The sequence below is a fragment of the Rhodopseudomonas palustris genome (assembly GCF_007005445.1).
Lineage (GTDB): Bacteria > Pseudomonadota > Alphaproteobacteria > Rhizobiales > Xanthobacteraceae > Rhodopseudomonas > Rhodopseudomonas palustris_G.
In genome coordinates this window covers 1,657,722-1,773,064 of record NZ_CP041387.1, presented here as the reverse complement: position 1 = coordinate 1,773,064, position 115,343 = coordinate 1,657,722, and the positions used below count along the sequence as shown (strand labels likewise).

At 65.3% G+C, this 115,343-nt stretch carries 90 protein-coding genes, 2 tRNA genes, 1 pseudogene, 1 CRISPR repeat array and 1 riboswitch (2 of these 95 cut by a window edge); of the genes and pseudogenes, 48 read left to right on the top strand and 45 right to left on the bottom strand.

The window, feature by feature from the left end; all coding sequences use genetic code 11:
• The 3 genes from parE to FLL57_RS08005 all read left to right on the top strand — a co-directional run.
• A protein-coding gene (parE, locus tag FLL57_RS08015) for a DNA topoisomerase IV subunit B (RefSeq protein WP_047309453.1) crosses the window boundary here: on the top strand, positions 1-1,102 show its 3' portion. It extends 950 nt beyond the left edge of the window; 1,102 of the gene's 2,052 nt are visible here — the last part of the coding sequence; its start codon lies off the left edge, out of view; its stop codon occupies positions 1,100-1,102.
• Between the two features lie 125 nt (positions 1,103-1,227).
• The gene (locus FLL57_RS08010) at positions 1,228-1,431 is read left to right on the top strand and encodes a hypothetical protein (RefSeq protein WP_013502729.1); all 204 of its coding nucleotides are present in this window, start codon (positions 1,228-1,230) and stop codon (positions 1,429-1,431) included.
• Between the two features lie 18 nt (positions 1,432-1,449).
• Positions 1,450-2,886: a DUF6880 family protein gene (locus tag FLL57_RS08005; protein ID WP_142882615.1), complete on the top strand. Its 1,437-nt coding sequence runs from the start codon at positions 1,450-1,452 to the stop codon at positions 2,884-2,886.
• Positions 2,887-2,913: 27 nt separating this feature from the next.
• Here the strand turns inward: FLL57_RS08005 and FLL57_RS08000 are convergent, their stop codons facing one another.
• Both FLL57_RS08000 and FLL57_RS07995 read right to left on the bottom strand, forming a co-directional pair.
• Complete coding sequence (locus tag FLL57_RS08000) at positions 2,914-4,428, bottom strand: caspase family protein (RefSeq protein ID WP_013502731.1); 1,515 nt, start codon at positions 4,426-4,428, stop codon at positions 2,914-2,916.
• 178 nt (positions 4,429-4,606) lie between these two features.
• On the bottom strand, positions 4,607-6,292 hold the full coding sequence (locus tag FLL57_RS07995) for a methyl-accepting chemotaxis protein (protein WP_142882614.1): 1,686 nt from the start codon (positions 6,290-6,292) through the stop codon (positions 4,607-4,609).
• Between the two features lie 327 nt (positions 6,293-6,619).
• Between FLL57_RS07995 and FLL57_RS07990 the strand changes: the two genes are divergently transcribed.
• From FLL57_RS07990 to FLL57_RS07980, 3 genes are all read left to right on the top strand, one after another.
• On the top strand, positions 6,620-7,636 hold the full coding sequence (locus tag FLL57_RS07990; protein WP_142882613.1) for an AraC family transcriptional regulator: 1,017 nt from the start codon (positions 6,620-6,622) through the stop codon (positions 7,634-7,636).
• 274 nt (positions 7,637-7,910) lie between these two features.
• A complete protein-coding gene (locus tag FLL57_RS07985) occupies positions 7,911-9,320 on the top strand; it encodes a DEAD/DEAH box helicase (RefSeq protein ID WP_013502734.1) in 1,410 nt (469 codons plus the stop codon).
• Between the two features lie 102 nt (positions 9,321-9,422).
• Positions 9,423-10,490 carry a GGDEF domain-containing protein gene (locus FLL57_RS07980; protein WP_080964225.1) on the top strand — a complete coding sequence of 356 codons (1,068 nt, stop codon included), beginning with the start codon at positions 9,423-9,425 and terminating at the stop codon, positions 10,488-10,490.
• A 4-nt stretch (positions 10,491-10,494) separates the two neighbouring features.
• On the opposite strand, the gene FLL57_RS07975 is transcribed toward FLL57_RS07980, so the two are convergent.
• From FLL57_RS07975 to FLL57_RS07920, 12 genes are all read right to left on the bottom strand, one after another.
• Positions 10,495-11,013: a TfoX/Sxy family protein gene (locus FLL57_RS07975; protein WP_047309467.1), complete on the bottom strand. Its 519-nt coding sequence runs from the start codon at positions 11,011-11,013 to the stop codon at positions 10,495-10,497.
• Between the two features lie 82 nt (positions 11,014-11,095).
• Positions 11,096-11,572, bottom strand: a complete 477-nt coding sequence (locus FLL57_RS07970) for a RidA family protein (RefSeq protein ID WP_047309451.1) — start codon at positions 11,570-11,572, stop codon at positions 11,096-11,098.
• On the bottom strand, positions 11,569-12,672 hold the full coding sequence (locus FLL57_RS07965; RefSeq protein WP_013502738.1) for an NAD(P)/FAD-dependent oxidoreductase: 1,104 nt from the start codon (positions 12,670-12,672) through the stop codon (positions 11,569-11,571). Before FLL57_RS07965 ends, FLL57_RS07970 begins: the two co-directional genes overlap by 4 nt.
• A gap of 5 nt (positions 12,673-12,677) precedes the next feature.
• Positions 12,678-14,642, bottom strand: coding sequence for a CTQ-dependent glycine oxidase GoxA (gene goxA / locus FLL57_RS07960; RefSeq protein WP_142882612.1), 1,965 nt, complete (start codon positions 14,640-14,642; stop codon positions 12,678-12,680).
• Positions 14,643-14,796: 154 nt separating this feature from the next.
• Positions 14,797-15,168 carry a HesB/IscA family protein gene (locus tag FLL57_RS07955; RefSeq protein ID WP_013502740.1) on the bottom strand — a complete coding sequence of 124 codons (372 nt, stop codon included), beginning with the start codon at positions 15,166-15,168 and terminating at the stop codon, positions 14,797-14,799.
• 129 nt (positions 15,169-15,297) lie between these two features.
• The gene (locus FLL57_RS07950) at positions 15,298-15,714 is read right to left on the bottom strand and encodes a VOC family protein (RefSeq protein ID WP_142882611.1); all 417 of its coding nucleotides are present in this window, start codon (positions 15,712-15,714) and stop codon (positions 15,298-15,300) included.
• Positions 15,715-15,721: 7 nt separating this feature from the next.
• Positions 15,722-16,090: an SUF system Fe-S cluster assembly protein gene (locus FLL57_RS07945; protein WP_013502742.1), complete on the bottom strand. Its 369-nt coding sequence runs from the start codon at positions 16,088-16,090 to the stop codon at positions 15,722-15,724.
• Entirely contained in the window at positions 16,087-17,334 is a 1,248-nt protein-coding gene (locus tag FLL57_RS07940; protein WP_142882610.1) for a cysteine desulfurase, read from the bottom strand. Before FLL57_RS07940 ends, FLL57_RS07945 begins: the two co-directional genes overlap by 4 nt.
• A complete protein-coding gene (gene sufD, locus FLL57_RS07935) occupies positions 17,331-18,644 on the bottom strand; it encodes a Fe-S cluster assembly protein SufD (protein ID WP_142882609.1) in 1,314 nt (437 codons plus the stop codon). Before sufD ends, FLL57_RS07940 begins: the two co-directional genes overlap by 4 nt.
• Positions 18,645-18,667: 23 nt before the next feature.
• Positions 18,668-19,426: a Fe-S cluster assembly ATPase SufC gene (gene sufC / locus FLL57_RS07930; RefSeq protein ID WP_013502745.1), complete on the bottom strand. Its 759-nt coding sequence runs from the start codon at positions 19,424-19,426 to the stop codon at positions 18,668-18,670.
• A 134-nt stretch (positions 19,427-19,560) separates the two neighbouring features.
• Positions 19,561-21,057, bottom strand: coding sequence for a Fe-S cluster assembly protein SufB (sufB, locus tag FLL57_RS07925; protein WP_142882608.1), 1,497 nt, complete (start codon positions 21,055-21,057; stop codon positions 19,561-19,563).
• 83 nt (positions 21,058-21,140) lie between these two features.
• Positions 21,141-22,313, bottom strand: a complete 1,173-nt coding sequence (locus FLL57_RS07920; protein ID WP_142882607.1) for a cysteine desulfurase family protein — start codon at positions 22,311-22,313, stop codon at positions 21,141-21,143.
• Between the two features lie 236 nt (positions 22,314-22,549).
• Between FLL57_RS07920 and FLL57_RS07915 the strand changes: the two genes are divergently transcribed.
• Positions 22,550-23,197 carry an alpha/beta hydrolase gene (locus FLL57_RS07915; protein WP_013502748.1) on the top strand — a complete coding sequence of 216 codons (648 nt, stop codon included), beginning with the start codon at positions 22,550-22,552 and terminating at the stop codon, positions 23,195-23,197.
• Positions 23,198-23,216: 19 nt separating this feature from the next.
• Here FLL57_RS07915 and FLL57_RS07910 read toward each other — a convergent pair whose 3' ends face one another.
• Positions 23,217-24,320 carry an anhydro-N-acetylmuramic acid kinase gene (locus FLL57_RS07910; RefSeq protein WP_142882606.1) on the bottom strand — a complete coding sequence of 368 codons (1,104 nt, stop codon included), beginning with the start codon at positions 24,318-24,320 and terminating at the stop codon, positions 23,217-23,219.
• A 157-nt stretch (positions 24,321-24,477) separates the two neighbouring features.
• On the opposite strand from FLL57_RS07910, the gene tyrS reads away from it, so the two are divergent.
• The 3 genes from tyrS (at position 24,478) to FLL57_RS07895 (ending at position 27,823) form a co-directional block, all read left to right on the top strand.
• Positions 24,478-25,734, top strand: a complete 1,257-nt coding sequence (tyrS, locus tag FLL57_RS07905) for a tyrosine--tRNA ligase (protein ID WP_013502750.1) — start codon at positions 24,478-24,480, stop codon at positions 25,732-25,734.
• An 84-nt stretch (positions 25,735-25,818) separates the two neighbouring features.
• Complete coding sequence (locus FLL57_RS07900; protein ID WP_047309442.1) at positions 25,819-27,036, top strand: MFS transporter; 1,218 nt, start codon at positions 25,819-25,821, stop codon at positions 27,034-27,036.
• 223 nt (positions 27,037-27,259) lie between these two features.
• Positions 27,260-27,823: a cytochrome b gene (locus FLL57_RS07895; protein ID WP_047309465.1), complete on the top strand. Its 564-nt coding sequence runs from the start codon at positions 27,260-27,262 to the stop codon at positions 27,821-27,823.
• A 41-nt stretch (positions 27,824-27,864) separates the two neighbouring features.
• On the opposite strand, the gene FLL57_RS07890 is transcribed toward FLL57_RS07895, so the two are convergent.
• On the bottom strand, positions 27,865-31,584 hold the full coding sequence (locus FLL57_RS07890; RefSeq protein ID WP_142882605.1) for a YhdP family protein: 3,720 nt from the start codon (positions 31,582-31,584) through the stop codon (positions 27,865-27,867).
• A gap of 191 nt (positions 31,585-31,775) precedes the next feature.
• Between FLL57_RS07890 and FLL57_RS07885 the strand changes: the two genes are divergently transcribed.
• Both FLL57_RS07885 and FLL57_RS07880 read left to right on the top strand, forming a co-directional pair.
• On the top strand, positions 31,776-32,384 hold the full coding sequence (locus FLL57_RS07885) for a peroxiredoxin (RefSeq protein WP_080964223.1): 609 nt from the start codon (positions 31,776-31,778) through the stop codon (positions 32,382-32,384).
• Positions 32,385-32,477: 93 nt separating this feature from the next.
• The gene (locus FLL57_RS07880; RefSeq protein WP_142882604.1) at positions 32,478-33,848 is read left to right on the top strand and encodes a peptidoglycan DD-metalloendopeptidase family protein; all 1,371 of its coding nucleotides are present in this window, start codon (positions 32,478-32,480) and stop codon (positions 33,846-33,848) included.
• Positions 33,849-33,997: 149 nt separating this feature from the next.
• Here the strand turns inward: FLL57_RS07880 and prfB are convergent.
• From prfB to FLL57_RS07865, 3 genes are all read right to left on the bottom strand, one after another.
• Positions 33,998-35,129, bottom strand: a protein-coding gene (prfB, locus tag FLL57_RS07875) for a peptide chain release factor 2 (RefSeq protein ID WP_142882603.1) whose coding sequence is annotated in 2 segments (ribosomal slippage) — positions 33,998-35,059 and positions 35,061-35,129 — 1,131 coding nt in all. Because the reading frame shifts where the segments join, the coding sequence is not laid out codon by codon here.
• A gap of 110 nt (positions 35,130-35,239) precedes the next feature.
• Complete coding sequence (locus tag FLL57_RS07870) at positions 35,240-37,732, bottom strand: penicillin-binding protein 1A (RefSeq protein ID WP_041807894.1); 2,493 nt, start codon at positions 37,730-37,732, stop codon at positions 35,240-35,242.
• A 209-nt stretch (positions 37,733-37,941) separates the two neighbouring features.
• Positions 37,942-39,252, bottom strand: coding sequence for an N-acetylmuramoyl-L-alanine amidase (locus FLL57_RS07865; protein ID WP_142882602.1), 1,311 nt, complete (start codon positions 39,250-39,252; stop codon positions 37,942-37,944).
• Between the two features lie 699 nt (positions 39,253-39,951).
• Between FLL57_RS07865 and FLL57_RS07860 the strand changes: the two genes are divergently transcribed.
• On the top strand, positions 39,952-43,119 hold the full coding sequence (locus FLL57_RS07860; protein ID WP_142882601.1) for an Rne/Rng family ribonuclease: 3,168 nt from the start codon (positions 39,952-39,954) through the stop codon (positions 43,117-43,119).
• A gap of 317 nt (positions 43,120-43,436) precedes the next feature.
• Here the strand turns inward: FLL57_RS07860 and FLL57_RS07855 are convergent, their stop codons facing one another.
• The 3 genes from FLL57_RS07855 to FLL57_RS07845 all read right to left on the bottom strand — a co-directional run bounded on the left by FLL57_RS07855 (position 43,437) and on the right by FLL57_RS07845 (position 46,777).
• Positions 43,437-44,774 carry a dicarboxylate/amino acid:cation symporter gene (locus tag FLL57_RS07855; protein WP_142882600.1) on the bottom strand — a complete coding sequence of 446 codons (1,338 nt, stop codon included), beginning with the start codon at positions 44,772-44,774 and terminating at the stop codon, positions 43,437-43,439.
• 96 nt (positions 44,775-44,870) lie between these two features.
• Complete coding sequence (locus tag FLL57_RS07850; RefSeq protein ID WP_185966216.1) at positions 44,871-45,428, bottom strand: biotin transporter BioY; 558 nt, start codon at positions 45,426-45,428, stop codon at positions 44,871-44,873.
• A gap of 158 nt (positions 45,429-45,586) precedes the next feature.
• On the bottom strand, positions 45,587-46,777 hold the full coding sequence (locus tag FLL57_RS07845) for a pyridoxal phosphate-dependent aminotransferase (protein ID WP_142882598.1): 1,191 nt from the start codon (positions 46,775-46,777) through the stop codon (positions 45,587-45,589).
• A 108-nt stretch (positions 46,778-46,885) separates the two neighbouring features.
• Between FLL57_RS07845 and FLL57_RS07840 the strand changes: the two genes are divergently transcribed.
• The 4 genes from FLL57_RS07840 to FLL57_RS07825 all read left to right on the top strand — a co-directional run bounded on the left by FLL57_RS07840 (position 46,886) and on the right by FLL57_RS07825 (position 50,675).
• Complete coding sequence (locus FLL57_RS07840) at positions 46,886-48,313, top strand: M48 family metalloprotease (RefSeq protein ID WP_047309435.1); 1,428 nt, start codon at positions 46,886-46,888, stop codon at positions 48,311-48,313.
• 185 nt (positions 48,314-48,498) lie between these two features.
• Positions 48,499-48,894 carry a BA14K family protein gene (locus FLL57_RS07835; RefSeq protein ID WP_013502764.1) on the top strand — a complete coding sequence of 132 codons (396 nt, stop codon included), beginning with the start codon at positions 48,499-48,501 and terminating at the stop codon, positions 48,892-48,894.
• Between the two features lie 195 nt (positions 48,895-49,089).
• A complete protein-coding gene (locus FLL57_RS07830) occupies positions 49,090-49,719 on the top strand; it encodes a peroxiredoxin (protein ID WP_013502765.1) in 630 nt (209 codons plus the stop codon).
• A gap of 188 nt (positions 49,720-49,907) precedes the next feature.
• Positions 49,908-50,675, top strand: a complete 768-nt coding sequence (locus FLL57_RS07825; protein WP_142882597.1) for a DsbA family protein — start codon at positions 49,908-49,910, stop codon at positions 50,673-50,675.
• A gap of 102 nt (positions 50,676-50,777) precedes the next feature.
• On the opposite strand, the gene FLL57_RS07820 is transcribed toward FLL57_RS07825, so the two are convergent.
• The 3 genes from FLL57_RS07820 to FLL57_RS07810 form a co-directional block, all read right to left on the bottom strand.
• Entirely contained in the window at positions 50,778-51,464 is a 687-nt protein-coding gene (locus FLL57_RS07820; RefSeq protein WP_142882596.1) for a TetR/AcrR family transcriptional regulator C-terminal domain-containing protein, read from the bottom strand.
• Complete coding sequence (locus FLL57_RS07815) at positions 51,461-52,414, bottom strand: cation diffusion facilitator family transporter (protein WP_013502768.1); 954 nt, start codon at positions 52,412-52,414, stop codon at positions 51,461-51,463. The genes FLL57_RS07820 and FLL57_RS07815 overlap by 4 nt, the downstream gene beginning before the upstream one ends.
• A gap of 341 nt (positions 52,415-52,755) precedes the next feature.
• Positions 52,756-52,968 carry a hypothetical protein gene (locus tag FLL57_RS07810; RefSeq protein WP_013502769.1) on the bottom strand — a complete coding sequence of 71 codons (213 nt, stop codon included), beginning with the start codon at positions 52,966-52,968 and terminating at the stop codon, positions 52,756-52,758.
• 520 nt (positions 52,969-53,488) lie between these two features.
• On the opposite strand from FLL57_RS07810, the gene aroQ reads away from it, so the two are divergent.
• From aroQ to aat, 9 genes are all read left to right on the top strand, one after another.
• The gene (gene aroQ / locus FLL57_RS07805; protein ID WP_142882595.1) at positions 53,489-53,944 is read left to right on the top strand and encodes a type II 3-dehydroquinate dehydratase; all 456 of its coding nucleotides are present in this window, start codon (positions 53,489-53,491) and stop codon (positions 53,942-53,944) included.
• Positions 53,945-53,986: 42 nt separating this feature from the next.
• Positions 53,987-54,487, top strand: a complete 501-nt coding sequence (gene accB, locus FLL57_RS07800) for an acetyl-CoA carboxylase biotin carboxyl carrier protein (protein ID WP_013502771.1) — start codon at positions 53,987-53,989, stop codon at positions 54,485-54,487.
• A gap of 109 nt (positions 54,488-54,596) precedes the next feature.
• A complete protein-coding gene (gene accC / locus FLL57_RS07795) occupies positions 54,597-55,949 on the top strand; it encodes an acetyl-CoA carboxylase biotin carboxylase subunit (RefSeq protein ID WP_142882594.1) in 1,353 nt (450 codons plus the stop codon).
• 184 nt (positions 55,950-56,133) lie between these two features.
• A complete protein-coding gene (locus tag FLL57_RS07790) occupies positions 56,134-57,666 on the top strand; it encodes a sensor histidine kinase (RefSeq protein WP_142882593.1) in 1,533 nt (510 codons plus the stop codon).
• Complete coding sequence (locus tag FLL57_RS07785; RefSeq protein WP_013502774.1) at positions 57,663-58,106, top strand: response regulator; 444 nt, start codon at positions 57,663-57,665, stop codon at positions 58,104-58,106. Before FLL57_RS07790 ends, FLL57_RS07785 begins: the two co-directional genes overlap by 4 nt.
• Positions 58,103-59,191 (top strand): response regulator, encoded by a 1,089-nt coding sequence (locus tag FLL57_RS07780; RefSeq protein ID WP_142882592.1) that lies wholly within the window; start codon positions 58,103-58,105, stop codon positions 59,189-59,191. The genes FLL57_RS07785 and FLL57_RS07780 overlap by 4 nt, the downstream gene beginning before the upstream one ends.
• A gap of 43 nt (positions 59,192-59,234) precedes the next feature.
• The gene (locus FLL57_RS07775; protein WP_142884187.1) at positions 59,235-59,906 is read left to right on the top strand and encodes a spermidine synthase; all 672 of its coding nucleotides are present in this window, start codon (positions 59,235-59,237) and stop codon (positions 59,904-59,906) included.
• A 240-nt stretch (positions 59,907-60,146) separates the two neighbouring features.
• Positions 60,147-61,364: a citrate transporter gene (locus tag FLL57_RS07770; protein WP_142882591.1), complete on the top strand. Its 1,218-nt coding sequence runs from the start codon at positions 60,147-60,149 to the stop codon at positions 61,362-61,364.
• A gap of 73 nt (positions 61,365-61,437) precedes the next feature.
• Positions 61,438-62,115, top strand: a complete 678-nt coding sequence (aat, locus tag FLL57_RS07765) for a leucyl/phenylalanyl-tRNA--protein transferase (protein WP_142882590.1) — start codon at positions 61,438-61,440, stop codon at positions 62,113-62,115.
• A 14-nt stretch (positions 62,116-62,129) separates the two neighbouring features.
• Here aat and FLL57_RS07760 read toward each other — a convergent pair whose 3' ends face one another.
• The gene (locus FLL57_RS07760; protein WP_013502779.1) at positions 62,130-63,104 is read right to left on the bottom strand and encodes a DUF2155 domain-containing protein; all 975 of its coding nucleotides are present in this window, start codon (positions 63,102-63,104) and stop codon (positions 62,130-62,132) included.
• A gap of 489 nt (positions 63,105-63,593) precedes the next feature.
• Here FLL57_RS07760 and FLL57_RS23520 point away from each other — a divergent pair.
• Positions 63,594-63,815: pseudogene (locus FLL57_RS23520) on the top strand (transposase); the annotation flags it as partial.
• Between the two features lie 325 nt (positions 63,816-64,140).
• Here the strand turns inward: FLL57_RS23520 and FLL57_RS07750 are convergent.
• Complete coding sequence (locus tag FLL57_RS07750; protein WP_185966200.1) at positions 64,141-65,118, bottom strand: DUF2971 domain-containing protein; 978 nt, start codon at positions 65,116-65,118, stop codon at positions 64,141-64,143.
• Between the two features lie 615 nt (positions 65,119-65,733).
• Between FLL57_RS07750 and FLL57_RS07745 the strand changes: the two genes are divergently transcribed.
• Together FLL57_RS07745 and FLL57_RS07740 are read left to right on the top strand one after the other, a co-directional pair.
• Positions 65,734-66,678, top strand: coding sequence for an alpha/beta hydrolase (locus FLL57_RS07745; protein ID WP_142882588.1), 945 nt, complete (start codon positions 65,734-65,736; stop codon positions 66,676-66,678).
• Between the two features lie 107 nt (positions 66,679-66,785).
• Positions 66,786-68,120 carry an agarase gene (locus tag FLL57_RS07740; RefSeq protein ID WP_142882587.1) on the top strand — a complete coding sequence of 445 codons (1,335 nt, stop codon included), beginning with the start codon at positions 66,786-66,788 and terminating at the stop codon, positions 68,118-68,120.
• A 21-nt stretch (positions 68,121-68,141) separates the two neighbouring features.
• Here the strand turns inward: FLL57_RS07740 and FLL57_RS07735 are convergent, their stop codons facing one another.
• Complete coding sequence (locus tag FLL57_RS07735; protein WP_142882586.1) at positions 68,142-69,080, bottom strand: GlxA family transcriptional regulator; 939 nt, start codon at positions 69,078-69,080, stop codon at positions 68,142-68,144.
• Between the two features lie 123 nt (positions 69,081-69,203).
• Here FLL57_RS07735 and FLL57_RS07730 point away from each other — a divergent pair, with 123 nt between their 5' ends.
• Positions 69,204-69,908, top strand: a complete 705-nt coding sequence (locus tag FLL57_RS07730; protein ID WP_142882585.1) for a DJ-1/PfpI family protein — start codon at positions 69,204-69,206, stop codon at positions 69,906-69,908.
• A 24-nt stretch (positions 69,909-69,932) separates the two neighbouring features.
• Here FLL57_RS07730 and FLL57_RS07725 read toward each other — a convergent pair whose 3' ends face one another.
• Positions 69,933-70,343: an NADH:ubiquinone oxidoreductase subunit NDUFA12 gene (locus FLL57_RS07725; RefSeq protein WP_047309460.1), complete on the bottom strand. Its 411-nt coding sequence runs from the start codon at positions 70,341-70,343 to the stop codon at positions 69,933-69,935.
• 250 nt (positions 70,344-70,593) lie between these two features.
• On the opposite strand from FLL57_RS07725, the gene FLL57_RS07720 reads away from it, so the two are divergent.
• Together FLL57_RS07720 and FLL57_RS07715 are read left to right on the top strand one after the other, a co-directional pair.
• Positions 70,594-71,229, top strand: coding sequence for a BA14K family protein (locus tag FLL57_RS07720; protein ID WP_142882584.1), 636 nt, complete (start codon positions 70,594-70,596; stop codon positions 71,227-71,229).
• 256 nt (positions 71,230-71,485) lie between these two features.
• Positions 71,486-73,720, top strand: a complete 2,235-nt coding sequence (locus tag FLL57_RS07715; RefSeq protein ID WP_142882583.1) for a lytic transglycosylase domain-containing protein — start codon at positions 71,486-71,488, stop codon at positions 73,718-73,720.
• A 304-nt stretch (positions 73,721-74,024) separates the two neighbouring features.
• On the opposite strand, the gene FLL57_RS07710 is transcribed toward FLL57_RS07715, so the two are convergent.
• Positions 74,025-75,476, bottom strand: coding sequence for a porin (locus FLL57_RS07710; RefSeq protein ID WP_142882582.1), 1,452 nt, complete (start codon positions 75,474-75,476; stop codon positions 74,025-74,027).
• A 595-nt stretch (positions 75,477-76,071) separates the two neighbouring features.
• Between FLL57_RS07710 and FLL57_RS07705 the strand changes: the two genes are divergently transcribed.
• Both FLL57_RS07705 and FLL57_RS07700 read left to right on the top strand, forming a co-directional pair.
• A tRNA-Ser gene (locus FLL57_RS07705) sits at positions 76,072-76,165 on the top strand.
• A 291-nt stretch (positions 76,166-76,456) separates the two neighbouring features.
• Positions 76,457-76,699 carry a hypothetical protein gene (locus FLL57_RS07700; RefSeq protein ID WP_047309681.1) on the top strand — a complete coding sequence of 81 codons (243 nt, stop codon included), beginning with the start codon at positions 76,457-76,459 and terminating at the stop codon, positions 76,697-76,699.
• On the opposite strand, the gene modB is transcribed toward FLL57_RS07700, so the two are convergent.
• Both modB and modA read right to left on the bottom strand, forming a co-directional pair.
• Positions 76,696-77,391 (bottom strand): molybdate ABC transporter permease subunit, encoded by a 696-nt coding sequence (gene modB / locus FLL57_RS07695; RefSeq protein WP_047309680.1) that lies wholly within the window; start codon positions 77,389-77,391, stop codon positions 76,696-76,698. The genes FLL57_RS07700 and modB overlap by 4 nt on opposite strands.
• A 6-nt stretch (positions 77,392-77,397) precedes the next feature.
• Complete coding sequence (modA, locus tag FLL57_RS07690) at positions 77,398-78,123, bottom strand: molybdate ABC transporter substrate-binding protein (protein WP_047309679.1); 726 nt, start codon at positions 78,121-78,123, stop codon at positions 77,398-77,400.
• A 101-nt stretch (positions 78,124-78,224) separates the two neighbouring features.
• Here modA and FLL57_RS07685 point away from each other — a divergent pair, with 101 nt between their 5' ends.
• Positions 78,225-79,169 (top strand): ABC transporter ATP-binding protein, encoded by a 945-nt coding sequence (locus tag FLL57_RS07685; RefSeq protein ID WP_047309678.1) that lies wholly within the window; start codon positions 78,225-78,227, stop codon positions 79,167-79,169.
• A gap of 304 nt (positions 79,170-79,473) precedes the next feature.
• Here FLL57_RS07685 and FLL57_RS07680 read toward each other — a convergent pair whose 3' ends face one another.
• The 10 genes from FLL57_RS07680 to FLL57_RS07635 form a co-directional block, all read right to left on the bottom strand.
• Positions 79,474-80,235 (bottom strand): SDR family NAD(P)-dependent oxidoreductase, encoded by a 762-nt coding sequence (locus FLL57_RS07680; RefSeq protein WP_142882581.1) that lies wholly within the window; start codon positions 80,233-80,235, stop codon positions 79,474-79,476.
• A gap of 15 nt (positions 80,236-80,250) precedes the next feature.
• Positions 80,251-81,990: a nitrilase-related carbon-nitrogen hydrolase gene (locus tag FLL57_RS07675; RefSeq protein WP_142882580.1), complete on the bottom strand. Its 1,740-nt coding sequence runs from the start codon at positions 81,988-81,990 to the stop codon at positions 80,251-80,253.
• Positions 81,991-82,005: 15 nt separating this feature from the next.
• On the bottom strand, positions 82,006-82,995 hold the full coding sequence (locus tag FLL57_RS07670) for an acetamidase/formamidase family protein (protein ID WP_013502794.1): 990 nt from the start codon (positions 82,993-82,995) through the stop codon (positions 82,006-82,008).
• Between the two features lie 24 nt (positions 82,996-83,019).
• Positions 83,020-83,733, bottom strand: a complete 714-nt coding sequence (locus FLL57_RS07665; RefSeq protein WP_142882579.1) for an ABC transporter ATP-binding protein — start codon at positions 83,731-83,733, stop codon at positions 83,020-83,022.
• A complete protein-coding gene (locus tag FLL57_RS07660) occupies positions 83,726-84,448 on the bottom strand; it encodes an ABC transporter ATP-binding protein (protein WP_047309674.1) in 723 nt (240 codons plus the stop codon). The genes FLL57_RS07665 and FLL57_RS07660 overlap by 8 nt, the downstream gene beginning before the upstream one ends.
• On the bottom strand, positions 84,448-85,512 hold the full coding sequence (locus tag FLL57_RS07655) for a branched-chain amino acid ABC transporter permease (protein WP_142882578.1): 1,065 nt from the start codon (positions 85,510-85,512) through the stop codon (positions 84,448-84,450). Before FLL57_RS07655 ends, FLL57_RS07660 begins: the two co-directional genes overlap by 1 nt.
• An 11-nt stretch (positions 85,513-85,523) precedes the next feature.
• On the bottom strand, positions 85,524-86,396 hold the full coding sequence (locus FLL57_RS07650) for an ABC transporter permease subunit (protein ID WP_142882577.1): 873 nt from the start codon (positions 86,394-86,396) through the stop codon (positions 85,524-85,526).
• A gap of 116 nt (positions 86,397-86,512) precedes the next feature.
• Positions 86,513-87,751 (bottom strand): urea ABC transporter substrate-binding protein, encoded by a 1,239-nt coding sequence (locus FLL57_RS07645; protein ID WP_142882576.1) that lies wholly within the window; start codon positions 87,749-87,751, stop codon positions 86,513-86,515.
• Between the two features lie 11 nt (positions 87,752-87,762).
• Entirely contained in the window at positions 87,763-88,428 is a 666-nt protein-coding gene (locus tag FLL57_RS07640) for an ANTAR domain-containing response regulator (RefSeq protein WP_142882575.1), read from the bottom strand.
• Positions 88,425-89,582, bottom strand: coding sequence for a transporter substrate-binding domain-containing protein (locus FLL57_RS07635; protein WP_013502801.1), 1,158 nt, complete (start codon positions 89,580-89,582; stop codon positions 88,425-88,427). The genes FLL57_RS07640 and FLL57_RS07635 overlap by 4 nt, the downstream gene beginning before the upstream one ends.
• Before the next feature lie 395 nt (positions 89,583-89,977).
• On the opposite strand from FLL57_RS07635, the gene FLL57_RS07630 reads away from it, so the two are divergent.
• Positions 89,978-90,313 (top strand): GrlR family regulatory protein, encoded by a 336-nt coding sequence (locus FLL57_RS07630; RefSeq protein ID WP_013502802.1) that lies wholly within the window; start codon positions 89,978-89,980, stop codon positions 90,311-90,313.
• Positions 90,314-91,033: 720 nt separating this feature from the next.
• On the opposite strand, the gene draG is transcribed toward FLL57_RS07630, so the two are convergent.
• The 3 genes from draG to FLL57_RS07610 all read right to left on the bottom strand — a co-directional run bounded on the left by draG (position 91,034) and on the right by FLL57_RS07610 (position 93,875).
• Positions 91,034-91,924, bottom strand: a complete 891-nt coding sequence (gene draG / locus FLL57_RS07620) for an ADP-ribosyl-[dinitrogen reductase] hydrolase (protein ID WP_142882574.1) — start codon at positions 91,922-91,924, stop codon at positions 91,034-91,036.
• 9 nt (positions 91,925-91,933) lie between these two features.
• Positions 91,934-92,692, bottom strand: a complete 759-nt coding sequence (locus tag FLL57_RS07615; RefSeq protein ID WP_234713396.1) for an NAD(+)--dinitrogen-reductase ADP-D-ribosyltransferase — start codon at positions 92,690-92,692, stop codon at positions 91,934-91,936.
• A 205-nt stretch (positions 92,693-92,897) separates the two neighbouring features.
• Positions 92,898-93,875, bottom strand: coding sequence for an AraC family transcriptional regulator (locus FLL57_RS07610; protein WP_235677240.1), 978 nt, complete (start codon positions 93,873-93,875; stop codon positions 92,898-92,900).
• Between the two features lie 350 nt (positions 93,876-94,225).
• Here FLL57_RS07610 and FLL57_RS07605 point away from each other — a divergent pair.
• The 12 genes from FLL57_RS07605 to FLL57_RS07550 all read left to right on the top strand — a co-directional run.
• Positions 94,226-94,315, top strand: a tRNA-Ser gene (locus tag FLL57_RS07605).
• A 365-nt stretch (positions 94,316-94,680) separates the two neighbouring features.
• Positions 94,681-96,999, top strand: coding sequence for a CRISPR-associated helicase Cas3' (cas3, locus tag FLL57_RS07600; RefSeq protein WP_142882572.1), 2,319 nt, complete (start codon positions 94,681-94,683; stop codon positions 96,997-96,999).
• A 103-nt stretch (positions 97,000-97,102) separates the two neighbouring features.
• Positions 97,103-97,798: a type I-C CRISPR-associated protein Cas5c gene (gene cas5c / locus FLL57_RS07595; RefSeq protein WP_142882571.1), complete on the top strand. Its 696-nt coding sequence runs from the start codon at positions 97,103-97,105 to the stop codon at positions 97,796-97,798.
• The gene (gene cas8c, locus FLL57_RS07590) at positions 97,795-99,555 is read left to right on the top strand and encodes a type I-C CRISPR-associated protein Cas8c/Csd1 (RefSeq protein ID WP_142882570.1); all 1,761 of its coding nucleotides are present in this window, start codon (positions 97,795-97,797) and stop codon (positions 99,553-99,555) included. Before cas5c ends, cas8c begins: the two co-directional genes overlap by 4 nt.
• Positions 99,552-100,502, top strand: a complete 951-nt coding sequence (cas7c, locus tag FLL57_RS07585) for a type I-C CRISPR-associated protein Cas7/Csd2 (protein WP_142882569.1) — start codon at positions 99,552-99,554, stop codon at positions 100,500-100,502. Before cas8c ends, cas7c begins: the two co-directional genes overlap by 4 nt.
• Positions 100,503-100,518: 16 nt before the next feature.
• The gene (gene cas4 / locus FLL57_RS07580) at positions 100,519-101,190 is read left to right on the top strand and encodes a CRISPR-associated protein Cas4 (protein WP_142882568.1); all 672 of its coding nucleotides are present in this window, start codon (positions 100,519-100,521) and stop codon (positions 101,188-101,190) included.
• Positions 101,187-102,221, top strand: coding sequence for a type I-C CRISPR-associated endonuclease Cas1c (cas1c, locus tag FLL57_RS07575; RefSeq protein WP_047307684.1), 1,035 nt, complete (start codon positions 101,187-101,189; stop codon positions 102,219-102,221). Before cas4 ends, cas1c begins: the two co-directional genes overlap by 4 nt.
• A 120-nt stretch (positions 102,222-102,341) precedes the next feature.
• On the top strand, positions 102,342-102,632 hold the full coding sequence (cas2, locus tag FLL57_RS07570) for a CRISPR-associated endonuclease Cas2 (protein ID WP_013502813.1): 291 nt from the start codon (positions 102,342-102,344) through the stop codon (positions 102,630-102,632).
• A 183-nt stretch (positions 102,633-102,815) separates the two neighbouring features.
• Positions 102,816-110,392: a CRISPR direct-repeat array (repeat unit 32 nt; unit sequence GTCGCTCCCCGCGCGGGAGCGTGGATCGAAAC).
• A 112-nt stretch (positions 110,393-110,504) separates the two neighbouring features.
• A riboswitch (cobalamin riboswitch) is annotated at positions 110,505-110,708 on the top strand.
• A 111-nt stretch (positions 110,709-110,819) separates the two neighbouring features.
• Positions 110,820-112,841, top strand: coding sequence for a ribonucleoside triphosphate reductase (locus FLL57_RS07565; protein WP_142882567.1), 2,022 nt, complete (start codon positions 110,820-110,822; stop codon positions 112,839-112,841).
• A 17-nt stretch (positions 112,842-112,858) separates the two neighbouring features.
• Positions 112,859-113,050 (top strand): anaerobic ribonucleoside-triphosphate reductase, encoded by a 192-nt coding sequence (nrdD, locus tag FLL57_RS23600; RefSeq protein ID WP_142882566.1) that lies wholly within the window; start codon positions 112,859-112,861, stop codon positions 113,048-113,050.
• On the top strand, positions 113,007-113,639 hold the full coding sequence (locus FLL57_RS07555; RefSeq protein WP_142882565.1) for an anaerobic ribonucleoside-triphosphate reductase activating protein: 633 nt from the start codon (positions 113,007-113,009) through the stop codon (positions 113,637-113,639). The genes nrdD and FLL57_RS07555 overlap by 44 nt, the downstream gene beginning before the upstream one ends.
• Before the next feature lie 415 nt (positions 113,640-114,054).
• Positions 114,055-115,343, top strand: partial view of a sigma 54-interacting transcriptional regulator gene (locus tag FLL57_RS07550; RefSeq protein ID WP_142882564.1) — the 5' portion only. The gene runs 334 nt beyond the window's last position; the window shows 1,289 of its 1,623 coding nt (coding positions 1-1,289); it begins with the start codon at positions 114,055-114,057; its stop codon lies off the right edge, out of view.

Below are 115,343 nucleotides of genomic sequence, written 5' to 3'. Positions count from 1 at the left end.
TACCGTGCCGACGCCCGACGGCGGCACTCACGAGTCCGGCCTGCGCAGCGCTCTGCTCCGCGGCCTGAAGGACCACGCCGAGCGCGCCGGCCAGGGCAAGCGCGCCTCGTCGATCACCTCGGAAGACGTCATGGTCGGCGCCGCGATCATGCTCAGCGTGTTCGTGCGCGAGCCGGAATTCCAAGGCCAGACCAAGGACCGCCTCGCCACCGCCGAAGCCCAGAAGATCGTCGAGCAGGCGATCAAGGACCCGTTCGACCACTGGCTGTCGGGCAATCCGGTGCAGGCCAACAAGCTGCTCGACTTCGTCGTCGAGCGCGCCGAGGAACGGCTGCGCCGCCGCCAGGAAAAGGAAATCTCGCGCAAGACTGCGGTGAAAAAGCTGCGGCTGCCCGGCAAGCTCGCGGACTGCACCTCGACCGCGGCCGAAGGCTCCGAACTGTTCATCGTCGAGGGCGACTCGGCCGGCGGCAGCGCCAAGCAGGCGCGCGACCGCAAGACGCAAGCTGTGCTCCCCTTGCGCGGCAAGATTCTCAACGTCGCCTCCGCCGGCAAGGACAAGGTGGTGGCCAACGCCCAGCTCTCCGACCTGATCCAGGCGCTCGGCGCCGGCACCGGGGTGAACTACCGCGAGGAAGATCTGCGCTATTCGCGCATCATCATCATGACCGACGCCGACGTCGACGGCGCCCACATCGCCTCGCTGCTGATCACGTTTTTCTACCGGCAGATGCCGAAGCTGATCGACGAGGGCCACCTCTATCTCGCGGTGCCGCCGCTGTACCGCCTGACCCACGGCGCCAAGACGGTGTACGCCCGCGACGACGCCCACAAGGAAGAGCTGCTGAAGAAGGAGTTCAACGCCAACGCCAAGGTCGATGTCGGCCGCTTCAAAGGCCTCGGCGAGATGATGCCGGCGCAGCTCAAAGAGACAACGATGGATCCGGCCAAGCGCACTTTGCTGCGCGTCGTGCTGCTCGCCGACGACCGCGACGGCACCGCCAATTCGGTCGAACGGCTGATGGGCACCAAGGCCGAAGCCCGCTTCGCCTTCATCTCCGAAAAGGCCGAGTTCGCCAGCGAGGAGATGCTGGACGTCTAGCGCGCTTCCCTGCGCTCAGGTGCTTCCGGCGGATGAGCCGACGGCAACATCCGTCGACCAGATGGTCGTTCAGCGGCGGCAAGTGTCTGTCGACTTTCGCGGGCCTTGTGCCGGGCGGAGAAACCGTGCCTAATTCTCGTATGCGCACACTGTTTCTCATCATCGGTGTCATCGCCCTGCTGGTCGGCTTGGTCTGGACCGGCCAGGGCGCCGGCCTCATCCAGTGGCCGGCCCAGAGCTTCATGATCAACCAGTCGCAGTGGATGTGGTACGGCGCCTCGACCGCGTTCGGCGGGCTGTTGCTGATCTTCATTTCGCGACGGTCGTAGCCGCCGGACGCGTCGACCATGGCGCCGAAATCAACGTTGACGGCTCGCCAATTGGAAGCACTCGGGGCGCCGCGTCTGGCCGAACTGCTGTTGGAGATCACCGCCAACGACGCTCCGGCGAAACGGCGGCTCAAGCTGGAGATCACGGCCCTCACCTCGCCGAAGGCGGTCGCCGGCGAAATCGGCAAGAGGCTGGGCCAGATCGCCCGCGCGCAAAGCATGCTGGAGGGGCCCAAAGTCAAGGAACTCGCCGCGGACCTGGAGACGCAACGTCGCACGATTATCGACCATGTCGCCGCCAATGATCCCGCGGCGGCACAGGATCTGATGTGGCAGTTGGTCGACATGGCCGACGATGTCTTGCAGCGCAGCGACGACAGCAACGGACGCCTGTTCCCGATCTTCGTCGATGCGATCCGCGATCTCGGGCCGCTCGCAAAAGCCGCACAGTCAGATCCGATTGCCTTGGCCGAACGAGCTTTCAAGGCACTCGAACAGAGCCCCTACAGCATGGACGAGGATCTGATCGAGTCGCTTGGCCCGGTGCTCGGGAGCGCCGGTCTGGACCATCTGAAACAACGGCTGATCGAGCTGTCCAAACAGCCTGTGCAAGTGCCTCCCGACCAAGACCGAACGGTGATCGGTTTGGGATCAGGGGGCCCGATCTACCTCGATCAGATCATGTCCTCCCGCCGTGAACGGATGATCGCCGCGAGCCTCCGAACCATCGCCGACGTCCAGGGCGACGTCGACTCCTACATTGCCCAGTACAGCATCGAAGCGCGGAAGAGTCCCGGCATTGCCGCGGAGCTCGCACGGCGGCTGCTGGCGGCCGGTCGCGCCGACGAGGCACTGCGGATCGTGGACGATGCCAAATCGCATCCATCCAGATTTCCCAATTTCGACTGGGAGGATGCGCGGATCGAAGTCCTCGACGCACTGGGCCGGCGTGACCAAGCGCAGGCCGCGCGGTGGTCTTGTTTCGAGCGGTTCCTGAGCGTCGAGCATCTGCGCGCTTATCTCAAACGCCTACCGGATTTCGACGACGTCGAAGCCGAACGACGCGCGCTGGACTATGTCGAGCGGTTCGATCATGTGCTGCCGGCTCTGGCCTTTCTCGTGGCATGGCCCGCGCTGGATCGCGCCGCCGGACTGGTGACCCGGCGCGCGAGAGAACTCGACGGCAATCACTACGAATTTCTTTCCCCGGCAGCCGATGCGCTCGCCGGCAAATATCCGCTCGCCGCGACGCTGGCGCTGCGGGCGATGATCGACTTCACCTTGATCCAGGGCCGCTCAGCCCGCTACCGCCATGCCGCGCGGCATCTGTTGGAATGCGAGAGCCTGTCCGGCGCGATCTCGGACTTCGGCGGCTTCGACAGCCACGTCACCTACAAGACTCGCCTGCGAGCGGAGCACGGCCGCAAGACCGGCTTCTGGAGCCTTCTCTCGTGAGACGGGACCGGCGCGGCGACGTCGCAACTACTTCCGAAACGTCTTGATCTCCGACACGCTGCCGTCGCGATAAGTCAGCTCGACCGAAACCGACGTCACGTTCGGTGCCAGCTTCAGATACGGCTGCGCGCTGCTCGGGATCGCCACCGGATCGCGCATGTCGCAGGCCGGCATCGTCAGCACCTTGTCCGGCACCGCGCTGTCGATGCCGATCCGCACTTCACGGATTGCGCAGCGATACGACAACAGGTGCGTGTAGTACACGAGCAGGCCGTTGAACTGCCGGAACGACAGCCAGCTCGTCGCGGTCATGTCGAGGATCTTGCGCTGGTCGCGCAGCAGCGCCGCCTCCGGTTCGAACTTGATCGGGAACGGCCCCTGCATCTCGCCTTGCGCATCGATATAGCGCAGCTCGATGGTGCCGGCCGGCGCGTCGGCAGGAAGCTGGATCGACGGGTTCGGCATCCGCTTGCGGGTACGCGGATCGAGCGCATCGATGAACCCGGTTTCGCGGAACGCACCCTCGCCGATCCGCCACGAGATACCGAGCGCCGGATCGGCGATCGAGAACGATACCGTCCAGCCGCCATTGTGCCGGGAGAAGCTGGCGATCGGCGCATTCAGCGCCTCCGCGGCCGGCGGCTTCAGCGGCGCCACCGGCGGCAGCGCGGCGAGCTTCTGCGGCGGCTCGGCAGCGCCAGCGGCGGCCGTGCCCGGCTGCGGGCGGCCGTTCAGGAACACGTCGTCGACCATCTGGTCGAAATACACCGGCACCTGCTTGTGGCCGATCTGATCGGCCAGCTCGCTGACGGTGCGGCGGGTGCGCTGCGCCACTTGCACCAGGTTCTCGCCTGGATCGAGCAACTGCTTGACGAAGACGCGAGTGAACACCGAGTTCGGATTGCTGTCATTGTCCGACAGCCGATCGAGCGCGGTCTGCCGCGGGCCGGCCGAAAAGATCGAGAACACCCCTTCGGGCAGCGTGGTCATCGGCGCCAGCCCGCCGCGGCCGGCCAGCGCGCGCACGCCGCGGCGCTCGAACGGATTGTTGCGGCAGGCGTCGAGCACCAGGATCGCGGTGCGGGCGCCGCGGTTCTGCAGCCGGTCGACGATGCGGTCGGCCATGATCGAGGCGTCGCGCACCAGTTCTTCCTGGCCCTCGGTCGCGGCCGGCACGTCGGTCGGCAGCAGGAAGTTCTGCCCGGAGATCTCGAAGCCGTGGCCGGCGTAGAAGAAGAACGCGGTGTCGCCGGGCTCGATCGCCGTGTCGAACGCCAGAAGACTCTGGCTGAAGGCGGAGCGGGTCTGGTTTTCCGCCACCATCACCTGGAAGCCGAGCCTCTTCAGCGCGTCACCTATGGTTCGCGCATCATTCACCGCCTTCTGCAGTTTCGGCACATTGCGGTAGTCGTCATTTCCGATCACCAGCGCGACACGCTTGGCGGCCGATGCGGAGCCGGCGAAGAGCAGCGTCAGAACAATCGTGATGGCAGTCAGCGCCGCACCTGAGCGCCGCATGCCGGCCCTTCCGATCGATCGCATTCCAGTCCCTCGACGCGCTGCGGCCGGATCGCGCCGCATGCGCCATAGTCGACCAGAACGCGGACATGGTTCAACCGAAAAGGGCCGCGAGCAGCGGCCACGATCAGGCCCTCGGCGCAGACATTGGGATGCGGCGCCGAGGGCATTTCATCGCGACGACGAGAACGCTACGCGTGCATTATGCGGCGCGGACGGTCTCGAGGAACTTGCCGACTTCCATCTTGAGCCGGTTGCTGTCGTTGGCGAGCGACCGCGCCGCCGACAACACCTGGGTGGAGGCTGACCCGGTTTCATTGGCGCCGCGCTGGACATCGACCACGCTGGCGGACACCTGTTGAGTGCCTTGCGCAGCCTGCTGGACGTTGCGCGAGATCTCCTGCGTCGCCGCCCCCTGCTCTTCGACGGCGGAGGCGATCGTCGAGGCGATCTCCGACATCTTCGAGATGGTGGCGCCGATCTCGCGGATCGCGCTCACCGAGTCTTGGGTTGCGGTCTGGATGCTGCCGATCTGCTGGCTGATCTCGCCGGTGGCCTTGGCGGTCTGTTCGGCCAGCGCCTTCACTTCCGACGCCACCACGGCGAAGCCACGGCCGGCCTCACCGGCGCGGGCCGCTTCGATGGTGGCATTGAGCGCCAGCAGATTGGTCTGACCGGCGATGGTGTTGATCAGTTCGACCACGTCGCCGATCCGCGTTGCGGCCTGCGACAATTCCCCGACGCGCTCGTTGGTGCGCTGGGCCTGCGTTACTGCCTCATGGGCGATGCGAGCGGAATCCTGAACCTGACGACTGATCTCCGTGACCGACGAGGCCATCTCCTCGGTCGCCGACGCCACCGACTGGACGTTCGCCGACGCCTGTTCGGAGGCCGCAGCGACCGACGTCGTGACTTCCTGCGCGCGCTGCGCGCTCGAGGTCAGCGTGGTTGCAGATGCTTCCAGTTCGGTCGAGGCCGAGGACACCGCCTGAATCACTTCGCCCACCGCCGCCTCGAAGTGATGCGCGAGCTTCTCCATCTCCTGCTTGCGCTGCGCCGCAACGACACGGTCCTGATCGGCCTTGCTCGCCGCCTCCTGCCTGGCCTTCTCGGCGAGCATCAGCTTGATGCCTTCGACCGCGTTGGCGGTCTGGCCGATTTCATCGCCGCGCTCGGTGCCCGACACCTCGATGTCCTCGCCGCGAGCCATCGCCTGCAGATCCCCGACGAGCCGACCGATCGGACGCGCGATCCCGAATTGCACGATCACGAACGCCAGTGCCAGCACTGCGAGGAACCCGCCACCGACCAGCAACACCGTCAGCTTGATCGTGCGCGCGACATCGGCGGACGCAGAATGCGATCGTTCGCTCAGATCCTTGTCGAGTCGCGTGGTGATCGAGAACTGCACGTCACGCACGGCCTGGTTGTCATGCGCCATGTCCTTGACGAGGCGAAGCGCCAAAACGTTGTCGTTGGCCATTGCAGCTTTCTCGAGCGGGATGTACTTCTTCGTCATCATATCGTCGAACATCCGGCCGATGCGATCGAAGTCGGCTGCGAAGATCGGCAATCCCTTTTTCGCCTGTGCGACGAATTCGGTGAATTCCTTTTGGTTGGTCGCGACCTCCAGACCGAGACGCTGCATCTCAGCCTGGTCGGTTTCTGCGATGATCCGCCAGGTCAGGCGCCCGATATTGTACAGGCGGGCGTTGGCACGGAAGTTCGCCTTCATGCCCTGCACTTCGTTTTCGAGCATCGATGCGTAGCTGCGCTCGATCTCTCCCATCTTCGAAGCGGCGAACCAGACGCCGGCGCCCACCACCACACTGAGCAATATGAAACACGCGATGATCTTGTAGAGCAGTTTGACGTTCGAAAGCTGCATGGCAGATACCCCCAGCAAGAATGCACCGACGCGCGACACCGCACGCTCGATCAATTGGCCGATGTTGTTAGCGCCGACCGCGCCGGCTTCGGCTAGACTCGCGCCCCCGCGATGGCCGCGAGATACGCAAATCGATCGAACCGATCAGCATTCGGACGAAGGTGTCCCCGCACACACAACATCGATGATTGTCCGTATCAGGCGGCCGCTAATCGCGGGTAAGTACAAATTCGGTCAGTTAGGACAAAACCAGGAGACGGGTCGACAACGCCGGCACAACGATCGAAATAGTCGGAGCAAACCACCGGAGATCAGCGTGAGCTCGAGATGAAGTCGAAAGTCGTCGTTTCAGATTCAACACAGGAGTTGCTGCAGGATTTCCCGCTGGTACGGAGTCGCGATCCGGTGGAAGCGAGAGACATCTTGCGGCGCTACGGCGTCGACATGACCACCTCGAAGCCGAGCGACTTCTTCATGCGAACCAACCTCGCCGAACTTCCGCATATCGGTTTGTACTTCCTCCACAGCTCCGGAGCGACCCGGCTGCTGATACCGAAGCGGGAGATCGCCCTGGTGCAGCTTTGCCTGGAGGGCAACGCGCAGCTCTCGAGCGGCCAGCACCGCGTCGAACTGTCGCAAGGAGAAGCTTGTATCTGTTCGCCCGGCACCAGCGCCCAACTGGAATTCGGGCGAAACTCGCGACAATTGCTGCTGCGATTGCCGCAGCGCGTACTCGAACGCTCGATCGCATCGCTGCTCGGTTTCAAGCCGCGCCAACCGATCCTGTTCGACCCGGTGATCGCCAACGACCAACCGCGCTATCTCGGTTTCAGAGACCTCACGACGCTACTCGCATCGCGACTCGATGCGAAGTTCTCGGTCTGGCCGAGAAACGTCCTGCTGCATCTGGAGCAATCCTGCATCACTGCCCTGCTGTATTGCAGCCGGCACAATCTCGCGCACCTGCTCGATACCGCCGTGAACGACGATGTGCCGCGCTACGTGCGCACCGCGGAGCACTTTGTCGACAGCCGCTGCGACGAGGACATCAGCGTCGAGGACATGGCGCGTGTCGCAGGGGTGAGCATCTCGACACTCACCCGCGCGTTTCTCAAGCACCGCGGCTACTCGCCCTCGGCCTACGTCAAGCGGGCAAAACTCCAGCACGCCAAGAGGCTGCTGGAGAGCGGCGCCGCCAGTACGTTGATCGGGGTCGCACTGCGCTGCGGCTTCGCCAATCCAAGTCGCTTCGCCCAGGACTATCGCGACGCGTTCGGGGAATCGCCGACCGAAACACTGCGTCGCTGCCGGCCCGGGCGGGATCCCGATGCGCAGAAACATTAAGCCTTTGCAGCCGTTTCATGCGCGGGCGCATTGACTTTGGCCGATTCCGGCCTATGTTCCGGCCGTGATGCGGCCCGGTATTGCGTCAAGCGATGCCCCGATTGAGCCGCCTGTCCGTGATCCGACTTCCCCGTGCAAGATTGCTAGCCGCTCCGGGGTTGAGCGCGACAGTGGTTTTTCTAAGAATCCATGCGGCGGTTCGATCAAGTGGCGTGATCCCGAGTTCCGGCCGAAGGCACTAGGATCAGGCCGCGCCCCCGACAACAGAGGCTCGATGTCTTTTACCAATCTGGGACTTTCCACGAAGGTCCAAGCCGCCGTCGCCGCCGCCGGTTACGTTTCGCCCACCCCGATTCAGCAGCAGGCGATCCCCCACGTCCTTGCCCGCAGAGACGTCCTCGGGATCGCGCAGACCGGCACCGGCAAGACCGCCGCCTTCGTGCTGCCGATGCTGACACTGCTGGAAAAGGGGCGTGCCCGCGCCCGCATGCCCCGCACCCTGATTCTCGAACCGACCCGCGAACTGGCAGCCCAGGTCAAAGAGCAGTTCGACAAATACGGCGCCGGCCAGAAACTCAACGTCGCCCTTTTGATCGGCGGCGTTTCGTTCGGAGACCAGGATCTCAAACTGACCCGCGGGGTCGACGTACTGATCGCTACGCCGGGACGCCTGCTCGACCATACCGAACGCGGCGGCCTGCTGCTGACCGGCGTCGAGATGCTGGTGATCGACGAAGCCGACCGCATGCTCGACATGGGCTTCATTCCGGACATCGAGCGGATCTGCAAACTGGTCCCGTTCACGCGGCAGACGCTGTTCTTCACCGCGACGATGCCGACCGAAATTCGGCGGATCACCGAAACCTTCCTGCACAATCCCGAAAAGATCGAAGTCAGCAAGCCCGCCTCGACGGCGGTCACCGTGACACAGTCGCAGGTCCCATGTGGACGCGAACCTCACGAGAAGCGCGAGACGCTGCGACACCTGATCCGCGGCGCCACCGATCTGAAGAACGCCATTATCTTCTGTAACCGCAAGCGCGAAGTCGCACTGCTCGCCCGGTCGCTCCAGCGCCACGGTTTCAGCGTCGGCGCGCTGCACGGCGACATGGACCAGACCGCCCGAATGGCCGCGCTGGAAGCCTTCCGCAAGGGTGAGCTGCCGATCCTGGTCGCTTCCGATGTCGCCGCCCGCGGTCTCGACATTCCCGAAGTCAGCCACGTCTTCAACTTCGACGTTCCGCATCATCCTGACGACTACGTGCACCGGATCGGCCGCACCGGCCGCGCCGGCCGCGCAGGCACGGCCTTGACGATCGTCGCGCCGTCCGACCAGAAGTCGATGGCCGCAATCGAGAAGCTGATCGGCCAGGACATCCCGCGCGCGGAGGCCGCCCCATCGGTGGCGAGCGAAACCGCCGGCGAGCCGGAAACCGAACGCCCGGCACGGTCGCGGCGCGCAGCGGAAGGCCGCCATCGCGAGCCGCGGCGTGAGCCCCGTGAACCGCGCGAGCGCAAACCGCGCCGTGAACCGCGTAGTGCTCCGGCCGCTGCCCCGCCCGCGGCGCCCGCCGCCCATGCCGCATTCGGCTCCGCCCCGCCCGCCCGCGACACCTCCTCGGAGGCGGGGGACCACTCGCATTTGCCGGCGTTCCTGCTGCGCCCGGTGCGCGCGCGGGGCTGATGGGCGCTCGCGGCGGAGTTTACCGAGCCTTCACCGCGCCAGCCATACTCTCTCGCCGTTTCACGAAGATGCGTTGAAAAACGCCGATCGGAGGGGTGGCTCGTGGCCGCGCTGCAGGACGACCATGATCGCACCATGGCCTATGCCGAGGTGGCTCTTTCCCAAATCAAGAACCTCCGCCACGGCGCCGGACCTCGCAACTACGAGATCTGGTACACCTATGCGACCGGCCACAACCAAGAGCTGAATCGCGCAATCAACGACACGCTGGCGCATCGCGGCAGCCTGAGCGAGGCGGACCTCGACCAGCTCCACGATACCTATCTGTCGCAAGGCCGCGCCACCGATCGGATCGACCGGATCGGCGCACGCGTCGCGGGAGAGATCGACGACATCATGGCGATGCTCGCCGAAACCCTCGGCAGCACCGCCAGCTTCGGTGACGATCTCCACGGCGAAAGCCAGAAACTGTCGCTGGCGACCGACCACGACCAGATCAAGGCGATCGTCGAGCGCCTCGTCGTCACCACGCGCGAGATGCAGCAGACCAACAGCGCGCTGGAACAGCGGCTGTCGGCATCGAAGCAGGAGATCGCCAACCTCCAGCTCAGCCTGGAAGCGATCCGCAACGAGAGCCTCACCGACCCTTTGACCGGGCTCGGCAATCGCAAACATTTCGATCGTACCGTCCACGACGCGCTGCGCAGCGCCGCTGCGAGCCATCAGCCGCTGTCGCTCCTGATGATGGACATCGACCACTTCAAATCATTCAACGACACTTACGGCCACCTCACCGGCGATCAGGTGCTGCGCCTGGTCGGGCTCACTTTGAAGCAGAGCATCAAGGGCCAGGACTTCACCGCTCGCTACGGCGGCGAGGAATTCGCCGTGGTGCTGCCGAACACGCCGCTGCGCCAGGCAATCATCGTCGCCGACAACATCCGCCGGCAGGTGATGTCCAAGGAGCTGAAGAAGAAATCGACAGGCGAAATCCTGGGCCGCGTGACGCTGTCCGCCGGGGTGTCGACGCTGAAGCCGAACGACGACGTCGAATCCCTGATCGGCCGCGCCGACGCCTGCCTGTACGCGGCCAAGCGCAACGGTCGCAATCGCGTCGTGTGCGAGACCGACCCGGAACATTCGAACGATACCCAGGCTGCGGTGGCCTGAACACTCACCGAGGAAGCCGGCTGCGCTTCGGGGCGGCGGTCTTAGCCTTCTCAGCCTTAGCCTTCTCCGTCTTGGCTGTCGCAGCCTTGGCTTTCGCCGTCTTCGCACCAGCCTTCTTCACCGCCTTCGCGGCGGACTTCGCCTCGCGTTTGGCCGATGTCCCCGTCTTGATCGCCGCCTTTCGCGGCTTGCGGGCCGCCTTGGCGAGCGCCGCACGCTCGGCCACGGCGAAAGCGATCCTCGCCCAGTCGGCGAACTCCTCGGGATCGTCGAGCAGCCGCTCCGGCAGCAGCCAGTACGACCCCACCGTCACGGTCTTGTCGCGCGTATCATAGCGAAACGGACGGCTGCGCTCGGCCTCGAACCGGGCCGCGCCGTCCGCGTCGGTGCGTAGATAGATCGCATCCCGGATCACCAGCGCGAAGGTCACGCCGTCGGCGGAGACACCGAAGCCGGAGAACATCCGCCGGATCGTCACAGGGCCGAACGGCGAGAACAGGTCGGCGAGGAATTCGCGGTCCATGGCGACTCGCAGCGCTGACGGATCGGGCGGTGCGACCATACGCACCGCCGCTCAGCATAGCGGCGAAAGTGCCGGCTGAAGGCTATTTTTTCTCCGGCGCGTAGAACGTGCCGTCGATCTCGGCGATGTCACCCTGATCCAGCGCCGGCACCTGCAATACGGTGCGCGGCGGATACGGGCCGTCGCCCCAGATATCCTTCTGCACCTTGTTGACCACCGGCCGATACTTGGCGACGTCGGTGACGAACACCGTGAGGCGCACCGCATCCGATTTCGTCGCCCCGGCCGCTTCGGCCGCCGCCAGCATGTTGTCGAACATCCGCCGGATCCGGGCCTCGTCGCCGTCGACCATGTTGCCGGTGACGCGGTCGGTACCGCGCATGCCGCCGATGAAGACGAAGTCGCCGGCGCGCGCGCCGATGCTCCAGGTGCCACTCGGCGTGATGGTCTTGTCGGTCGGCGCAATGATCTTCACCGCGCTGGATTCGGCGGAAGCCAGGCCCGGCATCGCGACGGCAAGGGCAGCCGCCGCGAGCAGCGTGCGCAAAAAGTTGGTCATGGCAGTGTCTCCTCTTGAGGGTGGGACGATGCAGCGGGCCGGCGGCGTTGCCAGAACGGCGCATCGGCGAAGCGCGCTTCGGCGGCATACATCGCCTGCTGGGTGAAGAGATGCTGCGCAATCCCTTGCAAGTAATCGCGCTCATAGGCGTCGGCGCGCTCGCGCTCGCCGTCGGCGAGTGTCAATGCCGCCTCCGCGGCCGCCACCCCGCTCCACAGCGCGGTGGCGAGCCCGTTGGCACCAAGCGGATCGAGCGCCGCCGCAGCGTCGCCGGCGCGCAGGATGCGCCCTTCGATCAACCGGCTGGCCGTGACGGTGGCGGCGGGCGCGACCTGCGGCGGCTCGCACCCAGCGATCTCATCGAGACCAAGGCTGCGCAGCCGCGGTGCGATCGCGATCGTCGACGCAGCCAACTCGGTCCACCTGGCGCCATCTTGCGTCGCGCCGGGCGGTAACAGATCGGTGTCGGTGAACAGGCCGAGCATCATGCGGCGGCTAGGTAGCGGAGCCATGTACCACCAGCCGAGCGCAACTGCTTCGACCAGCGTCGCCGCAGCGGGCTCAGTCTCGTCCGGCAGGACCAGCACGCGCCACACCGCGACCAGCCGGTCGGTGCGGCGACGCCCCGCAGCGGTCCCCGACGACAACGCGGCGCGGCCGCTGCAATCGATCGCCGCGTCGGCGAACACGACGCGGCCATCTCCGAGTTCGATCACGACTCCGTCGCAGTGATGCGCCAGCATGGTCACGATGATCGCAGAACATTCGATCGCATCGCTCTGCAGCTTGCCGCGCATCCGCCGCTCGAATGCGGCGCGGTCGATGTGCCAGCCGGCCCCCTCGCCTGGCGCGGCACGGCGCAACTTCGCGTCGCCCCAGACCGAAAAACGGCCTTCGCTCATCACCGATGTTTCGTCGTCGAGCAGATCGGACCATTGCAGGTGATCCAGCAATCCCGCGGCCGCGGGTGACAACGTTTCGCCGCGGCTGATCACGTCACGATCGGGCGCGATCAGCAGCGGCCGTCGTCCGGCGAGCACCAGCGTGCGCGTGGCGGCCAGCGCCGCCACCCCTGCGCCGATTACGGCGATCCGGCCCATCAAGATCAGCGCGGTAGCGTTGGCGCCGCGATATCCATCGAACCGCGCTGCACCTCGACATAAAGTTGATCGGGCACACCGGGCAGCCCCTTCGGGCCGGGGCGGCGCACGACGACGCCCATCTGCGTCCAGAGCTCGATCATCCGGCGCAGGCCATCGGTGTAGCCGGCCTCGACGTGCAGCCCGATGCCGGCCGCGCCGCGCGCCCACGGCACCCGCGTGTGATAGAACCGCAGCCGTTCTTCTTCGGTCAGATCGGTGCGCATCATCTGCTGATAGAACGCCTCGGGCAGCACATCGACCGGCAGCAACGCCGGCCACCACACCGGTGTCGGAAAGCCGCTGGCGGTGAGCACGGCCTGGCAACTGAACGCATCGCCCTGCCACGGCACGCCCATCCAGCGCGTCAGATCGCCGGGCGCCTGCGGGCCGATCGGCCTGCCCTGATCCGGCTTGTCGGGATTGCCGGCAAACACGTTGACCGGGTTGAGCTGCAGCCCGACGTCCTGCGCCAGGCTCTTGCGGTTCGACAGCGCAATACGGAACGGCAGCCTGGTCTCGTTCGGGCCGCGATACAGCTCCTTGTGGCGGATCGGCCAGGTGATCTCGACGCCGGGATGGAACGCACCACCCGAACAGGCGTCGAGCGCGGCGCGTGTCATCGCCTCGGGGCGTAGTTCGATCGGCAGATCGTCGAGGAGGCGGACGGCGTCGGCGCTCTTGTCGGCGTAGTCGGCCTCGAACTTGCCGTCGGCCCACAATTCCAGCACGCGGTATTGCGGCCGAGTCAGTGCCAGCCAGGAATGCGCACTGTCCTGATAATTGACGCCGTCGCCGAGCATGATCGGAATGGCGTGATTGCGCTGGTCGGTGCCGTCGGGCCTACGGAAGGCATCGAACACCTTCTTGCGCTCGGCCCTCGCCTCCGCGCCCGGCTTTGCCAACATCTCGATCGTCGCCGGGTCCGACAGATCGCCGATGTCGTTCCACGCCGCGCCGAGGAACGAGGCTGCGGCAACCCACTGCATCGTGCCGGCACGGCGCAGGATCGGCAGCACGTCGCGGCGGAACGACACTTTGTCGGCCGGCGGCTTGATCTGACCGAGCGCGACCATCGCTTCGTGCGCGGCGTCGTACAGGGTCACGATAGGCTCGAGCTGCGGCGCAAATTTCGGCCCGCAGCACACCACCCAGGCTGGATCGCAATCGAGCTTTTGGCCGTCGACGGTGACGGTCGCCTTGACCCAGCCGTCGGCCCAATCGTCGTGCCAGCCGTCATTGTTGGTGAAATCGCGCACCGGATTCTGCGGCAGCGCGGTGCGCGACACGCCGTCCGCAGCAAATACCAGCAGGCGTCCCTTGTCGTCGGTGCGCAGATGGCCGAGCGAGACGTCGAGCGTCTGCCAGAACCGGCCCTTCATCCGATACTTGTCGTCACCGCCCTTGGGGTTGGTCGAGGCGCCGGCGATCTCCAGCTTGCCGGCGTCGATGCACAGCATCGCTTCGCGCTTGTCGGCGGCGATGAAGGCGTTGCGCTGCGCGCCGGGGACGCCAGGCGCGCTGTCGCCGCGATCCATCGCGTTGATGAAGCCGTACCAGGCCGCCTTGGTATTGGCGACGTGCACGCTCCAGGTCACGCCGTCGGCGGCATCGAGTTCGCGCACCACCCGGCCCTGGTCGTCGTAGCCGAACAGGCGGAAGCGCTGCACCTGTTTCTTGATCCGTCCCTGCTTGTCCTTGAAGCCGCCTTCGGGCTCGTCGAGCAGGCCCGGCACCTCCGGTGCCAGAAACCAGTCCTCGGCATTGCCGACGCGGGAGAAGCCGATCGCCGGAAAGATCGCGACCTTGGCGATCTTCGCCCCTTTCCGCGCCGCCGGTTCGGCGTGCAGGGAAGAGATTGCCGCCTTCGCCAGCAGCGGTCCACCGAGACCGACGGCTGCAGCTCCAAGCAGAAAATCGCGGCGCTTCATGGTGATCCTCCCCTGATCGTTTCACCCTTGGAGAGGTATTCACTTGCCGCCCCTTAAAGCGCACTTAATTCGCAGACGCAAATACCGCGCGGTAGCGTACCGCGCGCTCTGCACTTCTGACGGAATGTAAAGTTTGAATCAGATCCGATGGAACTCAGCCGTCGATCGAGGCCGGCTTCAGCTCCACGGACTCGCCGCAGCCGCACGCTGAGATCTGGTTCGGGTTGTTGAACACGAACTGCGCCTGCATCCTGTCGGCCTTGTAGTCCATCTCGGTACCAAGCAGGAACAACACCGCCTTCGGATCGACCAGGATCTTCACGCCCTTGTCTTCGATGACTTCGTCGTTCGGCTTGATATCGTGAGCGTACTCGACCGTGTAGGACTGCCCGGCGCAGCCGCCATTCTTGATCCCGACGCGCAGGCCGAGAATCTCGCTGTCGGCGCGGCCCATCAGTTCCTTGACGCGACCGGCCGCCGCGTCGGTGAGGCGCATCACTTGAGGCCGAGGACGTGCCGTAGCCATGGTGTTTCCCACTCCTGTTGCCGGGCCTGCCCGGAGACGTTCGCCGCTTCACCGGCGACCAGCCGGACCTTCAGATAGTTACGCAACCGCCACTTCGAAAGGTGCTACCACCTCGCGGTAGGATCGGGCCTAATGAATCGGCCAGACACCCGGCGTCACAAGTTCCAACAGATGGCGATCCGGATCACGGAAATAGATACTCGACCCGCCGCGCGGCCACTCCGTGCGTCCTTCGATCTCCACGCCATGCTCCGTCAGGCGCGCTTCCCATTCGCCGAGCCGGTCGCGATCGACCGACAGTCCGATGTGGACAGGTCCGCTGCCATCATGCGGCGGGATCGTGCCACCCGGCAGATGGACCGTCTCCAGCGTGCTGCCCCGCTTGAACAGCAGCAGCACGTTGCGGCTGCCCACGTCGAAAGCACAAAACCGCTGATCGCTCGTCATCGGACTCAGCAGCAGGACGTCCTGGTAGAAGCTTCGGGCGCGATCGAGGTCGTCGACATACAGCGCCGTTTCGATCACTCCGTTCAGACGCAGACCCAATCCGTCCTCACCACATATTCAGCACGAGCCGGGCTTCGTCGCTCATCCGCTCCGGCGTCCACGGCGGCTCCCAGACAATGTTGACGTTGACCACGCCGACACCGGGCACCGAGGCCACCGCGTTCTCGACCATGGTCGGCAGCTCGGCGGCCGCCGGACAGTTCGGCGTCGTCAGCGTCATGTCGAGGTCGACGGTGCGGTCGTCCTTGATCTCGACTTTGTAGATTAGTCCGAGTTCGTAAATGTCGGCGGGGATTTCCGGGTCGAACACAGTCTTCAGCGCGGCCACGATCTCAGTGCCGAGCCGCTCGGTCTCCTCCGGCGGCAGCGCCGAAACGGTCTGCATGTTGGCTTTGGCTTCGATCGTATCGGTCATGCGAACAGATCCCGCGCCTTGATCAGCGCACTGACGAGTTGGTCCACTTCCTCACGGGTATTATACATGCCGAACGACGCACGGCACGTTGCAGTGACTTGGAACCGCTCCAGCAACGGCATCACGCAATGGGTGCCGGCCCGGACCGCGATGCCCTGCCGGTCGATCACCGTGGCGACGTCGTGCGGGTGCGCGCCCTTCATTTCGAAGGAAATCACCGGGCCTTTGCCCTTGGCGCTGCCGATGATCCGCAGTGCGTTGATCTCGCGGAGCCGATCCTCGGCATAGGTCAAAAGATCGTGTTCATGCGCGGCGATCCGCTCCTTGCCGATCGAATTGACGTAATCGATCGCCGCGCCGAGTCCGACCGCCTCGACGATCGCCGGCGTGCCGGCCTCGAATCGATGCGGCGGATCGCCGTAGGTCACCCAATCCTGCGCAACCTCGCGGATCATCTCGCCGCCGCCGTTGAAGGGCCGCATCTTGGCGAGCACATCGTACTTGCCATACAGCGCGCCGATCCCGGTCGGGCCGTAGATCTTGTGGCCGGTCATCACATAGAAGTCGCAGTCGATGTCCTGGACATCGATCGCGAGATGCACCGCCGCCTGGCTGCCGTCGACCAGCACCGGAATGCCGCGGGCATGGGCGATCCTAACGACGTCCTTGACCGGAACGACCGTGCCGAGCGCGTTCGACATCTGGGTGATCGCAACCAGCTTGGTCTTGGCGGCCAGCAGCTTCTCGAACTCGTCGAGCAGGAAGTTGCCTTCATCATCGACCGGCGCCCACTTGATCACCGCGCCCTGGCGCTCGCGCAGGAAGTGCCACGGCACGATGTTGGAATGGTGCTCCATGATCGAGAGCACGATCTCGTCGCCCTCGCCGATGTTCGGCGCGCCCCACGACGACGCCACCAGGTTGATCGCCTCGGTGGCGTTGCGGGTGAAGATGATTTCTTCGGGCCGCTTGGCGTTGAGCAGATGCTGCACGCGCGTGCGCCCGCCCTCATAGGCCTCGGTGGCGGCGTTCGCGAGATAGTGCAGGCCGCGATGCACGTTGGCGTATTCGCTCTCATACGCCTGCGTCATCCGCGTCAGCACTTGACGCGGCTTCTGCGCCGAGGCGGCGTTGTCGAGATACACCAGCTTCTTGCCGTAGACCTCCAGCGACAGCGCCGGAAAGTCCTCGCGGACGAGGTCGACGTCGTAGCTGCCGTTGCTGACCGCCGGATGCGTACTCATCGCCTAGCCTCCAACCAGCGCACCGCAGCGGCGGTCACCAGCTCACGCAAATTATCGTCCGCGATCGCTTCGATCGCCTCGCCGACGAACGCCTGGATCAGCATCGCCTCGGCTTCCTTCTGCGGCAGGCCGCGGGCGCGCAGATAGAACAGCAAAGAATCGTCCAGCGCGCCCACCGCGGCGCCATGACCGCAGGTGACGTCGTCGGCGAAGATTTCGAGCTCCGGCTTGTTGTCGACCTCGGCCTCGTCGGACAGCAGCAGCGCCCGGGTCATCATCTTGGCGTCAGTCTGCTGCGCCGGCTGCCGGACATTGATCCGCCCCTGGAACACCGAGTGACCGCGATCGTCGCACACCGCGCGAAAGCCCTCGCGGCTGACGCAGTCCGGGACGTCATGGTTCATCACCAGCGTGGTGTCGGCATGCTGCTTGCCGTTGAGGAGATTGACGCCGTTGGTCTCGACCTTGGAATGCGAGCCGGCCACCGTCACCACCGCCTGATAGCGGCTGACGAGACCGCCGGTAGTGATGCCGAACGCGTTGAAATGTGCGTGCGCGCCGACCGAGACCGCCGCCGAGGTGATGTTGAATGCCTCGCGGGAGTCTTCGACGATCCGCACGTAGTCGAGACGGGCGTAGTCACCGACCGCAATCACAGCAGCATCGTGAACCTGATAGCTGCCGGCGCCCTCGCCCGCCACGTAGCTCTCGACCACCGTCGCCGCGGCGTCCTTGCCGAGCGCGATCCGCGACCGCGTGAACATCGCCACCGGCGCGCCACCGGAAGCGATGTGCAGGATGTGCAGCGGCCGGGCGAGCGTAGTGCCGTCCGCCACCTCGATGACGACGCCGTCGGTCATCAGCGCGGTGTTGAGCGCCACCATCGGATCGGCAGTGTCGAGCGACAGCACGCAGTCGTCGCCGCTCTGCAGCTCCGCGCGCAGGCTGCGGATCGATAAGCCGGCTTCAAGGCCGGCAAGGTCTGACAGGCCGGGCGCCAGCGCGCCGTCGACCAACACCAGGCGGCGGACGCCGGCAATCGCGTGCAGGCCGGCGGCGGCCTCGGCGCGGACCAGCGCGGACGCATCGGGCGCAGGCGCAACAGGCAACACCTCGCGCATCGACGCCCGCAAGTCGGTGTACTTCCAATCCTCAATCCGCCGATGCGGCAGGCCGATACGCTGAAAAACGTCGAGCGCCTGGCGGCGCGTCTCGTCGAGCTTACCGGCGACAGGCAGGCGGGCGCCGGCAGCGGCGAAATTATCGCTCGCTGTGTCCGGCTTTTCGGCTTTCACCACTGCGATGTTCATGGCCGTGTCCCGATCGGCGGCCGTCAGGCCGCTGCTTCCTGATACTGTGCGTAGCCGTTGGCCTCGAGTTCGAGCGCCAGCTCCTTGCCGCCGCTCTTCACCACCTTGCCCTTCGACATCACGTGAACGTAGTCCGGCACGATGTAGTCGAGCAGCCGCTGATAATGAGTGATCACCACCATCGCCCGCTCCGGCGAGCGCAGCGCGTTGACGCCTTCGGAGGCGATGCGTAGCGCGTCGATGTCGAGGCCGGAGTCCATCTCGTCGAGGATGCACAGGCTGGGCTGGAAAAGCGCCATCTGCAGCACCTCGTTGCGCTTCTTCTCGCCGCCCGAGAAGCCGACATTGACGCCACGCTTCAGCATCTCCTGCGGAATACCGAGCGAGCCGGAAACCTCACGCACCCGCTTGAGGAAATCCGGCGTCGACAATTCGTCCTCGCCGCGCGCCTTGCGCTGCGCATTCAGCGCGGTGCGCAGGAAGTTCATGGTGGCGACGCCGGGGATTTCGACCGGGTACTGGAACGCCAGGAACACGCCCTTGGCGGCGCGCTCGTTCGGCTCCATCTCGAGCAGGTTCTCGCCCTTGAACAGGATCTCGCCGCCGGTGACTTCATAGCCCGGCTTGCCAGCGATGACGTGGCTGAGCGTCGACTTGCCGGAGCCGTTCGGCCCCATGATGGCGTGGACTTCGCCTTGGTTCACGGTCAGCGTCAGCCCGTGCAAAATCTCGCGATCCGCGACGCTGACCTGGAGATTCTTCACTTCGAGCAATGCAGCCATAACGACCTTCCTGTTTGGCTCTCACCCTGAGGATCGGCGGCGGCGCGCGCCTCGAAGGATGAGTTGATATGAGTTTTTCGTTGCGGGTCCTGCGAGGCGGCCGCGGCGCGGCCACCTCGTGAATCTTGCCGGCCTTACCCGACCGAACCCTCGAGGCTGATCGAGATCAGCTTCTGGGCTTCGACCGCGAACTCCATCGGCAGTTGCTGCAGCACGTCCTTGACGAAGCCGTTGACGACGAGGCCGACCGCCTCTTCCTGGCTGAGGCCGCGCTGGATGCAATAGAACAGCACGTCCTCGGAGATCTTCGACGTGGTCGCTTCATGCTCGAACAGCGCCGAGGAGTTCTTGGCCTCGATGTAGGGCACGGTGTGCGCGCCACATTGGTCGCCGATCAACAGCGAGTCGCAGGCGGTGAAGTTGCGCGCGCCGGTCGCCTTGCGGTGGGCGGTGACGAGGCCGCGATAGGTGTTCTGCGACTTGCCGGCGGCGATGCCCTTGGAGATGATCCGGCTCGTCGTGTTCTTGCCGAGATGGATCATCTTGGTGCCGCTATCGACCTGCTGATAGCCGTTCGAGATCGCGATCGAATAGAACTCGCCGCGCGAATTGTCACCGCGCAGGATGCAGCTCGGATACTTCCAAGTGATCGCCGACCCGGTCTCGACCTGGGTCCAGGAGATCTTGGAATTGGCGCCGCGGCAGTCGCCACGCTTGGTGACGAAGTTGTAGATGCCGCCCTTGCCTTCCGAATTGCCCGGGTACCAGTTCTGAACCGTCGAATATTTGATCTCGGCGTCGTCCAGCGTCACCAGTTCGACCACCGCGGCGTGGAGCTGGTTCTCGTCGCGCTGCGGCGCAGTGCAGCCTTCGAGATAGCTGACGTAAGAGCCCTTGTCGGCGATGATCAGCGTCCGCTCGAACTGGCCGGTGTTGCGCTCGTTGATCCGGAAATAGGTCGACAGCTCCATCGGGCAGCGCACGCCCGGCGGCACGTAGACGAACGAGCCGTCGGAGAACACCGCCGAGTTCAGCGTGGCGTAGAAATTGTCGGATGTCGGCACCACGCTGCCGAGATATTTCTGCACCAGCTCGGGATGCTGGCGGATCGCTTCAGAGATCGGCATGAAGATCACGCCGGCCTTCTTCAGCTCTGCCTGGAACGTGGTCGCTACCGACACCGAGTCGAACACCGCATCGACCGCGATCTTCCGGCTCGGCGTGTCCGGTCCGCCCGGTGCCGGCTCGACGCCCTCGAGCAGCGCCACTTCACGCAGCGGAATGCCGAGCTTCTCGTAGGTCTTCAGGATCTCGGGATCGATCTCGTCGAGCGAGCCGATGGTCTTCTTCGGCTTCGGCGCGGCGTAATAATACAGATCCTGGAAGTCGATCTTCGGATAGGACACCCGCGCCCAGGTCGGCTCGGTCATGGTCAGCCAGCGGCGGTAAGCCTCCAGCCGCCACTGCAGCATCCAGTCCGGCTCGTTCTTCTTGGCCGAAATGAAGCGGACGATGTCTTCCGAAAGCCCCTTCGGAGCCTTCTCGGATTCGATCAGGGTCTCGAATCCATAGCGATATTGATCGACGTCGATCTGGCGGACCCGATCGACGGTCTCTTGGACGGCAGCCATATAAACCTCCGCTCACGGTTTCAAGGACCGCGGTGGATCTGCGAAAGACATGCTTACACGATCCGTCACGGGATGAAACCCTCTTAGAACCGTTCAAGCACTGTTTCACGATCCCTTTTAGCTAGGTTGCCTGTGAGCTTTATCCAAGCCTCCAGACAACGATCGATGTCGGATTCGCTACTCCACCAGCCGAGACTGATCCGTATTGCCGATCGTGCAAGTTCCGGACCGAACCCCATCGCCTCCAGAACGTGCGACGGCTGCACCTTGCCGGAGGAGCAGGCCGAGCCGGACGATACCGCGATTCCGGCCAGATCGAAGCCGATCACCGCCGTTTCGGCCCGGAGTCCTAGAACCGCGAACAGCGTGGTGTTCGGCAGGCGCGGCACGCCGGCGCAAACAATCACCCCTTCACCCGCGGAGATGTGTCGCAAGCCCGCCTCGAGCCGTGTTCGCAAACCTTCGATCCGGGCCATGTCGTCCGCCATCGCCGGGAGAGCCGCGGCCGCCGCAGCGCCGAAGCCCGCGATCCCGACCAGATTCTCGGTACCGCCGCGTCGCCCGAGTTCCTGCCCGCCGCCGCGCAGAACCGGCTCCAGTCCGGCGAGCTTCGGGCTCAGCACCAACGCGCCGACGCCCTTGGGCCCCCCGATCTTGTGTGCAGACAGCGACACAAGATCGGCACCGAGCTGCTTGATTCCGAATTGAATTTTGCTGAGCGCCTGGATCGCGTCGACGTGCAGCACGCCGCCCGCTTGATGCACAATCTCAGCCACTTCACGAATCGGCTGAAGAGCGCCGGTCTCGTTGTTGGCGAGCATCACCGACACCAGCGCCGGTCCCCCGTCAGCCAGCAAGGCGCGCAGGTGATCGAGGTCGAGCACCCCGTCGGTCGTCACCCGGATCTGGCCGACGCGGTCGGGCGGGAACCGGCCGCCGCTCAGAACGGAGGCATGTTCGATGGATGAAAGCAGCAACCTTTCAACAGGTTCCGCGCTGGTCCGGAGTTCCGGCATGAGCGCCAGCATGTTGGCTTCGGTGCCGCCGGACGTGAACACCACGTCGCGCGGCGCAGCTCCGACCATGGCGGCAACGTCCGTCCGGGCCTGTTCGAGCAGCCCGCGCGCCGCACGGCCTTCGGCGTGGACCGACGAGGGATTGCCGACGACATCCAACGCCGCCGCCATCGCCGCCTTGGCTTCCGGCCGTAACGGCGTGGTCGCATTCCCGTCCAGATACACTCGATTGACCGTCAAAGCGCTTCATTCCTTGTTCCGGGCCGGACCGCCGCACGCGCGTGTGCATCGCCGCCGGCGGCCACCCTGCTCAATATGCTTGCATTCGGCCCCGCGCTCCATGCTAGAACGCAGCTCCCCGTTTCCGCCGGCCGCCTGCCCCTTCCGCTCTGCGGCAGCCGGCGGCCGTTGCAGGCAGAAACCGCGCGCGCCCGGCGCGCCAGGCCGAATCCCACGATGTCGCGCAAGGATCCCTGATGCCCGAAGTTATTTTCACCGGTCCGGCGGGCCGACTTGAAGGCCGCTACCACCCGGCGAAGCAGAAGAACGCGCCGATCGCGATGGTGCTGCACCCGCATCCGCAGTTCCGTGGCAACATGAACCATCCGATCGTCTATCAGGTGTACTACGCCTTCGTCGCCCGTGGCTTCTCCGTATTGCGGTTCAATTTTCGCGGCGTCGGCCGCAGCCAGGGTTCATTCGACCACGGCACCGGCGAGCTTGCGGACGCGGCCTCGGCGCTCGACTGGGCGCAGACCATCAATCCGGAAGCGCGCGCCTGCTGGGTCGCCGGGTTCTCGTTCGGCGCCTGGATCGGCATGCAGCTTCTGATGCGCCGGCCGGAGGTCGAAGGCTTCATCTCGATCGCGCCGGAACCGAACCGCTACGATTTCTCGTTCCTGGCGCCGTGCCCGTCGTCCGGCCTGATCGTCCATGGCGAGAAGGACATCGTGGCTCCGGCCAAGGACGTCAACACACTGGTCGAGAAGCTGAAGACCCAGAAGGGCATCGTCATCGACCAGCAGACCATTCCCGGCGCCAACCATTTCTTCGAGGACAAGATGGAGCCGCTGATGGAGACGATCACCTCTTATCTCGACATGCGGCTCGCCAACGTCCGCTGATCGGACGTACCGCCCGGCGCTAGCGCCGGGCGATCAGTCCGCCGGTCATCGGGAACGCGACGCCGGTCGTCGCCGGATAGGTCAGCGGCAGGCCCTTGAGCCCGCGCGCGGCAAGGAAGGCGAACGCCTGTGCCTCCATCGCGTCGGCCGACCAGCCCAGCGCATCCGCGGTCTCGACCCTCGCGGGTGCCAGCGCTTCGCGCAGCATCCGCATCATCGTCAGGTTACGCGCCCCGCCGCCGGTGACGATCCAACTCTGAGGCGGCTTCGGCAGCAGCGGCACCACCGCCGCGATGGCGCCGGCGGTGAACGCCGTCAGCGTCGCCGCGCCGTCGGCCGCCGGCCAGTCGCGCAAGGTCAGCCCGGCGAAGTCGTTGCGGTCGAGCGATTTCGGCGACGGCCTGGCGAAGAACGGATGCTGCAGGGCGTCGGTGAGCCACGTCTGGTCGATCGTCCCCTGCGCCGCCAGCCTGCCTTCGCAATCGAACGGCTTGCCGAGCGTGCGGAACATGAAGTCGTCCAGCAGCGCATTGCCGGGGCCGGTATCGCAGGCGATCAGCGCGTCGCTGCCATCGATATAGGTGACGTTGGACACGCCACCGATGTTGACGACGCCGATCGGGCCGTCACGGCCGAGCGACTGCGCCAGCGCGCGGTGATACACCGGCACCAGCGGCGCGCCCTGCCCGCCGGCGGCGACGTCGGCAGCGCGGAAGTCGCACACCACCGGCATGCGGATCGCCTTGGCCAGCGCATCGGCGTCGCCGATCTGCACGGTGAGCTTCTCGGCCGGCCGGTGCAGCACAGTCTGGCCGTGGAAGCCGACGATGTCGATGCTCTCCGGCGACAGCCGGTTCTGCGCCACGAAGGCGGCGACCGCCTCGGCATGGGCGATCGTCACCGCACGTTCAGCCTCGGCGAGCACGCCTGGCCGGGCATCGCGCGCCGTCAGTTGCACCGCTTCCGCGAGCGCCTGGCGCAGCAGGCCGCGCTCGGTCTCGGTGTAGGGCCGGTAGCCCGACGGCCCCAGCGCAGCGACGCGCCGTCCGTCGGTCTTGATCAGAGCGACATCGACGCCGTCGAGCGACGTCCCGCTCATCAGTCCGATCGCCGTCATCATCATGGCACGCGCCTTCTCTGGCCGCTGCGGAATGTCCAACTTGTGTCAAACACCTAGTTCTTATAATGCCACAGGGTAACGCGCCCGAAAGACTTTCCTGGACGTCGTCGTGCGCGATCTGCGCGATGCGTGAAATAACCGTGATCAGAGACCGATACAGATGACCGCTTTTAAGTCTGATTTTATGAATGTTCTCCAGAGCCGGGGATTCATTCATCAGATTTCCGACCCCGACTCGCTCGATGCGCTCGCGGCGAAGGGCGAAGTGGTCGCGTATGTCGGTTACGATTGCACCGCCGCGTCGCTGCACGTCGGTCATCTGCTCTCGATCATGATGCTGCATTGGCTGCAGGCGACCGGCAACAAGCCGATCGCGCTGATGGGCGGCGGCACCACGCGCGTCGGCGATCCGTCGGGCCGCGACGAGACCCGCAAGATCCTCACCTACGAGCAGATCGACGCCAACAAGGAGTCGATCAAGGGCACGTTCTCGAAGTTCATCAAGTTCGGCGACGGCCACAGCGACGCGGTGATGGCCGACAACGCCGAGTGGCTGACCAAGCTCAACTACATCGAGATGCTGCGCGACGTCGGCCGCCACTTCTCGATCAACCGCATGCTGACGATGGACTCGGTGAAGCTGCGGCTCGACCGCGAGCAGGAACTGTCGTTCATCGAATTCAACTACATGATCCTGCAGTCCTACGACTTCGTCGAGCTGGCGCGCCGTTACAAATGCAATCTGCAGATGGGCGGCTCGGATCAGTGGGGCAACATCGTCAACGGCGTCGACCTCGGCCGCCGGATGGGCACGCATCAGCTTCACGCGCTGACCTGCCCGCTACTCACGACGGCCTCGGGAGCCAAGATGGGCAAGACCGCCGCCGGTGCCGTCTGGCTCAACGGCGATATGCTGGCGCCCTACGATTACTGGCAGTACTGGCGCAACACCGAGGACGCCGACGTCGGCCGCTTCTTGAAGCTGTTCACGCTGCTGCCGATGGACGAGATCGAGCGGCTGTCGAAGCTGCAGGGCGCCGAGATCAACGACGCCAAGAAGATCCTGGCCACCGAGGCAACCGCGCTGATGCACGGCCGTGAGGCGGCCGAAAAGGCCGAAGCCACCGCGCGCACCACCTTTGAACAGGGCGGCACTGCGCAGGATTTGCCGAGCGTCGAGATCGCCCGCGCCGAGCTTGACGCCGGGATCGGCGTGCTGGCGGCGTTCGCGGAGAAGACCGGGCTGGTCGCCTCCAACGGCGAAGCACGTCGGCAGATCAAGGCCGGTGGCCTCAAGGTCAACGATGCGCCGGTCACCGACGAGAAGATGACGCTGACCGCGACCGATCTGTCGGCCGACGGCGTGATCAAGCTGTCGATGGGCAAGAAGAAGCACGTGCTGCTGCGGCTTGCATAGCCCCATTCGCGGCCCGGCCCTGCTCCTTTCCGACCAAAACGCGTTCGATAGCAAAAACGCGTTGTTGTTCGGGAAGGATCGCTCTTGGATCACCGTGCCTCGCGCACCGGCCTGTTCATTCTCGGCCTGTGCTTCGTGCTGTCGCTGCTCGGCCGCGGGCTCGGTGAGAGCTTCACCGTGTTCCTGCTGCCAATCTCGGCCTCGTTCGGCTGGGACCGCGCCGAGGTGGTGTCGATCTATTCGCTGACGGCGCTGTGCACCGGGCTGGCTTCGCCGCTGGTCGGCCGGCTGTTCGATCGCTCCGGTCCGCGCGCGGTCTATACGCTCGGCATGGTGCTGCTCGGCGGCGCCTTCGTCGTCGCGGCCTACGCCGAGCGGCTGTGGCAATTGCAGATCACGGTCGGCCTGTGCGCCGGACTCGGTATCGCCCTCACCGGCAACGTGCCGAACTCGATCCTGCTCGGCCGCTGGTTCGGCGCAAAGCTGCCGACCGCGATGGCGGTGGTGTATTCGGCGATCGGCGCCGGCGTCTTGGTGATGCTGCCGATCGCGCAGGTGCTGATCGAACGGGTCGGCTGGCGCGAGGCCTATCTCATGCTGGGCGGCGCGATGCTGGTCCTGCTGCTGCCGCTGTCGTTGCTGCCGTGGCGGCGTTTCGCCGCCGGCGCGGACGCCCACGCGCAGCGACCCCAACAGGATGCGGACGATGACGGCTGGACGCTGCGGAGCGCGATGCGCCACAACGCGTTCTGGGCGCTGTTCGCGACCTTCTTTTTCACCGCGATCGGGATGTATTCGATCGCAGCGCAGGTGGTGGCTTATCTGGTCGACGCCGGCTTCGCGCCGCTGCAGGCTGCGACCGCGTGGGGCTTTTCCGGCGTGGTGCTGGTGGCCGGCATGCTCGGGGTGAGTTGGCTCGACGGGGTGATCGGGCGGCGGCCGTCGATCCTGTTCTCCTATGCGGTCTCGATCACCGGCCTCGCGCTGCTCTGGCTGCTGCAATGGTATCCGAACCCGGTGCTGCTCGGCGGCTTCGTGATCTGCTTCGGCTCGATGATCGGCTCGCGCGGCCCGCTGATCACCGCTACTGCGATGAGTGTGTTCCGCGGCAAGCATGTCGGCACCATCTACGGCACGATCGCGATCGGCAGCGGCCTCGGCTCGGCGTTCGGCTCGTGGTGCGGCGGCCTGCTGCACGACCTGACCCAGAGCTACAACCCGGTGCTCGGCTTCGCACTGGTCAGCGTGGTGCTCGGCATGATTCCATTTCTGGTGGTGCCCGCCCTGCGGGAGCGACAATAAGCCGTTGTAATTGCAAGGCACTCGCAGCCTTCGGTCATGACTTCGCAATCCTCGCGTGGCATAGACCGGGCCATTGGCGGCCTCCCACGCCCGCGATCAGCAAAATGTGTTCGGCGGAATTGCGCTCGATCACATCGCTGCCGCCGCTCTGCCGGGCATCATCGTCCGGTGGGCAGCTCGCGCCGCGGGCTTCGACGTGCCGCGATTTTCCTTCGGAGATATCATGACGACTACAACCATCGCCTCCGCCGACAAACAACCCAGCGAATACGGGGCGCTCGCCGTCACCATTCACTGGGTGATCTTCTTCGCCGTGATCGCGCTCTTCGCCTCGATGAACTACGCGCAGGGGCTGGACAAAGCCGACCCGCTGCGCAGCACGATGTACAATTGGCACAAGGCGATCGGCACTGTGGTGCTGGGCCTCGCCGTGCTCCGGGTCCTGTGGATCCGGATCCACGGCGCTCCGGAGCTGGTGCCGTCGCCGCGCGTCACCGAAGTGATCGCCCGGATCAGCCACGGCCTGCTGTATCTGCTGCTGATCGCCCTGCCCGCCACCGGCGTCGGCATGACGCTGTTCTCCGGCCGCGGCATCGATCTGCTCGGCATTCCGCCGCTGTTTGAAGCCAACAAGGCAGTGGCCGGCGCGCTGCATGCGGCGCATGGACCGTTGTTCCTGGCCACCGTGATCGTGGTGTTCATCCACGTCGTCGGCGCGCTGTGGCATCAATACGGCCGGCACGACGCCACCCTCGGCCGCATGGTTCCGTGGCTGCGCCAGCGCTGAGAAGCGCCCCGGCGTTCTACCTACGCGAAAAGACGAGACGATCAGTTGGGCGGCGCCGGGAAATCGGCGCCGCTGTTTTGTCGGCCGGTGTTGAACTCGAAGATCTTGCGCAGCACGCCCGGCGCCATCGCCGAGATCGGATTGACCCGCAGCACCGGCTTGCCCGGGGTGCCCACCACTTCGTAGGTGACGCCGATCAGGCCCTCGTTGCTGCCGCCGCCGAGGAACAGGCCGACGATCGGGATCTGCCCGAACATGTTGTTCAGCCCGTACATCGGCACGAAGGTGCCGCTCATCCGCACCTGGTTGGCGGGGTAGTCGATCGAGCCCTCGATGGTGGCGCCGATCGTCGGGCCCTTCACCACGCCGTCGCGAATGGTGAGCGTGCCGTTCTGGCGGCTGAACTCGGCGCGCAGCCGCGAGAACGACAGTCCCTGCGGCGTGCCGCCCGGAGCGCCGGCCGCGACGCGATCGAGCGCCGCCTCGCCCTTGACGGTGAAGTCGCGGACATTGATCAGGCCTTCCTTCTCGCGCGGTTCGGCTGTCGGCGGCTCGACCGCCAGCGAGAGCTGGCCGCCGTACATCTTCGCGTAGCTGTCGGTGAAGCGGAAGAACGCGCCGGCGTCGTTGGTCTCGAGATAAATCACTTCGCGGCCCTGATTGCGGCCGCGCAGATCGGCGGTGATCGGGGTGTCGCGACCGAGTTTGCCGGTCATGTTGAAACTGCGGATCGCGCCGTTCCGCCGCGTCGTCTTGACCTCGAGGCTACGCACCGCCTCGCCGTAGAAGCCGGCGACCGCACCGAACTTGAGGTCGAGATCGAAATCGATGCTCTTCCCCTTTGAATCTGCGGAGCTGCCCGACAGCGCGGAGCGGATGAAGCCACGGCCGTCGAACACATCTCCGCGCATCACCGCCTTCAGCACGCCGTCGGTGCCGCGGTCCGCCTTCAGCATCGCCTTGTCGCCTTCGGACGGCGAATACACCGGGAAGTTGACGTTGATCAGGTCGCCGTCGGGATCGACTTCAAGAGAGCCCTTGATCAGGGTGCCGCCGCCCTCGACGGTGACGTCGTCGAGCCGGGTCGATTGCGGCTTGCGCACCACGTTGAAGGCGGCCTTGCCGGGCTTGCCCGGCTGCTTGCTCCACCCCGGCAGCAGATTGTCGATCTTCACCGGCGTGAGATCGGCTTCGATCGCGAACTTGGAATCCTGTTCGTTATCGCCGATCTTTCCGTTCAGCTTGACCCCGAGCGGACCCGAGAGACCACTGCCGAGATCGGCTCCGAGCCGCGCGCGGCTGGCGTCGTCGAGCGTCGCCTGCAGCTTGACGTCGGCGTCGCCGTCGACCGGCTTGCGATAGTCCAGCGCCGCCGCCTGGCCGTTGATCTTGACGTCGCCCTTGACCTGATAGCCCTGGTTGTTGGCGATCACCTTCAGCGTATTGGCTTCGAGCTTCTGCCCCATCGCCACCTTGTCGGCAGAGAATCCGCTGAGGTCGGCGGTAATCGAATAGCTGGTGTCCTGCTTGGTCAGCTCACGCTGGATCGGCATGCCGAGAGCGACCTGCGCCGAGACGTTGCCCTTGCTGGTGTTGGGATCGATCGGCAAGGCGGCCGCATCGCTGAGCCGGCCGGAGGCGAGCACTTCGGCGACCCCCGGAACCGGACCTTCGAGCTTGAACCTGATCCGCGACGGCGCCGGCTTCGGCGCCAGATCCGGGACCTCGAACAGAATGTCCGACAGCGCGATCTTGCGACCGCCGTCCGTGTCCGCATTGGCCTGATTGATCGCGACAGTCGCCGTGCGGCCGGTCACTCGCACCCGCATGTCGGCATCCTTCACGGTCGGCATGCCATCGACCGGATAGATCGTCGCGCCGCTGCCGAGGATATTGACCAGCAGCCCCTCGTCCGGAATCGGCGGGCCGCGCCGCGACAGGTTTTTCATCGGCGAGTTAATGGCGATGTCGATGGTCTGGATCGAACCGGCGCGGATGCGGTCGTTCACCCATTCGCGCAGTTCCGGCACGATCAGCACCGGCCACATCCGTTTCAGCGCCGAGACCGACATCGGCGTGCCGGCAAGACCGAGCGTCAGTCGCGGCTCCCCGGAGTAATCGATGCTGCCCGATCCGGCGACGCCGATCTCGCCGTTGCTGACGTCGGCCTGGGTCAGCAGCACGCGGCGGTTGGCGCCGTCGAACCGGACACGCACGGCGATCCGGTTGAAGATCAGCGGGCTCTCGTTCTGCGCGCCCGGAAGAACGATGGTGCCGCCGGACAGCCCCAGCCGCCAATCATTGACGCTGCCGTTCGGAGGCTCCAGCGACGCCAGCAGCGTCACCCGGTTCGGGCCGGCCAGCACCTTGAACGGCGCGATCAGCACCCGGCGATTGGCATCCCATTCGAACGAGGTTTCGATCTGATCGATCGCCATCGGATAGTCCGGGGTGTCGAAATCGATCACGGTGCCAGCCCCGGCAGTCAGCTTGCCGCGGAAATAGGTCGGCACGCCGTCGCGGCCGACTTCGCCTTTGAAATCACCCGTGAGTGGAAAATCGGCGCTGTAGGTCAGGTTCTTCAGCCGCAGCGCCAGGAGAACGGTGCGGGTCGGCACTTGGTTGGCATGCAGTTCGACCGCGCGTACTCCGTCTTGGGCCGCCCCGACCTGGACTCGCAGCGACCAGGCTTTCGTGCCCTCCTCGCCGATACTCAGCGCCACGCCGCCATGGCTCGGCCGGCGCAGGCTGAGGGAGATGTTCTCGAACGTCCAGCGGTTGCCCCGCTGCTCGTCCTCGACCACGAGACTTCCGTTCTTGAGCCCGATCTCGTTCAGGTTCTGACCATCCAGCCCCGCCATGCTCAGGCCGTCGAGCCATGCCAGCCCGGCCAGCATGCCCTTCATCGGGTCCGAAGAGTTGTCGCTGCCTGGCGCCGGCGTGGCGGTCGCGGACGACGAGCCGTCGGGAGTCATCGGCGTGGCGGCCGGCGGCGTGGATTCGGTGGGCAGCTTGAATTCGGCCGGGCGGCCAGTTGGTGCGACCCCGGTGGCGAGCGGCCGCGCCGTGGCCCCGGTCGACACCGTCACCCGTCCTTCGGGATCAATCCTGATTGCCAGTTCGGCGCCGACCAGCCGCAAACTCTCGGCGCGGAGCCTGCCCATCAGCAACGCCGAGCCGGACAATCGCACCTCCGCCTTCGGCGCGGAGGCGATGACGACATTGTCGCGGTCCCGGACCACGATGTCTCGAATTCGCACCGCGACCCGAATCCGCCCCGCGCGCTCGATCTGGGTGCCGCCGATTTCCACCGTGTTGCCGTGACCGATGTTGTCTTCGATCGCGTCCGCCAGCCACGGCGTCACCATGTCGAGGTTGATCGGACCGGCGCCGAGCCGAAGCCACACCCCGGCGAATCCGGCCACCAGAACCATGCCGACGATCGCCAGGGTCAGCAGCGTCCGCTTCAGCCAAGGCGCCGCGGGCGTGCGGCGGCTCGACCAGTCGTCGATGGAATGCAGGCCGAGGTTGCGACGCTTGAGCAATTTGCGAGCGCGATACCGCGCGTCTTCGTCGTGCTCGTGATCCCACTGGCCGCCTTCGTGCCAGGTGGGGTCGTTGCGATCATGGCCGGCGTGCGGGTCGGACTGGTCCGGCGTCGGATGTTTGGCCATTGCCTCTCGTTGCACGCGCGCGTGGGGAGCCTGTTGGTCGCGGGAAGGATGTGCGCCGTCGCGCAGGATACGCTCCTGTGGCGGCATTGCTGCCTGTCCTCGCTTGAACCTCAACTCGCCGCCGGCCCAGCGGGCCCATTGAACAAACGGGGATGGTCGGTACGCCGAATCCCTGCAACCATACCCCGAGGTCGACGGATTTGCCCAGCAGCGGCGAAATCGCATCGCGCCCGGCGATGATCGATGTTGACCTTTCGAAAGCGACGAAAGGAAGGCGCATGTCCAAGCCGACACCCAAGAAACGGTCCAAGGAGACCGCCGCCAAATCCCCCAAGGCGACGACCAAGACGGCGGCGAACAAGGCTGCGGCCAATTCGCCTGCCGCCAAAAAGACCGCGAGCAAGACCGCTGCAACTGAACCGGCCGGCCTTGCCGAGGGCAGCCAGGCGCCGGCCTTTACGCTGCCGCGCGACGGCGGCGGCAAGATCTCGCTCGCCGACTTCGCCGGCCGCAAGCTGGTGTTGTTCTTCTATCCGAAGGCCAACACGCCCGGCTGTACCCGCGAGGCGATCGACTTCACCCGCCTCGCCGCCGATTTCGACGCCTGCGGCACCGCGGTGCTCGGCGTTTCGGCGGACACGGTGAAGGCGCAGGATTCCTTCCGCGACAAGCATCGGCTGGCGACTCCGCTGCTCTCCGATCCGACCCATGCGATGCTCACAGCCTATCGCGCCTGGGGCGAAAAATCGTTGTACGGCAGAACGTTCGAAGGGATCATTCGCACCACGGTTCTGATCGATGCCGAGGGCCGCGTGGCGCGGGTCTGGCGCAAGGTGAAGGTCGACGGTCACGCCGATCAGGTGCTTGCCGCAGCGCAATCTCTATAGTTTTCATTTTCTGAAAATTAACTATGCGGGGGTCAAATCGCCCCGCGCTTCGATCGGATCCGCAGCCAGCTTCCGGTCAGCGCGGGAGTTCCGATGTCTTACCGTTCCGGCCATCCATCAGCAGCGCTGCATCCTCACGCTCACGACCAAGCCCGCCCCGCGGCGCCGCGCCCGGCACGCCCGCCTCGTCCTGCACAGCGACCGGCGCCGGCGGGCAACAGCTATACGATCGCCCACGCCGGACGTCAGGTGCGGATCGGCCCTGTGCTGTTCTGGATCGCTGTCGGCAGCATCGTGCTGCTCGGCTGCTGGACCGCAGCCACCGCCACCTACTTCACATTCCGCGACGACGTGCTGACCCGGCTGATCGCCCGCCAGGCCGAGATGCAGTACGCCTATGAGGATCGCATCGCCGAGCTGCGGGCCAAGGTCGACCGCACCACCAGCCGGCAACTGCTCGACCAAGAGCAGTTCGATCAGAAGCTCGAACAGATCATGCGGCGGCAGTCGCTGCTCGAATCCCGCGCTGGTGCCCTGAGCGCGCTGCCCGACGTCGCCGTTACGGGGAGCATCAAGCCGGCCCGCACGCCGTCGTTCGATATCGAGACGACCGGCCGGCCGAAGCCCTCGCCGATCAACGACACCGTGATCTTCGTCGCCCCTCCCGATCGCGAAGCGCGGCTGCAATCACGCACGCCGCCGGCCGCGATCGAGCGTGCGCCGACTCAGTACGCCCAGGCCCAGGGCGTCGAGACCGTGCTGACGCGGCTGCAAACGTCGCTCGACCAGGTCGAGAAACAACAGATCGCAACCCTCGGCGCGGTCGAAGAGACCTACGAATCCCGCGCACGGCGGATGCGCGACGTGCTCGGCAATCTCGGCCTCAACAGCCGTTCGCTCGAAGCGTCGGCGCCGCGTGGCGGCGTCGGCGGCCCGTTCGTACCGGTGCGTGCTCCCTCGGCCAACGCGTCGAGCTTCGATCGTCAGCTCTATCGCATCAATATCAGCCGCGCCCAGGTCGACCGCCTCACCCGCGCCCTGTCGCTGGTGCCGTATCGCAAGCCGGTGCTGGGGCAGGTCGAGTTTTCGTCGGGATTCGGCGTGCGCACCGATCCGTTCCTCGGCCGCCCCGCCATGCACACCGGCCTCGACTTCCGCGGCTCGACCGGCGACCCGGTCCGAGCCACGGCGATCGGCAAGGTCGTCAGCGCCGGCTGGGCCGGCGGCTACGGCCAGATGGTCGAGATCGACCATGGCAACGGACTGACGACCCGCTACGGCCATCTGTCGAAGATCATCGCCAAGGTCGGCCAGCAGGTCAGCATCGGCCAGATAGTCGGCGAGATCGGCTCCACCGGCCGCTCCACCGGCCCGCATCTGCACTACGAAACCCGCATCGACGGCGAAGCCGTCGACCCGCAGAAGTTTTTGCGGGCGGGGGTGAGGCTGGCGGGGGCGGGTTAGTAGTCGACGAAGTATTTACAAACGGACCTCGCTATCAGCGGTCCTTCTAGCCAGACTACCTGCTGTCAGCGACAGCCACCGACAGACGCACCATCTATGCAAACGAACACCGATTTCATCCATCAACGCCTGAACGAAATCTCTCCGAACTAATCCACGTCCTCCACCGCCCCCGGTCCGCCGCCGAAGGCGCGCTGGGCCAGGGTCGCGGCCATGAACTCGTCGAGGTCGCCGTCGAGCACGCCGGCGGTGTCGGAGGTCTGCACGCCGGTGCGGAGGTCTTTGACCATCTGATACGGCTGCAGCACATAGGAGCGGATCTGGTGGCCCCAGCCGATCTCGGTCTTGGCAGCCTGGTCGGCGGCCGCCTGTTCCTCGCGCTTCTTCAACTCGATCTCGTACAGCCGGGCGCGCAACATATCCCACGCCTGGGCGCGGTTCTTGTGCTGCGAGCGGCCGGCCTGACAGACCACCGCGACGCCAGTCGGGATGTGGGTCAGGCGCACCGCCGATTCGGTCTTGTTGACGTGCTGGCCGCCGGCCCCGCCCGACCGCATCGTGTCGGTGCGGACGTCGCTTTCCTTGATGTCGATCTTGATGCTGTCGTCGATCACCGGGAAGATCTGCACCGACGAGAACGAGGTGTGCCGGCGGGCGTTGGAGTCGAACGGCGAGATGCGGACAAGGCGATGTACGCCGGCCTCGGTCTTCAGCCAGCCATAGGCGTTGTGACCGGAGATCTGAATCGTCGCCGACTTGATGCCGGCCTCTTCGCCCTCGGACTCTTCGAGATACTCGATCTTGAAACCGTGCTTCTCCGCCCAGCGGACGTACATCCGCAGCAGCATCGAGGCCCAGTCCTGGCTCTCGGTGCCGCCGGCACCGGCGTGGACTTCGAGGTAGGTGTCGAAGCGGTCGGCTTCGCCGGACAGCAGCGCTTCCAGCTCGCGGCGCGCAACTTCTTTCTTCAGCGCCTTGAGCGCCTCTTCGGCTTCCTTGACGATGCCCTCGTCGCCCTCGGCCTCGCCGAGCTCGATCATGTCGATATTGTCGGTCAGCTCACGCTCGACCTTGCCGATGCCGGTCAGCGCATCCTCCAGCGAGGTGCGCTCCTGCATCAGCTTCTGGGCCTTCTGCGGATCGTTCCAGAGGTTGGGATCCTCGGCGAGCTTGTTCAGCTCAGCGAGGCGGACGGTGGACTGATCGACGTCAAAGATGCCTCCTCAGCAGCCCGACTGACTGCTTGATCTCTTCGACGAGGCGTTCGATTTCTGCGCGCATGGGATCTCTTCGGAAGCGGCGATGCCGCGAATGCTGAGACGCGATTTAACGGGCGACGCGGCAAAGCGCAATCGCCCGTTGGGCTCGAAGCCGCATCTACCCTGGCTGCGTCAATACAGACCGCCGGTGCCAGGGCGGAAAAAACCGCGATCGTCGGGCGGCGCCATCTGCTGCGGCTGCCGGCCGTCGGCGTCGGCGACGCCGATCACCGCGTAATTGTCCGGCGGCGCAGTGCCCGGCTTGAAAGCCTCGAGAATGGTGCGGCCATCCCCGGGGCCGGCGCGCATCCCGCTCTTGGCATCGACGCGGATCAGCTTGATGCCTGCCGGCACGCGGAACGGCACCGCCGGCTTGTCGGCGAGCGCCAGCTTGAAGAAGTCCTTGGCGACCGGCGCCGCGAGATGGCCGCCGGTGGCGCCGCGGCCGAGATTGCGCGGTTTGTCGTAGCCGAAATAGATGCCGACGACGAGATCGGGCGAGAATCCGATGAACCAGGCGTCCTTCTCGTCGTTGGTGGTTCCGGTCTTGCCGGCGATCGGCTTGCCGACCTCGCGCAGAACCGTCGCGGTGCCGGCCTGAACCACGCCCTCCATCATCGAGGTGATCTGATACGCGGTCATCGGATCGAGCACCTGCTCGCGGCGGTCGACGAGCTGCGGCTCCTGCTGGTTCTTCCAGCCATCCGGCGCCTCGCAGCCGCGGCACTCGCGCTGGTCGTGCTTGAAGATGGTGCGGCCGTAACGATCCTGGATGCGGTCGATCAGGGTCGCCTTCACCCGGCGCCCGCCATTGGCGAACATCGAATAGGCGGTGACCATCCGCATCACCGTGGTCTCGCCCGCGCCCAGCGCGTAGGACAAATAGTTCGGCAATTCGTCATAGACGCCGAAGCGCTTGGCGTATTCGCCGATCAGCGGCATGCCGACGTCCTGCGCCAGCCGCACCGTAACGGTGTTGAGCGAACGCTGCAGCGCGTTGCGCAGCGTGGTCGGGCCGTAATATTTGCCGGTCGAGTAGTTCTCCGGCCGCCACACGCCGACGCCCTGCCCCTGATCGATTTCGATCGGAGCGTCGATCACCACCGTCGACGGGGTGTAGCCGTTGTCCATCGCCGCCGAATACACCAGCGGCTTGAACGACGAACCGGGCTGCCGATACGCCTGGGAGGCGCGGTTGAACTGGCTCTGGTCGAACGAAAAGCCGCCGACCATCGCCAGCACGCGGCCGGTCAGCGGGTCCATCGCCACCATCGCCCCCGACACTTCGGGGATCTGCCGAAGCCGGTATTGCCCCTCGACCATCTTGCCGTCCTTGTCGAGCAGCGGATCGACGTAGACCACGTCTCCCGGCGACAGCACTTCCGACACCGTCCTCGGCGTCTTGCCGCGCGACGGACCAGCCGCAGGCTTGGCCCATTTGACGCCTTCGAGCATCACCAGGCCGGTCTCGCGTTGCTTGGAGATCGCTCCGCCGAGCTCGCGGCCGGGCTGAAAGCCGATGCGGGCGGACTGATCGGACGTCTCCAGCACCACCGCCATCCGCCACGGCGTGACGTCGGCCAGCGCCTTGACGTCGGCGAGCTTGACGCCCCAATCCCCTGCGATCTCGAGCTTGGTGACCGGCCCGCGCCAGCCGCGCGCTTCGTCGTAGCGGACCAGGCCTGCGACCATGGTCTTGCGCGCCTCGATCTGCAGCTTCGGATCGAGCGTGGCGCGCACCGAGAGGCCGCCCTCGTAAAGCTTCTTCTCGCCGTAGCGATCGAGAATGTCGCGGCGGACCTCCTCGGCGAAGTATTCGCCGGCGAAGGTGTGGGCGGCATTGCCACGGTTGGTCACGGCGAGCGGCGCCTTGCGCGCCTTGTCGGCGTCGGCCTGGTTGATCCAGCCATTCTCGACCAGCCGATCGATCACATAGTTGCGGCGCTCGACCGCGCGGTCGTGGTTGCGGATCGGATGCAGCGCCGCGGGCGCCTTCGGCAGCGCCGCCAGATAAGCCGCCTCGGATACGGTCAGTTCGTTGACCGACTTGTCGAAATACACCAGCGAGGCCGCGGCGATGCCGTAGGCGCCGAGGCCGAGATAGATCTCGTTGAGATACAATTCGAGGATCTTGTCCTTGGAATAGGCGCGCTCGATCCGCATCGCCAGCAGGGCTTCCTTGATCTTGCGGGTGAACGACACCTCGTTGGTCAAAAGGAAATTCTTGGCGACCTGCTGGGTGATGGTCGAGGCGCCCTGCGGCCGGCGGTTGGTGCCGATGTTCTGCGCATACAGGAGCGCGGCGCGCGCCATGCCCTGATAGTCGATGCCGCCGTGTTCGTAGAAATTCTTGTCCTCGGCCGCGAGGAACGCGTTGATCACCAGCTTCGGCACCGCCTGGATCGGCAGATACAGCCTGCGCTCCTTGGCGTATTCGGCGAGCAGCGAGCCGTCTGCGGCGTGAATCCGCGTCATCACCGGCGGCTCGTAATCCTGGAGCTGCGAGTAGTCAGGCAGATCCTTGGAGAAATGCCAGATCAGGCCCGCGGCAGCGGCCACACCGACCAGAAACACGATCGTGCCGGCCGCGAACAGGAAGCCGAAAAATCGCAGCAGCAAACGCATCAGAAAGTTCCGTTTCATCCAGGGCCGCGCCTTGCGGCGGATGTCCCTTGACCGAGAATTCCGCCGTTCGCAACCTGAGGCGGCTTGCGCCACCGGGCGGGGCCCAAACTGCAATCGACCGCGCGAACCGTGCAGCCTGTCTTATAAGACTTACGCTGTGGCCAAACTAGGGCCCGGCCAGGCCACGTCCCGCACCCGGCGAGGCGGTTTCAGCCCGGCGGGCCGGCCGAAACCACTCGCTTGCTCAGAAACGATTCGATCGCATTCGCCACCGCCCCGACGGTCTTGCTGCGCCATTGTTCGGACAGCAGGTGCTGCAGGTCGGCCTTGTTGGAGACGTAGCCGAGCTCGATCAGCACCGATGGGACGTCCGGCGCCTTCAGCACCCGGAAGCCGGCCGATTTCAGCGGACGCTTGTGCATCCGGGTGGTGGCCTTCATGTCCTTCATCAATTGCTGGGCGAATCGATTGGAGAAGGCTTTGGTCTCGCGCTGCGCCAGATCGATCAGGATGTCGGCGACCTCGGTCGGCTCCTCGGTGAGATTGACGCCGCCGATCGCGTCGGCCTTGTTTTCCGCATCGGCCAGCCGCTGTGCCTCGGCGTCGGACGCCTTGTCCGACAGGGTGTAGATCGTCGCCCCCTGGGCGTCGCCCTCGCGCCGCGGCAGGGCGTCGGCGTGGATCGACACGAACAGCGCCGCGGATTGTTCGCGCGCAACCTTCACCCGGTCGGACAGCGGAATGAAGGTATCGTCGGCGCGGGTCAGCACCACCCGGAATTTGCCCTGCTGCGCCAGCCGGTCGCGCAGTGCGACGGCGAAATCCAGCACGATGGTTTTTTCCGCGACGCCATCGGCCGATTGGGTACCGTTGTCGATGCCGCCATGGCCAGGATCGATCACCACCACCGGACGCGGATCGTCGTGCTCGATCTTGGGCAGCGGCGCGCTGCGAACCACCGTCGCAGTCGTATCGCCCCCCGCCACGCTGGGCCTTAGTTCAGCGACGCTCCCCGCGGTCTGCAAGGCCTGCATGAAACTGCTGCGGTCGATCGATTCGAGATCGATCACCAGCCGCCCCGGTTGACCGTTGGCCGGTTCGAGCACCTCGACCTTGGCGATCTTCGCCGGTCCGGTGAGATCAAGCACGATTCGCGAGCCGCCCGGCATCACCAGCCCGTAGCGGAACGCCTTGATCAGGCCGCGCCCATTTTCCCCAGCCCCCTTCGGCAGCCTGAAATTGATCTGGGGAAGGTCGATCACCACACGAAAAGGGTCCGCCAGAGCAAACGCACGGAGCGGCACTTTGGTATCCAAATCGACGATCAGGCGGGTGTGATTATCGTCACCGGCGATACGCGCGTCCGATGCGATCGGAAAACTGGCCGGAATCGGCGCGACACCGTGTGCACTCGGCTCGGCGAGGGCCGGAGCGATCGCCCCAGACATCAGGCACAGCGATGCTGCAGCGCACGCAACCATCGCACTGAACAAAACAAAATGATTTGCGCGCCGTGCCAAACGAATCCCAACCTCCCGGAAGTCGTTGTACCGCAATAAAACTGCACGGTTAATCGGAGCTTAAGTGCCTCGGAATGAAACCTGCGGGGTGTTGCCAGGCCGCGACGCTCACCTTGCAACCGCCACCCAATCCACGTATGTATTTACTGCTGACGGTCTATACTACCGGTTGTGTCGCGTTCAGCCACTCGGTGCAGCGCCAAGTCCCCGATCCCAAACCCGGAGGATTTTGCGTTTTGCCGGCCCCTCCGAGCCAGCGCAGCGCGCGGCAGGTCAAGGAGTGCCGGCCCAGCCCGAAAGGCGTCCGTCCCCGGGCCCTCTCTCGTACCCGGGACGGTTCAACACTTCATGACCGGCCACATCCGGCTCACCGGCCGAATGCCTCACTCCGGCTTAGCGCCTCGGCGCGGAGCCGGCCCATCAGCAAGACGACACGGCGGCCGATCGAGCCGCCACCTGTTCAGACGGGCCGACGCTTAATGCGCCAGACTGCGATGCCGAAACCGACCCACGCAAAGGCCGCGCCGCCGCGAAGCATTTGCTTCGCCTCGCGCGTCGCCTCGGGTCTTCGACCGGCACGGCACACCGCGATGCGTTTCGGCCTTCCCCTCACCCCCGAATCAGGTGGACCGTCGCGTCTGCCGGCCGCGCTGCTTGCGCGAGCCGTTTCGCGCGCGCTCCGCCGACATGAGTTGAAAAATGGCCAACAAGATGCTGATCGACGCCACCCACCCGGAAGAGACCCGGGTGGTCGTGGTCCGTGGCAACCGCGTCGAAGAGTTTGATTTCGAAACCGCCCAGCGCAAACAACTTCGCGGCAATATCTATCTGGCGAAGGTCACCCGGGTCGAACCCTCGCTGCAAGCCGCCTTCATCGAATATGGCGGCAATCGTCACGGCTTCCTTGCATTCAGCGAAATCCATCCCGACTACTATCAAATTCCGGTCGCCGACCGGCAGGCCCTGATCGAGGCAGACGAACGAGCCCATCGCGAAGCCGAAGAGGAAAGCGAACAGCGCTCGAGCCGCCGCCGCTCGCGCCATCGCAGCCATCGCCGCCGCAACAACGGCGAGCGGGTGCAGAGCGAGATCGTCGAAACCAGTGCCGATCAGCTTGATGCCACGGTCGATCAGCCCGATGCCGTCGTGGAGCACCACGAGGCGCAAGAGACCGACGCGTCCGCCAGCGGCGAACCGTTGATGCACGAGCTGCCGGCGGGCGAGATCGCCGAGCAGCACGACGCAGACCACAAGCACACCGATGTCGACGCGGCGCCGTCCGAAGCGCCCGCTCCGTCTCCTGCGGAGGTGAGCGCTGCGGCCGAGCCCGCCGCTGTCGAACAGCCCGCGGCCGGCGAGGTCCCCGCCTTGTTCGTAGCCGCGGAGGCTACCGCGTCGCACGAGGAAGAGACGCACGGCGACGATCACGCCGAGACCCGCGCCGGGTATGCCGAGGACGCGCCTTTCCCGATCGACGGGAACGACGAAGCCGAGGATGGCCACGAGGCGCACGACGATCACGCCGAGCACGAGCCTGAGACCGACATTGATACTGATACCGAGACCGAGGCAGGAGCCGAGGACGACGAAGAAGAGGACGACGAAGAGGACGCCGAGGAGGACGTGGTCGAGTCGGTCGGCGGCGACGACGTGCTCGAGGAAGTGCCGGAACGCGCCTTCCGTCCGCGCCGGCAGTACAAGATCCAGGAAGTCATCAAGCGTCGCCAGGTGATGCTGGTGCAAGTCGTCAAGGAAGAGCGCGGCAACAAGGGCGCGGCGCTCACCACCTACCTGTCGCTCGCCGGCCGTTACGCTGTGCTGATGCCGAACACCGCCCGCGGCGGTGGCATCAGCCGTAAGATCACCTCGGCGCAGGATCGATCCCGGCTCAAGGAAGTGGTTCAGGACCTCGACGTGCCGGAAGGCATGGGCGTGATCCTGCGCACCGCGGGCGCCGCTCGCACCAAGCCCGAGATCAAGCGCGATTTCGAGTACCTGATCCGGATGTGGGAGACGGTGCGCGACGTGACGCTGAAGTCGCAGGCGCCGATGCTGGTCTACGAGGAAGGCTCGCTGATCAAGCGCTCGCTGCGCGACCTCTACAACAAGGAGATCGACGAGGTGCTGGTCGCCGGCGAAGCCGGCTACCGCGAGGCCCGCGATTTCATGCAAATGCTGATGCCGTCGCAGGTTCGCGCGGTGAAGCTGTATCGCGACGGCCAGCCGCTGTTCTCGCGGATGGGCGTCGAGAGCCAGCTCGACGCGATGTTCTCACCGACTGTGCAGCTTCGCTCCGGCGGCTACATCGTGATCAACCAGACCGAGGCGCTGGTCTCGATCGACGTCAATTCGGGCCGCTCGACCCGCGAGCACCATATCGAGGACACCGCGCTCAAGACCAACATGGAGGCTGCCGAAGAAGTCGCGCGGCAGCTCCGGCTGCGCGACCTCGCCGGCCTGATCGTCATCGACTTCATCGACATGGACGAGAAGCGCAACAATCGCGCGGTCGAGCGCAAGCTCAGCGACTGCCTGCGACAGGATCGCGCCCGTATCCAGGTCGGTCGCATCTCGCATTTCGGCCTGCTCGAAATGTCGCGCCAGCGCATCCGCGCCAGCGTGCTGGAAAGCTCGACCGAGCCCTGCCCGCATTGCGGCGGCTCAGGCCATGTCCGTTCGGTATCCTCGGTTGCGCTGCAATTGCTGCGCGGCCTCGAAGAGGTGCTGATGAAGGGCGCGACGCACAATCTGATCGTGCGCACCCGCACCGACGTGGCGCTGTACGTGCTGAACCACAAGCGCGGCCACCTGCGCGATCTCGAGACCGGATTCAGAGTGTCACTGTCGGTGCTGGCCGATCCCACCGTCAGCGGACAGCAGTCGTTCGTGATCGATCGCGGCGAACAGGTCCACACGCTGGAGACCGCCAAGGCGCTGCTCGCGGCGCAGATCGCCGCCTCGCCGGCGCCCATTGACGAGCCTGAGGACGACGACGGCTACGAATTCGAAGCCGAGATCGAGACCGACGAAACCGTCGGCCTTGCCGACGAGCAGGCCAGCGAAGCCGGCGACACCGACAGCGAAAACCGCAAGCGCCGCCGCCGGCGACGACGCCGACGTTCGGGTGAACCGCGCGAGGCCGCCGAGGCCGGTGCAGTGGGCGAAGACGGCGAGCAGCCGTTCGTGGCCGAAGGCGTCGAACAGGTCGGCGAAGCTGACGAAGGCGACGAGGCCGGCGACGACGACAGCGAGACCGAAGTCCGCGCCGACCAGGGCGAGAACGGCGAACGCCGTCCGCGCCGCCGCGGTCGCCGGGGTGGCCGCCGCCGCCGTGGCACTGCGGATGGCACTGAGGCCGAGGCCGGCGTGGTCGGCTCGATCAGCGACGAGCTGAACGCTGCAGACGAAGCCGAATCCGCCGATGCGGTCGCCGACTTCGATGGCGGCAGCCCGTCGGTGCAGCCGAGCTTCGAACCGGCCGCCGAGACCGAACAGCCGCATCACGTCGCGCCGCAGGATACTGCGCCGTCCGAACCGCAGCATACGGCAGCCGCCGCCCCCGATGCCAACGACGCGTCGGCCGAGGACGACAGCGCCGCGAAGAAGGCTGCGCGTCGCCGCTCCACGGTGCGCGAAAAGGTGAGCTTCGGCGCCCCGGCCGCCTCCGAAACGACGGCGGAAGCCACAACCGAAGTGCAGCCCGAGCCGACCGCTGAGGCCGAGCAGCCCGCCGCGGCCGCGCCTGTGGCAGAAGCCCCGGCCGCCGAGGCCGCCCCGCAAGCAGCCGAGCAGCCAGCGCAGGAGTCCTCCTCTGCCGCCCCGCGCCGCGTTGGCTGGTGGTCCCGCCGCTTCGGCGGCGGCAACTAAGGCCGCCATCAAGACAACAGCTTCAAAAATGCCCGCGCACGCCGCGGGCATTTTCATTTCCGGGATCGGTGATGAGATCCGCGCCCGGCTGCGCTGCATCAGCTTGATGAGCCTTGACACTCCGCTCATCATGCCCGGGCTCGTCCTGGCCATGACCAAGTAAGTGACCAACCGGCCATCATCTTAATAGGTAGCGAATTCTCTACGACTACCGGGTCGCGTTGTCGGACTAACAGCCCCCACCCAAGAACACCGATGCCCGCGGCGAACGCGGGCATCACATGATCAAAATCAAAGCCAGTATTGCAGCGCCGGCGTCAGCCGGTGGTGACGGCGGTCTCGACGTCGGAAGGATCGATGCTGCGATCGAGGCTGGCGCATAGCCGGTCTTTGTCGAGTTCGCCCTCCCACCACGATACGAACACCGCGGCGACGCCATTGCCGGTGATGTTCGTCAGCGCGCGAACCTCGCTCATGAACTTGTCGATCGAGAACACGATCGCCATGCCTGGCACCAGCGCTGGGTTGACGGCCGCCAGCGTGCCGGCAAGCGTCACGAATCCGGCACCAGTGACACCGCTGGCGCCCTTCGAGGTGAGCATCGCCACCAGCAGAATCGCGACTTGGTCACTGAACGACAGCTCGATACCGAGCGCCTGGGCGATGAACAGCGTCGCCAGCGTCATGTAGATGTTGGTGCCGTCGAGGTTGAACGAATAGCCGGTCGGCACCACCAGGCCGACTACCGACTTCGAACAGCCCAGCCGTTCCAGCTTCTCCATCAGTTGCGGCAGCGCGCTCTCCGACGACGAGGTGCCGAGCACAATCAATAGCTCGTCCTTGATGTAGCCGATGAACTTGAAGATGTTGAAGCCGACGAACCTGGCGATGGTGCCGAGCACCAGCACCACGAACAGCGCCGCGGTGGCGTAGAACAGCGCCACCAGGCCGATCAGATTGCCGAGCGCCGCAGGGCCGTACTTGCCGATCGTGTAAGCCATGGCGCCGAACGCGCCGATCGGAGCCGCCTTCATCACGATCGCGATCACGCCGAACACGGCGTGCGCGGCGTCGTCGATCACGTCGCGCAGCCGATGGCCGCGTTCACCGAGCGCCATCAGCGCGAAACCGAACAGCACTGCGAACAGCAACACCTGGAGGATATCGCCTCTCGCGAAGGCGCCGACCACGCTGTCCGGGATGATATGCAGCACGAAGTCGACCGAGCTCATGTGGCCGGCCTGATCGACGTATTTTGCCACCGCGCCGGCGTCCGGCCTGGCGGCGAGACCGTGGCCGACCGGAAACAGATTGCCGACCACGAGGCCGAGGATCAGCGCGAACGACGACACGATCTCGAAATACAGCAGCGCCTTGATACCGACGCGGCCGACCTTGCGGGCATCCTGGATGTGGGCGATACCCGACACCACGGTGCAGAAGATGATCGGCGCGATCACCATCTTGATCAGCTTGACGAAGCCGTCGCCGAGCGCCTTGATCCATTCGTTGGTGGCGAAGTGCGGCGACAGCCAGCCGACCAGCACGCCGACCACGATCGCGAACAGCACCTGGACGTACAGCACCTTGTAGAACGGCTTCGACTTGCCGCTCTGCGGCAGCGCCAGTGCATCGATATCGGTCGTCGCCGACATGGCCATCACTCCACTCGCTTGATGCCTGTCGAAGAATGTGACGTTGCTGACCGACCGCAGGCAGACCGGCCAGCCAAGTCGATTGACTTTGAACCGTCAGCGTTGGCGGTCGAGGATGCGGCGCATCGCGGGTAACAAGGTCGCGCCAAGCGCGGACTTGACCAGCGAGCCGGCGAGGAACGGAACCACACCGATCCACCAGGCCTTGGCCACGCCGAGATGCAGACCGAAGGCGAGCCAGGTGAAACCGAGTGTCAGGATGGCGAGGTGGCCGGCGAGCATCGCTGCGAACAGCTTCGGCACCGAGCGATCGCAGCCGCGTTCGGCGAACCACCCGACCAAGACTGCGGCGACCACGAAGCCGCCCAGATATCCGGCGGTCGGGCCGAGCAGCGGCGCCAGTCCACCGACCGGGCCGGCGAACACCGGCAGACCGACGCCGCCCGAGGCGAGATAGGCGAGTAGTGTCGCGGCACCGAGCTGCGCGCCATAGGCGGCCCCGATCAGCACCACCACCAGCGTCTGCAGCGTCATCGGTACCAGCGGCAGCGGCAAATTGACCTTGGCCGACAGCGCCAACAATAGCACGCCAGACGCGACCAGAACGATCGCCCGCAACCAGACAGAGAATCCGCCCGAGTGCTGCGGCCACAAGCGAGCAGCAAGCACTGCGTGGCCGCCGGTGCACGGCGGCGCGGACGAACCGAGCGGCAAGGGAATTCTCCCGGGAGAAATTAGTCGCGGGAGCCTATAGCGACGAAATGCCGCAAAGATCAACCTTTGAAATCGCCAATCCTGTCATGCGGCCGAGATCATCGGCCGAGCCAGGCGGTGATCCGGCGTACCGCTTCGCGCATGTCCTCCGCGGACCTGGCATAGGAAAACCGCACGAAACTCTTGCCGCGCACCGGATCGAAATCGATCCCCGGCGTCGCCGCCACCCTCGCCTCCTCCAGCATCCGCCTGGTGAAGTCGTAGCTGTCGGACGTGAAGGCGGAAACGTCGGCGTACAGGTAGAATGCACCGTCGGCCGGCAGGAACTCGGTCAAGCCGGCCTTCGGCAGCCCTTCGATCAGAATCGCCCGGTTCTCTTCATAGCCGCGCTTCACCGCTTCCATCTCGTCGCGACCGCCGAACGCCGCCTCGGCGGCGATCTGCGACAGCGTCGGCACCGAGATCGCCAGATTCTGCTGCAGACGCTCGACCGGCCGCACCAGGCTTTCCGGCAGCACCATCCAGCCGACGCGCCAGCCGGTCATGCAGAAGTACTTCGAGAACGAATTGATCACCACCGAGTTCGGCGAAAGTTCCGCGGCCGTCATCGCGGGGAATGCGTAGTCGAGGCCGTGATAGATCTCGTCGGAGATGAAGCGGATGCCTTCGCTCTCGGCGACCGCGATCAGTTCGGTGAGCGCTTCGCGCGTCATCATCGTGCCGGTCGGATTGGCCGGACTGCCGACCAGCACGCCCTTCAGCGGCGCCTTGCGGTGCGCAGCGAGTAGTGCTTCGCCAGTCAGCGCATGACGCGTCTCGCTGTGCGTCTCGATCGGCACCGGCACGCAGCCGAGCGCATTCAAAATGTGGCGATACGGCGGATAGCCCGGCACCGTCACCGCCACGCGATCGCCGGGCTCGAACAGTGCCAGAAACGACAGGATGAACGCGCCCGACGACCCGGTGGTGACGACGATGCGATCCGGATCGACGTCGCAAGCATAGGTTTCGCGATAATGCATCGCGATCCGTGCGCGCAGCGACGGAATCCCGAGCGCGGAGGTGTAGTCGATCCGGCTGCTGTCGAGCGCCGCATGTGCGGCGGCAAGCGCGGCGCGCGGCGCTGGCGCCCACGGCTGTCCGACTTCCATATGAATGACGTGACCGCCGGCCGCTTCGATCCGGTCGGCAGCCGCCATCACGTCCATCACCATGAACGGCGGTACGTCGCTGCGGGCGGACGCGGTCAACAATCCGCGCGCACGTTGTATCTTGGTCGCATCGAGCATTGAATTCTGCTATCCCCGCGCGGTCTGTTCGGTGAACCCGCTGCGCGCCGCGCTGCTTCCGTGGTGCCGGGCCGACACAGGAGATACCCGGAATTCGATGCTCGGCCAATGCTGAAGGACATTGCAGTTTTTGCCGGACGGCTATGTCCGTCCGCACGCAAGCACGCCTCGCGGCTGATCGCTGGGCTCACCGCGCTCGCGCTGGCGATCACGCCGGTTCCCACGCTGGCGCAGGCCCCGACGCCGAAGGGGCCGCCGCTGCTGCGCGACACCGAGACCGAACAATTGCTGCGCGATTACACCCGGCCGATCCTGCGTGTCGCGGGACTGGAGAAGCAGAACATCCAGGTCGCGATCATCAACGATCCGTCGTTCAACGCCTTCGTCGCCGACGGCCAGCGCATCTTCGTCAATTACGGCGCACTGTTGCAATCGGAGACGCCGAACCAGCTCATCGGCGTCCTGGCGCACGAAACCGGCCATCTTGCCGGCGGACACCTTTCCAAGCTGCGGACTCAGATCTCGCACGCCCAAACCCAGATGATCGTCGCGATGCTGCTCGGCGTCGGCGCGATGGTGGCCGGGGCCAGTGCGGGACCGAACAGCGGCGCCGGCAACATCGGCGCCGCCGCGATCTCGGCGCCGCAGGAGATGATCCGCCGCAATCTGCTGTCGTATCAGCGTCAGCAGGAAGAGAACGCCGACCGTGCCGCGGTCAAGTTCCTCAACGCGACGCAGCAGTCGGCGCGGGGGATGTACGAGACTTTCCAGCGCTTCACCAAGGAGAGCCTGTTCGCGGCGCGCGGCGCCGATCCGTATGCGCAGTCGCATCCGATGCCCGCCGAACGCGTCGCTGCGCTCGCCGAACTGGCACGCTCCAGCCAATACTGGGACAAGAAGGATGATTCGGCGCTGCAATTCCGCCACGACATGATGCGCGCCAAGGTATCGGGCTTCATGGAGCGGGCGGATACGGTGTACCGTCGCTATCCGGCATCGAACACCAGCCTGCCGGCCCGTTACGCGCGCGCCATCGCCAGCTATCTGCACGGCGATCCGCGTTCCGCGCAGGCGCAGATCGACGGCCTGATTCAAGCCCAGCCCAACAATCCGTATTTTTACGAGCTCCGCGGTCAGGCGCTGCTCGAAGGCGGAAAGCCGGCGGAAGCAATCGCTCCGCTGCGCAAGGCGGTGGCGATGACCCGCGGTGCGCCGCTGATCCAGATCCTGCTCGGCCAGGCGCTGGTCGCCAGCAACAACAAGGCCTACACCGACGAAGCAATCCAGATCTTGCGCGGAGCGCTGGGACGCGAGCCGGAAGTCCCGATCGGCTACACCCAGCTTGCGATGGCCTACGGCCAGAAGGGCAACTACGCAGAAGCCGACCTCGCTTCGGCGCAGGCTGCGTATTTGCGCGGCGACGCCAAGACCGCGCGCGACCTCGCTGCCCGCGCCAAGACCCGTTTCCCGGTCGGCTCTCCGGGCTGGGTCAAGGCCGACGACATCGTCGCAGCGAAAATGCCGGGCGCGAAATAATCCGCGGTCGATTGTCGCGCCGCGGCGGATTGTCCCGCCCCTTTGCCTCTGTCACACTCCCCGCGCGGCGATCGGTTCGCTGAGTCCTGCGACCGGATCTCATTTTCTGCTCCTTCGGTCTGCGCGTCTTGCGGGCCGCGCTTGCCAGCAAACAACATCGCTGCACCAACACGGGAGAGACATCCATGACCAAGTCGACGACGCCCTCGGGCGGAAAGCCCCGCAAGTTTCTGACGCGAGCGCTGGCAAGCGTTGCGCTGCTGACGATGTACGGATTGGGGATGATCGCCACGACCGGCGCGGCGATGACGTTGGCCTCGACACCGGCTCATGCGCAACGTGGCTGGGGACGCGGACGCGGACGGGGCGGCGGACGTGGGCGCGGGCGCGGTTGGGGCGGTCCGGGCCCCGGCGCGGCGATCGGCATCGGCATCGGTGCGGCAATCGTCGGCGGCGCCATCGCGGCCAGCCAGGCCGAAGCCGCACGGCAGCAGGACTACTGCGCGCGGCGCTTCCGTTCGTACAATCCTGCGACCGGCACCTACATCGCGAAGGGCGGGCGCGAGATGCCTTGCCCGTAGTCGTGTCGCGATAGGACATCCATCGGGCGGTGCGCGGCATCACGCACCGCCCGATGCTTTTTTGTGCGAGTGCTTTGCAGCGAGTTCCTTGATCCTGCGCTGCGGAATCCCCATTTACGGGATCTCCATTCTTCGCACGCCCGGCGTTGGCCGGCGCGTTCAAGCACTTCACAGACGCACAGGAGTCCTTCCCCGATGTCCCTCCATATCGGCGATATTGCCCCCGATTTCACCGCCGACACCACCAAGGGCAAGATCTCGTTTCACGATTTCATCGGTGATTCCTGGGTCTTCTTCTTCAGCCATCCGGCGGATTTCACGCCGGTCTGCACCACCGAGATGGGCAAGACGGCGAAGCTGGCGCAGCCGTTCGCTGGGCGTAACGTCAAGCCGATCGGGTTGTCGACCGACACCGTGGACGAGCACCTGAAGTGGATTGCCGACGTCAACGACACCCAGCAGACCGACCTGCAATTCCCGATCATCGCCGATCCGGACCTGAAGGTCGCCAAGCTCTACGACATGATCCATCCGAACCAGAGCGACACCGCCGCGGTCCGTTCCGTGTTCATCATCGATCCGAACAAGAAGATTCGTCTGACCATGACCTACCCGATGAACGTCGGGCGCAACTTCGACGAGATCCTGCGCGTGATCGACGCGCTGCAATTCGCCGACAAGCACACCGTCGCCGCACCGGCCGACTGGCGGCCCGGCGACAAGGTCATCATCCCGCTGTCCGTGAAGGGCGACGCCGCCACCAAGGCGTTTCCGCAAGGCTGGGAAGAACCCCGCCCCTACCTGCGCCTGACCACCATCAAGTAACATAGCGGGCGATCCGAAGGACGCCGGCATTCGTTTTTTCCGGGTGCCGGCGTCTTTGTGTCGGAAGAGGCCGGCCGCCCGTGCCAGCCGACGCGTCCACAAAAACCGCGTATTTGCCGACGAAAAGCGCTATGAAATTTGCGAATCCGCGCAATTTTCCACGATCTGACCGCCGAAGGGATCCGCCCATGCCGCCGCTCCGCCCGCTCGCTACAGCCCTGCTCGCGCTCGCCGTCTTCGGTGCGCCGGCGGTCGCCTCGGCGCAGAAATTCACCGACGAGCAGCGCAGCCAGATCGAGACGATCATCAAAGAGTATCTGGTGACGCACCCCGAAGTGCTGGAAGAGGCCTCGGAAGAACTCGGCAAGCGCCAAGCCGCGGCGCAGGCGGAGAAGCATCAGCAAGCGATCAAGGACAACGCGGACCTGATCTTCAGTTCGCCGCGCGGCGTCACGCTGGGCAACAAGAACGGCGATGTCACGATGGTCGAGTTCTTCGACTACAACTGCGGCTACTGCAAGCGCGCAATGGTGGACATGCTCGAACTGATGAAGGACGATCCCAACCTCAAGGTCGTGCTGAAGGAATTCCCGGTGCTCGGCCCGCCCTCGGTCGAGGCCGCGCAGGTCGGGATCGCCGTGCGGATGCAAGATCCGAGCGGCAAGAAGTATCTCGACTTCCACCAGAAGCTGCTCAGTGGCCGCGGTCAGGCCGACAAGGCGCGCGCTCTGGCAGCCGCCAAGGAAGCCGGCCTCGATCCCGCCAAGCTCGAAAAAGACATGAACAGCCCGGAAGTACGCGCCACCATCGAGGAGAGCTTCAAGCTCGCCGAATCGATGGGAATGAACGGGACGCCGAGCTACGTGATCGGCAAGCAGGTGGTTGTCGGCGCGGTCGGCCTCGACACGCTGCGCCAGAAGATCAACACCGCGCGCTGCGGCAAGGAGAAGTGCTGAGCGCGATCGACAGGCGACCGCAATCGTCCAGCCGTCTATTGCTGGCGCTGGACGGCGCGTGGTCGGCTGCACGACCCTGACATATCTGTCGCGTAGGCGGACCTAATGGTCAGGCAAACGCCCCCTGGGGCTGCACACGCCTCTGATAAACAGCTCGTTGGCGGTCTCGAACACAGCCTCGGTTTCGACCGCCAGATAGGATTGCGCCAGTTTCCTCAACACCGGAAACTCGGCGGGGGACAGTCCCTCGATTTCTGCTACTTCGGCCTCGCTCGCCGGCCTTATGAGCCCGCTGATTTCGGCCGTACATAGACCGATCACGCTTGCGTACCATGCGAGACAGACAGCAGGAGCTTCGTCGTCGGACACACCGGCATCGGCGAGTGCCCGATGCACCATCTCGATATGCGGAAAGTCCGAGACCCCCGTGTTGAAGAATCTTTGCAGCAGGGGGAACGTGTGAGGATATCGGAGCGCCAGTGCGCGATGATCGCGCGCATGGGTGCGGAGCCGATCCTGCCAGGGCTGGTCGCTGCCGACCGGCGACAGCTTCGCCACCAGGGCGTCTGCCATCGCACGATACACCCCGTCCTTGCTCTTGAAGTGATAGACGATCGCCATCGGATCGCAGCCCACCCTCTCGCCGAGTTTGCGCAGACTGAAGGCGGAGTCCCCGATCTCCTCCATCAAGCTCACGGCCGTATCGACGATCGTGTCCTTCGAAAGACCACGCGGCCCGGAGCTCGCACGCGTTTTGATCTGCAGCTTGATATCCGCGGTCGACGTCATTCTGCCCATTCAGGATCACCCGTGAAGACGACGGTCAGCCAGCGGTTCGGTCCGTCGTCGCCGACCAGATCTCCGATCTCGTCGCGCAATGCGTCCCACTCGCCGATGGTTCGCGCCGGTGCCTCGGCGGGAACGATGAAGTAGAGCTCGATCTCCTTCGAGCGGCCGACACGCGCCACATAGGCGCGATAGGAGATGAAGCCGTGCTTCTCGACGAAAGCCGTCGCGACAGTGTCCAAGTGCTTCTTGAGATCGATCGGCGTGACCAGAAAGATGTCTGCGAGCGCATGGCGGACAGTCGAGATCGGAAGCGGAATGATGAGCACACACACCACCGCCAGAACCGCCGGATCGATGTAGGGCGAAATCCACTGCCATGACGTCCCCTGCACCGCCAGACCGATCATGAAGGCGATCAGCAGCGCGGCGCTGATGCCGGCCGACATGATCCAGCCGCGCACGTCGAGGCGAACGAACTCCGATCCGATCTTGCGATTGGCGCGCCATTCGACGGCTGCGATTCCCGCGCATGCGATCACCGTCACGGCTGCGTAAACCAGCGCCGAACCGAATTCCAGATCACGCCCGCCGCTCAGCAGGCTGCCGATGGCCGTGACCAGCGCGTAGAGCGCCGCACTGATCAGCAAGGTTCCGTTCAGCCCGAGCACCATCGGCTCGAGGTGCCAGAGGCCGAACGAAAAACGCTCCCTGAGCTTGCGCGACAGATGATCCGCCACCGCGTAGGAGGTGATCAGGTTGACGACGATCAGCGACAGCAAGCTCATGCCGGCATCGATCAGGGAATACACCCCGTCGAACACGATCGAGAACGATCCCGAGAACAGGCCGAAGCCGATCCCGAGAAACGAAATCGCGAAGGTCACGGCGATCGACGTTCTCAACACGCCGCGTTCGTCTGACAAATCAAAAATAGAGAGCAGTCCGCTCATAATTCGCTCGCAGTCCGAGCCGCGCGTCGCGATTGAGCCCTCGGACACGCGCGTCCGCGTATGGTGCAGACGGGTGAAGACCGGCGTTCCGGCCAAGAGCCTGATTGAGGATCGCGAAACGTGTCGCGACAACACCGTCAGCAGCTTTCGCAACGCTGTCAGCCGCTGACGGTCGCCAATTTCTACACTGTAGAGATTACACCCGCAACCGTACGATCCCGCGTTGTCCGGACGCAGAGATGACGGTCTTCCGGCACCTGCCCGGAGGCGAGCAAAGTTGTGCCCGAAAGTCCGGCAACCGCCCGCGTCTCATCATGTTCGGATGCGAATTTCAGCAAGGTCTAGGACGGAAACTCGGTTTCGGCGACGTCGACACGGTCAGCGTGGAGCGACCATTCCGGCAGCCGTTCCTGTTCGCAGAACCGCTGCTTGGCAAGTTCAATCGCACCGTCGCTGTTCTCGGCGTCGACCTCGAGCAGGCCCTGGCAGATTTCCTCGTGACGTCCGTTCTCGCCGAGGATGCCCTTCATAAATCGCACGATGTAGCGAGCCATGACGCCTCCGGTTGGAGACTCGCGGCGCGAAGGCACCTGAACCGCTCACGTGGCTGGTTCAGGCTGACGGGCCGCGAGCGGATGGATCCGGGAGACAGCGCCCCACTTGCACGGTCGCAAATACAGGGTCGCACCGATCCTCACCTTGTTAAGTCTAGTCCGTTTGTGACGGCACGACAAAACAAAACTCCGAGAACACCGATGCACGGAACTTTCGACCACGCGGGACTGCAGAATCGGACAAGCAAGTGCCCCGATACAGCTTCCGGCCAAACGCGCAACGACGCACCGCAGATCGAACAGAGCCCGCCGATTGCAAACGATTCCTGCTGGTTGGGCATCCCCCCTCGCCCAAAGCATCAGGCATTTCATCCGCGCCGAGAGGTGTTCAGGCTTCCCCTCAGCCCCGAGGTTACCTATAACGCCCGCAATCAGGTGAGTTTCGCCGGATTCCGACAGTCGCTGCGGAGGCTTGCCCCGCTCGGCTGGATCAGATTCGCAAATATTGCCGGAATTTTCGATGGCTCAGACGATTTACGTGCTGAACGGCCCGAACTTGAATCTGCTCGGGACCCGTGAGCCGGAAATCTACGGTCGCGCCACGCTGGCCGATGTCGAGAGACTGTGCACCGAGACGGCGGCCGGCTTCGGCCTGCTCGCGGTGTGCCGGCAATCCAATCGCGAAGGCGAGTTGATCGACTGGATTCATCAGGCGCGCAACGACAAGGCGGCAGGCATCGTGATCAACGCCGGGGGTTACACCCACACCTCGATCGCACTGCACGACGCTCTGATCGGCGTGCAGATCCCGACGGTGGAAGTCCATGTTTCCAACGTATTTGCGCGTGAGGACTTCCGTCACCACTCCTTCATTGCGAAGGCCGCGTTCGCCAGCCTGTGCGGCTTCGGCATCGACGGTTACCGGCTGGCCATCGCCGGCCTCGCCGCCAAACTCGGCACCAGCGCCACGGCCTGACCCCGCCCGCCCGTTCACTCAAGACATCTGGATCGACATATCATGGCCCGCCAGCCTGCAGAGAAACCCGCCGCCGAGCCGACTACCGCACCGGCGACCGACGACAGCAGCCTGATCCGCGAACTCGCGGTGCTGCTGGACGAGACCAATCTGACCGAAATCGAGATCGAACGGGCGGGTCTGCGTGTGCGCGTCGCTCGCAACGTCAGCATCGCTGCGGCGGTCCCGGCTGCTTATGCGTCGGCACCGACCACCATGGCGGTGGCGGCGGCCTCGATCGAAACGGCGACGATCGATCTTGCCAAGCATCCAGGCGTGGTGACCTCGCCGATGGTCGGCACGGTGTATTTCGCTCCGGAGCCTGGCGCCAAACCGTTCATCGACATCGGCAGCCGGGTCTCGGTCGGCGAGACCCTGTTCATCGTCGAGGCGATGAAGACCATGAACCAGATCCCCTCGCCGAAGGCCGGCGTCGTAACCCAGATCCTCGTCGAAGACGGCCAGCCGGTCGAATTCGGCGAACCGCTGGTCGTAATTGAATAGCGAGTAGCGGTTGGCGAGTGGCGAATGAGCGCGGAGGCCGCGCCTCACCTGTTCGCCATTCGCCACTCGCCCATTCGCCTCCTGTTGGCCTCTCAACCTGGCGGCCCCAATGTTTGACAAGATCCTGATAGCTAATCGCGGCGAGATCGCCCTGCGCGTGCTGCGCGCCTGCAAGGAGCTGGGCATCGCCACGGTCGCGATCCACTCCACCGCCGACGCCGACGCCATGCACGTCCGCCTCGCCGACGAAAGCGTATGCATCGGCCCACCGCCGTCCAAGGACAGCTATCTCAACGTCCCGGCACTGCTCGCCGCTTGCGAGATCACCGGTGCCGATGCGGTGCATCCCGGCTACGGCTTCCTGTCCGAAAACGCCCGCTTCGCCGAAATCCTCGCCGATCACAATCTGCACTTCATCGGCCCCAAGGCCGAACACATCCGGCTGATGGGCGACAAGATCGAGGCCAAGAAGACCGCCAAACGTCTCGGTATCCCAGTCGTGCCCGGCTCCGACGGCGCGGTCGGCCCGGATGATGACGCGATGGCGATCGCCCAGGCGATCGGCTTCCCGGTGCTGGTCAAGGCGGCGGCGGGCGGCGGCGGCCGCGGCATGAAGGTCGCCCACACCGCCGACGATCTGGCGCTGGCGATCTCAACTGCCGGTAACGAAGCCAAAGCAGCGTTCGGCGACGCCTCGGTCTATCTGGAAAAGTACCTGCAGAAGCCACGTCACATCGAGATCCAGATCCTTGGCGACGGGCGCGGCGGCGCAATCCATCTCGGAGAGCGCGACTGCTCTCTGCAGCGCCGGCATCAGAAGGTGTGGGAGGAAAGCCCCTCACCGGTAATCAGCGCCGAGGCGCGCGCCCGGATCGGCGGGATCTGCGCCAAGGCGATGCAGGACATGCAGTACCTCGGCGTCGGCACGATCGAGTTTCTTTACGAGGATGGCGAGTTCTACTTCATCGAAATGAACACCCGCATTCAGGTCGAGCATCCGGTGACCGAAATGATCACCGGTATCGATCTTGTGCTGGAGCAGATCCGCATCGCCGCCGGCGGCGATCTGCCTGTGACCCAGGATGAGATCACCCTCAACGGCCATGCCATCGAGTGCCGGGTCAACGCCGAGAACCCGGTGACCTTCCGCCCGTCTCCGGGCAAGATCGCGCGCTACCATCCGCCGGGGGGCCTCGGCATCCGGATCGATTCAGCGGTATTCCAAGGCTATACGATCCCCCCCTACTACGACTCTCTGGTCGGTAAGCTGATCGTCCACGGCAAGACGCGGGGCGAATGCCTGATGCGGCTCCGCCGGGCGTTGGACGAGATGGTGGTGGACGGGGTTGAAACCACACTGCCTCTGTTCCGCGCGCTGGTGCGAGAGCCCTCGATCATCGACGGCGATTACCATATCCATTGGCTCGAGCAGTATCTGGCCTCGGGAGTCCCGCAGGGTTGACGCGGCAGCCTCGTCCATCGGCATAGCTTCGCGCGATCCGCCGGCTCGCTTCTGAGCATGGAGGATAAAACTCAGTTCCTCGGGAACCGAACGCCTTCGCCCGCGTTATAAAGCGTTTAGAGCTCTGCTTTGTGACACGCCTGGGGGATGGCTTGGTTGGTTTCTTAGGTGCTGGAGACGCGCGGTGACGCCTGAATCCGCGCGGAAGCGCTCTTTTGCCCAGATCGCCCTTTTGTCGCTGTCGTTCGCCGTGCTGGTCGCTATCAGCATCGCGTCGGTGTACTGGCTGCAGAAGGCGCGCGAGGACAACGCCTGGGTCGCCCACACCCTCGAAGTCCAGAACCAGATCGCGCTGGCGCAACTGCAGCTCCGCCGCGCAGAAAGCGCCGAACGCGGCTATGTGCTGACCCGCCAGGACGACCTGATTGCTCAATTCGAGGAAGCCGCGTCCGATGTCGTGCCGCGACTGAAGCGGCTTCGCGACTTCGTCGCCGACAATACCGCGCAGGTCCCGTTCATCGACGAGGCGATCGCCTCCGCCACCGCCCGAATCGAACGGTTTCGTCAGGTCATCGCCCTTGCGCAGCAGGACCGGATCAATGACGCCTTGCAGTTGCTGCGCGACATTGATGGCCGCCGTGCCATGGACATCCTGACTTCCGCGCTGACCGCGATGCGCCAGGAGGAAAACCGGCTGTTCTCGGAGCGCACCACTGCCGCCGACCGCAGCCAGGCACTCGCCACCATCATCACCACGACCGGCTCCGGGTTGGTGCTGGTGCTCGCCGGGATGTCGATCTTCCTGGTCCGCCGCTCCGCGCGAGCGCGCGACGAGGCCGAAACGCAGCTTCGTGAGAACAATCTCAACCTCGAATCCACCGTCCAGGAGCGGACCACCGACCTGCGCGAGGCCAATGAGGAGATCCAGCGCTTCGCCTACATCGTCAGCCACGATCTGCGCTCGCCGCTGGTCAACATCATGGGCTTCACCAGCGAGCTGGAAGAGCTGCGCAGCGACATCTTCCGCCGCATCGCCACGCTGAGCCGGGAAGTCGCCGGCAAGCAGAGCGCCGCCAATGCCGACAGCGACGGCGAGCCGGAACTGGAGCCGGCCGACCGTCAGCTCTCCGAGGATTTCACCGAAGCGCTCGGCTTCATCAAATCCTCGATCGGCAAGATGGACCGCCTGATCAGCGCCATCCTGAATCTCACCCGCGAAGGGCGCCGCCAGTTCCAGCCGGTGCGGATCGACACCCGAGAGTTGATCGAAAACATCGCCTCCACCGTGGCGCATCAGGCCGCCGAGGCCGACGCTCAGATCCGGATCGAACCATTGCCGGAGATCGTCAGCGACCGTCTGGCGCTTGAACAGATTTTCTCCAATCTCATCGATAACGCCCTGAAATATCTGAAAGATGGCGTGCCGGGCGACATCGTGATCCGAGGCCGGCAGAAGCTGGGCTTCGTGATCTTCGAGATCGCGGACAATGGCCGGGGGATTGATCCGAAGGACCACCAGAGAATCTTTGATCTTTTTCGCCGCGCCGGTACACAGGATCGGCCCGGCCAAGGGATCGGGCTCGCCCATGTGCGAGCCCTGGTGCGGCGGCTGGGCGGCACCATGTCGGTTTCTTCCGCACTCGGCGAAGGCTCGACCTTCACCATCACCCTGCCGGCCCGATGGACGGCAAACAAGAGTCAGGAACAGCGCGCATGAGTAACCCTGTCACCATCATCATGATCGAGGACGACGAGGGGCATGCCCGTCTGATCGAGCGGAATATCCGCCGCTCCGGCGTCAACAACGAGATCATCCCGTTCACCTCGGGGACGGCCGCGCTGAATTATCTGTTCGGCAGCGACGGCACCGGCATCGAACACAAGCATCGCGCCCTGCTGGTGCTGCTCGACCTCAACCTGCCCGATGCCAGCGGCATCGACATCCTGCGGCGGATCAAGGAAAATGATCATCTCAAGACGACCCCGGTGGTGGTCTTGACGACAACCGACGACGCGCACGAGATCAAGCGCTGCTACGAACTCGGCTGCAACGTCTACATCACCAAGCCGGTGAACTACGAGAGCTTCGCCAACGCGATCCGCCAACTCGGCCTGTTCTTCTCGGTCATCCAGGTCCCGCAACCCGACGCTCCATGACAGACGCCAAGCCGACCCTGCTCTATATCGACGACGACGAGGCGCTCGGTCGCCTCGTCTCGCGTGGCCTGCAGCGGCAGGGCTTCTGCGTCGAACACGTGCTGAGCGGCGAAGCCGGGCTGGAACGGCTGCGCCAGGGCGGCATCGACGTGATCGCGCTCGACCAGTACATGCCCGGCCTCGACGGGCTGGAGACGTTGGAGCAGATTCAGTCGATTCCCGACCCGCCGCCGGTGGTGTTCGTCACCGCCTCGCAGGATTCCAAGATCGCGGTGACCGCGCTGAAGGCCGGCGCCGACGACTATCTGGTGAAGGACACACAGGGCGAGTTCGTGCCGCTGCTCCAGGTCGCCGCCGATCAGGCGCTGAAGCAGGCGATGGTGCGCAAGGCCCGCGACGATGCCGAGGCTGAAGTGCGCGCGTCGCGCGACCGCTACGCCGCCCTCGCCGCCGAACGCGAAGTGCTGCTGCGCGAAGTCAACCACCGCGTCGGCAATTCGCTGCAGATCATCGCCTCGCTGCTGCATCTGCAGGCATCTTCCAGCAAGCAGGACGAGGTCAAGGCGGCGCTGACCAACGCGATGGGCCGTGTCGCCGCGGTGGCGCAGGTGCACCGCCGGCTCTACACCTCGCACGATCTCAAGAGCGTGATGCTCAACCAGTACCTCGAGGCCCTGCTGGAAGATCTGCGGCGCTCGGCCGAGGGTAACCGGATGTCACGGCTGACACTGTCGGCGGAGCCGGTCGAAACCGATCCGGACCGTGCGGTGGCGATCGGCATCATCGTCAACGAACTGGTGATGAACGCGGTCAAATACGCCTACCCGGAGGGCAAGGGGCCGATCCATGTCGAGCTGAAGGCCGACCGCGATGACCTCGAACTGGTGATCTCCGACGACGGCGTCGGTCTCAACGTCAAGGCCAACCCGCAGTCGACCGGCATGGGCCAGCGCATCGTCAGCGCAATGGCCGCCAAACTGGAAGCCGATGTCGAGCGCGACCCCAATCATGCCGGCACGCGAATGGTGCTGCGCTTCCGCCGCGCCAATGCCCCCGCCGCCCAGGTCGCGCAGGCCGCTCATTGAGATCGCCGCGCACCTCCACCCTCAGCGACTGAGAGCGATTGCTGTGCTTCCCTGGACACTGTTGGCCACCGCGCAGATCCCCGGTGGCGGCGAATTGCGGCTGATGCGGCGCGGCGAGGAATTCTCCATCCGTCTGGATGCCAACGAGCTGATGAACAGCCGGCTCGGCGGCTCCGAGGAAGCGCTCGCCACCCTCGCCTGCCAGAAACTCGCCGGGCGTCCCCGGCCGCGCGTCCTGATCGGCGGTCTCGGCATGGGCTTCACGCTGCGCGCCGCGCTGAAGGTGTTCGGCGATGACGCCGTCATCGAGGTCGCCGAGCTGGTGCCCGAGGTGATCGACTGGGGGCGCGGCGCGATGGCCGAACTGTTCGGCGACAGCCTGAGCGATCGCCGCGTCAACATCCTGCAACGCGACGTCGGCGAACTGATCCGAACGGGCGCGGGACGCTACGACGCCATCCTGCTCGATGTCGACAACGGTCCCGAGGGTCTGTCCCGCCCCGCCAACGACCAGCTCTATGACTCGAAGGGGCTTGCGGCGGCGCGCGCAGCGCTACGCGGCGGTGGTGTGCTGGCTGTGTGGTCGTCCGGGCCGGACGAAAACTTCACTCGGCGGCTGCGGCGCAGCGACTTCGTCGTCAACGAAGTCCCGGTACGCGCCGTCGGCAAGCGCACCGGGTCACGGCATTGGATCTGGCTGGCCGTCAAAAGCTGAACGCCAGGGCTTGCCAAACGGCATCGAACGAAAGCCGGTGTCCTAAGACCATTGCCGCCTTGCCATTTTGTCGCACCTCGGGCAGCTTCCGCCGCGCCGCCGACCCTTGCCGGTTCGGCCAGTCCGATATCGGGAAGATGCGCCTTTGAACGTTCAGGCTCTCAGCGGCAAGCTGTTGTCGTCCGCATCGCGGTGGGACGAGGAGGCGCTAGAGGGCGTCCCGCCCTGCACGAGGCTGCCGTGACACCGATCCTGATCTTCGGCATCCCGCTCGATTTCGTCTTGTTCGCGGCCACACTGGTCGGGGTTGCGATCTTCCACCGCCACACCTTGCTGATCGCGCTGGCCGGCCTGACCACCGTGGTCGGCTACAAGCTGGCGTTCGCCGGCTTCAAGACCGGCGTCGGCCTGTCCGGCCTGGCGCTGCACATGCAGCACGAATGGGTGACGCTGGCGAACCTGTTCCTGCTGCTGATGGGCTTTGCGCTGCTGTCGGCGCATTTCGAGAAAAGCGGCATTCCCGACGAGATGCCGGCGCTGCTCCCCGACGATTGGAAAGGGCCGGTGGTGCTGCTCGGCCTGGTGTTCGTGCTGTCGAGCTTCCTCGACAACATCGCCGCGGCACTGATCGGCGGCATGATGGCGCGGCACGTGTTCCGCGGCCGGGTCCACATCGGTTACCTCGCCGCGATCGTCGCCGCATCGAACGCCGGCGGGTCCGGCAGCGTGGTCGGCGACACCACCACAACGATGATGTGGATCGCCGGCATAAGTCCGCTCGAGGTCCTCGACGCTTACGTCGCTGCCGGTATCGCACTGGCCCTGTTCGCGGTGCCGGCGTCGATCCAGCAGCAGCGGTTCTCGCCGATCGTCAAGAATGCCCCGAAGGGTCTGCAGATCGAGTGGGTGCGGGTTGGCATCGTGGCCACGATCCTGATCGCAGCCCTCACCGCCAACGTCACCGCGAACATAAAATTCCCGGCTCTGCTCGACCATGCGCCGGTGCTGGGCCTCACCGTCTGGGCAGTGATCCTGCTCGCCGCGCCGCTGCGCCGTCCCGACTGGGAGCTGATGCCAGCAACCTTCAAGGGGACGATCTTCCTGCTGGCGCTGGTCACTACGGCCTCGCTGATGCCGGTCGAAGAGCTGCCTGGCGCGAGCTGGCAGACCGCGCTTGGCCTCGGCTTCGTATCGGCCGGCTTCGACAACATCCCGCTCACCGCGCTGGCGCTGAAACAGGGCGGCTACGACTGGGGCTTCCTGGCCTACGCGGTCGGCTTCGGCGGCTCGATGATGTGGTTCGGCTCGTCGGCCGGCGTCGCGATCACAAACATGTTTCCCGAGGGCAAGTCGGTGGCGCTATGGCTGCGCCACGGCTGGCACGTCGGAATCGCGTATTTCGTCGCGTTCTTCGCAATGCTGTGGTTGATCGGCTGGTCACCCGACCTGCCGCACTGAGTGATCGCAGACAGCCTCATCGCAAGCAGTCCCGCGGAGTCGCGCCCTTTCATCGTCGTGCTATGCTTGGTGCATGGCTTCACGCGACTCCGCCGCTTCCGAAATTACCCCCGACGTGCTGCTGCGCGCCTACGCCTGCGGCATCTTTCCGATGGCCGAGAGCATCGACGACCCGTCGCTGTTCTGGGTGGAACCGGACATGCGCGGCATCATTCCGCTCGGCGGCTTCCGCGTCACCTCACGGCTCGCCCGCACGGTGCGGTCGGATGCCTTCACGGTCACCGTCGATCGCGACTTCAGGGCGGTGATCGACGGCTGTGCCGCGCCCCAGCCGGGCCGCGACGACACCTGGATCAACCGCAGGATTCGCGAGCTGTATATCGGCCTGCACGACATCGGCCATTGCCACAGCGTCGAGGTCTGGCAGGACGGCGATCTCGCCGGCGGCCTGTACGGCGTCAGCCTCGGCCGGGCGTTCTTCGGCGAGAGCATGTTCCACCGCGTTCGCGACGCTTCGAAGGTGGCGCTGGTCCACCTCGTCGCGCGTCTGCTTGCCGGCGGCTACACCCTGCTCGACACCCAGTTCGTCACCGATCACCTGAAGAGCTTCGGCGCCATCGAAGTGCCGCGGCTGCGCTACCGCTCGCTGCTCGACGACGCGCTCGAAGGCGAAGCCACCTTCGATGCACTGCCGAGCGATCGGCCGGTGACGGGCGCCGAAGCGCTGGCGGTCATCGCCTCGCGAAGCTGAATGCTGTTTCGATATTACTGCTGGAAACCCGGCAGCGGCGGCGGCAGGGAGCGTTGCGGGCGCTGGGGCTGCGGCGCCGGCTGCAGTGATGACGGCGGCTGCAGCGTTTGCTGTGACGGCTGTTGCGGACGGCGACGCTGTTGAGACTGCGAGGCCGGCTTCGGGGGCTCGGGCTGCGCACTGGCGACGTTCGGCGTCTCCGGACCCTTACAGTCGGTCAGCCAGATGTCGTAGATCGGGTGTTCGACGGCATGCAGACCGGGGCTGGCTGCGAACATCCAGCCGGAAAAGATCCGCTTCACTTCGCCCTGCAGCGTGATTTCGTCGACCTCGACGAAGGCGTCGGTATTGGTCGCCTCGGTCGACGGCCGAGTGTAACAGGCGTCGGTCTTCACCCGCAACGCGCCGAATTGCACCGTTTCGCCGATGTCCGCATCGAAGCTGATGGTGCGGCCGGTGATCTTGTCGAGCCCGGTGAAGCTCGCCTTCTTGTTGACGATCTTCTGCGCCGGCGGCTCGGTGACGATCTCGTCGCCGGGCTGCAAGGTCGCCGGGGCCGGCGGCGGATTGGTCTGCGGCGTGCCACGCGGCTGGCGTTGGCCCGGCGGCAGGCCGGGCAGCGGATTGGTCGCGGCCGGTGCATTGGCCACGCCTGTGTTCGGCTCGGCCGGAACCGGCGGCGAAGTCTGCGGGATCACCGTCGAGCCGGGCGGCGGCGGCAGCGGCTGCGACTGCACCGGGCCCGGCATCGCCGAGCCTTGCATGGCGCGGTTCGGAGCCGGCAGCACCCGCCCCTGCGGCGGCAGATCCGGCACCTCTTCCTCCTCGTCGTCGGCAGGCGGCGGCGCGCCACGCGGCACCATGCCCGGCGGCCGCGGCGGCGGATCCGAGAAGATGTTGCCGATCTGCGCTTGCGCGGGAGGCGCAAACGCGATCAACGGGGCGACGATCAACGCCGCAAGACCGACTAGGCTCAGGCTTCGGGACATTCCGCGCGGCTTCAATCGACGAATCAGGCTTGCGACATTCTACAGCTTCGGGCCGCTCGCATTGGCCCGGTTAACACGGGGAATACGGCGGGTCTACGGCAGAACGATTTTTCGCAGCAAAATCAATCCATCTGCTGACGAATGTTCGCGTCTCGTTCACGCTGTTTTCGCGCGTTTCTTGTACGAAGTTGGTACCGATCTTTTCTGTTCACCGCCTGTCCCATGGATGACGATGTCGCTTCGATTTTTTGGACTGTCGCCACCACTGATCACGCGTGACCTTTCCTATGCAGATTGGCTCACCGATGAAGTCATCGTTGGGAGGATGAGGGCATGTCCCCGATCGTGCTTTAGCTGCATAGTCTGGCCGCTCGCGAGCTTCCCTATCATAGCGCCGTAGCGAGCGGCGGTCATCGACGAGCCGCCCGGTAGGATCGGTTGCGACACGCCAATGCCACAGGAGAATGACCGAAGACACCAGACGCCAATCTGCTGAGCGAGAGGATCGGCTTTGCCGCCCGGCGACTGATGGAAGTAGGTCGGCAGCCTAACCGGGCTCAGGCGAGAAGATGCCGGAGCGGCTGGCCAGCGCAACGGCTACCGTGATAGCGACTGGAGACATGGGCCGGCACGATCGAGTTGCGCATCCCGAAACTGCGTAAAGGGAGCTACTTGCCCGGCTTCCTGGAGCCGCGCCTTTTGGCCGAGAAGCAGCCGAAGCCGCCGCTTTCCTCGACGACGCTGGGGTCAATGTGCTGACCTATATGAACTTCCCGCTGGCGCATCGCACCAAGCGAGGACGCCATCCTCAGGCTGATCGGTGAGATTCTGCCCGAACAGAACTACGAATGGACTGTACAGCGCGCGCGGTACGTGATGCTGGAAACCGTCACCCCAATCAGGGATAATCCCGCCGTCATCCTCCTGGCATTCGTCAGCCGACCGACCCGATTAAATCGGCAGTTGTGATGACATCCGACAACCACACAATTACGACCCAAGTTTCCCCTCTATCGAGGTTTATGACACTACTAAATTAGTTACGCAGCGGAATATCGGACACGGTCACGCGGCTTGCTGCATCTGGCATATCAATCGATGAAAGCAGTATGCTGAAGGCCTCTTGAATGACCCGAGGATACTTAGTTGGACCTATGATCACCCGTTCAACTAGTTCAGGGATCTCAATCCCTGTAAGGCCTTTGTCCGGGATATTGGCGAGAGGAATTTTGCAAACGGGCTGCGGCGTTCCGTTTACCGACTCGATTTCCGCTTTGACGTAGCTCGACTTCATGTAGCTCGGGCTGTAGATGACACGCCATTCACGTTCCTCATGGAAGCCAGGGTGTTTAGTGCAAAGCATGGCCGATCGAAAGACTTCGAAAACGCGTCCAAGGACTGCTGCTTCACCCAATCCCTTCACAAAATCGGAATTGGCCTCGACTGATTCAATGAAGCGCACGAACTCCCGATCGAACCCATCCTGGTCAAGATAGGCAACTGGGCTCGTGTAGGCCTTAAGAGCATCGCTTGGCCTGATAAAAGGCGCTCCGTTAAGGACGACAGCGACTCCTGCGGATCCACCATAAGCCCGCCACATCGACAAACGACCAAGCCGATCCTCAGAAGTATCGTGCTCTGACAGGCAGGCGATGTAGGTATCGTTGTTAAATGCAGGCAGCCAGCTATTGAACGCAGATACGAGCTTATCGTTGAAGCCTGGAAACATCCCATCGAATATACGTTTTAGGTCGGCAACATGCACTTCAGTTGATGCCTTAAGACAAGCGAAGCCGTGCTGAATTTCCATAAAATCATTCATACAAGTTGATTTCCGCATCCACACTTCCCGATTACGGAACATCTTCAGGGCGTTGTCCGCGCTCGTGTAGTGGACGAAACGCTGTCCAGCCAAAAAGGCCTTTGCTGTCTTGTCGAATGCGTAAGGATGAAAAATTTGAAACATCTTGAGGACGTCGGGGCCAAAATCTGGCAGCTGCGGCAAAGGCTCCACAATAATCTCCGGCCTCATAAGGGACTATGTTCTACAACTTCGAAGTGGGTGCGCTCCAACATGTTGTAATTGGCGTCGTCGAAAAATTGCAACATCGGACATTCGCTCAACCAATGGTACATTAGGAGCAGTCTCTAAATTCATTTGGACTGACCGAAGATGGGCCAAATTTCATATGCTGATCGATGTCCCTGCGGCGAGTGGCTGGAGAGCTTGTACCCAGCCTCGAAGAATGGACGCTTGGTCATCACGAATTTCTAAGCCGATTGGTGCGTATGTTTCGTCAGCAGCTTCATGCTGCCGCATGCATCTTGATGCGCAAGGAGACTGAAAAGAGCAGTAAGAAAGGGCGCAAACAGGATCATAATCCCGATTCTTGGTTGCATTCTAGTTGCGCGCAACCTGGTACAGGCTGGCACGCAAATATTCGCAACCGACTAATTCTACTACTAATCCGATTGCAAGGCGTAAACGGCGGGGAAAGGGCGTGGCCGCTCCGGTCGGCCGGCTGGCTATTGCGAGGAACTCCTGAGATATTGGTTTCAAATCCCGGCGGGCCTGACCGCCGGCGAATAAGCAAGCCCCGGCTCGAACCGGGAAGCACGAGGAAGCCCCATGCCCGCCAAGCTCGATCCCGACGCCGCTGCCGTTTACAAGGCCTTCCAGGACGCCGGCCGCCCCGCCTACGAGACGCTGAGCGCAAGCGAAGCGCGCGCCTACTACTCGGCGGCGCGGCTGGTCAGCAATCCTGAGCCGCCGGAGATGGCGTCGGTCCAGTCGATCACCCTTCCCGGCCCGGCCGGCGACATTCCGGCGCGGGTCTATACGCCGAAAACCCTGCGCCAGGACGACGGCCTGTCGCCGGCGCTGGTGTTCTTCCACGGCGGCGGCTGGGTGATCGGCGATCTCGACACTCACGACGTGGTGTGCCGCGGCATCGCCCATGACGGCGAGCTGCTGGTGGTCTCGGTCGACTACCGGCTCGCGCCCGAGCACAAATTCCCCGCTGCCGTCGACGATGCGATCGCCGCGACGCGCTGGATCGCCGACAACGCCAAAAAGCTCGGCATCGATCCCGAACAGCTCAGCGTCGGTGGCGACAGCGCCGGCGGCAATCTCTCCGCCGTGATCGCGCTGCACGCCCGTGATCACGGCGGACCGTTGCTCGCCGGTCAGGTGCTGATCTATCCCGCCACCGATTTCTCGATGCAGCACCCTTCGCACAACGAACCGGAGACCAGCGTGCTGTTGACCCATTCGGTGATCCGCTGGTTTCGCGATCACTATCTGGGCGGCGCGCGGGATGCCGACGACTGGCGCGCCTCGCCGGCGCGCGCCGAAACCCTCGCGGGCCTGCCGCCGGCCTTCGTCATCACCGCCGGCGCCGATCCGCTCCGCGACGAAGGCGACGAATACGCCCGTCGCCTCGCCGACGCCGGCGTCCCGGTGGTGCATCGGACCTATCCGGGCCAATTCCACGGCTTCTTCACCATGGGCAAGCTGCTGCCGCAGGCCAACGTCGCGGTGCGCGAGATCGGCGACTGGCTGAAGGCGCTTTAGCCGCAGGACGGCATTGACCGGCGTCAACGTGACCGCGCTCCGGCCGTCCGAGGATTTGCGCGGTCAACAGGGAGCAGCGGCGCGCAGGCGCCGGTCGTCACGACGGAATGACTGAACTTGCACGCACGCGCTGGGGCGGCCTTGCCGATCGCAAGGCCGAAGCCAGCGGTTTTTTCCGAACCGAACAGATCGACGGCGTGTGGTGGTTTGTCGATCCGGACGGCGGTCGCTTCCTGTCCAAGGGCGTCGTCTCGGTGCAATTCGACCATGACAACGTTCAGGGCACGGATCGCCGGCCGTATCGCGAAGCCTGCACCCGCAAATACGGCAGCCGCGAAGCGTGGCGCCGCGTCGCGGCGGACCGCCTCGCCTCCTGGGGCTTCAACACGCTCGGCGCCTGGTCCGAGCCGGAGGTCGCACACGTCGGCGCCGTGCCCCTCGCCTCCGCCGCCGGCGTCGTCTATGTCGCGACCGCCTTCGGCGAACAGCGCGGCGGCTGGCCGCTGTGCGACATCTTCGATCCGGAATTCGAGCAGTTCGCACGCGCGCACGCACGCAAGGTCTGCACGCCGCAGAGCCACGATCCGCACGTGCTCGGCTGGTTCACCGATAACGAGTTGCCGTGGGGACCGGATTGGCGCGGCGAAAACGAACTGCTGCCGACCATCCTTCGCGCGATGGGGGCACCATTCTCGCGCCGCGCCGCGTTGGCGCTCCTGAAAAACCGCTACGACGGCATCGATCAGTTCAATGCGGCGTGGCAATGCGCTCTCTCATCGTGGGACGATCTCGCCGCCGCGCCGCTGCAGGCGCCGCCGTTCAGCCGCAACTTCTTCACCAACGATCGGGCGCAGGAGCACGATCCGATCGCGCACACTTACTTCGCCGATTGCGATGCCTTCGCCGGGCTGCTGGCCGAGCGCTATCTGTCGGTCAGCGCCGCCGCGATCCATGCGGCCGATCCCAATCACCTCGTGCTCGGCGCCAGGTTCGCCTACGTGCCGCCGCAGGACGTCGTCGATGCGGCCGGCAGATACTGCGACGTGATCAGCGTCAATTGCTACGATCCGCTGCCGGACGCGGTGATCGACGGCTACGCCGACACCGGGCGACCGTGCCTGATCGGCGAATACTCGTTCCGCGGCGACGATGCAGGACTCCCCAATACGCACGGCGCAGGCCCGCGAACGCCGACGCAGCGGGAGCGCGCGGAAGGTTTCACGCGCTACACCACCGCAGCGCTGCGCCATCCGGCACTGATCGGCTATCATTGGTTCCTGCACGCCGATCAACCGGCGCAGGGCCGCTGGGACGGCGAGGACTCCAACTACGGCGTCGTCACGATCGACGACGACGTCTATCCCGAGCTGACCCAGGCGATGACGGCGCTCAACGCCGAGGCCGAACGGATTCACGCCGAGACCGCGCCGGTGCTGGCCTGACCACCGGAGCCGCCGCGATCGTCACGCCGCCTTCGCGGCGCGGCGCAGCGCTTGCGGCGGGTGACCGAAGGCGCGGATGAAGGCGCGGCGCATCCGCTCCGGATCGCCGAAGCCGGTGGCCTGTGCGACCAGTTCGATCGCTTCGCCCGATGCCTGCACCCGGCTGCGCGCCACCTCCAGCCGCAGCCGCTCCACCGCCTTCGACGGCGTGGTGCCGGTTTCATCCCGAAACGCGCGGGCGAAATGCCGCGTGCTCATCCCCGCCTGCTCGGCCAATTGCTCGACCGTGAGCGGCGTGTCCAGATGTTCGCGCATCCACGACAGCAGTCCGGCGAACCGCCCGGACGGCGCCTGCAGCTCGACCAGCGACGAGAACTGCGACTGACCGCCGGCGCGGCGCTGCGCCACCACCAACTGCCGCGCGACATCGCGCGCGATCGCGTCGGAATAGTCCTCGGCGACGATCGCCAATGCCAGATCGATGCCGGCGCTGATGCCGGCCGAGGTCCACACCTCGCCGTCGCGCACGAAGATCCGGTCCGGCTCCAGCCGAACCTGCGGATAGCGCATCCGGAAGTCGCGGCTGCGCCCCCAATGCGTGGTGGCGCGCCGGCCATCGAGCAGTCCGGCTTCGGCCAGCACATAGGCGCCGGAGCAGACGCTGGCAATGCGGCAGCCGCGCTTCGCGGCGGCCTTCAGGAAGGCTTGCAGCCGTGGACACCGCGCCGCCGCGCGAACCCCTTCACCGCCGGCGACGATCAGCGTCCGCATCGTCCGATCGTGGCGCAGGCCACGCGCCAGCAGCTCGACGCCTGATGAACTACGCACCGCTCCGGCCTCTGCCGCCATCACTCTGATGGCAGGCGCCAGCTTCGCGTAGCGTGCAGCGATCTCGAACGCCGCGATTGGCCCTGCGGCATCGAGCAGTTGGAAATCCGGATAGATCAGCACGCCGATCATGAAGCGCCTCGCTGAGGGTTTGTCTGAAAACGAGGGAAATATACCATTTCGGTCAACAGCCGAGCATGCCAGATTGGCTCCGTCAAGCGCTGACGCGCGCCAGGCCGTTTCACGGAGACCAACATGACCACCACGACCATCGGACTGCTGCTGTTTCCGAACCTGACGCAGCTCGACCTCACCGGGCCGCTGCAGGTGTTCTCGAGGTTGCCGAACGCGAAAGTGTATCTGGTGGCCAAGATGATGGCCCCGGTCACCAGCGACACCGCGCTGATGCTGCCGCCGACCATCGACTTCGCGGGCTGTCCGCAGCTCGATGTGATCTGCGTACCCGGCGGCGCCGGCACCGACGATCTGGTCAACGACGAGGACACCCTCGCCTTCCTGCGCCGTCAGGCGGAACAGGCGCGCTATCTCACCTCCGTCTGCACCGGCGCGCTGGTGCTCGGCGCGGCAGGCCTGCTGCGCGGCTACCGCGCCACGACGCACTGGTCGGCGCTGGAGGATCTGAAGGCGTTCGGTGCGATTCCGGAGCGGTCGCGCGTCTGCATCGACCGCAACCGCATCAGCGGCGGCGGGGTGACTGCTGGAATCGACTTTGCGCTGACCCTGGCGGAGCTGCTGGCCGACCGCCCGACCGCGCAGGCGATTCAATTAATGCTGGAGTACAATCCGGCGCCGCCGTTCAACGCCGGTTCGCCGGACACCGCGCCGCAAGAGGTGGTGGCGATGTTAAAGCAGCGGATGCAGGGGGCGCGTCAGCGCCGTGTCGATGCTGTCAAGCGTGCGTCGGATCGGCTGTCACGAGAGAGGCTGCCGGCGGGCTGATCGGCCGCGACAGCGAGACAAATTTCAGGCGCCCGGAGTCCAGGGCTGATAGTCGCCGGTCGCCTTCGGCCGGCGGCCGATCGACAGCGTCGAGCCGGTCGGCCGGTGCGCCAGCGGCGTGCCGGTCAGGTTCGGCTGGTGCGGCTGCATCCACTCGCGCGGCGTGTAGCTCTCTTCGGTCGGCGGCACGTCGACGACGTTGTGCAGCCAGCCGTGCCATTCCGGCGGCACGCGGCTCGGCTCGGCATAGCCGTTGTACAGCACCCAGCGCCGCTCGAAGCCGAGGGTGGGGTCGATCTTGCCGCCTTTGGTGCGGAAGTAGCGGTTGCCCTGGTCATCGGTACCGACCAGCTCGCCGAACCGCCAGGTCCAGAGCTGGGTGCCGAACGTGAAGCCGTTCCACCAGGTAAAAATCCGCAGCAAAAACAGTTTCATCTCGGCCCATCCCTCGGCGACAGCAGTTTCCCTGATGCCACCCGCCGAACCGATTGTCCAGCAGCCGTTGCGAATGCCTGCGAACAAGCCGGAGCAGGCTCCGCAAAATCACCGCAATTCATTCAGCCTCTATACAGCGGGATCTGATCAGCTTTGCTCGACGGCGGCGAGTGACCGGAACGACCGCGATCCGACCGGGTTGAGAGCGAGAGCGGGTGTTCCGGGCAATTCCCGTCGATGGAGCCGAAAAATGATGAATTTTAAGACCTTGACTGCCGTGGCGGCTTTTGTCGTCGCCCTTCCCCTGAGCATCGCGCCGAGTCTGGCGCAAGGACCGGCGGTGGCCGGCGGCGGTGGCGGCGGTCCGGCCGTTGGAGGGGGCGGCGGCGGCGGTGGCCCTGCTGTCGGCGGCGGCCCCGCGTTCGGCGGCGGCGGCCCGCGCGGCGGCGGTCCTGCGTTCTCAGGAGGCGGGCCACGCGGCGGCGGCCCGATGTTCGGAGGGGGAGGTATCAGCCGCGGTGATTTGGCCGGACGCGCGATCGCCGGCGGTGCCCCCGTCGGTCCGAGGGTCGGTGGTGGCAACTGGCAAGGTGGCGGCCGGCATTGGCACGGTGGTGGCCGGCACTGGCACGGCGGTGGCTGGCATGGCCGGCCCTGGCGGGGCGGCGGATACTGGTCCGGCGTCGGAATCGGCGTGATCGGATCGCCCTACTATTACGGCTATTACGGCGATCCGTACTACTACTACGATGACGACGAGCCGACCGTGACCGTCGTGCCCGCCGATCGTCGCACCGAAGCGTATTGCCGCAAGCGCTTCAAATCCTACGACCCGGCCTCCGGCACCTATCTCGGTTATGACGGGCGGCGGCACCCCTGCCCGTAATCCCTCGTTGATCGATCTCCAAACGGCGCCGACACCGGCGCCGTTTCTGTTTCCGAACACGGTCGCGGCTCCCGCCCACGATCCGCCCCCTGCGGCGATCGGACTCACCTCGGCGTGACCGCGGCGTCGTGTTTTTGCCCCTAAATCGCTGCAAACAAAATTCGGCAATTCCACGGGGCCTCCGCGGAATGCCTTCACTCCGTCGGCCGATGCTGACAGACTTGCCGAATCGCCCCCATAGGGAGGCCACTGCGCTTTGCATCCATCCCCCACACGCCTCCCCCCGTTCGCGGCCGCGCTACTGACCTCGGCCGCGACCTTGGCGCTCTGCATTGGTGTTGCCGGGATCACCGATGCGGCGTTCGCAGCTTCCAACAAGGTGCCTCTGCCGAAACCGAGGCCGGCGGTGGGCAGCACTGCGCCCAAACCCGTGGCCGCCCAGTCGCTGCCGAAGCCCGACCCGCGACCGTCGACCAAGCTCGCCGTCACCAGCCCGGCCGACGCAGTCGAACCGATGCGACAACGTCCACCGGCGGCGACCCTGCACAAGCCGGCCAATCGCTCGGCCGTCGCCGCGACGACGGCGACCTCGTCTGCCGATGCCGGCGCGCTGCAAAAGGTCGTCGAGCTGATTCGCCAGCGTAAGCCCGGTGACGCCACCGACGTCGCGAACTCGATATCCGATCCCGTCGCCCGCAAACTCGCAGAATGGGTGATCCTGCGGAGCGAGAACAACGGCGTCAGTGTGGAGCGCTATTCTGCGTTCATTCGGGCGAATCCGAGTTGGCCGTCGCAGAGTTTCTTCCGCCGACGCGCGGAGGCGGCGCTGTGGGACGACCGGCGCGACGACGCGGCCGTGCTGGCTTTCTTCAACGACGCACAGCCTTCGATCGGCAAAGGCAAGCTGGCACTGGCGCGTGCGCTGCTGGCGCGCGGCGACCGCCGCGCGGCCGAGCAACTGGTCCGAGACGCCTGGCGCAACGACACCATGTCCGAGGCGAACGAAACCACCGCGATGGAGCTGTTCGGCCCCCTGATCACGCCGAGCGACCACAAGGCGCGGATGGACGCATTTCTCTACGGCAACGATCTCGGACCAGCGCTGCGCGCCGCAAGGCGACTCGGCAATGCACAGCTCGCCCTCGCCCGGGCCCGGATTGCGGTCGAGAAGAAGGAGTCGAACGCAAAGGCCCTGCTTGCGGCCGTCCCGGCCGAACTTCATCACGATCCCGGCTATCTGTTCAGCAAGATTCGCGTGCTGCGGCGGGACGACAAGATCGTCGAAGCCGGCCGCCTGATGCTGACCGTGCCGCGCGACCCGAACCGGCTGCACAATCTCGACGAATGGTGGATCGAGCGCCGCCTGGTGGCGCGCAAGCTGATCGACATCGGCGACTATCGTCTGGCCTATCTGGTCGCGCGCGATGCGGCCATACCGACCAGAAGCGTCTATCAGACCGAGCATGAATTCACCGCCGGATGGATCGCGCTGCGGTTTCTGAGCGATCCAGCCACCGCGACGCGGCACTTCGCCCGGCTGGGCCGCGAAACCACCAATCCGACATCACTGGCACGCGCCGGCTATTGGCAGGGGCGCGCCGCGGAGGCCGCCGGCCGCATTCAGGAAGCACGTGCCGCCTATTCCGCATCGGCGGCGCACTCGACCAGTTATTATGGCCAGTTGTCGCGCGCCAAGCTCGGTCTGCCTCAACTGGACCTCAATGGCCCACCGTCCGGCCACGGCCGCAACGCCGATCGGCTCGAAGTCGTCCGCGCGGTGAACCTGCTGTACGCGATCGACGAAGGCGACATGGCGATTCCGATCTACGCCGACGTCGGCGAGAATGGCGACGTCGACGCCCTGATCGGCCTCAGCGAAACCGCGGCGCGTCACAACGATGCTCGCGCGATGCTGCTCGTCGGCAAGGCGGCGCTCAATCGTGGCCTGCCGTTCGAGCATTACGCATATCCGGTGATCGGCATCCCGCAATTCAGGTCGGTCGGCCCCGAGGTCGAACGCGCGATCGTCTATGCGATCGCCCGCCAGGAGAGCGGCTTCAACCCGGCAGTCGTTTCTCCGGCCAACGCCTATGGCCTGATGCAGGTGACGCCCGACGCCGGCAAATACGTCTGCCGCCGCCACGGCTGCAGCTTCGACCTCCAGCGGCTCAAATCCGATTCGGTGTACAACGCGGCGGTCGGCGCCGCCGAGCTCGGCGGCCTGATCGAAGACTATCGTGGCTCCTACATCATGACCTTCGCCGGCTACAACGCCGGCCGCGGCAGTGTGCGCAAATGGGTCGAGCGCTACGGCGACCCGCGCGATCCGAAAGTCGACGCCGTCGACTGGGTCGAACTGATCCCGTTTTCGGAAACCCGCAACTACGTGCAGCGCATCATGGAAAATCTGCAGGTGTATCGTGCACGTTTCGGCGGCGGACACCGGCTGCAGATCGAAGCCGACCTGCGCCGCGGCGCCGGTCGCGAATAGAACGACGCACCTTTCCGGCCAGCCATGATCGACACCCCGGAAGCAGCCGCGCGATCCGAGCAGGCGCCTTGCGGGGCCAATCGTATTTCACCCGTCCCGGACTGCACCGGAGCTTCATCGACTGATTGAAGCAGACCTGCCACTTTTGGCGCAGCGTCCTGATCCGACAGGCTGAGTGCAGATGCCGGCCACAGAATCAACGGCTTCTGCATCCGATCCGACACCTGCGGTCAGACCCGCCACAACGAAAAACCCCGGCGGTTGCCCGCCGGGGTTGATCAGATACTCGCTTACGAAGCGAGGATCAGAAGTTGCGCTGAACGCGGAGGTTGCCGCTCCAGACGCCCTGGTCCTTGAACTCGTAGAACGCGGCCGGCTTGGTTCCGGCGGCGGTCAGCGGCAGGATGCCCGAGGACGCCTGATCGAGATAGGTGTACATCACTTCGCCCGACAGGGTCAGACCCTTGACCGGAGTCCAGCGGGTGACGGTACCGACCTGCGCGATCGCGAAGTCCGGGTTGCAGTTGAAGCCGGCCACATTGGCGCCGAGACCGGTGCAGATCAGAGCGGTCGCAGTGCCGTTGTAGTCGAGCTTGGTGTAGGCGCCGAACAGCGAGGTCGACCAGTTCGGGTTCCAGTTGTGGTTGAACGCACCACGGACGCCCCACGCAGAGGTCTTCTCGATGCCGGTGCCGTTCAGGTTGTTGGTGCCGGCGAACACGCCGTCAGCCGCAACGCCGAAGGCGACGCTCTGATAGGTGCCCGGAACCGAGTTGTTGCCGTAGATCGCGAACGAGTTCGGGCTCACGCCGCCCAGCACGTAACGGGTCGCGCCGTTCGAGTAGGTCGCCGTGATGTTGATGCTGTCGCCGGGGCCGGTCGGCAGGTTCTTGAGCGACAAAGCGCCCTGGACCGCATAGCCCCAGGTGTCGCTCGGATGACCGGAGGTCTCGAGCGCGGTGTTGTAGTAGCTGGCGCGAACCTGATGCGCGGCGGCCGAAACCTGGAACAGACCCCAGGCCTGATCGACGCGGATCTTGCCGACGATGTCGGGGATCGAGGTGCCGGCGTAGGAGTTGGCGCCGTAGGCCAGGAAGTTCGGAGCGAACGAGGTGTTGTACAGCGCCGACTGCAGGTAGGACGACTGATCTTCCAGCGAGATCGAGGCCGACACGCCGTTGCCGAATTCCGCAGTGTAGGCCACCTGGTTGATGCCGGTGACGTCGTCGTAGCCGCCGAGCAGGAACGAGGTGTTGTTGCCCGGATAGCCGGTCCACGGCGTATCGAACTGCGACACCGCCTTACCGAAGGTAAAGCCGGCGAACTGCACGAAGGCGTAGTACACGCCAAGATGACCGTTGGCGACCGTGTCGGTGCCGGTGGTCCAGTTGAAGGTCGCATCGAAGTAGGTGCGGACCACGCCGTATTCGGTCGCGGTGCGGGTGTCGATGTTCAGATCCTGGCGAGACCGGAAGATGTAGTCGTTCGACAGGCGGTTCTTCTGGCCGGCGTTGCTGTTCCAGGCCGGCATGTTGTAGGCCGAACCGCCACCGATGGTCACGTCGGCGCGCAGATAGCCGCCGAGCTTGATGCAGGTGTCGGTGCCCGGGATGTAGTAGAAGCCGGCGCCGTAGATCGAGCAGACCTTCACGTATTCGACGGCTTTCGCCTTCAACGGCAGATCAGCGGCCTGCGCGCCGCCAACGGCGAGGAGCGCCGCCGCTGAGCCGAGGAAAAGGCCCTTAACGATGTTCATGTAAACCTCCAAGTTGCTCTGTCGGGAAGGTTCCGATCCGCAAAGTGCACGCACCCGCCTTGGCCCCTTAATCCCAGAAACCCGCCTAGCCGCTTCGCGCCTTCGGACACCCGCTGAACGCGAGGGACTTAAGCGAACCACCTATTACGGGGCGACCTCGGGATGCCCCCCTCCGTCGCATCACGACAATTACCTAACAGTGATGCACACGCAACAAGGGAGCCATGCTCTGCGTCCCGTTTTCGTAGGGGTGTTGCACAAATAACACTCAGACCTCTCCCTGTCGCCTAATAAGCTATTGATTTTCCAGAATTTCCAAAACCGCAACCCGTGACCGATGCCGCATCGCAACAAGGTCCCGAGCGTGGATGACTGGGGTAAACCATGGCGATTGCCTGCGTGCTGCGGGCCGATTCCTGAGAATCGTTTCCTCGCTTCGCGCGAATCCGAGTTGCAGAGTGGGCCTCGGAACCCGTCCTCTGCCGGCTCCCGCCCGGTGTTGCGGCGATCACCGTGCACAGGCCCAAAGGTCGCGGCTGCAATCCGCGCAATCCTGCTTGCGGGCCGCGGCGCTGTCGGGCATATCGAGCGCACCGGAGACGTGGCCGAGTGGCTGAAGGCGGCGGTTTGCTAAACCGTTATAGGGTTGTAAAGCCCTATCGAGGGTTCGAATCCCTCCGTCTCCGCCACCCCAAGCCCCTGATATATTTCACGAAATTTCGCCTCGCCGGCTTTGCCCCGAGAGGCGGCCTGATGCCTTTTCGCGCGGCGACCTCATGCTGTCGATTCGTCCGCTCCGTGCCAGGCCGGCGAATCCGGTCTGGCTGCCTCCCGGACGCTGCGTCATCCTCTGTATCAAAAGACACAAACCACTCGATGCGAGGCGCCTAGAGTGCCGAGACTCGTTCCTCTTCAGGAACCGAGGCAACGTCTGAAGCGCACAGAAGCGATCTGGCGCAGGTTCGACCATCGGAGGCCCCGTGCCCTACAGAGCGTTTCTCGCCCGCATCCGCCAGTTCTTCGACGGACCGGACGAACACCTCGACTGGATCGCCAACGGTCTTGCGGCCGGCAGCCTGCGACAGCCGGCAACGCCGATGACCGACCAGGAACTCGCCGAAGCGATTCGGGAGTTTCAGAAGGCGCCACCATCGGCGGATTCGCTGGAGAAGCTGAGCGCGAAACTCGCCCCGAGCGACGGCCGCGATCGCGGCGCGATCTAAGCGGGAATCGCTCGCGACGCTCGCCGCAGCACCCCGAACACAACGAGGGACACTGCACCGAGCAGCGCCGACAGCACCGCGGCACGGCCGTATTCGCCATTGAACACGGCGTTGTAGACCTCGAGCGAGATCGTGTTGGTCTTGCCGACGATGTTGCCCCCGAGCATCAAGGTGATGCCGACCTCGCCGAGCGACCGCGCTGTCCCGAGCACCAGGCCGGCGACGATCGCGCCGCGGATGTTCGGCAGAATCACGAACAGGAAGGTCTCGAACTCATTGCGGCCGAGCGTCCGTGACGCCTCGCCCAGGCTTCGGGACACGCTGGCGATCGCCGCTTCGATCGGCTTCACAACCAGCGGCAGGCCGGCGATCACCGAGGCCAGCAGAACGCCTTCGACCGAGAACACGAAGCTGAAGCCGAAGCCGGCGTCGAGCCACTGCCCGACCGGGCTGCGCCGACCGAGCAACAGCAACAGAAAGAAGCCGAGCGCGATCGGCGGAAACACCAGCGGGATCGTCACCACCGCGTCGAGCACGGTGCGACCCGGCCAGGATCGCTGCGCCAGCGCCCAGCCGAGCAAGGTGCCGAACACGATGTGCAGCACCAGCGTCGCTGCGGCGATCTTGAGCGACAGCAGAGCGGGTGCGATCAGCGCCGGATCGCGCAGCGCTTCGATCGCAGCCGCCAACATCGCGGCCTACAGCCCGTAGCGCTGCAGGATGGCGCGAGCCTGCTCGGTACCGAGGAATTGCACAAAGCTCTCGGCCACCTTCGCGGCCGGCGCACGTACGCCGCAGACGATCTCGGCCGGATCGTACAGCTTGCCGTCGACCGCGACATAGCCGCCGATGTTGCCGGCCGCGCCGATCGCCTCGGTGGCATTGATGAAGCCGGCATCGACTTCGCCGCTGGCGACGTAACTGGTCACCTGCGGCACGGTGGCGACCGGCACCAGCCGCGCATCGATCGTGGCGGCGAGCCCGCTGCGTTCGAGAAACTGCCGGCCGGCCTTGCCATAGACGGCGCTGGCCTGATCCGGGATGCCGATTCGCTTGAACTCGGGCGCCGACACGTCGTCAGGCTTCGCGAGCGCCAGCCCCTTGCGATAGGCGATCACCAGCCGCCCGAGGCCGAGGGGCGCGATCTGCGCAAACCCGAGATCCTTGGCCTTCTCCAGCACCGCCTTGTCGCCGCACACCAGGGCGATCTGGGTGCTCTCGCGCGCCTGCGCCAGCACCTGCCCCATGTGGCCATACACCTGCAGCAGCTTGTCGCCGGACTGTTTCTCGTAGGCTGCCGCCAATTCGGCAATCGGCCGCCGATAGCCGGCGCCCGCGGCCAGCGTCGTCTCGTCCGCGGCGGCCGGCGCCGCAAACGACACCACAGCCAAGCCCATCACCGCCGATCTCACCGCCCACGCCATTTCAATCCCCTCGCCTTTGGCTCCGCTCGCCGCATTTGGCTAGCAGAGACGCCAATCGTTGTATATTTCACTATATAACGATATCGACTGGCGGACTGGCAATGGAGAATCGGACCGACGACATCGCGCTGCGCATCCGGACACCGCTGAGCGGGCCCGCCGGGCCATTCTGGCTCGACGTCGATCTGACGATCGCGCCCGGCTCGCTGCTGGCGATCACCGGTCCCTCAGGCGCCGGCAAGACCACCCTGCTCCGCGCCGCCGCAGGACTGACACGGCCGGCGGAGGGCAGCATCCGCATCGGCGCGACACACTGGTGCGACACCGCAGCACGGCTGCACGTGCCGACGCGGAAGCGCTCGATCGGGCTGGTGTTTCAGGACTACGCGCTGTTTCCGAACATGACGGTGCGAGGCAACGTCGACTACGCGATCGGATCACGTCGGTGTCGCGACGAGGTCGACGAACTGCTGCACCTGGTCGAGCTTCATGGCCTCGCCGACGCCATGCCGGACCGGCTGTCCGGTGGCCAGAAGCAGCGGCTGGCGCTGATCCGGGTGCTGGCGCGGCGGCCGGCTCTGCTGATGCTCGACGAGCCGCTGTCGGCGCTCGATCCGGCGATGCGACGCAAGCTGCAGGACGATCTGCTGCGGCTGCATCGCCGCTTCGCCACCACGACGCTGCTGGTCAGCCACGATCCTTCGGAAATCCTCCGCCTCGCCGACCGCCTGGTGCGGATGGAGCACGGCCGCGTGGTGTTCGACGGCACGCCTGCCGAGTCATTCGGCAGCGTCGCGCGCAGCGATCCGTTTGTCGTCACCGGCATCTATCTCGACGAACGCAATGCGAGCGGCACCTGCGCAGTGCTGGTCGACGGCCGCAAACTTCGGCTCCGCCTGTCAGGAGTGAGTGACCTCAGCGTCGGCGATCCGGTGACGCTCCGGGTCGATCAGGCCGTGGTGCAATGCACCGCGCCCGCCCCCGGCGACCGGCTCAAGGCTTATCCGGCTGCGGCGGTTGCCGCGGCTGAACTTCCTCGCACTTGACGACGATCTGAAACACGCGGCCGCATTGCGGGCACGGATAGTCGCGAAGTTCGTAGCCCTCGACAAGCGGTCGCGCGCGCAGCAGCTCCGTCGCAGATCGACAGACCGCGCAGTTACTTCTGCTACTCGACACCGCGGCCCCCACCACCCGGAACGCGGCTGTATAGCCTGATCCAAAGGCCGCGTCGCAACTGATCAGCACGCGGCACTTGGTTATTTGGGCGTGCTCACCCCACAAAGGTAATTGGTGATACCATCATTCCATCCTACAGAATGAAGCCGGCCTATCTTGACGTGCAGCACTTCAGAATTGCACGCCACGGGTGAGCGCGCCATCGACCACTACATTGGTGCCGGTGATGAAGCTGGCGGCGCGGCTGGCAAGAAACACCACGGCATTCGCCATCTCCTGCGGCGTGCCCATCCGGCCGGTCGGGTTGAGAGCCAGCGCGGTGTTGTAGAGATCGGGGTTGCCGTTCTTGATCTGCTCCCACACCCCGCCCTCGAAATACGTATTGCCGGGCGAGACGGTGTTGGCGCGGATTCCCTTGCCGGCGAGCTGATAGGCGAGGCCCTGGGTGTAGTGGATGATCGCCGCCTTGAAGGTGCCGTAGGGCCCCGCCGCGAAGTCGATCTCACGGCCCGAGACGCTGGAGACGGTGACGATCGCCGGCTGCTGACTCTGTTCGAGGTACGGCATCGCTGCATCGACCAGCCGCACAGTGCCCATCATGTCGGTGGTAAAGCCCTTGGCCCAGCTCTCTTCGTCCGAGCCGATCGCCAGCGCGCTGACATTGGCGACCACCACATCGATGCCGCCGAGCTTGGCCGCCATGTCGGCGACCCATGCCTTCAACCCCGGCCCATCGGACACATCCACCGCGCCGCCGAAGGCGGACGCGCCGGTCGCCTGCAGCGCCGCTACCGCGCTGTCGACCTCTGCCGCATTGCGCGCGCACAGGCCGACATGCGCGCCTTCCGCCGCGAAGGTTTCGGCGATCGCCCGCCCGATGCCTTTGGTGCCGCCGGTGACCAGTACCTTGGCGCCCTTCAATCCCAGATCCATGCTCGCTCCCCTCGGTTAGTAGTTGCCGGCAACGGCCTGTACCAGCGGCCGGTAGCTGTGCGGCATCCGCATCGCCACCAGATCCTTCCGCCTCACCACGTTGGTCGGATACACGCTGTCGAGATTGGAGGTGTCGATCGTTGCGGTGGCGACGCCCTCCCCGCCTTCGATCAGTGCCTCGCGGCGCGGAAATTCGAACGTATCCGGTCCGAACACGCCGCTCAGCCCAAGATAGCCGCGCGCCGCATCGGCCACGTTGGCGAAGGCGAAGAACACGTTGTTCTCGCCGGCGCGGACGCGGAAGTGATGCCAATGATGCGGATCGGCCCCGGTCGGGATCGGTGCCGGCTGCGAGACGCTCGTCCCGGCGTGCGGCGTGCTGAAACGGGTCGCGATCGCCGCCGGGCATACGATGATGTCGCAGCCGCGCAGCGCCAGCACGCGGCCGGCCTCTGGAAACATCGCGTCGTGCCCGATCAGCAGGCCGACGCGGCCGAGCGGCGTATCGGTCACGACGAAGCTGTCACCAGCCGCAGCCCAGCTCCGCTCGTCCTCGGTCAGATGCGTCTTGCGATAGATGGTGATACGACCGTCAGGGGCGATCAGCGCCGCGCTGTTGTACAGCACGTCGCCGTCGCGCTCGGCGAGGCCGCAGACAAGATGCAGCGACAGCTCGCCCGCCAGCGCAGCGAGCCGGTCAGTCGCCGGGCTCGGCACAGCGACGGCTGTGCGCGCCGGATCGTCGATCCCGGTGACGCTCAGCTCGGGAAACACCACCATCTCGGCGCCGGCCGCCTTCGCCTGCCGGGCCAGCGCCTCGATCCGATCGAGATTGGCGCTGATGTCGCCGCTCGGGGCGAACTGCGCGGCGCTGAGCTTGGAGCGCTTGCCCCTCGGCCACGCCTCGTGGCCGTACAGGCCAAAGAAGTCGTACGGATTCCAACTGAAGGTGCCGGTCAGCAGTTCCGGATACAGCTCGGGCCGCCGCTGCCGGAACACCGCCTCGCCGCCGATCCGCCGCGCCCGCGCGGTTTCAAGATCGATCTCGGCGAACGCCACGCCGTCGCCGCCGTCGATCACCGCGGCGATGCTGCCGTCCGGCGCGATCACGCAGCTTCCGCCGGAGAACTGCACGGTGCGCTCCAGCCCCCAGCGATTGCTCTCGATCACGTAGCAGGAATTTTCGAACGCCCGGCTGATCCAATACGGCGCAGGCGTGCGCTCGGCCAGCCAGTTGGAGATGTGGCAGATGATGTCGGCGCCACCCAGCGCCATCAGCCGCGCGGTCTCGACGAAATGGATATCCATGCAGATCAACAGCGCGATCCGCCCGATCGGGGTGTCGAACACCTGATTGTGCAGATCGCCCGCCGCCGACCATTTCGGCTCGGAGATATAGGGATGCGTCTTGCGGTGACGCCCGATCAATCCGTCCGGGCCGATCAGGACGGCGGAATTGTAATAGATGCCGTCCCCATCGACCTCCGGAAGGCCGACGACGATGTAGCAATCGTGCTTGCGCGCCAGTGCGGCGAACCGTGCCGTGGTCGGCCCCGGGATCGGCTCGACGAACGGCGCCACTTCGGCGCGATCGTACCAGCAATAGCCGGTGGTCCCCATCTCCGGGGTGACGATCAGTTTGGCGCCCCCTACCGCCGCCTCCTCGCACAGCTCGAGCAGGCGCGCGATGTTGCGCTCCTTCTCGGCCATGGTCGGCTCGAACTGGACGGTAGCGACCTTCAGCAGTTGCGACATCGCCGTCGCCCCCCCTTACACCAGGAACGACTTCTTGATCGACGCGCCGAGCGTGTATTTCGGATCGACCATGTTGCCGAGCCGGACGCGACCGGCCTGGGTCAGCAGCATGTAGGCGTCGATCTCGTCGAAGCCGTAATCCGCCGCCATCCAGCGGCACAGCTCGCGATAGGCGATGCGGGCGGCATCCTCCATCGGCCGCGCCGAGCCGATCGTCATGATGAAATCCTTGGTCTCCAGCCGCGGCCAATGGATCGGCCAGCCCTTGATCAGATCGATCTGCACCGTGGTCACGGTCGGATGCTCGATCGCGACGCCGCAGAGCTCGCCGTCGCCCTGGGCGGCGTGGCAATCGCCGAGATAGAGCAGCGCGCCCGCGGTGTTCACCGGCAGATAGATGATGGCGCCGACGCCGACATCCGGCAGATCCATGTTGCCGCCGTAGTAATCCGGGACCAGCGACGAGATCGCCTCGATCTCCGGCGAGGTGCCGATGGTGCCGATGAACGGCTCATACGGCAGCGTGATCTTGTCGTTCCATTTGGTGCCGTGCTCGGCGGTGATTTCGAGCTTCTTGACCCGCTCCGGCAGCGGCGGGTTGAGCAGCGCGGTGTTGCCGGTGCCGACCAGGCCGCCGAACTCCGGCATCACCACCGTGGTGCCCCGCGGCTGCGGCCCGCGCGGAACGATGCTCTCGATGTACACGGCGAGCGTGTCGCCCTTCTCGGCGCCATTGACCCAGATCGGGCCGTTCTGCGGATTGAGGAACGGGAAGTTGAGGATCTTAGACGGGATGTCGGTCTCAGACTTGATCGCGCCCTCGAACGCGTCGTGGGTTTCGGCCGCCACCACCGCACCGGGGTCGACAGTCAGGACCTTGTCGAAATACGGCCCGTAGACGTAGTGATACTTGCCCTGCTCCGCCTCGGTAATGGTGTGGCTCTTGCCGCGCACGCCCTTGGCGACGCCCTTGCGCGCCATGATCGATTCAGTCTGCCAGGCCATGTTGGTCTCCTTTGTTGAATTCAGTTACACCGCGAGGTGGCGGCGCATTTCGGCCTCGTCGTCGAGCGCGGCGCGGTCGAGGTCGGCGACGATCCGGCCCTTGTCCATGACGTAGCAGCGCTGCGCCATCGCCCGGATCATGTCGAGGTTCTGCTCGACCAGGATGATGGTGACGCCGGTCCTGGCGTTGAGCGCGACCATGTCGCGGGCGATGTCCTGGACGATGTTGGGCTGGATGCCTTCCGACGGCTCGTCGAGCAGGATCAGTTCGGGATCCGCCACCAGCACGCGCCCGATCGCGAGCTGCTGCTGCTGGCCGCCGGACATCGTGCCGGCGCGCTGGCTCCAGCGCTCGCCGAGGATCGGAAACGTCTCGACCACCTCGCGGCGCTGCTGCTCGGTGAGCCGGCCCTTGATCGAGGCGCCGACCGCGATGTTCTCGGCGACGCTGAGGCGCGGAAACACGTCGCGGCCCTGCGGCACATAGCCAATGCCGAGCCGCGCCCGCTTGAACGCCGGCAGATGCTCGATGGCGTCGCCGCGGAACACGATCGAGCCGTCCATCGCCGGGATCAGGCCGATCAAGCTCTTCATCAGCGTCGACTTGCCGACGCCGTTGCGGCCGATCACCGCGATGATCTCGCCCTCGCGGACTTCGATCTCGAGACCCTGCAAGACTGGCTTTCCGCCATAGCCGGCACGCAGCCCCACGGTGTTGAGGATGACTTCCTTACGCATGGTGATGAGCCTGCCCGAGATAGATCGCCGCGACCCGCTCGTCGGCGACGATGTCGTCGATCGAGCCTTGCGCGAACACCTGACCGAGATGCAGCACGGTGACGCGCTGCGCGACCTGGCGGACGAACGCCATGTCGTGCTCGATCGCCAGCACCGTCATGCCTTCGGCATTCAGCCGCTTGACCATCTCGCCGGTCTGGAACGTCTCTTCCGGCGACATCCCGGCGGTCGGTTCGTCGAGCAGCAGCATCCGCGGCTTCAGGCTGGTCGCCATGCCGATCTCCAACCACTGCTTCTGGCCGTGGCTGAGATTGCCGGCAGTCTGGTTCTGCTCGGCCTCGAGGCCGAGGAAGGCCAGCAGCCGGTCGATCTCGCGGTCGAGTTCGGCGCCGTGCCGCGTCCGTTGCAGCGCGATTTCGAGGTTCTGGCGCACCGACAGCCCTTTGAACACGCCGGGCACCTGAAACTTCACAGACAGACCGCGCGCGATCCGCGCGAACGATTTGAGCGCGGTGATGTCCTCGCCGGCGAAGAAGATCTCGCCGGAGCCCGGCGCGTATTCGCCGAGGATCAGCCGGAACAGCGTGCTCTTGCCGGCGCCGTTGGGGCCGATCAGGCAGTGGATCTCGCCGGTCTCGAACGACAGGTTGACCTGGTTGGTGACGTGCAGCCCGCCGAAATGCTTGTTCAGGCCGCGGAGTTGCAGGAGCGCCATCAGTTCCGTCCTCCCTGGGCGCGGGCGACGAGCCGGCCGATCACGTTCATTGCGCCGAGCACCAGGCCGTTCGGCGCGATCAGCACGGTGAGCACCAGCAGAAGCCCCATCACCACCAGCGCATATTGGCTGCCGTAGATCGTCAGCGCCTGGAAGCCGGCCAGCACCACCAGCGTGCCGACCAGCGTCGAGGTCAGGTCACTGCGGCCGCCGACCGCGACCCAGATCAGCGGCAGCGCCGCCGACGTCATGCCCATGCTCGACGGGGTGATGTACTGGCCCCAGGCGGTGTAGAGCACGCCCGACAGGCCGGCGAGCCCGGCGCCGATAACGAAATTGATGAGCTGATATTTGCGGATGTCGTAACCGAGCATTTCGGCGCGCTCCGGATTCTCACGGATCGCCACGATGACGTTGCCGAACGAGGAGTTCACCAGGATGCGCAGGCCGAGATAGACCACCACCACCAGCGCCAGGATCAGGTAATACAGCCCGACATCGGCGAACAGCACGATCGGCCCGTCGAACCAGGGGATGGTGATCGGCGGCATTCCGCTCATGCCGTTGAAGCCGTTGAGCCGCGCCGCGCCGATCCGCCATTCCGGGCCGGCGGTCTGGGCCATGAAGCGCTCCAGCATCAGGGTCACGGCCAGCGTGACGATGCCGAGAAACACGCCTTCGATCCGGCCGAAGAACATGAAGTAGCCGAGCAGCAGCGCCACCACCGCGGCGATCAGGACCGCCGCCAGCACGGCGACGAGCGTGAAGCCGTACGCCGCGCCGAAATTCAGCGTCAGGATGCCGTAGCTGTAGCCGGCGATACCGAAGAACGCGGTCTGGCCGAACGACAGCGCGCCGCCATAGCCCCAGATCAGGCACAGGCTGAGCGCGATGAACACCCAGACGAAAAAGTACGCAGTGTTGCCGACGGTGTAGCCGTCGCTGAACATCGGATACGCGATCGCGCCGATCAGCGCGAGCACGAACACCGACCAGAATAGCTTGCCGCGGCCCTTGGTCTGCGGGCCTTCGAGCCGGCGAAACAGAGAGATCAAACCGCTCACCCTCGCCTCCCTCAGGTCCGTTCGCGCAGCAGGAAGCCGGAGATGCCTTTCGGCAGCACCCGGACCACGATGATCACCGCGACCAACAGGCCGATCTGGCCGAACAACTGGCCCTGCCAGGAGGTCATCGCCGACTTCACCACTGCCAGGACTGCCGCGGCCGGCGCAGTGCCGAGGAAGACGTCGGCGCCGCCGATCACCACGGTGACGAACGCCTCCATCAGGAAGGTCGCGCCCATCGTCGGCACCAGCGTCATGGTCGGCGCGTACAGCCCGCCGGCAAGCCCGGCGAGTCCGGCGCCGCAGGCGAAGGTCAGGCTGTAGATCCAGCGGGTGTCGACGCCGAGCGCATCCGCCATATGCGGCACCTGGATGGTGGCGCGGGCTTTCACGCCGAACGAGGTCCAATTGAACACCGCATACAGCGCCCCGAGCACGCCGAGCGCGGCCAGGAACAGCACGATCCGATAGATCGAATACGAATAGGCGCCGACCTGAAAGCTGCCGAACGGCGTGCCGACACCGGCCATGGTCGAGCCGATCACGATCAGCGTCCCTTGCGTTGCGATCAGGCTGAGCCCCCAGGTGGCGACGATGGTGTCGAGCGGGCGCTCATAGAGATGCCGCACCACCACGAACTCGACCAGCATGCCGACCACCGCGGAGACCAGCGCTCCGGTCAGGATGGCGAGCGGCAGCGGCAGCCCGGCGTGCACGGCGCTGGCGGTGACATAGGCGCCGCACATGATGAACTCGCCGTGGGCGAGATTGATGACGCCCATCATGCCGAAGATGACGGCGAGCCCGCAGGCCGACAGCACCAGGAAGGCGAAGGCGTCGGCGAATTGATACAGCGCCGCGAAGGCGAAGGTGGCGATGTCCATCTGACGTCCAACAAGGTGGCGTGGAGGGCCGCGGCTCCGGCGGCCCGACGAATGTCCATTGAGCGGAGAAGCAGCCGCTCCGGCGCGTCAGGGTGCGCCGGAGCGGTCCGCCGCACTTACTTGGGCGGCGGGTTCGACGGCGTGTATTGCGCCATCGGATCCTTCTTGGTCAGGTCGCAGCCGGCCTCACCCAGCCAATACGGCTTGATATCCGGCCAGACCTTCGGGAAGTCGATCGAGTGGTCGGCATTGACGTGCGCCAGGTAGATGGTGTGCGACATATGCTGGCTCTTCGGATCGATGCAGACCTTGCCTTCCGGTGCGTCCATGCAGACGTCGCCCTGCGCGATCACCTTGCGGATGTCGTCGCGATTGGTCGACTTCGCCCGCTCCACCATCTGCTTGTAGAGATACACGGCCAGATAGGAGTTCTCGGCCTCCTGATTGACATAGGGCTCGTTCGGGAATTTGGCCTTGAACTTGGCCAGGAACGCCTTGCTCTGCGGCGAGTCGATTTCCTCGATGTAGTTGGTGGTGACGTACATGTCCTTCAGGCTCGGCGGCTTGAAGCGCTTGTGCTCGTAGCCCTGGCCGACGTTGACTGAGGAAGCCATCGGCAGATTGACGTTGGCGGAGGCGGCCTGTTCGTAGTACGAAGCCTGCGCAGTGCCGACCAGCAGCGTCACGATGAAGTCCGGCTTGGCCTTCTGGATGTTCTGGATGCTCTGCGAGAACTGCGACACGCCGAGCGGGATGAACTCCTCGCCGGCCATCTCGCCGCCGTGCTGCTTGACGATGTTGCGCACCCACTCGGCCGAGATCTGGCCGAAATTGTAGTCGGCGGCCAGCGTGTAGACCTTCTTGCCGTATTTCTCCATCATCCACGGGATCAGCGTGGAGAACTGCTGCTCGGGCACCGCGCCGGTGACGATCATGTGGCCGTCGCAGACGCCGCCTTCGTACTGATTGTTGTAGAACGCGAAGCCGTTGAGCTGATCGACGATCGGCCGATACGCCTCGCGTGAGGCCGAGGAGAAGCCGGCGAATACCGCGTCGGCCTTGTCCCGTTGCAGCACCCGGCGCATGAACTCCTGATAGCGGGTGTTGTCGGACTGGGTGTCGTACACCACCAGTTCGAGCGGCCGCCCCATGATGCCGCCGGCCTTGTTGATCTCTTCGGCGGCGAGTTGGATGGCGTGGACCTTGCCGATCGTCGCCACCGCGAAATCGCCCGACTGATCCTCCAGCACGCCGAGCTTGATCGGCTTCTCCGCGGCCAGCGCCGCGCTTGACGCGAGGACAAGCGTCCCCGTGAGGACTGCGGCATGCAGTCCCCGTAACACAGTTCCGGTCATGTTGCTGTCTCCTACATCGCTCGTTTGTCGCCACGGTGCAGCGGCGGAGTGCCGGTGTGGCCAGTCGAATCGGGCGGCCTCGCCCGTCGGCTCAGCAGATCCTCGCAGTAACTCTCCAGGCTCTGCCTCACGCGCATGCTCTCCCGGCGGATCTGGTCGTAAGCGCCGTCCTCGTCGAGGCCGCTGTCCCGCATCCGCTGGACCACGGCGCGCAGCACGGCCCTGCGGCCGCGACGGCGCTCCTCGAGCGTTTGCAGGCGCTCCTGCATCCCGCCGCGCAGGAGAAACTGGTTGATGCCCATGAACAGCGCCGAGTACACGGCGCCGCCGTGCACCGGCTTGCGCAGGAACGCGGTGGCGCCGAGATTGACCAGCGCCTTCAGCCGGCTCGGCGCCTCGACGCCGACCAGCCCGATCACCGGCACCGGCGGCAACTGCGACAGCGGATTGAGGTCGATCGCCAGCACGCCGTCGAGATCGCCATCGACGAACAGGATGTCGCGATCAGGCACCAGCGAAGCGAGGTCGATCTGAGCCCGTCCGTCGATGATCGGCGCGGCCTCGCAACTGACGCCGAGCTTGGCCAGCGTCGGCTCCAGCGCGCCTTCCCTGCCCGTGCGTTCCATCACCACGAGCGCACGGCCGCCCTTGAAGTTCTGAACCGGTCGAAAGGTCATGACTTCACCAGCCTCAACAATGGGGAACGCATGGCGGCGGCGAACCGCGGCGAGGTTTGCACCAGATATGGATCGGGTGCGATCGGTTCGGGAGCTTCGAGCAGCACTTCGAACTGGCCGGACGCGGTCGACCGGCCGATCCGCGGTGTCAGCCAGGCGTGATAGGTCTGCGGATCGATCCGCACCTCGCCTTGCGGAGCGATCAGGCGCTGGTCGGCGACGGCCGCGCGTACTGCGGCGGCCTCGTCGGTTCCGGCCTGTTGCAGAGCAGCGGCGAGCAGCTTGACCGCGATATAGCAGGCCTCGGCATCCGCCGAGGTCGGCGGCGCATCCGGAAATTTCGTCGCGTAGGCATGGGTGAAAGCGTCATTTGCCGCCCCGGCCAGCGAAGCGAAATACACGCTCGACGACAGATGTCCGTCGACGGCTTCGGCGCCGATTTCGGCCAGCTCCGGCTCGGCCAGCGTGCAGCTCGCCACCGGGATTTCGGCGGCCTGGTCGATGCCGCGCGCCCGGCAGGCGGCACGAAACGCGCGGAAGAACGCGTAGGCGCTGGTGCCGATCAGATTGTTGAAGACGAAATCCGGACGCTGCTCCAGGATCGCCGCGATGACGCGATCGACATCGGTGTCGCCGACAGCGAGATAACGCTCTGCGAGCACGGTGCCGCCACGGGCGATCAGGGCTTCGCGGAAGATCCGATTGTTCTCCCACGCCCAGATGTAATTCGAGCCGATGCAGAACGCGCGCTTGCCGTGCTTGGCGGAGAGATAATCGACCAGCGGCAACACGTGCTGGTTCGGCGAGGCGCCGGTGTAGACGACGTTGTCGGAGCTCTCGAAGCCCTCATAATGCGACGGATACCACAACAGGCCATCGTGCTTCTCGAAGCACGGGATCACCTCTTTGCGGCTCGACGAGGTGTAGCAGCCGATCACCTGCCGGACGCCGGAGGCCAGCAGGTCGTGGGCCAGAGCGCGATAACGCGACAGGTCACCGCCTGGATTGACGATGACCGGCTCGATCTCCGGCCCGTTGCCGCCGGCGGCGACCTCGCTGAGCCCGAGCAACGCGCCGTTCAGCATGGTGCGCCCGACCGCCCCGTAGGAGCCGGTCGTCGAGAACATCACACCGATGCGCAGCCGCTTCGTCATGCTCGTGTCCAAAAACAAAAAGCGCCCATCGGCTGTCGAGCCGAGGGCGCTTTCGCCACCAACCAAACGCGCATCGATCGGCGCGGTGTCGGAAATGGTTCAAAACTCTTTGCGTCTCAGGGCTTAGTTGCCCAACGCTTGGTGATTACGGTCGTCGAGTTCGTAGTTCAAGTCAAGCGCATTGTTGATGCGAAACCTGCCGCTTTTACCGCCTTTGTGCAGTAATTTGATGCACCGCGATCGGCCGCTCGCCAGCGACTTCGCGTGCGATCAGAATGCTCTCGCCGCCGCGCCTCCCCTGAGCCCCCGCAGCATTTTTCAACCCAAGATACACCCATCCCTTCTCTTGCTAAACCTGGAGTGGTAGAGAAGCCCCGGCGAACGCGGGGGCGGATATGACCGATCATCTTCGAGGGTTCTACAAGGCCGAGTTCGAAACGGCGCGGAAGAAGTCGCATGGCGTGATCTTTCTGCGCGACGGCAAGATCCAGGGCGGCGACTCCACGTTCCTGTACTCCGGCGCGTATTCGCAGACCGGACTGACCGTCGCCGGCCGCCTGCGCGGGGTGCGCTACTCGTCGGATCATTCGCGGCTGTCGGTGTTCGGAATCGAGCCGTTCGAAATCATCTTCGATGGCGTCGCCAAGGACGGCTACGTCACGATCGAAGGCTACGCCCACGAAACGCCGGGTCTTCCGCTGAAGGCTATTCTGACGCGTGTCGATGATTGAGCGTGCTCCAAACGAGACATTTGCACCCACCACTGGCGATCTCCATCACAGGTAATCATTGCCGGCAAGGGTTCTGACCTGCAGCTCTGCTTGGTATCGGTGTAGTTGTTTCGGTCCGGTCGACGAGCTTTGTTCAAGGTCCGCTAACGTTCCAAAGTACGAGCGCCTGCACTTCCAACCAGTTGTTAAGTGGTGCCGTCCGAATCTGCCCCGCACCGACGCCGGCAGCGTCGCGGCACAACAAGAACAAGGGTGGCAGTCATGGCATCATTCGCAGAGACTTATCGCACCGACGACATCGACACGCACGGCGCTCTGTACTGGGGCATCCACGATTTCATCCGCCAGTTCGTCGCACTGCTTGAGATCGAACAGCGCTGACCGTGATCGATCCTGCAAACCGGACGATCTCAGGGCGTCGGTAGTCCAGATCGATGTGTTGGTGAGAGAGGCTCCGCCGTATGCGGGGCCTTTCCCATTTGCGAACGACCTGTGGACGATGTGCCTAGAGCAGTTCTGCTTTTTGTAGAATCAGAGCTGATCCGCACCGCGTGCCACACGCACAACCTCATGGTGAGGAGGCGCGTAGCGCCGTCTCGAACCATGTGACGCAGGGAATGCGTTGCCCCATCCTTCGAGACGCCCGGCTTCGCCGGGCTCAGGATGAGGACTCAGTGCCTTCGGAAAGGTCGGACCGTTTCAATCAAACGATGAACCGCTCTAACGAGGCGCCGACGCCGCCAACTCCAGCAGCTTCGGCACCTGACCGCGGATCGCTGTGACCACCTCGCGGTCGAGCCGATCGAGCCAGCGCTTCGGGATTGCGGCGAGCCCGTAGGTGGCGCCGGCCAACATTCCGGCGAGCGCGCCGGTGGTGTCGGCATCGTCGCCCTGATTGACCGTGGAGATCACGCAATCGACGAAGCTGTCGGTCGAGAAATAATAGTGCAGCACGGTCCGCAGAGTGTCGACCACGTAAGCCGTGGCCGGACCGCGATACGGCGTGAAGCCGAAAATGCGGTGGGCCTGCACCAGATCGTCGGCGATGGCGCGGGCGGCGCTTTGTCCCTCACCGGCCAGCAGCGCTTGCAGCATCTTCACCAGTGCGAGCGCCGCGGCATCCGACAACGGGTGATGATGAGTGACGTGCGCCTGCGCGATGGTCCACGCCGCCGCCTGCTCCGCGCGACCGTAGGTTGCCAGCGCCAGCGGCAGGATCCGCATCGCCGCGCCGTTGCCGGCGTCGCCTTCGAAATACGCCCCCTGCAGCTCGCCCGTGGTGATGTACCTGCGGATGCCGCGGCGACAGGTGCTGCCGACGTCGACCGGGCCGGTCTTCAGCCAGGCGGCGAACTCGTCACAGAGATCGGGGAGCTCGAGCCTGCCGCAGCGGATTAGCGAGCGGCCGAGCGCCAGCGCCATCTCGGTGTCGTCGGTCACCTGACCTGGCCTCAGCCGCAGCCAGCCGCCGCCGGTGATGTCCTTGTGGACGCCGTAGCGCGCCGCAATCTCCGACTTGGTCATGAACTCGACCGTGGCGCCGAGTGCGTCGCCGACCGCAAAGCCCAGATAGGCGGCAAGCGCGCGGTCCTGCAGACTTTGCGAGGTCATGACGCCCTTTCAGAAGTAGCTCGCGGTGACGCGATAGTCGCCGCCGATCACCAGATATTCGCCTTCGCCCTTGAGCGGGTGCGCCCGGAGCAGCCGGTTGAAGAACAGAATCTTCGGCACCGGCACCCGGACCGTCAGAATTGTGTCGCCGAAGCAGTCGGCGATGCCGCGATCGGAGGTGAACGACGTCAGGTTGTTGAGACGGATGATGGAATGGCGCTTGTCGAGCCGCTCGACGACCTGATGCTCGTCGAAACCGTTGACGCCGCGATACAGCGTCACATGGGTGCTGCCGGTGGCCGCAAAATGGGTCAGCGCCCACTGACAGAACTCGTACAAGAGATCGAGCTGGACGAAGATCGCGTTGTTGTGGAAACGGCTCGACATCTTCTGCTCGACATAGACGGTCCACACCGGACTGGCGATCCGCCGGATCGGCTCCTTGTGAAAGGTCGGAAACAGCCCGAACCGGCTTTCCACCCATCCCTTCAGCACCGCGCCTTCGGCGCCGTTGCTGTCGAAGCCCCAGCCCTTGATCAGATCGAGATAGGACGAGCGGAAGCGGCGGCGGCCATCGCGGCCGCGGACACGCTGTTCGGCATCGATCCCGAACAGCGCCGTCATATAGCAGGCGAACGCCTCGCCGGCCTCGGCGAGGTCGCGCGCCTCACCGAGCATCTCGAACAGGCTGGGATTCATCTCGCGCACGCCGGCGATATGCAGCGGAACCGGAGCGTCGTTGAAGCCGACGCCGGTGAGAAACCGCATCGGCACGCCGACGAGGTTGCTGGAATGCCCGATGCTGCCGTCGTCGCTCACCTTGGCCGACTCTGCCGCTGTCCCATGCCCGCCCGCGGCGCGCCCCGAATGGTATCCTCACCCCGAGATCGTTAGCCAAGACGACGCCGTCTGCCTATGCGCAACTCGACGGAGCAGCCCCAGGAGCGGTGGCCGCCAATCACCGTGCCGTCGGTCAGCGCCGCCGCGCCAGCGTCTCGGAGGGCAATTCGCCATGGCGGCGGCGATAATCGTTGGCGAAATGACCGAGATTGGTGAAGCCACAGGCGAACGCCACCGCCGTCACCGAGCGCGACGGATCCCCGGACAGCAGCAGCTCGCGCGCCTTGTTCAGCCGCACAGCCTTGGCGAACGCCATCGGTGAGTAGCCGCGATGCTTCTGAAACGCCTTGAACAGGCTGCGCACCCCGACATTGGTCACGGCAGCAAGATCGACGATGGTGATCGCCCTGTTCCATGACGCCTCGATAAACTCCTCCGCAACCCGGACATAGTCCGGGGCGGTATCCCGAGCGTCGCTGTCGAGCTGGGCACTGAAATTGTGCCGCGTCACGCTGAGAAAGGACACCGCCAGCGCCTGCTGCATCTCGCGCAGCATGAACGGCGGCAGCGCCGGCGCGGCCGGATCGACGTGGCGCGCCACGCAGATCGCCAGATCGCGCAACGCCGGCGCGCCGCGATGCTCGACATTCACGCCGGGCGCGAAAGTCAGCTTGCCGCGCGGCGTGACGCCGAGCAGCGCCTCCAGCGTGGCTGTGAGAGTTGCGGTGGTGATGCGCAGGATCAACTGCTGATAGTCGGCGCCGAATTCGAGCCGCGCCGGCGTGCCCGCCGACGAGACGCACCAATGCTGCGGATCGACCTCGACGCAGGAGGAGCCGGTCGAGGTCCGGCTGCTGCCACGCAGCGCAATCTGAACGCGGGCGAAATCGGTCTCGCCGAACTCTGCGACGGCCGGCGCCGCATAGGCGCAGAATCCGAGCCCGGCACCGTCGAACGCGACATAACTGCCGAAGCCTTCGAACCCGTCCGCCTCCGCCGTAAAGTCGCTGGCACCATACACCGACAACATCGCCTCGCGCATCGCCTCAGGATCGCGTGTGTGAACGACGGGGGCACGATTGAGCGGATAGTCGATCGGGTCGGCGTTCAAACGAACGTCAAACTCGGGCTGGCGCATTCCAACGAACTCACTTCCCGCGGATTTCTGGCGCAGCGGACGGCGGGCCACTTCGCCGGCCAGAGTAATGCTCAAATTTGAGCATTACTGCTCAGGACCGGTACTCACCCGCTCGCGGAACGCACCTTCTGGCACCTCGGCACACGCCAATTGCGGTCCGCCGAAACCGACGACGCGACGTTCCGCCCGCGTGAAGGGGCCCGATTCGTCTGCCTGGACATTGACCCGCCCCAGCAATCCCCCCTAAACAACTGGCGACGCGGATGCTGTGACAACCGCAGCGACGGTCAGGCTCCGCCGCTGTGACCCACGGCGCCAAGCCTGGAAGGGTGGCCGAGCGGTTTAAGGCACCGGTCTTGAAAACCGGCGTGCCCGCAAGGGTACCGTGGGTTCGAATCCCACCCCTTCCGCCATAAACCGTTGATTGTATTTTGCAAAATCTGTTGACGGGCGGAACCGGTGAGAACGGGTTTCATCCTGAAATTGGCATCTCGATCACGACCTTCACCAGCCTCTCAAGTACGCGGCCGGTCGAGGCATCCGCGAAGACGTGTCCGCGGCAGACGAGCAAGGTGAGCGGCTGCGCCATCCGTGGCGGAGGTGATCGACCGACCACAGTCCGGCGCAGCGATGCGGATCACCGCTCCCGCCGCAGACAACGGCGGGTTACGCACCCGGCGCCGGACGGTACCGAACTCAGGTCGACAAAGACGCTGAATTGGGCTTTCGTCTCTCGATTACGCCGTCAGATTTCTTTCCAGAACGATCATTGCCGACCATGCATTTCGCCCATTCGACACCGACTTCGGAAGATGACTGGGAGCCGCTGCCTCGACATCTGCACGAGGTCGCGAAGCTTGCAAGGCAGTTCGGCGCCAAATTCGGCGGCGGCAACGCCGCCGAGATCGCCGGTCGTCTTCACGATCTCGGCAAGTACTCGGCCGCGTTTCAGCACTATCTGCGGGGACAGCGGCCTCGCGGCGTCGATCATGCGACTGCCGGCGCGCAGGAGGTCGTCAAACTCGGCACCGGGATAAATGGCCTGATCGCCAGACTGCTCGCTTGCGGGATCGCTGGGCATCACGGCGGCCTGCCCGATCCACTCGGCGCGGGCAGCCTCGACGACCGGCTGAAAAAATCCGTCGAGCCACTGGATCCGATCTGGCGAAGCGAGGTGGCGTGCGAGGCCTCCCCCCTGATGCCGGCACCATTCGAACTCTACAAGGGCGCGCAGCAGCCGGGGCCTCCGCGTCAGGCTTTTCAGTTCGCCTTCCTGGGCCGGATGCTTTTCTCGTGCCTGGTCGACGCCGACTTCCTGTGTACAGAAGCGTTCTACGCCGCGGTCGAAGGGCGCCCGGTCGATCGCGACTGGCCGAGGCTGCCGCAGATCGTCGATGGGCTGATCGCCCGGTTCGACGGCTACATGGCCGACAAGCAGCAGCGCGCGCGACACGGCCAACTCAACACACTACGGCGCGACATCCTCGCGCACGTCCGCAGCAAGGCAGAGCTGCCGCGCGGCGTCTTCACGTTGAATGTCCCGACCGGCGGCGGCAAGACGCTCGCTTCGCTCGCCTTTGCTCTGAATCATGCCAAACGGCACCAGATGGACCGGATCATCTATGCGATCCCGTTCACGGCCATTATCGAGCAGACCGCAGACGTTTTCCGTGACGCCATCGGCGACGAGACCCTGCTCGAACATCATTCGGCGATCGAACTCGATGCGCTCGACATCAAGCCCGACAATGGAGAAGCCCGCGGCATCGACGACGGCGCACGCGACGGCAAGCTGCGGCTCGCTGCCGAGAACTGGGCGGCGCCGGTCATCGTCACCACCAATGTCCAGTTGTTCGAGAGCCTGTTCGCGAACCGCACCTCGCGCTGCCGCAAGCTGCACAATCTCGCCAACGCCGTGATCGTTCTGGACGAGGCGCAGACGATCCCCAGGAACGTTCTGCTTCCCTGCATCGCCGCGCTCGACGAACTGGCGCGCAACTACGGCTGCACCGTGGTGCTATGCACCGCGACCCAGCCGGCGCTCGGAGCCGACCGGTTCACGGGCGGCCTGCAGCTCTCTCCAGACAGCGAACTGGCACCGAACCCGGAGCAGCTCCACACAGCGCTCCGCCGCACGACGCAACGGCTCGCGGGCGAGTGGAGCGACGACCAGTTGCTCGACGATATCGCACAATCGGGTTCGGCACAGGCGCTGGTGATCGTCAACAGCCGCAGACATGCGCGCGCGCTCTACGAAGCTGGCAAACGCCGCGCCGTCGAAGGATTGCTGCATCTCACCACCAGGCAGATCCCGGCCGATCGCCGCGCGATCCTGGCGGAGATTCGGCAGCGGCTGGCGAACGATGCGCCGTGCGTCGTGATCGCGACCTCGCTGGTCGAAGCCGGCGTCGATCTCGACTTTCCACGGGTGTGGCGCGCGGAGGCCGGGCTCGATCAGCTCGCCCAGGCGGCGGGTCGCTGCAATCGCGAGGGTCGTGCGCCGGCCGACGTCAGTATCGTCACCATCTTCAAGCCCGCCGCCGCCGAACCGCCGCCGGAAATCCACGGCCTGGTCGGTGATACTTACCGCATTCTCGAGAACCACGAAGGCGATCTGTTTTCGCCGGAGGCGATGGAGGCGTACTTCAACGAAGTCTATTGGCGACTGCAGGACGGCCTCGACCGCATCCATATCCCAGACGCGGACGGCCGAAAGGTCCCGGCGAAGACCATGGATCAGTTCACCGTCAGCGCCGGGCAGCCGCATTTCGCTTACCGCACTGTCGGCGAGGCCTTCCGCCTGATCGAGAGCGGGATGGCGCCAGTGATCGTGCCGACAGATGCCGAAGCGCTCGACACGCTGGCGGCGCTCCGCGGCGGGCTGCCGCCCGTCGTCGCTGCGCGGCGGCTGAGGCACTACCTGGTGCAGGTACCGCCGCGGGAGCGCGAGCGGATGATCGCCAATGGCCACGTCCGTTATTTCACGGCCGAACGGTTCGGCGAACAGTTCGCGGTGCTGGAGACGGCTTCCCTATACTCCGCCGAAATCGGCCTGCGCTGGGAAGACGCCGACGAATTTACCTGGGCCATCGTCTAGCGAACAGCCGAAGCTACGTCGCTGCAAATACCGCCGGCGACGAATTGCGTTCGACTGGTTTTCGTGCACTATCACAATGCTGGGTTGTGGTTCGGGGTGAAGTATGGCGTATGGGATTCGCCTTCGCGTTAAGGGGCGCTGGGCGTTGTTCACACGGCCTGAGATGAAGGTCGAGCGCGTCTCCTATGATGTGATGACGCCGTCCGCCGCCCGCGGCATTCTCGAAGCGATCCACTGGAAGCCGGCGATCCGCTGGGTGATCGACGAGATCCACGTCCTCAAGCCGATCCGCTTCCAGTCGATCCGCCGCAACGAGGTCGGCGCCAAAGCGCCGGTGGCGTCGATCCGCAAGGCGATGAAGAGCGGCGACATCGGCGACCTTGCGCTGATCGTCGAGGACAATCGGCAGCAACGCGCCGCGACGCTGCTGTCGGACGTCGACTATGTGATCTGTGCGCATTTCGAAATGACCGCCAAGGCGGGACCGGACGACAACGAGGCCAAACACCTCGACACGTTCAACCGCCGCGCCCGCAAGGGACAGTCGTTTCATCAGCCCTGCCTCGGCGCCCGCGAATTTCCGGCGACCTTTGCGTTGCTCGAACCTGATCAAGCGCTGCCGCAGCCCGACAACCAAGATCGCACCGCCGCGCTTGGCTTCGGCACACCACGCGATCTCGGCTTCATGCTCTACGACATCAATCACGGCGGCGACCGCGGCTCGATCCTGTTCCGGGCGACGCTCGTCGATGGGGTGGTGAAAGTGCCGCCGCCAGGATCGCCGGAGCTGCGACGATGAGTGCGCTGGCGGCCCTCGTCCGCGCCTATGATCGAATGGCCCAGCGCGGCGAGGTACCACCGTTCGGATACTCGCAGCAGAACATCGCCTTCGTCATCCCGCTGAACGCCGACGGCACGGTGGCCGGCGCGCCGATCGATCTTCGTCTCGGCGAAGGTCGCAAGAAGACCGCAAGACAATTGGCCGTTCCGCAGCCGATCAAGCGCACGTCGGGCGTTGCACCGAATTTCCTGTGGGACAAGACCGCCTATGTGCTCGGTGTCACCACCGGCGAAGGCAAGCGCACAGCGCAGGAACATCAGGCCTTCCGCGACCAGCATCAAGCCTGGCTGGCCGGCAGCACTGATGAAGGCCTGCAAGCCCTGCTGCGCTTTCTTGAGGCCTGGACGCCGGAGCGTTTCGCGGAATGGGGCTGGTCCGAAGAGATCAAGGACCAGAATGTGGTGTTCGCGCTGGAAACCGAGCGCCTGCGCAACATCTATCTGCACGACCGCCCCGCGGCGCGCGCGCTGTGGGCACGGCTGATGGCGGGCAGCGACAAGACCGAGGCGATCTGTCTGGTGTCCGGCGAACGTGCCCCGCTGGCGCGGCTGCATCCCGCCATCAAGGGCGTGTGGGGCGCGCAATCCTCCGGCGCTTCGATCGTGTCGTTCAATCTCGACGCCTTCACCTCCTACGGCCACGACCAAGGCGCCAACGCACCGATCTCGGAAGCCGCCGCCTTCGCCTACACCTCGGTGCTCAATCGCTTTCTCGATCGCGGCAGCGGTCATCGCATTCAGGTCGGCGATGCATCCACCGTGTTCTGGGCCGAGGCATCGGACCAGGCCTCGGCCGACACCGCCGAACAGATGTTCGCCTCGCTGTTCGCCGTGGACGAAAACACCGAATCCAAGAAGGTCGGCGCGATCCTGGAAAAGGTCGCGCAAGGCCGGCCGATCAGCGATCTGAAGCCCGACCTGCCGCCCGGCGTTCGTTTCTATGTGCTCGGGTTGGCGCCGAACGCGGCGCGGCTGTCGGTGCGGTTCTACGTCGAGGACGATTTCGACGTCATTGCCGTTCGCTACCTGCGCCACCTCGCGCGCCTTCGCATCGATCCGCCGCCGCGCGAGCCGTCGCCGTCGCTGTGGCGCTACCTGATCGAGACCGCGGTGCTGCGCAAGAGCGAGAACATCCCGCCCAATCTCGCCGGCGACTGGCTGCGCGCGATCCTCACCGACACGCCCTACCCGCTGACGTTGCTGTCGTCGCTGATCATGCGGCTGCGCGCCGACCACGACGTCAGCGCGCTGCGCGTCGGCCTGATGAAGTCGATCCTGATCAGAAATTTCGGCATGGAGAACACCCCGGTGGCGCTCGATCTGAATTGCAAAGACCAAGGCTATTTGCTCGGGCGGCTGTTCGCCGTCTATGAGCAGATCCAGACCGCCGCGCTCGGGCGCAACGTCAATGCGACCATCCGCGACAAGTTCTACGGCGCGGCGGCGGCGCAGCCGCGCAAGGTATTCGCCCTGCTCGCCGCCGGCGCCGGCAATCACCTGTCGAAGATCGGCAAGCTGCGGCCGGGCCACCGCGTCAACCTGGAAAAGGACGTCGGCTCCGTCATGGACATGATGGAGCCCGACAGTGATCCGTTTCCCGCCAGCCTGTCCGACAAGAGCCAGGCGCTGTTCGCCCTCGGCTATTACCACCAGCGCAACAAGTATTTCCGAACATCCGAGTCCCCCGATACTGCCGCTCCGGAGATTGCCGCATGAGCCCGCTCGCCAATCGCTATGATATCGTTTTCCTGTTCGACGTCACCCGCGGCAACCCCAACGGCGATCCCGATGCCGGCAATCTGCCGCGGATCGATCCCGAGACCAATTTCGGCCTGGTCACCGACGTCTGCCTCAAGCGCAAGATCCGCAACTACACCGAGCTCGCCAAGGGCGACCAGCCGGGCTACCGCATCTATGTGCAGGAAGGCTCGATCCTGAACGAAAAGCACCGTGAGGCTTACAAGGCGATCCGCGGCGACGGCGACAAATCTTCCAAGGACAAGCTCAATCCGCAAAACGACGACGAAGCGCGCGCGATCACCAAATTCATGTGCGACAATTTCTTCGACGTCCGCAGCTTCGGCGCCGTGATGAGCACCGGCATCAATGCCGGTCAGGTGCGCGGCCCGGTGCAGGTGACGTTTGCGACCTCGATCGAGCCGATCCTGCCACTCGAAATCTCGATCACCCGCATGGCCGCGACCAACGAAAAGGAAAAGGCGGAGCGCGACAAGGCCGGCGGTGACGACGAGCGCACCGAGAACCGCACCATGGGCCGCAAGCACATCGTGCCTTACGGCCTGTATCGCGCCCACATCTTCGTCAATGCCAAGCTCGCCGAGCGCACCGGCTTCAGCCAGGACGACCTCGACCATCTGTTCACATCGCTGTCGGTGATGTTCGAGCATGATCGCTCCGCAGCGCGGGGCGAGATGGTGTCGCGGCGCGGCATCGCCTTCAAACACGCATCGGCGCTCGGCAATGCCCATGCCCAGGCGCTGTTCGACCGCGTCGAAGTCTGGCGCCGCGTCGGCGAGGATCTGATCAGGCCGGGCGATCCCCGCCTCGACAATTACAAGCCGGCGCGGCAGTACGGCGACTACGAGGTGACGATCAGGCGCGACGGCCTGCCGGACGGAATCGAGGTGGTCGAGCTGTTCTGATCGGCGCCGCCCGACGATGCCGGCGATCACCGCACCCGAGCTCGACGAGCCGATCCCGCTGTCGGCGCTGCAGCACGCGGTGTATTGCCTGCGCCAGGCGGCGTTGATCCACATCGAGCGGATGTGGGAGGAAAACCGGTTCACCGCCGAAGGGCGCGTGCTGCACGACACCGTGCACGAGGCTGCCGACCACCGCCGCGGCGCCGTGCGCCGGGTCAGCGCGATGCCGCTGGCATGCCGCCGGCTGAACCTCGCCGGCACCGCCGATCTGGTCGAATTCCGGGATGGGCCGGACGGCGAGACGGCGTTTCCGGTCGAATACAAGCGCGGCAAGGCCAAGCTGCACCGCGCCGACGAAGTCCAGCTTTGTGCCCAGGCCTTGTGTCTGGAAGAGATGACCGGCCGCGCGGTCCCCGAGGGCGCATTGTTCTACGCCACCACGCGCCGCCGCGTCGGCGTGCCGTTCGATGCCGAGCTCCGGCGACTGACCGAGCAGGTCGCCTGCGATTTTGCCGCGCTGATCGCGGCCGGCGCGACCCCGCCGGCAAGCTATCGCGCCGACCGCTGCAACGCCTGCTCGCTGATCGAGCTGTGCCGGCCGAAGCTGACGCGAACCTCCGCCGCCGAATTCCGCCGGCGGGCGATCGCCGCTTCCCTCGCCGATGCGCCCGGAGGCGAGTTGCCGTGAAGAAGCTGCTCAACACGCTGTACGTCACCACCGAGGGCGCGTCGCTGCGCAAGGACGGCGAAAACCTCGTGGCCGAAGTGGAGAGCGAGGAGCGCGCGCGGGTGCCGTTCCACATGCTGGCCTCGGTGGTGGTGTTCGGCGGCGTTTACGTGTCGCCGCCGCTGATTCAGGCGCTGGCGGCACGCGGCATCACCATCGTGCTGCTCGACCGCGCCGGCCGCTTTCAGGCCCGCATCGAAGGCCCGGTGAGCGGCAACGTGCTGTTGCGCCGCGCCCAGTATCGCGTCTCCGAGCGGCCGACCGACATCGTGCGCAGCTTCGTCTCGGCCAAGGTCGCCAATCAGCGCACGGTGCTTCAGCGGTCGCTGCGAGACTACGGCGAGGAGATGGCCGTCGGCCTGCGCAGCCGTATCGAAGCCGTCGTCGATCGCCTCGCCGGCATCCTGCGCCGCGTCGGCATGACCGATCTCGACGTCGAAGCCCTGCGCGGCGCCGAGGGCGAAGCCGCGTTCGGTTACTTCTCGGTGTTCGGCAGCCTGATCCGGGTGACCGATCCGGAGATGCAGTTTGGCGGCCGCAGCCGGAGGCCGCCGCGCGACGCCGTCAACGCGGTGCTGTCTTTCATCTACGTACTGCTGACACACGACTGTCGCAGCGCCGCCGAGGCTGTCGGGCTGGATCCAGCCGTCGGATTTCTGCATCGCGATCGTCCCGGACGCCCGAGTCTCGCCCTCGACCTGATGGAGGAACTGCGGCCGGTGCTGGCGGACCGGCTGGCGCTGTCGCTGATCAACCGTCGGCAGCTTCGGCCGCGCGATTTCGAAACACAGGACGGCGGCGCGACGCTCTTGACCGACGACGGCCGGCGGACCGTCCTGACCGCCTGGCAGGACCGGAAGAAGGAAGAGCGGCAGCATCCGTTTCTCGGAGAGACTGCACAGCTCGGCCTCGTGCCCTATCTGCAGGCGCAATTGCTCAGTCGACACTTGCGGGGCGACCTCGATGCCTATCCGCCTTACATCTGGAAGTAGCGATCCGGCGACAGCGAGACGCGATGCCGTCGCCGCGCAGCGGTCTCCTCATTCCAGCGCGCCCGGATGCGCGCCGGGCCAATCCATCGCTGATCGCGCGTATGATCGACAGGTGCCGCGATGCTCGTGCTCGTGACTTACGACGTTCGAACCAGTGAGCCCGGCGGTCAGGCGCGGTTGCGGCGCGTCGCCCGGGCCTGCCAGGACTATGGACAGCGTGTGCAATATTCGGTGTTCGAGATCGAAGTCGACCCGGCGCAATGGACAGCGCTGCGCGCGCGGCTCGAAAGCCTGATCGCGCCGAAGCACGACAGCCTGCGCTATTATTATCTGGGCGCCAACTGGCGCCGCCGCGTCGAGCACGTCGGCGCCAAGCCGGCGACCGATTTCGGCGAGCCGCTGATCGTCTGACAGCACGCGCGAACCACCAGCACACACGCCGCCCCCCGGAACCTTCGCGCCGGCACAAGCCTCTGACGCACAAGTCGGTTTTCGTCCCCCGTCGTGCTTTCCCCGCAATCCCTCCCCGCCTCCTCTGAGGTTCGCGCCGGCCAGCTCACTTTGCTTGCAGCGATAATCGGTTATCGTCCGGCAGTCGCTCCCCGCGCGGGAGCGTGGATCGAAACACCCACTGCCGCCCCTCCCCGGCCCGGTGCCCCTTGTCGCTCCCCGCGCGGGAGCGTGGATCGAAACCTCGGCAATGTCGACAGGCTCCTTGCCGCAAAGCACGTCGCTCCCCGCGCGGGAGCGTGGATCGAAACATCTGCGGCGGCTTCAGATCGACGACGACGGCTGGTCGCTCCCCGCGCGGGAGCGTGGATCGAAACCGCGAGCTGTGGGATGCGGCGCGGCTGAAAGACCGTCGCTCCCCGCGCGGGAGCGTGGATCGAAACATCTGCGGCGGCTTCAGATCGACGACGACGGCTGGTCGCTCCCCGCGCGGGAGCGTGGATCGAAACTTCGATATTCTGCCAAAGCGGCCGCAGGAATTCGAGGTCGCTCCCCGCGCGGGAGCGTGGATCGAAACCACGGCGAGGTCCTGAAGATGCTGGACGGCATCAACGTCGCTCCCCGCGCGGGAGCGTGGATCGAAACGTATTCCCACACCGGCTCCACCACCGCGTAACTGGTCGCTCCCCGCGCGGGAGCGTGGATCGAAACACGATCCCGAACAAGCTGATCCTGGCGACCGCCGGTCGCTCCCCGCGCGGGAGCGTGGATCGAAACATCAACGGACCGCCGAGGAGTGATGAGATCCATGACGTCGCTCCCCGCGCGGGAGCGTGGATCGAAACACGTCCGGGTTGGTCTTCTTGATCACGTCGAGCAGGTCGCTCCCCGCGCGGGAGCGTGGATCGAAACACCGCGCAGGTCGGCACCCGTATCGCGGGCTCGTCGCTCCCCGCGCGGGAGCGTGGATCGAAACCAGTACACGATCGCCGCGTTCGCCTTGGGCGGGGTCGCTCCCCGCGCGGGAGCGTGGATCGAAACCGATTGCACTTATGCAACATATAGCAGACATCACGTCGCTCCCCGCGCGGGAGCGTGGATCGAAACGTGTTGTCCGGTTTTGTGCTGACAAAGCCCTTCGCGTCGCTCCCCGCGCGGGAGCGTGGATCGAAACAGCGAAGGATAGCGGCCGATCGGCGCCAGGGGCGGTCGCTCCCCGCGCGGGAGCGTGGATCGAAACGCAAGCTGTTCGGCGATCGCGTCAAGGACGTCCGGTCGCTCCCCGCGCGGGAGCGTGGATCGAAACTGCCATTCGCGCGGCGCGTTCGGCTTCACCAGCGAGTCGCTCCCCGCGCGGGAGCGTGGATCGAAACACCGACTAACGCAGTCATCCAGTCCGATGTCGACCGTCGCTCCCCGCGCGGGAGCGTGGATCGAAACGTCGCCATAGGCGCGGCGGCAGATCATGTCGACCGTCGCTCCCCGCGCGGGAGCGTGGATCGAAACAGCCGGAAGCACACGCCGACGCGATCCCCCTCGAGTCGCTCCCCGCGCGGGAGCGTGGATCGAAACCGTCCATCGCGATCGTGCCGGAGTTGGCGGTATTGTCGCTCCCCGCGCGGGAGCGTGGATCGAAACACCTTCGATGCCCGGCGTCGAGCCCTGCCATTCCGTCGCTCCCCGCGCGGGAGCGTGGATCGAAACCTTCATCCTTAGCTTCAGGTTCGATCAATGGTGCGTCGCTCCCCGCGCGGGAGCGTGGATCGAAACCTGCTCGAAATCGACCCGATGCCGGCGCTCCGCGAGTCGCTCCCCGCGCGGGAGCGTGGATCGAAACGGGATCGTGAACAGCACGCCCTCGACCACGCTGGTCGCTCCCCGCGCGGGAGCGTGGATCGAAACACTACGCAAGAGGGTCTTGCATACGTTGTCGGTTCGTCGCTCCCCGCGCGGGAGCGTGGATCGAAACACCTCCAGGTCCTGAGACCCGAAGATCGCTCGAGCGTCGCTCCCCGCGCGGGAGCGTGGATCGAAACATAAAACTAACGATTTGACCGCCCGAAGGGCGAGGTCGCTCCCCGCGCGGGAGCGTGGATCGAAACGCTGGCATGGGTCGGGCAGTATCTCAGCGCAACGTCGCTCCCCGCGCGGGAGCGTGGATCGAAACACCTCGGCATTGCGAACGATCGCCGCAATCTTGGTCGCTCCCCGCGCGGGAGCGTGGATCGAAACTCGCGCAGGACAGACGCCATCACCTCGATCGGATGTCGCTCCCCGCGCGGGAGCGTGGATCGAAACACCGACAACCTCACGCCTTCGGCGCGGAGAAGCCGTCGCTCCCCGCGCGGGAGCGTGGATCGAAACGGCGTCGGACAAGTCGCTGTCGGCACCCTCAGTAGTCGCTCCCCGCGCGGGAGCGTGGATCGAAACTACAACGGCTTGCTGGCACAGCTCCGCAACGTCGTCGCTCCCCGCGCGGGAGCGTGGATCGAAACATTCCAAAGTTGCGGTAATGTTCCGCGTCTCGGAGTCGCTCCCCGCGCGGGAGCGTGGATCGAAACGCGTCGCATCTTTCTAATTTCTGTAATGTAACGTGTCGCTCCCCGCGCGGGAGCGTGGATCGAAACCCGAACCACTAGTGCGAGTTACATTGACCGTCATTGTCGCTCCCCGCGCGGGAGCGTGGATCGAAACGTAAACACGATCAGCAAATGATTTCATTCCGGCTGGTCGCTCCCCGCGCGGGAGCGTGGATCGAAACATTTGCTGCCGGGCCGCACGCTGCTAAATATCACAGTCGCTCCCCGCGCGGGAGCGTGGATCGAAACATAAAGATAAATCCAAGCTAACTGTGCAGCTTGTGTCGCTCCCCGCGCGGGAGCGTGGATCGAAACTATTCTCGCGGCTGTATTCGACGCGGTAAAGCTTCGTCGCTCCCCGCGCGGGAGCGTGGATCGAAACACCGCGATCGCCACCGCCGCCATCTCGATCGCCGGTCGCTCCCCGCGCGGGAGCGTGGATCGAAACACGGTCGCCGGCGTCACCGAGACCCGCGTGCTCTGTCGCTCCCCGCGCGGGAGCGTGGATCGAAACGGGGAAGGCTCGGTGCAGATCGCGGCGGAGGGCCGTCGCTCCCCGCGCGGGAGCGTGGATCGAAACATCACGATGGTTGTCGTCGCCGGCGCGATCATCGCGTCGCTCCCCGCGCGGGAGCGTGGATCGAAACACCACCTGATGAATTTGCGAAGGAAGGAACCAAGAGTCGCTCCCCGCGCGGGAGCGTGGATCGAAACATCACCAGCCGAGAGACTGTGTCCGATATCGTCGGGTCGCTCCCCGCGCGGGAGCGTGGATCGAAACACTCACGACGTCACAGTGATCACCCCGGTCGACGGTCGCTCCCCGCGCGGGAGCGTGGATCGAAACGCGGCAAACGAACAGATGGTCCGCCGCGCTCGCGTCGCTCCCCGCGCGGGAGCGTGGATCGAAACAACGACTGGGGCAACGACGGCGAGACGCCGAATGGTCGCTCCCCGCGCGGGAGCGTGGATCGAAACGTCTGCGATGAAAAGCGCATGATCGTGCCGCCTGTCGCTCCCCGCGCGGGAGCGTGGATCGAAACGAGGCGATCGACCTGCGCCGGCCGGCGCCGCTCGTCGCTCCCCGCGCGGGAGCGTGGATCGAAACAAGGTCCGGCGAATGTGCGAGCACTCTTCGCCATGTCGCTCCCCGCGCGGGAGCGTGGATCGAAACCAAGAGAGAATGACCTCGGTCGTCTTCACCGAGTAGTCGCTCCCCGCGCGGGAGCGTGGATCGAAACGGGTGGGTCTCAGCAGACGCGACGGTCGCTCTTGTCGCTCCCCGCGCGGGAGCGTGGATCGAAACGTTGGCGGCGTCGACCTCGCGCCGCAAAGCCGTGGGTCGCTCCCCGCGCGGGAGCGTGGATCGAAACCTTGGCCAGATGCTCGGCCAGCGCCTCGACATCGTCGCTCCCCGCGCGGGAGCGTGGATCGAAACATCGCCCCTCCCCAGCATCCACCGTCACCGGCTCGTCGCTCCCCGCGCGGGAGCGTGGATCGAAACAGATACACCGTGTAGGATGTCACCGTGCCGCGCTTGTCGCTCCCCGCGCGGGAGCGTGGATCGAAACCAGAACTGCACCGGATAATCGTCGTCGGCTTCAAGTCGCTCCCCGCGCGGGAGCGTGGATCGAAACGTCACCGACGCGAAGATGATGATCGTCTCGCCGGGTCGCTCCCCGCGCGGGAGCGTGGATCGAAACCTGCGCAAGCAGGAGACCGCCGCCGACGCCACAGGTCGCTCCCCGCGCGGGAGCGTGGATCGAAACCCGGCGCAGTCTCCAACCAAGGATGTCGCAGATGGTCGCTCCCCGCGCGGGAGCGTGGATCGAAACACGGACGATTTTGACGACTACATCCTGTATCTCCGTCGCTCCCCGCGCGGGAGCGTGGATCGAAACTTGTCGCAGCAGGGCGTGCGGGATTTTGCGGAGTCGCTCCCCGCGCGGGAGCGTGGATCGAAACACATCGAATCCGGCCGCCTTGGCCTCGGCAAAGAGTCGCTCCCCGCGCGGGAGCGTGGATCGAAACCTCTACTCGTGGGTCACCGTGATCGTCGGTGTCGTCGCTCCCCGCGCGGGAGCGTGGATCGAAACGGCTCCTACGATCTGCGCGATCCGCAGGCGGAGACGTCGCTCCCCGCGCGGGAGCGTGGATCGAAACCGGCGCCAATCGCCAGAACAACAAAGGTGGTGGCGGTCGCTCCCCGCGCGGGAGCGTGGATCGAAACCGCCACATCTCCTCGGAGATCGCCTTCGGCAGCGTCGCTCCCCGCGCGGGAGCGTGGATCGAAACAGCAATTGACCAGACCGGAGCAGCGCTTGGCGTACCGTCGCTCCCCGCGCGGGAGCGTGGATCGAAACGCTCAACGGCCGCGCATTGCGATCGTGCGTCGCGTCGCTCCCCGCGCGGGAGCGTGGATCGAAACCTGCCAGGCATCGATCCGCACCAGCTCGAGCGCGTCGCTCCCCGCGCGGGAGCGTGGATCGAAACTCCGATGCGTCGATCATGCTCGGCACGACGAAGAGTCGCTCCCCGCGCGGGAGCGTGGATCGAAACCCTGTACGAGCGGGTGATGTCGCGATGAACGCTGGTCGCTCCCCGCGCGGGAGCGTGGATCGAAACCATACCGAAGCACTGAAGATGCTGGACAACATCGTCGCTCCCCGCGCGGGAGCGTGGATCGAAACTTGCTGGTAACACCCCATTTCTTGCGAGCTGCACGGGTCGCTCCCCGCGCGGGAGCGTGGATCGAAACCCTCTCCACCAGCACGCTTGCGCAAGCGCCTGGGGTCGCTCCCCGCGCGGGAGCGTGGATCGAAACATCGCCCCTCCCCAGCATCCACCGTCACCGGCTCGTCGCTCCCCGCGCGGGAGCGTGGATCGAAACCACTTCTCACGTCGCCGCGCCCGCTCCTGCTGGCGGTCGCTCCCCGCGCGGGAGCGTGGATCGAAACACCGAGGACGCGATCGATTCGGCCAGAATGAACGAGGTCGCTCCCCGCGCGGGAGCGTGGATCGAAACCGGCGCCAATCGCCAGAACAACAAAGGTGGTGGCGGTCGCTCCCCGCGCGGGAGCGTGGATCGAAACTCGAGCTGGAGGTCGAGCGCAGACCCTCCGTCTCGGTCGCTCCCCGCGCGGGAGCGTGGATCGAAACACCACCGCGCAGGGATATGCTCCGACCATGGTGCGGTCGCTCCCCGCGCGGGAGCGTGGATCGAAACACCGAGGCGTGCGAGGCTCTTGGTGGCGAGCGGAGTCGCTCCCCGCGCGGGAGCGTGGATCGAAACAAGACGGCAGCGTTGCCGTGGTGGCGGCGCCGGGTCGCTCCCCGCGCGGGAGCGTGGATCGAAACTCCGTGACGTCGGCGAGGGCGGCGGCATGGTGTTGTCGCTCCCCGCGCGGGAGCGTGGATCGAAACACGGCCTCCGCGGCGAGGCCGGGCTTGACCTCGGGTCGCTCCCCGCGCGGGAGCGTGGATCGAAACGCCAATTCGATGGAGTTGATTGTCGAGGCCAGGTTGTCGCTCCCCGCGCGGGAGCGTGGATCGAAACCTTGGCCAGATGCTCGGCCAGCGCCTCGACATCGTCGCTCCCCGCGCGGGAGCGTGGATCGAAACGCCATCCGCACAATGTCGAGCAACTCAAGAATCTGTCGCTCCCCGCGCGGGAGCGTGGATCGAAACACCTGATCCTCCCTCACCTGACTGGAGCCTGCCAGTCGCTCCCCGCGCGGGAGCGTGGATCGAAACCCGTGAAACCTCACGGGAGCCTCCGATGTCGCGCCGTCGCTCCCCGCGCGGGAGCGTGGATCGAAACGCCAGCGCTTGCTGGCCGATCGTCTCGCCACGCTGTCGCTCCCCGCGCGGGAGCGTGGATCGAAACTGCCCATTCTGCGGGCAGAAGTATCAGGAAGCCTGTCGCTCCCCGCGCGGGAGCGTGGATCGAAACATGCACGGATCGTGCACGGGATGGACGGCGAGGAGTCGCTCCCCGCGCGGGAGCGTGGATCGAAACTCTCCGTCCGCAAAGGCGTCGATTGCTGCGCGACGTCGCTCCCCGCGCGGGAGCGTGGATCGAAACGCGACGATCGCACTGGCAGCGGTTTTCCTTCGCAGTCGCTCCCCGCGCGGGAGCGTGGATCGAAACATCGACGATGCGCGGCTGCAGCCGGTCGCGACGGTCGCTCCCCGCGCGGGAGCGTGGATCGAAACATACTGTCGAAGATCTTCGCGAAATTGTCGCCGAGTCGCTCCCCGCGCGGGAGCGTGGATCGAAACGGATTTCCGACGCCATAGACCCGGTTGAACAGCACGTCGCTCCCCGCGCGGGAGCGTGGATCGAAACAGACCGTGACAATCAAGCTCGCTCAGTGCGCCGAGTCGCTCCCCGCGCGGGAGCGTGGATCGAAACGGTTGGGAAGGCGGCCGCATGGCCTCGCTCTACAGTCGCTCCCCGCGCGGGAGCGTGGATCGAAACTGTATCGCGCGGCCATGGCCGTACTCAATATGGGTCGCTCCCCGCGCGGGAGCGTGGATCGAAACGCTTCGGCGACGTCCGGCGCGGCGTCGGGTGGCGGTCGCTCCCCGCGCGGGAGCGTGGATCGAAACCAGTGCAGCGCGAAGTCATCGGCGGACGGGCGGCGTCGCTCCCCGCGCGGGAGCGTGGATCGAAACACCGAGGCCGACGCGGCCTCGCTGTCGACGGCGCGGTCGCTCCCCGCGCGGGAGCGTGGATCGAAACCGGCCAAAGGTGTCGCTCGTCAGCAAACCCAGCTCGTCGCTCCCCGCGCGGGAGCGTGGATCGAAACATCGCTCCGGTGTTGCCGGGGGAGACGATGAAAAGTCGCTCCCCGCGCGGGAGCGTGGATCGAAACGATCCTCTGGTCGGTCCTGGCGGCTCTCCGAACCCGTCGCTCCCCGCGCGGGAGCGTGGATCGAAACTCGTTGGCGCGAACACGGTCCCAGCCAGACGCGAGTCGCTCCCCGCGCGGGAGCGTGGATCGAAACGCGGCGGGCGTGATCGACAATGACGCGACCCTGGGTCGCTCCCCGCGCGGGAGCGTGGATCGAAACGGCAGGTCGGGCAGCGCGGTGAGCGCGGTGCAGCGTCGCTCCCCGCGCGGGAGCGTGGATCGAAACACCGTCAAGGTGCCGCAGCCCGGCGCGGCACCCGGTCGCTCCCCGCGCGGGAGCGCGCCCGCCGGCGGCAGCAATAACACATCGACTGCTTGACAAGAACGGCAGCTAGGGCACTACATATTGTATTCGCGGTCTCTCGAATCGTTTAATCGAGGGCTAAGAGGGAATCCGGTGCGGCGTTACCGCCTAAGCCGGAGCTGCCCCCGCAACTGTCAGCGGCGAGCCGACGTCATCAGGCCACTGGGAGCAATCCTGGGAAGGCAGACGAAGGCGACGACCCGCAAGCCAGGAGACCTGCCGCGAACAACCAAACGTCCCTGGGCGGGGTGTCCCGGTGGGTCGCTTGCTTCCGTGCGTACGGCGCTCCGTACGACTCTTGCACGCGCCTGCCTGAACCCCGGCCCGCAATTCGACCCGCGGGGTGCCGATGCCTGTTTCCGACCAGACCAACCTTCCTCGAGCGATCATCAAGCGGAGCGGCGCTGAAGCGGCGTTCGACAGTGCCAAGATCCGATCCGCGATCGCGCGTGCCGGACAGGCGACGAGGGAGTTCGGCGAACTCGAAGCGGGTCTTCTCACCAGTCAATCGGTCAAGGTCATTGCGCACCGGTTCGCCGGAGCCGTGCCGCAGATCGAGCAGGTGCAGGATATCGTCGAGCAGGTGCTGATCTCGGCGAACCATCTGACCACCGCGCGGGCCTACATCGTCTATCGCGAGAAGCGCTCCCAGGCGCGCAACGACCGCAAAGTCGCCGTCGATGCGATCGCGTCGATCAACGAATATCTCGATCGCACCGACTGGCGGGTCAACGCCAACGCCAACCAGGGCTATTCGCTCGGCGGCCTGGTCCTCAATCTGTCCGGCAAGGTGGTCGCCAACTACTGGCTGTCGCACGTCTATCCGCCGGAGGTCGGCCGCGCCCATCGCGACGGCGACCTGCATATTCACGACCTCGACATGCTGTCCGGCTACTGCGCCGGCTGGTCGCTGCGCATGTTGCTCACCGAGGGCTTGAACGGCGTGCCCGGCAAGGTCGAGGCCAGCCCGCCGAAGCATCTGTCGAGCGCGATCGGACAGATCGTCAATTTTCTCGGCACGCTGCAGAACGAATGGGCCGGCGCCCAGGCGTTCAGCTCGTTCGACACCTACCTCGCGCCGTTCCTGCGCAAGGACAGGCTGAGCTACGCCGACGTGCTGCAGGGCATCCAGGAACTGGTCTACAACCTCAACGTCCCGTCACGCTGGGGCACGCAGACGCCGTTCACCAACCTCACCTTCGACTGGACCTGCCCGGAAGATCTGCGCGACGAGGTGCCGGTGATCGGCGGCGAGGAGATGGACTTCACCTATGGTGAGCTTCAGCCCGAAATGGACATGATCAACCGCGCCTACATGGAGATCATGACCAAGGGCGACGCCAAAGGACGCGTCTTCACCTTCCCGATCCCGACCTACAACATCACGCCGGATTTTCCCTGGGACAGCGAGAACGCCGAACGGCTGTTCGAGATGACCGCGAAATACGGCCTGCCCTACTTCCAGAACTTCCTCAACTCGGAACTGAAGCCGCACATGATCCGGTCGATGTGCTGTCGGCTGCAGCTCGATCTCACCGAACTGTTGAAGCGCGGCAATGGTCTGTTCGGAAGCGCGGAGCAGACCGGCTCGATCGGCGTGGTGACGATCAACTGCGCCCGGCTCGGTCATCTGCACCGCGGCGACGAAGCGGGGCTGCTGCGCGCGCTCGATGCCCTGCTGGACATCGCCCGCACCAGCCTCGAGATCAAACGCAAGGTGGTGCAGCGCTACATGGACGACGGGCTGTTTCCCTATTCGAAGCGCTATCTCGGCACGCTGCGCAACCATTTCTCGACCGTCGGCATCAACGGCGTCAACGAAATGATCCGCAACTTCACCGCGGACTGCGAGACCATCGCGACGCCGTGGGGGCACGGCTTCGCCGTCCGTGTCCTCGACCATGTGCGCGCCAGGATCGTCGCGTTCCAAGAGCAGACCGGCAATCTGTACAATCTCGAGGCCACGCCAGCGGAAGGCACGACCTATCGGTTCGCCAAGGAAGACCGCAAGCGCTTGCCCGGAATCCTGCAGGCCGGCACCGAGGACAATCCGTACTACACCAACTCAAGTCAGCTTCCGGTCGGCTTCACCGACGATCCGTTCGAGGCGCTGGAACGCCAGGACGATCTGCAGCGCAAATACACCGGAGGGACGGTGCTGCATCTCTACATGGGATCGAAGCTGTCGTCCGGCGAGGCTTGCAAGAAGCTGGTGCGACGCGCGCTGGAGAACTTCCGGCTGCCTTACGTCACGGTGACCCCGACCTTCTCGATCTGTCCAACCCACGGCTACATCGAAGGCGAACACGCCTTCTGCCCGAAATGCGACGCCGAACGCCTCGCGGCCAAGCGGCTCGCCGCTAATCACTGACCAGAAGGAATAGAGAGATGAACGCACACGTCACCATCCCCACCACTCCCACCGAAGCCATCGAGCTGACCGATGCCGAGCGCCAACCCTGCGAGATCTGGACCCGGGTGATGGGCTATCACCGTCCCGTCGCCTCGTTCAACCGCGGCAAGATCGGCGAATTCAATGACCGCAAGTACTTCACCGAAGCCCGCGCCAAGCTCGGCTGAGCTGCGGATCGGCGGTCTCGTCCGGCTGTCGACCTGCGACTGGCCGGGCGAGCTGGTCGCGACCGTGTTCTGCCAAGGCTGTCCCTGGCAGTGCGGCTACTGCCACAACCCGCATCTGCTGCCGGCCCGCGGGCCGGATCAACTGGCGTGGCAGGACGTGTTCGCATTCCTGGAGACAAGGCGCGGGCTGCTCGACGGAGTGGTGTTCTCCGGCGGCGAGCCGACGCTGCAGTCGGATCTTCCGCTGGCGATCGCGGCCGTGCGCTCGCTCGGCTTTCGCATCGGACTGCACACTGCGGGGCCTTATCCTGAACGCCTCGCACGCGTCCTGCCGCTGCTCGACTGGATCGGCTTCGACGTCAAAGCGCCGTTCGCCGAGTACGATCGGATCACCGGCGTCGCCGGCAGCGGCGACGGCGCGCGCGCCAGCCTTGCGCTTGTGCTCGGCAGCGGGGTGAGTTGCGACCTGCGCACGACCGTTCACCCGGATCTGCTTGAAGCGTCCGCGCTGGAACGGCTGTCTGCCGATCTCGGCTCCCTGGGCGCCGGACGCACGCGCGTACAGCCGTTCCGCTCCGTCGCCTCCTGACTCAGGCACCGTCCACAGCGAACATCCGCCCAAAGTCGACACAACGGATCGAGCGAAAGCTCATCTGACTTGCTCGGCTGAGGCGGCGGCATCAACGGCCGGCGACGATTGTCGATCGAGATCGGCGGCACGTTGCCGCGCGATTATCGCAGCCCTCGTCGGCCGGACGGCGGACTTCCATCTCGCGGCGGTTTTGCTATCTTCGTCGCGACCCACGCCGTAAGCGTCCGTCATCATCAGGAACGAGGGTTCCCAGCCGTTAGCAACTCGACCGCGTCTCGCGGCTCGATGGTTGGAGCTCGTCCATGCCGATCGCAAGCACGCGCTGGATCGCGATCATTCTCACTGCCGTCGCTTCGTGCCGCCGCCGATCGCCCTCTCCCGTCATCGCTATCCGCCGCAAGGAGCATCGTGCATGACCGCGCTCGATGTCGATCGACACGCCGAGCCTGAGGGCCTGGTCGACGAATTCACCCACTGTTTTACCGGCGAGTGCCGGGTCAACGTGCTGCAGATCCTGTTTCGCATCAATCAGGTGCTGACACAGAACGCCGATCTCGCCACGCTGGTATCGATCGTGCTCGACGGCATGCGCCAGCAGATGCGGATGCAGCGCGGCGTGATGATGCTGTACGACCACCGCTCCGACGCGATCTTCATCCACGACAGTTTCGGACTGACGGACGAGGAAAAAGGCCGCGGCATCTATGCGCCCGGCGAGGGAATCACCGGCAAGGTGGTCGAGACCGGCAAGCCGATCATCATCCCGCGGGTGATCGACAGCCCGGACTTTCTCGATCGCACCCGCGCCCACAAGGGCCGCAAACAGGACAAGCTGGCGTTCTTCTGCGTACCGATCGTGCTCGCGCAGAAGGTGCTCGGCACGATCTGCGCCGAGCGCGTCTATATGAACCAGCGGCTGCTCAAGCAGGACGCCGAGCTGCTCGCCATGGTCGCCTCGCTGATCGCGCCGGCGGTCGAACTCTATCTGATCGAGAACGTCGACAAGGTACGGCTCGAAGCCGAGAACCGTAGGCTGAAAAGCGAGCTGAAGCAGCGGTTTCGCCCGGCCAATATCATCGGCAATTCCAAGCCGATGCAGGACGTCTACGCCATGGTGCACAAGGTGGCCTCGACCAAAGCCACCGTGCTGCTGCTCGGCGAAAGCGGCGTCGGCAAGGAGCTGGTGGCGAGCGCCCTGCACTACAACAGTCCGGTCGCCGACGGCCCCTTCATCAAGGCGAACTGCGCGGCGCTGCCGGAAGCGCTCGCGGAAAGCGAACTGTTCGGCCACGAGCGCGGCGCCTTCACCAGCGCGGTCGCCACCCACAAGGGCTATTTCGAGCAAGCCTCCGGCGGTACGATCTTTCTCGACGAGGTCGGCGAGCTCAGCTTGCCGACCCAGGCCAAGCTGCTCCGCGTGCTGCAGGAACGGACGTTCGAAAGGGTCGGCGGCGCCAGATCGGTCAAGGTCGACGTCCGGATCATCGCCGCCACCAACCGCAACCTTGCCGAGATGGTCGCGGCCGGCACCTTCCGCGAAGATCTGTTCTATCGGCTCAACGTATTCCCGATCACCATCCCGCCGCTGCGCGATCGCGGCTCCGACGTGATCACCCTCGCCGACCACTTCGTCACCACCTATTCGGCCGAAATCGGCAAGCCGATCAGACGGATCTCGACCCCGGCGATCAACATGCTGAT

What these genes read in the sequence shown, in the direction of transcription:
- FLL57_RS07660 (WP_047309674.1), bottom strand. Translation starts at nt 84,448, where the DNA reads ATGGCGCTCCTGCAACTCCGCGGCCTGAACAAGCATTTCGGCGGGCTG.
- FLL57_RS07650 (WP_142882577.1), bottom strand. Translation starts at nt 86,396, where the DNA reads ATGGACATCGCCACCTTCGCCTTCGCGGCGCTGTATCAATTCGCCGAC.
- sufB (WP_142882608.1), bottom strand. Translation starts at nt 21,057, where the DNA reads ATGGCTGCCGTCCAAGAGACCGTCGATCGGGTCCGCCAGATCGACGTC.
- FLL57_RS07860 (WP_142882601.1), top strand. Translation starts at nt 39,952, where the DNA reads ATGGCCAACAAGATGCTGATCGACGCCACCCACCCGGAAGAGACCCGG.
- FLL57_RS07985 (WP_013502734.1), top strand. Translation starts at nt 7,911, where the DNA reads ATGTCTTTTACCAATCTGGGACTTTCCACGAAGGTCCAAGCCGCCGTC.
- FLL57_RS07725 (WP_047309460.1), bottom strand. Translation starts at nt 70,343, where the DNA reads ATGAAACTGTTTTTGCTGCGGATTTTTACCTGGTGGAACGGCTTCACG.
- FLL57_RS07665 (WP_142882579.1), bottom strand. Translation starts at nt 83,733, where the DNA reads ATGCGTAAGGAAGTCATCCTCAACACCGTGGGGCTGCGTGCCGGCTAT.
- FLL57_RS07745 (WP_142882588.1), top strand. Translation starts at nt 65,734, where the DNA reads ATGCCCGCCAAGCTCGATCCCGACGCCGCTGCCGTTTACAAGGCCTTC.
- FLL57_RS07815 (WP_013502768.1), bottom strand. Translation starts at nt 52,414, where the DNA reads ATGAGCGGACTGCTCTCTATTTTTGATTTGTCAGACGAACGCGGCGTG.
- FLL57_RS07785 (WP_013502774.1), top strand. Translation starts at nt 57,663, where the DNA reads ATGAGTAACCCTGTCACCATCATCATGATCGAGGACGACGAGGGGCAT.
- FLL57_RS07740 (WP_142882587.1), top strand. Translation starts at nt 66,786, where the DNA reads ATGACTGAACTTGCACGCACGCGCTGGGGCGGCCTTGCCGATCGCAAG.
- FLL57_RS07945 (WP_013502742.1), bottom strand. Translation starts at nt 16,090, where the DNA reads ATGACCGATACGATCGAAGCCAAAGCCAACATGCAGACCGTTTCGGCG.
- FLL57_RS07955 (WP_013502740.1), bottom strand. Translation starts at nt 15,168, where the DNA reads ATGGCTACGGCACGTCCTCGGCCTCAAGTGATGCGCCTCACCGACGCG.
- FLL57_RS07820 (WP_142882596.1), bottom strand. Translation starts at nt 51,464, where the DNA reads ATGACGTCGACCGCGGATATCAAGCTGCAGATCAAAACGCGTGCGAGC.
- cas5c (WP_142882571.1), top strand. Translation starts at nt 97,103, where the DNA reads ATGGCGTATGGGATTCGCCTTCGCGTTAAGGGGCGCTGGGCGTTGTTC.
- FLL57_RS08000 (WP_013502731.1), bottom strand. Translation starts at nt 4,428, where the DNA reads ATGCGATCGATCGGAAGGGCCGGCATGCGGCGCTCAGGTGCGGCGCTG.
- goxA (WP_142882612.1), bottom strand. Translation starts at nt 14,642, where the DNA reads ATGAAGCGCCGCGATTTTCTGCTTGGAGCTGCAGCCGTCGGTCTCGGT.
- accC (WP_142882594.1), top strand. Translation starts at nt 54,597, where the DNA reads ATGTTTGACAAGATCCTGATAGCTAATCGCGGCGAGATCGCCCTGCGC.
- aroQ (WP_142882595.1), top strand. Translation starts at nt 53,489, where the DNA reads ATGGCTCAGACGATTTACGTGCTGAACGGCCCGAACTTGAATCTGCTC.
- FLL57_RS07855 (WP_142882600.1), bottom strand. Translation starts at nt 44,774, where the DNA reads ATGTCGGCGACGACCGATATCGATGCACTGGCGCTGCCGCAGAGCGGC.
- FLL57_RS07830 (WP_013502765.1), top strand. Translation starts at nt 49,090, where the DNA reads ATGTCCCTCCATATCGGCGATATTGCCCCCGATTTCACCGCCGACACC.
- FLL57_RS07840 (WP_047309435.1), top strand. Translation starts at nt 46,886, where the DNA reads ATGCTGAAGGACATTGCAGTTTTTGCCGGACGGCTATGTCCGTCCGCA.
- FLL57_RS08005 (WP_142882615.1), top strand. Translation starts at nt 1,450, where the DNA reads ATGGCGCCGAAATCAACGTTGACGGCTCGCCAATTGGAAGCACTCGGG.
- FLL57_RS07990 (WP_142882613.1), top strand. Translation starts at nt 6,620, where the DNA reads ATGAAGTCGAAAGTCGTCGTTTCAGATTCAACACAGGAGTTGCTGCAG.
- FLL57_RS07845 (WP_142882598.1), bottom strand. Translation starts at nt 46,777, where the DNA reads ATGCTCGATGCGACCAAGATACAACGTGCGCGCGGATTGTTGACCGCG.
- FLL57_RS07880 (WP_142882604.1), top strand. Translation starts at nt 32,478, where the DNA reads ATGTCTTACCGTTCCGGCCATCCATCAGCAGCGCTGCATCCTCACGCT.
- sufD (WP_142882609.1), bottom strand. Translation starts at nt 18,644, where the DNA reads ATGAACATCGCAGTGGTGAAAGCCGAAAAGCCGGACACAGCGAGCGAT.
- FLL57_RS07825 (WP_142882597.1), top strand. Translation starts at nt 49,908, where the DNA reads ATGCCGCCGCTCCGCCCGCTCGCTACAGCCCTGCTCGCGCTCGCCGTC.
- aat (WP_142882590.1), top strand. Translation starts at nt 61,438, where the DNA reads ATGGCTTCACGCGACTCCGCCGCTTCCGAAATTACCCCCGACGTGCTG.
- FLL57_RS07680 (WP_142882581.1), bottom strand. Translation starts at nt 80,235, where the DNA reads ATGGATCTGGGATTGAAGGGCGCCAAGGTACTGGTCACCGGCGGCACC.
- FLL57_RS07835 (WP_013502764.1), top strand. Translation starts at nt 48,499, where the DNA reads ATGACCAAGTCGACGACGCCCTCGGGCGGAAAGCCCCGCAAGTTTCTG.
- FLL57_RS07890 (WP_142882605.1), bottom strand. Translation starts at nt 31,584, where the DNA reads ATGCCGCCACAGGAGCGTATCCTGCGCGACGGCGCACATCCTTCCCGC.
- FLL57_RS07970 (WP_047309451.1), bottom strand. Translation starts at nt 11,572, where the DNA reads ATGACCAACTTTTTGCGCACGCTGCTCGCGGCGGCTGCCCTTGCCGTC.
- FLL57_RS07685 (WP_047309678.1), top strand. Translation starts at nt 78,225, where the DNA reads ATGGAGAATCGGACCGACGACATCGCGCTGCGCATCCGGACACCGCTG.
- FLL57_RS07630 (WP_013502802.1), top strand. Translation starts at nt 89,978, where the DNA reads ATGACCGATCATCTTCGAGGGTTCTACAAGGCCGAGTTCGAAACGGCG.
- FLL57_RS07870 (WP_041807894.1), bottom strand. Translation starts at nt 37,732, where the DNA reads ATGCGTTTGCTGCTGCGATTTTTCGGCTTCCTGTTCGCGGCCGGCACG.
- cas4 (WP_142882568.1), top strand. Translation starts at nt 100,519, where the DNA reads ATGCCGGCGATCACCGCACCCGAGCTCGACGAGCCGATCCCGCTGTCG.
- FLL57_RS07910 (WP_142882606.1), bottom strand. Translation starts at nt 24,320, where the DNA reads ATGATGATGACGGCGATCGGACTGATGAGCGGGACGTCGCTCGACGGC.
- FLL57_RS07760 (WP_013502779.1), bottom strand. Translation starts at nt 63,104, where the DNA reads ATGTCCCGAAGCCTGAGCCTAGTCGGTCTTGCGGCGTTGATCGTCGCC.
- FLL57_RS07670 (WP_013502794.1), bottom strand. Translation starts at nt 82,995, where the DNA reads ATGGCCTGGCAGACTGAATCGATCATGGCGCGCAAGGGCGTCGCCAAG.
- FLL57_RS07735 (WP_142882586.1), bottom strand. Translation starts at nt 69,080, where the DNA reads ATGATCGGCGTGCTGATCTATCCGGATTTCCAACTGCTCGATGCCGCA.
- sufC (WP_013502745.1), bottom strand. Translation starts at nt 19,426, where the DNA reads ATGGCTGCATTGCTCGAAGTGAAGAATCTCCAGGTCAGCGTCGCGGAT.
- draG (WP_142882574.1), bottom strand. Translation starts at nt 91,924, where the DNA reads ATGACCTCGCAAAGTCTGCAGGACCGCGCGCTTGCCGCCTATCTGGGC.
- cas8c (WP_142882570.1), top strand. Translation starts at nt 97,795, where the DNA reads ATGAGTGCGCTGGCGGCCCTCGTCCGCGCCTATGATCGAATGGCCCAG.
- tyrS (WP_013502750.1), top strand. Translation starts at nt 24,478, where the DNA reads ATGACCGCTTTTAAGTCTGATTTTATGAATGTTCTCCAGAGCCGGGGA.
- FLL57_RS07565 (WP_142882567.1), top strand. Translation starts at nt 110,820, where the DNA reads ATGCCTGTTTCCGACCAGACCAACCTTCCTCGAGCGATCATCAAGCGG.
- FLL57_RS07635 (WP_013502801.1), bottom strand. Translation starts at nt 89,582, where the DNA reads ATGACGAAGCGGCTGCGCATCGGTGTGATGTTCTCGACGACCGGCTCC.
- FLL57_RS07645 (WP_142882576.1), bottom strand. Translation starts at nt 87,751, where the DNA reads ATGACCGGAACTGTGTTACGGGGACTGCATGCCGCAGTCCTCACGGGG.
- cas2 (WP_013502813.1), top strand. Translation starts at nt 102,342, where the DNA reads ATGCTCGTGCTCGTGACTTACGACGTTCGAACCAGTGAGCCCGGCGGT.
- FLL57_RS07995 (WP_142882614.1), bottom strand. Translation starts at nt 6,292, where the DNA reads ATGCAGCTTTCGAACGTCAAACTGCTCTACAAGATCATCGCGTGTTTC.
- FLL57_RS07730 (WP_142882585.1), top strand. Translation starts at nt 69,204, where the DNA reads ATGACCACCACGACCATCGGACTGCTGCTGTTTCCGAACCTGACGCAG.
- FLL57_RS07615 (WP_234713396.1), bottom strand. Translation starts at nt 92,692, where the DNA reads ATGCGGTTTCTCACCGGCGTCGGCTTCAACGACGCTCCGGTTCCGCTG.
- nrdD (WP_142882566.1), top strand. Translation starts at nt 112,859, where the DNA reads ATGAACGCACACGTCACCATCCCCACCACTCCCACCGAAGCCATCGAG.
- FLL57_RS07915 (WP_013502748.1), top strand. Translation starts at nt 22,550, where the DNA reads ATGCCCGAAGTTATTTTCACCGGTCCGGCGGGCCGACTTGAAGGCCGC.
- FLL57_RS07780 (WP_142882592.1), top strand. Translation starts at nt 58,103, where the DNA reads ATGACAGACGCCAAGCCGACCCTGCTCTATATCGACGACGACGAGGCG.
- modA (WP_047309679.1), bottom strand. Translation starts at nt 78,123, where the DNA reads ATGGCGTGGGCGGTGAGATCGGCGGTGATGGGCTTGGCTGTGGTGTCG.
- FLL57_RS07940 (WP_142882610.1), bottom strand. Translation starts at nt 17,334, where the DNA reads ATGAGTACGCATCCGGCGGTCAGCAACGGCAGCTACGACGTCGACCTC.
- FLL57_RS07885 (WP_080964223.1), top strand. Translation starts at nt 31,776, where the DNA reads ATGTCCAAGCCGACACCCAAGAAACGGTCCAAGGAGACCGCCGCCAAA.
- modB (WP_047309680.1), bottom strand. Translation starts at nt 77,391, where the DNA reads ATGTTGGCGGCTGCGATCGAAGCGCTGCGCGATCCGGCGCTGATCGCA.
- cas7c (WP_142882569.1), top strand. Translation starts at nt 99,552, where the DNA reads ATGAGCCCGCTCGCCAATCGCTATGATATCGTTTTCCTGTTCGACGTC.
- accB (WP_013502771.1), top strand. Translation starts at nt 53,987, where the DNA reads ATGGCCCGCCAGCCTGCAGAGAAACCCGCCGCCGAGCCGACTACCGCA.
- FLL57_RS07640 (WP_142882575.1), bottom strand. Translation starts at nt 88,428, where the DNA reads ATGACCTTTCGACCGGTTCAGAACTTCAAGGGCGGCCGTGCGCTCGTG.
- FLL57_RS07675 (WP_142882580.1), bottom strand. Translation starts at nt 81,990, where the DNA reads ATGTCGCAACTGCTGAAGGTCGCTACCGTCCAGTTCGAGCCGACCATG.
- FLL57_RS07895 (WP_047309465.1), top strand. Translation starts at nt 27,260, where the DNA reads ATGACGACTACAACCATCGCCTCCGCCGACAAACAACCCAGCGAATAC.
- FLL57_RS07555 (WP_142882565.1), top strand. Translation starts at nt 113,007, where the DNA reads ATGACCGCAAGTACTTCACCGAAGCCCGCGCCAAGCTCGGCTGAGCTG.
- FLL57_RS07965 (WP_013502738.1), bottom strand. Translation starts at nt 12,672, where the DNA reads ATGGGCCGGATCGCCGTAATCGGCGCAGGGGTGGCGGCGCTGGCCGCC.
- FLL57_RS07810 (WP_013502769.1), bottom strand. Translation starts at nt 52,968, where the DNA reads ATGGCTCGCTACATCGTGCGATTTATGAAGGGCATCCTCGGCGAGAAC.
- FLL57_RS07710 (WP_142882582.1), bottom strand. Translation starts at nt 75,476, where the DNA reads ATGAACATCGTTAAGGGCCTTTTCCTCGGCTCAGCGGCGGCGCTCCTC.
- FLL57_RS07720 (WP_142882584.1), top strand. Translation starts at nt 70,594, where the DNA reads ATGATGAATTTTAAGACCTTGACTGCCGTGGCGGCTTTTGTCGTCGCC.
- FLL57_RS07975 (WP_047309467.1), bottom strand. Translation starts at nt 11,013, where the DNA reads ATGGACCGCGAATTCCTCGCCGACCTGTTCTCGCCGTTCGGCCCTGTG.
- cas3 (WP_142882572.1), top strand. Translation starts at nt 94,681, where the DNA reads ATGCATTTCGCCCATTCGACACCGACTTCGGAAGATGACTGGGAGCCG.